Here is a 114,209-nt window from a genome sequence, read left to right on the forward strand (position 1 = left end):
GCAGCAGCAGATCGAGCGTCTCGCGGATGGCCCAGGCGTGCGAGTAGGGCCCGAAGTAGCGCACGCCCTTGCGCTTGGCGCCACGCATCACCTGCAGGCGGGGATATTCCTCGTCGAGGGTGACCGCCAGGTAGGGGTAGGACTTGTCGTCGCGGTAGCGGACGTTGAACCGGGGGTCGTACTGCTTGATCCAGGTGTATTCCTGCTGGAGCGCCTCCACCTCGGTGGCGACGGTGATCCAGTCCACCGACTCGGCGGTGAAGACCATCTGCCGGGTGCGCTGGTGCAGGTTGACCGGGTCGGCGAAGTAGGAGTTGAGCCGGCTGCGCAGGTTGCGCGCCTTGCCGACGTAGATCACCCGGCCGGTGCCGTCCCGGAAGCGGTAGACCCCTGGCAACTCCGGGATGGTGCCGGTCGCGGGACGGTAGGTTGAGGGGTCAGCCACGGACCAAGCCTAGTCCGCACCCCCGACACCCGGCCGCCGCCGCGCCCCCGCCCGCGAGCGGCGGGCGGGAGGGCGGGATGCCGGTCAGGCCAGCGTGATCTGGTCGCCCTCGACCTTGATCTCCTTTGCGGCCAAAGGCTTGGTGGCGGGGCCCTGCTTGACCGAGCCGTCGCTGATCGAGAACCGGCTGTTGTGGCAGGTGCAGTTGATGGTGCCACCGTCGACGTTCGACACCGGGCACCCCTGGTGCGTGCAGATCGGGTCGAACGCCTTGAACTGGCCGGCCTCGGGCTGGGTGATCACCACGCCCTTGCTGGCGTAGATCGCGCCGCCGCCGACCGGGATGTCGGTGGTGCGGGCCAACGGCGCGCTGCTGTCCCGGTCGCCACCGCCCGCGTCGCCGGTCGCGGTGGCGCCGGGTGGGCCTCCGCTGGTCGGGGCCAGCCCCGGGGTCGCGTCGTCGTCGCCGCATCCCGCGAGCACCACGGCCGCGCCGACGGCTCCGGCACCGGCGAGCAGGGTCCGACGGGTCTGGGTGACCGGTCCGGTCCGCACCTGGTCGTCACTCATCTCCGGCCTTTCTCTCGGCTGTCGCCACCGGTCATGCTCCGGGGCCACAGTGTGCAACACGCACCAGGATCCGGCACGGTTCATACTGTCGCGTCACGAAACGGGCGTCTGTGCGGATGACGGACGGGGCCGGACCGCCGGCCCCGTCCGTCGTGCCCGTGGGTCAGCGCGCCCCGGCCGGCACCTTGCGGGCGCGGGTCTTGGCCCCGCCGTTGGCCTTGGCCGCCCGGGTGGTGGCGGCCTTGGCGCCCTTGGCCGCGCCGTCGAGCTTGAGGATCGGCCGCAGGAACTCGCCGGTGTGGCTCTCCGCAACCTCGGCGACCTCCTCCGGGGTGCCGGTGGCGAGCACCGTGCCACCCCGGTGACCGCCCTCGGGGCCCATGTCGATGAGCCAGTCGGCCGTCTTGATCACGTCGAGGTTGTGCTCGATGGTGATGACCGTGTTGCCCTTGTCGACCAGGCCCTCCAACACCATCAGCAGCTTGCGGATGTCCTCGAAGTGCAGGCCGGTGGTGGGCTCGTCGAGCACGTAGACGGTGCGGCCGGTGGAGCGCTTCTGCAGCTCGGAGGCGAGCTTGACGCGCTGCGCCTCACCGCCCGACAGCGTCGGCGCGGGCTGGCCGAGGCGGACGTAGCCGAGGCCGACGTCGACCAGGGTCTTCAGGTGCCGGTGGATGGCCGGGATGGCGGAGAAGAACTCGGCCGCCTCCTCGATCGGCATGTCCAGGACCTCGGCGACCGTCCGGCCCTTGTAGTGCACCTCCAGCGTCTCCCGGTTGTAGCGCGCGCCCTTGCACACCTCGCAGGGGACGTAGACGTCGGGCAGGAAGTTCATCTCGATCTTGATCGTGCCGTCGCCGGAGCACGCCTCACAGCGCCCGCCCTTGACGTTGAACGAGAACCGGCCCGGGCCGTATCCCCGGACCTTGGCCTCGGTGGTCTCGGCGAAGAGCTTGCGGACGTGGTCCCAGACCCCGGTGTAGGTGGCCGGGTTGGAACGCGGGGTGCGCCCGATCGGCGACTGGTCGACGCCGACGACCTTGTCCACGTGCTCCAGGCCGGTGATCCGGGTGTGCCGGCCGGGCACCAGCCGGGCACCGTTGATCTGGTTGGCCAGCACCGTGTAGAGGATGTCGTTGACCAGCGTCGACTTGCCCGAGCCGCTGACCCCGGTGACCGCGATGAGCTGGCCGAGCGGGAAGCTCACGGTGAGGTTGCGCAGGTTGTGCTCGCGCGCGCCGTGCACCACCAGCTCCCGGCCGGGCGTCTGCGCCCGGCGGGTGGCCGGCGTCGGGATGACCTTGCGCCCGGACAGGTACGCCCCGGTGACCGACTCGGCGTTGTCGAGCAGCGCCGGCACCGAACCGCTGTGCACGATCTTGCCGCCGTGCTCGCCGGCGCCCGGACCGATGTCGACGATCCAGTCGGCAACCCGGATGGTGTCCTCGTCGTGCTCGACCACGATCAGCGTGTTGCCCAGCCCGCGCAGCCGCAGCAGCGTCTCGATGAGCCGGTGGTTGTCCCGCTGGTGCAGGCCGATCGACGGCTCGTCGAGCACGTAGAGCACACCGACCAGGCCGGAGCCGATCTGGGTGGCGAGCCGGATGCGCTGCGCCTCACCGCCGGAGAGAGTGCCCGCGGGGCGGTCCAGGGAGAGGTAGTCGAGGCCCACGTCGAGCAGGAACTTCAGCCGGGCGTTGATCTCCTTGAGGACCCGCTCGGCGATCATCTTCTGCCGGTCGGTCAGCTCGATGCCGGCCAGCAGGTCGGCCGCCTCGCCGACGGAGAGGTTGCAGACCTCGGCGATGCTCTTGCCGGCCAGGGTGACCGCGAGCACCTCCGGCTTGAGCCGGGCGCCGCCGCACGCGGCGCAGGGCACGTCCCGCATGTAGCCCTCGTACTTGTCGCGGGACCACTCCGACTCGGTGTCGGTGTGCCGGCGCTCGATCCACTGCACCACGCCCTCGAAGCCGGTGTAGTAGGAGCGCTCGCGGCCGTACTTGTTGCGGTAGCGGACGTGCACCTGGTCGTCGGAGCCGTGCAGGATCGTCTTCTGCGCCCGCGACGGCAGCGCCCGCCACGGCGTGTCGATGTCGAAGTGCTCGGCCTCGCCGAGCGCCTCCAGCAGGCGCAGGAAGTATTCCAGGTTGTGCCCGGTGGCCCAGGGCTGGATCGCGCCCTCGCGCAGCGAGCGCTCCGGGTCCGGGATGACCAGCTCGGGGTCGACCTCCTTCTTGGTGCCCAGGCCGGTGCACTCTGGGCACGCGCCGTAGGGCGCGTTGAAGGAGAAGACCCGGGGCTCCAGGTCCTCGATCGCCAGGGGGTGGTCGTTCGGGCAGGCCAGGTGCTCGGAGTAGCGGCGCTCGCGGGCCGGGTCGTCCTCCGGCAGGTCGACGAAGTCGAGCAGCACCAGGCCGCCGGAGAGGCCGAGCGCGGCCTCGACCGAGTCGGTCAGCCGCTGCTTGGCGCTCGGCTTGACGCTGAGCCGGTCGATGACCACCTCGATCGTGTGCTTCTCCTGCTTCTTGAGCTTCGGCGGCTCGGTCAGCGGGTGCACCACGCCGTCGACCCGGGCCCGGGCGTAGCCCTTGGCCTGCAGCTCGGCGAAGAGGTCGACGTATTCGCCCTTGCGGCCGCGCACCACCGGCGCGAGCACCATGAACCGGGTGCCCTCGGCCATGGCGAGCACCCGGTCGACGATCTGCTGCGGGCTCTGCTTGGAGATCCGCTCACCGCAGATCGGGCAGTGCGGCTCGCCGATGCGGGCGAAGAGCAGGCGGAGGTAGTCGTAGACCTCGGTGATGGTGCCGACGGTGGAGCGCGGGTTGCGTGAGGTCGACTTCTGGTCGATGGAGACGGCGGGGCTGAGGCCCTCGATGAAGTCGACGTCGGGCTTGTCCATCTGACCGAGGAACTGCCGGGCGTAGGACGACAGCGACTCGACGTAGCGGCGCTGCCCCTCGGCGAAGATGGTGTCGAACGCCAGGCTCGACTTGCCCGAACCGGACAGCCCGGTGAAGACGATCAGGGCGTCCCGGGGCAGGTCGAGACTGACGTCACGCAGGTTGTGCTCGCGCGCGCCACGGATGATCAGACGGTCGGCCACGGTGCGTGTGCTCCCGGAAGAAGAATGTGCGGCGGATCTGTCCGCCAGACGTCAGGTCTGGGCGGTTCTCACAGGTTGTCGAGGCGCAGGGAAGGCGCCCCGGCAACTCTAGCCCCGAGGTGTGACAACTTCCGTCGGGCGCACATTCCCCCAGCTCAGACCGGTCGGGCGGGATGCGGCCAACCCCGCCCGGCCGGTCCGGGCCGACTCAGAATGCGCCGGGCGCGGGCGGGGTCGCCGGACGCCCGGTGCGCCGCCGCCCGCCACGCCACCCGCCCCGCCGCTCGGCGGCCAGCCGGGCCGCGCGACGCCCGCCCTCGTACGCGACCTCCCGCTGCAACCGGCGCCAGCTCTCCCAGCGGCGCGCCGGCAGCTCGCCGCTGTCCAGCGCGTCCCGCACCGCGCAGGCCGGCTCGGCGTCGTGCGCGCAGTCGGCGTACCGGCAGCCGGTGGCCAGCTCGGCGATGTCGGCGAAGGCCCGGTCCAGGCCGGCCACGCCGTCCAGCAGGCCGACCGCGCGTACCCCGGGGGTGTCCAGCACCGCTCCCCCACCCGGCAGCGGCACCAGCGACCGCCAGGTGGTGGTGTGCCGGCCCTTGCCGTCCACCCGGCGGATCGCCTGGGTCCGCATCACGTCCGCCCCGGCCAGCGCGTTGACCAGGCTCGACTTGCCGGCCCCGGAGGGGCCGAGCAGGCCCAGGGTGCGTCCCGGGGCGACGTGCCGGCGCAGCGGCGCCAGGCCGGTGCCCCGCTCGGCGCTGACCGCCAGCACCGGCACCCCGGGCGCCAGGTCGGCCAGTTGCCGGGCCACCGCGGCCGGGTCGGCGGCCAGGTCCGCCTTGGTGAGCACCACCAGCGGCTCGGCGCCGGACTCGTGCGCGAGCGAGAGCAGCCGCTCGATCCGCGCGGCGTCCGGCGCCGGGTGCACCGGCTCGACCACCGCGGCGGCGTCGAGGTTGGCGGCCAGCACCTGCCCGCTGGCGTCCTTGCCGGCGGTGCGCCGCACCAGCGCGGTCCGTCGCGGCAGCACCGCCTCCACCGTGACCGCGCCGTCCGGCCAGGTGGCGAGCAGCACCCAGTCGCCCGCGCAGGGCAACGCGGTCAGGTCGCGGGCCGCGGCGGCGAGGACGCCGCCGCCGAGGCTCGCCCGCACCGGCCCCTCCGGGCGGAGCACGGTGCACACGCCCCGGTCCACCCGGGCCACCCGCCCGGGTCGGTGGTCGGCGCGTCGATCGAGGTGGGTCGCCCAGTCGGCGTCCCAGCCGAGGGCGGTCAGGTCCAGGTTCATGGTGTCCTCATCGGTGTCGAGGGGGTTCACGGCGGAACACGCGTGCTTCGACCGGCATGCTCACCACCTCCGCTCCGACTCCCGGCGCCCGCGTCCGGCACGACGTCGACCCGGCGCGTTCCCGCCGCGAGCCGCTGTCGTTCGCCCCGACGGTAGGGGCCGCGCCGACGCGCCGAAAGCGATTTCCCCGGCGGCGCGGCCGGTTCCCGCCCGCTACTGTCGAACCCGTGAGAACGAGATGACCAGTGACCCCCTGTTGTTGACCGGTGACCTGGCCGAGGCGAACGACCGGCTGCTGCGTACCGTCGCCGGCCTGACCGCCGCGGACGTCGCGGCGCCCTCGCTCCTGCCGGGCTGGACCCGCGCGCACGTGCTCACCCACCTGGCCCGCAACGCCGACGGGTTCGTCAACCTGCTCACGGCCGCGCGCACCGGCGAACCGATCCCGATGTACGCCTCCGTCGAGGCGCGTAACGCCGACATCGAGGCGGGGGCCGGCCGGGGCCCGGCCGATCTGCTGGACGACCTGCGCCGCAGCGGCCAGCGCTTCGACGCGGCGGTGGCGCAGATGCCGGCCGAGGCGTGGGGCGCCATGGTGCAGGCCCGGCGCGGTCCGTGGCCGGCGGCGCTGCTGGTCTGGGGCCGGCTGCGCGAGGTCGAGGTGCACCACGTCGACCTGGCGACCGGCTACCGCCCGGCGGACTGGCCGGAGGCCTTCGCCCAGCGCCTGCTGCACGAGGTGACGACCGGGCTGGCCGGCAACCCGGACGCGCCGGCCATGGTGCTGCGCGTCGACGGCGCCGCACACGAACTCGTCGTGGGTGACCCCGAGGGGGCGCCCACGGTCACCGGCCCCGCGCCGGAACTCGCCGCCTGGCTGACCGGCCGGGGCGCGGGCGAGCTGCTCACCGTCGTCCCCGACGGTCCCCTGCCGAACCCACCGGAATGGATCTGAACGCCGTCATGACCTACACCGGAGACGTCACGCCCGGCGGCCCGCCGGCCGTGCGCGAGCTCGACCGGCTCACCGTCAGCAAGCTGTCGGTGGGCCCGATGGACAACAATGCCTATCTGCTGCGCTGCCACGCCACCGGCGACCAGGTGCTGATCGACGCCGCGAACGAGGCGCCCCGCCTGCTGGAGCTGGTGGGCGACGGCGGCCTGGCCGCGGTGGTGACCACCCACCGGCACATGGACCACTGGGTGGCGCTGGAGGAGGTGGTCGCCAAGACCGGCGCCCGCGCGCTGGTGCACGCCGACGACGCCGAGGGCCTGCCGATCGACGCCGAGCCGCTGCGCGAGGGCGACACCGTCGACGTCGGCGACTGCGCGCTGGAGGTCATCCACCTGCGCGGGCACACGCCGGGGTCGATCGCGCTGCTCTACCGCGACCCGGCCGGCACCCCGCACCTGTTCACCGGCGACTCGCTGTTCCCGGGTGGGGTCGGCAACACCGACCAGGACCCGGAGCGGTTCGGCCAGCTCGTCGACGACGTCGAGGCCAAGCTCTTCGACCGGCTGCCGGACGAGACCTGGTTCTATCCGGGACACGGCAAGGACAGCACGATCGGCGCGGAGCGGGCGGCGTTGCCGCAGTGGCGGGCCCGCGGCTGGTGAACGCGCCGGGTCCGGCCTCCCCCGTGGCGGCCGGACCCGGCCCGGTGCGCCGGTCACCGCGCGCAGCCGGCGCCGGGCGCCGAGCAGCACCGGCCCGGCCAGCAGCAGCCCGACGGCCATGGTGAGCACCGTCGGGTCGGGCGCGCCGGGCAGCAGCACGGTCAGCGTCCGCGCGGCCAGCCCGAGTGCCACGTAGAGCCCGGCCCAGAGCGTGGCGCCGAGCGCCGCGCAGGTCACGAACCTCCGGTACGGCATCCGGAGCCCGCCGGCGGCCAGCGGCAACAGCGCGTTGAACACCGGCAGGAACGGCGCCACCAGCACGATCCGTCCGCCGCCGCGGTGCAGCAGCGCCTCGGCGGCGGCCCACCGGGACTCGCCGATCCAGCGCCCCAGCCGGCCGTGCCGCAACCGCACGCCCCAGCGCCGCCCGGCGAGGAAGCTCAACGACCAGCCGGCCACGCAGCCCGCCACCACGGCCGCGACGGTCACCGCCCCGCCCGCCGGTCGGCCCGCGCCGACCGCCGCGAGGACCGCGGCGTCCCCGGGCACCAGCACCCCGAGCAGGGGTACGGCGTCGGCGAGCATCACCACGCCGAGGAGGCCCATCAGCAGCGTGGTGGGCAACTCCCCGAGCTGGGCGAGCAGGTCCGTCATGATGAGCACGCTATGCGCCACCGACCGCCCGGCACATCGGGCGTGACCCCCCACCCGACCCGGAGGCCGGACCCGGGGGCCCCTCAGGGTCAGCGGGGGCGGAGCACCTGCACCCGACGGACCGGGGAGTCGACCGAGGGCTCGGTGGTCGGCACCGGATAGATGGCCACCAGGTCCAGGCCGTCCGGCGGCAGGTGCCCGCGGTCCGGGTCGCCGACCAGCACCTCGACGCCGCGCTCGGCGCACCGGCGCAGGTACGGCAGCACCCGGGCGGCCAGCCCGGCGTCGTAGAGGGCGTCACCGGCCACCACCAGGTCGACGCCGGCGACGCCGTCGAGCAGGTCCTCGCCGTCGGCGGTCACCCGGACCTGGTTGGCCCGGGCGTTGACCGTGACGGCCGCCACCGCGTAGGGGTCGACGTCGTTGGCGATCACCTGGTCGGCGCCGGCGAGCGCGGCGGCGATGGCGACCAGTCCCGACCCGGCGGCCAGGTCGAGCACCCGGCGGTCGGCGACGAGGTCGGGGTGGTCGAGCAGGTGCCGGGCGAGCGCCTGCCCACCGGCCCACACGGAGGCCCAGTACGGCGGCGGCAGCGACCGCCCGGCCGCGGCCTCCATCCGCGCCCACCACAGGATCGCGTCCTCGGCCAGGTGCAGGCGTACCTCGGGCACGAACGGCGTGCCGACCAGCCGCAGGCGGTCCGGGCCCGCGCCGGGCGCCGCGATCTCCTGTTCCAGGTCGGCCAGTGCCGTGGTTGTGGTCATCGGGGCAAGCATGCCGTGCCCCGATCGGCGCCGGGGGCATTTCCGGCTCGCAGGTATTCACGTGCCACGCCGGCACTTCCGGCAGCGGATCCCGGTTCGGCCGGTTACTGTCAGGGTGGTAGAGGGCGATCATCGGCCGAGGGGCCGGTGCTCACCCGCATTGAACAGGGAGAGACGCATGGCAACCGGCACGGTCAAGTGGTTCAACTCGGAAAAGGGCTTCGGCTTCATCGAGCAGGACGGCGGAGGCCCGGACGTGTTCGTCCACTACTCGGCCATCCAGAGCAGTGGCTACCGCGAGCTGAACGAGGGCCAGAAGGTCGAGTTCGAGGTGACCCAGGGCCAGAAGGGCCCGCAGGCGGACAACGTCCGTCCGATGTAGCGACGTGCCGGTGGCGGCGGTCGGAGCACCGACCGCCGCCACAGTGCATTCTTCGGGCCCGGCAGCCGACCAGGGCATTCCCCCGGCCCGGCACGGCCGGCCGCCGCACTCCTCAGGCCGGCACGGCCGGCAGGTCGCGCCGCCCGCGCAGCGGGCCGACCAGCAGGATCAGCGGGGTGAGCGCCAGCCAGGCGGTCATCACCCGGATCGCGCCGTCCGGCCCCCAGGCGGCGCCCAGCGCGCCGGCCACCACTGCGGCGAGCGGGATGGTGCCGTAGTTCAGCAGGTGCATGCTCACGGTCACCCGGCCGAGCAGTTGGTGCGGCGTGTAGGTCTGCCGGAAGCTGCCCTTGACCACGTTGCCGACCGCGACGCCGAGGCTCACCAGCACCCCGCCGAGCACCAGCCAGGTCACCCGCACGCCGGGCCCGGCCAGCGGGATCAGCAGCGCGGGCGGGCCGGTGAGGGCGCCGGCGACCAGCAGCGCGCGGGCGGTGCCGAGCCGGCGGGCCAGCCGGGCGGCGGACGCCGCGCCGACGATGCCGCCGAGGCTGGCCACACCGATCAGCAGGCCGACCAGGCCGGCCGGCAGGTGCGCCGAGCGGACCAGGAAGACCACCAGCACGGCCTGGTAGCCGGTCAGCCCGATGTTGCTGGCCGCCCCGAACACCGTCAGCACCCGCAGGTAGGGGTCGCGGGTGACGAAGCGCAGCCCGGCGGCGACCTCCTGACGCAGCGACGACGCCCCGGCGGGGCGGCGCGGCCGGGGCTCGACCGCCCGGATCCGGTGCAGGCACAGCGCGGAGAACAGGAAGCTCACCGCGTCCAGCGCCACCGCGACGACCGCGCCGGCGAGCTGGGCGATCAGGCCGGCCAGTCCCGGGCCGACCAGGTAGCTCGCGGTGTGGGTGGCGTGCAGCCGCGAATTCGCCTCCGGCACCTGCTCGGACGGAAGCAGCGTGGGCAGGTAGACCTGGTCGGCGGTCTCGAAGAAGACCCGGGCCAGCCCGGCGCCGAGCGCCACGACCAGCAACTGCCAGACGGTGAGCAGGCCGAGCGGCGCCGCGACCGGGACGCTGAGGAACAGCGCCGCGGCGGCCAGGTCGGCGCCGATCATCACGGGGCGGCGGCGGACCCGGTCGACCCAGGCCCCGACCGGCAGGCCGGCGAGGAGCCAGGGCAGCCAGGCGGCGGCGGTGAGCACCGCCACCTGGAACGTGGTGGCGTCGAGCACCGCCACGGCGACCAACGGCAGCGCCACCGTGGTCATGTTGCTGCCCACGGCACTGACCGTGTGCCCGGTCCAGAGCAGCCGGAAGTCGCGGTGCCGGAACAGCCCGCCGCGCGGGCGGTCGACGGCCGGCGCGGACGGTCGGGCCGGGGCGCTCACGGCCGGGCCGGGACGCCGTAGGAGAACAGGAAGACGGGCTCGCGGCGCTGCCCGTCCTCGGGCACGGGCCGGTCGGCCCACCGGGCGAAGAGCGCGATCACCTCCTGGCTGAGCTGGGCCAGCTCGTCCGGGGTCAGCCGCAGCCACTTGTCGGTGCTGAACGGCCCCTCGCCCCAGGCGGCGCGGGTCTCGTCGGAGGCCGCGTGCCAGGCCCGCGCCAGCTCCGCGTGCCGCTCCAGGTTCAGCGAGCCGGCCGCGTCGGCCACCGCCCGGTCGGCGGGGTCGCCGTCGAAGTCAGTGGTGGACCAGCGCACCCCCCGGTCACGCAGCCGCCACCACCGCTCGCGACGGTCCCGGGCCAGCTCCGGCGCCTCCACCAACAGGTCGGCGGCGGCCAGGACCCGGAGGTGGTGGCTGACGTTGGCGGGCGCCTGGTCGGTGTGCTCGGCGAGCAGGCCGACGGTGCACGGACCGTGCACCTTGAGCACGTCCATCAGCCGGCGACGCAGGGGGTGGGCGAGCGCCGCGAGCACTCGCGAGTCGGTGACCTGCCGGACGGTGGGCTCTGTCATGCCACCCACCCTGACATTAGCAAGAGTTGTTGCGCAATACCTGTTGCGGATCTGTTCGGACGCCGCGGCGTCCGCGTCGACGCGGACGCCGCGGCACCGGACGGTCAGGCGGTCAGCCGCCGGGACAACTCGTCCGCGACGTCCCGGGCGATCTGCGGCGGGATCGCCTCGGCGATCTTCTCCGGCGGGAGGCCGGCGAGGACCCCGCTGACGATCTGCTGCTCGTCGGTGAAGTCCTTGCCCGACAACTCGTTGACCTGCGCGACGAGCGCCGGCCAGGCCCGCGCCATCGCCAGCATCTGCTGCAACGGCGAGTTGGCCATCGGTGGGGTGACCAGGCCGGTCGTGTTGACCGGTGAGATCAGCCAGTTGCGCAGGTTCTCGACGTCGGCCAGCACGTCGCCGACCGTGCGGTTCGGGTAGCCGGTGTTGCCGACGAGCTTGTCGGTCTGTTCCATGTCGTCCTCCGGTTTCACAGGGGCGATCAGCCCGATCGCGGTGAGATAACGGCGGAACAGCGGGGTCTGGTCCCGGCCCGCCTTGGTGGAGTCGCGGAAGAAGCTGAAGTGGGTGTGGAAGAGGTGGCTGCTGTCGCCACTGGTGCGCTTGCCGAGCCGGTCCCAACGCCGCACGGTCCGGCCGTCCGGGGAATAGATGATCTCCCGGATGTCCCGGGTGTCGGCCGCGTTCGCCGCGCACTGCGCCGCCATCCAGGTGGAGAAGGTGCGCAGGGTGTGGGTGGCGCCGCCGGAGCGGACCGAGAACGTGCCGACGTCCAGCGCGGACGCGTACAGGGTCAGCCCGGAACGGTCCCGGATGGACTCCACCACCGAGTAGTCGTTGACGACCACCCGGTCGGAGCCACAGTGGTAGCCGCCCCGGTGGTTCGCGTCTCCGACGATGCCGACCTCGGCCGGTTCCAGGTCCTGATCCCGTACGGCGTTCTTGTCGACGTTGAGGTAGGTGAGCAACAGGTTGCGGACCGCCAGCAGGTTCGCCGGAGCCGAGGTCATGGTGGATCCCCTTCCGATCGATGGCCGGCAGGGCATGACGATCACAGCACGTGATGGCTTGCGATCTGCGGTCGCGCCCCGCCGATGAGTTGCACGACACCGGGCACCTGCTCCGAGCTTAACCACGGTTTGGGGAAAACGCCCAGTTCAGAGGCGGTATTTGGAACTATCGGGCCGCTGTGGACGGTGCCGGCGCCAACGGCAGGTCCAACCCCGAGGGATGTTCACCATCGTGCAGCACATCGCGCCATCCAGCACGAAGAGTCACGGCGTTGCCGAGCGGCTCCCCGGTGCCGGGGTTGCGGGCGTATCGCGGGTGGGCGCCGCCGGAGACCTGCAGGCGCAACCGGTGCCCGGACGCGAACCGGTGCGCGGTCGGCCAGAGCGTGACCGGAACGCGGACCGCGCCGGAGGCGTCCCGGGGGAACCGGTCCGGCTCGACCCGGGCCAGCCCGTCGCAGACGTTCCAGGACCGCCCGCGCCGGTCCACGTCGCACAGTCGCACGAACACGTCCAGGTACGACAGTTCGCTGCGCAGGTGGATCTCGGCGTGCACCGGCCCGACCACCTCGACGGCGGCCGGCAACGGCTCGGTGGTGTAGGTGAGCACGTCCGGCCGCGACTCCACCGGCCGGTTGTCCACCGCGCCCGCCCGCTGGGCCACCAGCAGCGGTCCGCCCAGCGACGGGGTCGGATCCGCCGGGTCGTACCAGATCCGGTCCGGCGCCTCGGCGTCCGGCGGCGTGCGGTCCAGCCGGCCGTCCGACCGCAGGTGCCAGCGCGTCGGGGTGGCCGGCGGCGGCCAGTCGGGCAGGTCCCGCCACCCGCCGCCGTCGCCGCCCACGTGCACCCGCACCGGTGCGCGCTCCGGCCGGACCCGGCCGGCCAGGTGCGTGTCGAGCCAGTCCAGGCCCTCCCGCAGGGCCGCCACGAGCAGCCCCGGGCTGCCGTGGGTCCAGGGACCGACGGTGAGCCGGGGCCGGGCGCCGGCGGCCCGCAGCCGGGCCCAGTCGTCGAGCTGCGCCGGGAGGAAGATGTCCTGCCAGCCGCTGACCATGGTCACCGGCGCGCGCACGTCGGTGATCCGGTCGCCGAAGACGCGGGTGCGCCAGTAGTCGGCGTCCGGCGTGTGGTGACGCAGCCACTCCTGGAAGAACGGCACGGTCACGCCGGTGGCGACCCGGTCCGCCTCGGCCAGCGGAAGGTGGGACAACGCGCGGGCCAGTCGGGGTTGGCCGCGTTTGAGCTCCCACTGCCGGGCCAGCCAGGGCACGGTCTGCGCCTCGAGCAGCTCCGCCCAGGTGAGCACCGTGTCGAGCGCGAAGGACTCACCCGCGTACGTCGAGTCGCGGGTGGCCGAGGCGGTCACCACTGCGACCATCGCGCGCAGCTCGTCGCCCGCCTCGGCGGCCACCGCCCACTGCACGAACCCCTGGTAGCTGGCGCCGAACATGCCGAACGCGCCGGTCCACCAGGGCTGGCGGCGCAACCAGTCGAGGGTGTCCAGGCCGTCGTCACGCTCGTGCACCAGCGGGACGAACTCGCCACCGGAGCCGTCCGTGCCGCGGCAGGACTGGATCACCACGTGGAAGCCCCGTTCGGCGATCAGGCGACCGAGCAACCGGACCGGCCCGCCCCGGCCGTACGGGGTGCGGATCAGCACGCACGGGGCGCCGGCGAGATCCGGCGCGTAGTGGTCGGTGCGCAGGCAGGTGCCGTCACGGACCCGGACCGGGAGGTTCCGGGTGACGGTCACCCGGCCGGTGCGGGCGGCGGGCAACCGCAGTGCCGCCGCGACGAGCCGGGTGACCGGTCGCACGGTCAGCGGTCGCCGGCGGGGTCGGGGGCGGCGGCGCGGCGGGGCTCGCCGCGGGCGGCGCGCACCTCGTCGCGGTGCGCCCGCATGGACCGCATCATCTCGGCCATGAACCGGTGCACCACGGCCAGCTCGTCGTCGGTGAACCGGGCCATCACCTCGTCGGTGCGGCGGCCGAGCGGCCCGAAGAAGCTCTGCGCCAGGGTGGCGCCCCGGTCGGCGTAGTGCAGCAGGACCTTGCGGCGGTCGACGGTGTCCCGGTCGCGCCGGATGTGGCCCGCGCGCTCCAGCCGGTCGACCAGCGCGGTCACCGACCCGGAGGAGAGATTGAGCACCTCACCGAGCCGTCCCGGGGTGATCGGCTCGCCGACCAGCTCGGCCTCCATCACCGCGATGAGAGCCTGCAGGTCGGTGGCGTTGAGCCCGTGCAGGCCGGCGAACGCGTGCCCGACGTGCTGCGCGTCGAACGAGTAGCGACGCAGGTCGTTGGTGATCTCCGCGACCATCCGCCCCCGCGGGTCGTCCCGCCGCCGGTACATGCCGTGCCCCGCCACCGCTCGCCGCCACCCCCCTGCCCGCTCCGGTCCGGTTGCAGCATAGGCCCTCCCCGGATAATCTCGCTCATCAAGATACTCTCTCGGCAAGAATCACCCCCGCAAAGAAACCTGTGAGGGCACCGATGTCACTGTTCACCCGCGTCGCCCGGGGCCGGTTGGCCGCCTGGCTCACCGTGGTCGCCGCACTCGTCGTCGGCGCGGTCGTCTTCGGCCTACCCAAGCCGGACAATCCCCAACCCGTCTCCTCCACCGGCCTGTCCGTCGAGTGGCAGTCGACGCAGGTCGAGCGGCTCCAGGAGCAGCTGCCCTCCCGCGACACCCAGCCCGCCCTGGTGGTGGTCAGCCGCGACGACCGCGCCCCGCTCAGTGCCGCCGACCGCAGCGCGCTCGACGGCGCGGCGGCGGAGCTCGGCGCGCTCGCGGCCGGCGGCCGGGTCGCCCCCGCCCAGGTCTCCCCCGACGGCACCGTCGCGCTGGTCGTCGTGCCGCTGTCCACCGCCGGCGATCAGCAGGCCGTGGTCGACGAGGTGGTCAAGGTGCGCGACGCGGTCGGAGACCTGCCCGCCGACCTGACCGTCGAGGTCACCGGCGGGCCGGCGTTCACCGCCGACCTGAGCAAGGTGTTCCAGGGCGCCGACACCACCCTGCTGCTGGTCACCGCCGCCGTCGTGGCGCTGCTGCTGCTGGTCACCTACCGCAGCCCGTTCCTGTGGCTCGTACCCCTGCTGGTCGTGGCCGCCGCCGAGCAGCTCACCCTGCGCACGGTGGAGACCGTCGTGCCCGCGCTCGGCATCTACCTGCCCAGCGGCCAGGTCACCGGCATCGCCAGCGTGCTGGTCTTCGGCGCCGCCACCGACTACGCCCTGCTGCTCATCGCGCGCTACCGCGAGGAGCTGCGCCGGGACGAGAACCGCTTCACCGCCATGCGCTCCGCCCTGCGCCGCACCGCCGAGCCGATCCTGGCCAGCGGCGGCACCGTCGTGCTCGGAGTGCTGACGTTGCTGCTGTCGGAGCAGGAGACGAACCGGGCGCTCGCGGTGGCCTGCGCCATCGGCGTCGTGTTCGCCATGCTCTCCGCCCTGTTCGTGCTGCCCGCGGCGCTGGTGCTCTTCGGCCGTGGCCTGTTCTGGCCGTTCGTCCCCCGGGTCGGCGGCGCCGCCCGCGAGGGCCGGCTCTGGGGACGCCTCGGTGCGCTGGTCGTCCGCCGGCCGCTGCCGGTCGCGGTGCTGGCCACCCTGCTCCTGGCCGGCCTCGCGCTCGGCGGCCTCGGTATCCGCACCGGCCTGTCCGAGACCGAGCAGTTCCGCGAGAAGCCCGAGGCGGTCGCCGGCGCGGAGACCCTTGCCCGGGCCTTCCCCGCCGGCAGCACCCAGCCGGTGGCCGTGCTCACCAACCCGCAGGCCGCCGCGGCGGTCGTCGCCGCCGCCGACGCGGTGGACGGCGTCGCGTCGGTCCGCCCGGGCCTGGCCGGGGACCGGGTCGCCCAGGTCGACGTGGTGCTCACCGCCGAGCCGGGCACCGCCGCCTCCGACCGCGCGGTCGTGGCGCTGCGCGACGCGGTCGCCGCCGTGCCGAACTCGGCGCCGCCGACCGTGGCCGGCGCGGAAGCCCCCGACGGCGCGCTGGTCGGCGGCACGGTCGCGGCCACGTACGACTCGAACGAGGCCAACACCCGCGATCTCCGGCTGATCCTGCCGATCATCCTGCTGCTGGTCGGCGCCGTGCTGGTGCTGCTGCTGCGCGGCCTGCTGGCCCCGCTGCTGCTGGTGCTGACCGTGATCGCGTCGTTCTTCGCCAGCCTCGGCGCGGCCTGGCTGCTCTTCGACCACGTGCTGGACTTCCCGGCGCTGGACTCCGGCGTGCTGCTGCTGGCGTTCGTGTTCCTGGTCGCCCTCGGCGTGGACTACAACATCTTCCTGGTCACCCGGGCCCGGGAGGACGCCCGCCGGGTCGGCACCCGGGACGGGATGCTCTCCGCGCTGCGCGTCACCGGCGGCGTCATCACCAGCGCCGGTGTGCTGCTCGCCGCGGTCTTCGCGGTGCTGGGCGTGCTCCCGCTGATCACGCTCACCCAGATCGGGATCATCGTCTGCATCGGCGTGCTGCTGGACACGCTGCTGGTCCGCACCGTGCTGGTGCCGGCGCTGGCGTTCCTGCTCGGCGACCGGTTCTGGTGGCCCGGTCGGATCAGCCGGGAAGCGGACGCGCCGGCCGAGGCGCCCGGCGCGCCGGCCGAACCGGTCACCGCGCGGGACTGACCCGACGTCCGGGGGTCGGCGTCACGCCGGCCCCCGGACACCCGACGGGCCTCAGAACGCCAGGCACTCGCAGCTGGTCATCAGCTCGCGCACGTTGTAGACGTACTGCGGGTTGGGGATGGCCAGTGGCTGCCCCTCCCGGGCGACCGCGCCGTGGCCGTAGTTGTACGCCGCGATCACGGCGTTGAGCAGGCACGAGTTCAACTCGGCGGTGCACAGCGAGGCGTCCAGCCGGTAGTCGGACTCGAAGTACATGTCGCCGATGTACTTGGTCAGCCAGGCCAGGTAGGTGCCGCCGAGGTAGGCGTTGTCCCGGTAGTCGTCGATGTCGTAGGACTGGCCGAAACGCTGGTTCATCCACTCCGCCGTGGCCGGCATGACCTGCATCAGCCCGACGCCGCCGTCACAGGCGACGATGGTGGACTGCCAGCCGCTCTCCTGCCAGGCGGTGGCCTTCATCAGGACCGACGGGATGCGGATGTCCGGCGCCGACGTGGGCCAGTAGGTGCGGGCCGCGGCGTCGGCCAGCGCCGCCTTCACCTGGCTCTGCGTCGCCTTGGTGCCCCGGTGGCTGGGCTTGCAGCCGGCGGGCGCCGGCTTCGGCGGGGCCGGCGGCACCTGGGTCTCGGTCGGCGGCTTCGGCTTCGCCAGCGGCTTGGTGGACGTGCGGGACGGCTTCGGCCGGGGCTTCGCCGACGCCGACGGGCTGGGCCGCCCGCCCATCGCCTCGACCGCCGGCGGCTCCTCGCTCGGCGCGTCGGCGGGCGCCTCCTCCGGCGCCTCGACCGGGGCCACCGTGGGCAGCTCCGCGGCCACCTCCCGGACCGGCTGCTCCTCGCCGCCGCAGCCGGTCACCAGACCGGCCGCCACCAGCGCCGCCACCGCAGCCGCAGCCCACCGGCTGACTCCTCGCCGCATCGAACCTCCCCGTGGTCCCCGTCCGGCGCACCCTAGCAGGGATCGACGGGCCTGCGGGGTACCCGCGACGCCGGCCGCCGCTCCCGGGGCCGCGGCGGGCCCTCCCCCACGACCGGCCGGCCCGGGGCGGCGGCCCCGGGCGCCGGCCCGCCGTCGCCGTCCGCCGCGCGGTCCCGGGTCGCCCAGGCGACCACGAACACGGTGGTCCACGCGGCGCCCAGCAGCACCGCGGACGCCGTGCCGCTGGCCGTGCTCCAGCCCAGGTAGAGCCGGGCGCCGGTGACCGCGACCACGCCCGCCGACGCGGCGGTCCACACCGCCACCCCGACCGGCCAGCGGGCCCCCCGCGACAGCAGCCAGGCCAGCGTGCCGAAGCTCGCGGTGACCACCGCGTTCTGGGTGGGGAACAGGTCCCGGACGTCGTCCGGCCCGCCCGGACCGGTCAGGTCCGCCACCACCACCAGCAGCACCAACGGCACGGCCGCGCCGACCGTCCCCACCACCCCCAGCGGGTCCGCGCGCCAGGACCGCCGCCGGCCGGTCACCACCACCGCCACCAGGGCGACCGCCGTGATGAGGACCCAGCCGCGCAGCACCGACACCGCGCCCAGCGCGGCGTCGACCACCCCCTGGGTACGCCGGGCGGCGAACCAGTCCGCGACCAGCCCGTCGAGCACGCCCAGCCCGCTGTGCCGGACCACCGCCTCCAGCAGGGCGGCCACGGCCAACCCGGCGCCGAACAGCAGCGCCAGCCCCAGCACCAGGTTGATCAGCAGCGTCCAGACCGGGCCGACGCGCATGCCGACCAGGAAGAACAGCACCCCGTAGCGGTCCCGCAGCCAGCGCAGCGGCGGCAACGCGCCGGCCCGGGCCGCCAACGCCCGGACCGGGTCCGGGTTACGTCCCAGCCACCGGCCGGCCAGCACCACGCCGAGCAGGCACACCAGCAGCACCAGCACCGCCCCGGTGGCCCGGCCCAGCAGCTGCGACACCCGCTCGTACGACTCGCCGGCCAGGTAGCCGGCCAGCACCGAGGCGCCGACCCAGCTCACCACCCCGGCCAGGTTCCACGGCGCGAACCGCCGGTACGGCAGCCCGGCCGCACCGGCCAGCCGGGGCGCCAACGTGCGGGCGAACGCCACCCAGCGGGCGGCGAACACGCCTCGCCCGCCCAGGCGCTCCAGCAACTCGTCGGCGCGTCGCCAGCGGTGCGCTCCGATCCGGGCGCCGAGCCCGGAGGCGCGCAGTCGCGGCCCGTACCGCCGCCCGGCCCGCCACGCGAGTGTGTCTCCCATCACGGCGGCGGCCACCATGGCCAGCAGCGTGGGGACGAGCCGTAGCGTCCCCGCGTACGCTAGGAAGCCGACCAGCAGCAGGGTCGCCTCGCCCGGCACCAGCAGCCCGAAGATCACCGCGGTCTCACCCGCGACGATCGTCGCGGCGGCCAGGTAGATCAGCAGGGGCGGCAGCTCCTGCAGCCAGTTCAGCAGGTCAGGCATCCGGCACCCCGCACGGGAGCCAGCATGCCAGTCGCTGGAACGGTCGGCACAGCACTTTCGCCACAGATCCGGGCGATCTCGGGGTGACCCCGAGGCGTGCCCCGGCAACCGCAGACAGGAGTATGGAGGGTATGCAGCTACGCACCGACCTCCGCAACGTCGCCATCATCGCCCACGTCGACCACGGCAAGACGACCCTGGTCGACGCCATGTTGCGGCAGGCCGGCGCCTACGGCGCCCGTGGTGAGGACACCGAGCGGGTCATGGACTCGATGGACCTCGAGCGGGAGAAGGGCATCACCATCCTCGCCAAGAACACCGGCGTGCGGTACCTGCCGGCGGACGGCGACCCGGTCACCATCAACATCATCGACACCCCCGGTCACGCCGACTTCGGTGGTGAGGTCGAGCGCGGCCTGACCATGGTCGACGGCGTGGTGCTGCTGGTGGACGCCAGCGAGGGCCCGCTGCCGCAGACCCGGTTCGTGCTCCGCAAGGCGCTGCGCGCCCGGCTGCCGATCATCCTGGTGATCAACAAGGTGGACCGCCCCGACGCCCGGATCAAGGAGGTCGTGGACGACACCTACGAGCTCTTCCTCGACCTGGACGCCGACGAGGAGCAGATCGACTTCCCGATCGTCTACGCCTGCGCCCGCGACGGCATCGCCTCGCTCACCCAGCCGGCCGACGGCGCCGTGCCGGACGACAGCAGCAACCTGGAGCCGCTGTTCCGCACCCTGCTGGACACCATTCCTGCGCCGGCGTACGAGGAGGACGCGCCGCTCCAGGCGCACGTCACCAACCTCGACGCCTCGCCGTTCCTGGGCCGGCTCGCGCTGTGCCGGGTCCGCCAGGGCACGATCAGCAAGGGCCAGACCGTGGCCTGGTGCCGCACCGACGGCAGCACCCAGCGGGTCCGCATCTCCGAGCTGTTGATGACCGAGGGCCTGGAGCGCAAGCCGGCCGAGTCGGCCGGGCCGGGCGACATCATCGCCGTCGCCGGCATCCCCGAGATCATGATCGGGGAGACGCTGGCCGACGCCGAGAACCCGATCCCGCTGCCGCTGATCACCGTCGACGAGCCGGCCATCTCGATGACCATCGGCACCAACACCTCGCCGCTGGTCGGCCGGGTCAAGGGCTCCAAGGTCACCGCCCGGATGGTCAAGGACCGGCTCGACAAGGAGCTGATCGGCAACGTCTCGCTGCGGGTGCTGCCCACCGAGCGGCCGGACGCCTGGGAGGTGCAGGGCCGTGGTGAGCTGGCGCTGGCCATCCTGGTCGAGCAGATGCGCCGCGAGTCCTACGAGCTGACCGTCGGCAAGCCGCAGGTCGTCACCAAGGAGATCGACGGCAAGACCTGCGAGCCGGTCGAGCGGCTCACCATCGACGCGCCGGAGGAATACCTGGGCGCGATCACCCAGCTCCTCGCCACCCGCAAGGGCCGGATGGAGCAGCTGGTCAACCACGGCACCGGCTGGATCCGGATGGAGTGGCTGGTGCCGGCGCGCGGCCTGATCGGCTTCCGCACCGAGTTCCTCACCGACACCCGGGGCACCGGCATCCTGCACCACGTCTTCGAGTCCTACGAGCCGTGGTTCGGCGAGCTGCGCACCCGCAACAACGGCTCGCTGGTGGCCGACCGCGCCGGCGCGGTCACCTCGTTCGCCATGATCAACCTGCAGGAGCGCGGCCAGCTCTTCGTCGAGCCGACCACCGAGGTGTACGAGGGCATGATCGTCGGGGAGAACTCCCGCTCCGACGACATGGACGTCAACATCACCAAGGAGAAGAAGCTCACCAACATGCGGGCCTCGACCTCCGACGAGACCGAGAAGCTGATCCCGCCGCGCAAGCTGTCGTTGGAGCAGGCCCTGGAGTTCTGCCGCGAGGACGAGTGCGTCGAGGTCACCCCGACCTCGGTGCGCATCCGCAAGGTGATCCTGGACCAGACGCAGCGGGGCCGGATGGCCGCCCGCCGCAAGCACGCCGGCTGACCCACCAGCCCGACGCCCCACCCGGAGCCCGGCCCGCCACCCCGGCGGACCGGGCTCCCCCTTTCCCCGTCACCCGTCACCCGTCACCCGTCACCCGTCACCCGTCACCCGTCACCCGTCACCCGTCACCCGTCACCCCGTCGATCATGAAGTTGGCGGCGATTTCGGAGATCAACTCTGCCGCCAACCTCATGATCGACGGGGTGGGGGCGAGATCTTGGTACGAAATGGCCCCCATAGGGGCGCTTTCCTTCCAAGATCTCCGCGTGTCTCGATATGTGGTATCGGAGTCGCCTTGTGGGAGGGAACGAACCGGTGAGGCGGGGGGCGGGGCTGAACGGAAGGGGGCCGCGATGGGGTGCGAGAGGCGGAGACGCGTTCCGCGGCGAAACGCCGGGGGCGGCCGGTTCCTGGCCCCGGTCACCGCGCCGTTGCGACTGCTGGACGGGTGAATGGCACGACGGGCGGGAGCTGGCAGGACGGAGCCGAACCCCGTGGCCGGGGGAGGAAAGGACGGGGCAGGAAAGGCCGTGGCGGAGCGGGAGGCAATCGCGGAGACAGCGGGGAGCCGGGCAGCGGGACGGGTGGGCACCGCTGACGGGTGGCCGTCAGCGGGGTCTGGTGGCGCGCAGGGCCAGGATGTCGGGGACCGGGCCGGAGCCGGACTCGACCACCTCGTCGAGCACCAGGCCGGCGGCGGCGACGGCGGTGAGCAGGTCGGCCAGGGGCAGGTGCCAGGCGCCCACCCGGGCCCGCACCCCGCTCGCGTTCCAGGACCGGGTCGTGCGCTCCCGGGTGGCGTAGCCGCCGTCGATCACGATCCGCCCCGGCTCGGACCGATCCGCGAAGGCGCCCACGAAGCAGGGATGCACCCCTATGTGCACCAGCCGGCCGCCCGGGGCCAGCACCCGGGCCGCCTCCGCGATCGCGGCCGGATAGTCCGGCATGTCGGTGTGCGCCAGCACGCAGACCACGGCCGGCAGGGCGCCGTCGGCCAGCGGCAGGGCGGTGGCGTCGGCACCGGCCACCGGCAGCCGGGAGCGGGCGTGCCGCAGTTGTCCGGTCGACAGGTCCACCCCCACCGGCGACCAGCCGAGCCGGTGCAACTCGGCCGCGTGCGCACCGGTGCCGCAGCACAGGTCCAGGCACCGCCCGGGGCCGGCGCCCAACAGCTCCGCCAGCACCGATCGGACCCGGTCCATGTAGGCCGCGGAACCGACGGTGGCGTACTCCTCGTACCAGTCCGCGATGTCGTCGTACAGGGCGGTCGTCATGTCCGCACGCTAGCCCCGGACCCGGCCGTGCCGCTGCCCCGCGCGCGCCGAAGATCCGCTACGGTCACTCCATGATCTGGGAGGACCTCGACGCGCACCTGGACAAGGTGCCCGGCACCGTCTCCGCGTACGTGGGCCGCCCCGGCGCGCGGCCCACCTGGACCCGGCGGGCCGACGCCACCCACTACGCCGCGAGCACCATGAAGGTCGCCGTCCTGGTGGCGCTGCACCGCGCCGCCGAAGCCGGCCGGCTCGACCTGGACGCGCCGCTGCCGGTGCGCAACTCCTTCGACTCCGCGCTGCCCGGCGCGCCCCGCTTCACCAACGCCCGCGACTACGACAACGACGAGGCGGTCTGGGACCGCGTCGGCGGCGCCGCCCCGCTGCGCTGGCTGGCCGAACGCATGATCGTTCGTTCCAGCAACCTGGCCACCAACATCTGCATCGGCCAGGTCGGCCTGCCCGCCGTCGCGCAGGCGTGGGCGCTGGCCGGCGCGCGGCACAGCGTCACCGGCCGCGGCATCGAGGACTTCGCGGCCCGCGACGCCGGCATCGACAACCTGGTCACCGCCGCCGACCTGGCCGCCCTCCTCGGCGAGCTGGCGCTGGGCGCGAACCGGCCCGGCCCGCTGGCCTCGCCGGCCGGCTGCGCCGCCATGCTCGACGTGCTCGTCGCCCAGGAACACCGCGAGGACCTGGCCGCCGGCCTGCCCGACGGCACCCGCATCGCACACAAGAACGGTTGGGTACGCGGTGTCCGCCACGGCGCCGGCGTGGTCTTCCCGGACGACGCGCCGCCGTACACCGTCGTGGTGTGCACGACCACCGACCTGGCCGACGGCGGCGCGGACGGCGAGCAGGTCGAGGACGACGCCTGCCGGCTCATCGCGCACGTCTCCGCACGGGTGTGGGACGCCCGGCACGAGCTGGCCGGCTGAGGCCCTACTCCAGCAGCCCCGCCCGCAACCCCGCCCGGACCTCGTCGGTCACGCCCAGCCCGTCACGCAGGTACGCCTCGAACGTGCCGTGCACCCGGCGCACCTCGTCGTAGGCGGCGTCGAGATACTCGGGGCGCACCTCCAGCAGCGGCCGGGCCACCGCCGTGTCCAGGTCCGGTCGACGGCGCGTCATGGCCGTCAGCAGCACCTCGCGCAGGCTCTCGGTCAGCTCGTTGTGCCGCAGGTAGTCGGCCCGGATGGCCGGCTCCGGCACCCCCAGCGCGGTCAGCAGCACCACCGACAGCCAGCCCGTCCGGTCCTTTCCGGCCGAGCAGTGGAACAGCAGCGGCAGGTTCGCACCGTCCGCGGCCAGCCGCACCGCGGCGCCGAACCCGGCCCGGGCCGACTCCCCGGTGACGAACCAGCGGTAGATCGCCGTCATCGCCCCCGGCATGCCCTCGGTGGCCAGCGCCGCGTACGCGTTCAGGTCGTGGCCCTGGAGCACGGCCGAGACGTACGTGAACACCGGGTGCGCCGCGTCGTAGACCGGCAGGTGCACCCGCCGGGGCTCGCCCACCAGCCGGTCCGGCGGGGCCACCGCCTGCTCGTCGGCGTCGCGCAGGTCCACCACGCAGGCCACACCGAGCTTGCCCAGCACCGGCAGGTCGTCGTCGGTGAGCCGGCCCAGCGCCGCGGTGCGCAGGAGCCGCCCGGCGCGGACCCGCCGCCCGTCCGTCGTCGGCAACCCGCCCAGGTCGCGGGCGTTCGGCGCGCCCACCAGCTCCCAGTCCCGCCCGGTCATCGGCCCTCCCCTGCTCGCTGCCAGTTGCCTATAGGGTGCCCCACATGACGATCGCCGCGGTACGCACCCACCGGCTCTCGGCCCCCTTACACACCCCGTTCGTCACCGCGCTGCGCCGCACCACCACCGTGGAAACCCTGGTCGTCGAGGTGATCGACGGCGACGGTCGCTCGGGTTTCGGCGAGGCCCCGCAGGTGTGGCAGGTCACCGGCGCGTCGGTCGCCGGGGCCGAGGCGTGCGTCCGCGAACTGCTCGCGCCGCTGCTGACCGGTCGCGACGCGGACGACCTCCAGGCCCGGTGCGCGCAGGTGCGCGGGGCCGTGGTGGGCAACGAGTCGGCGAAGGCGGCCGTCGACGTGGCGTTGCACGACCTGGCCGCGCGGCGACTCGGCGTACCCCTGGTGCGGTTGCTCGGCGGCACCGCGCTGCGCGTCCCGACGGACGTCACGCTGGCCGCCGGCGACGCGGTCGACCTGGCCACGGCGGCCGGCCGGCGGCGGGCCGAGGGGTTCACCGTGCTCAAGCTGAAGGTCGGCACCGACGCCCGCGGCGACCTGGACCGGGTCCGTTCGGTGCGCGCCGCCGTCGGCCCGGACGTCCGGATCCGGCTGGACGCCAACCAGGGCTGGACGCCCCGCGAGGCGGTCCGGGTGATCCGCGGCATCGAGGACGCCGGGCTCGACGTCGAACTGGTCGAGCAGCCGGTGCACCGCCGCGACCTGGACGGGCTGGCCTGGGTCAGTGACCGGGTGGACCTGCCGATCCTCGCCGACGAGTCGGTCTTCGACGTCCGCGACCTGGTCGAGGTGATCCGCCGCCGGGCGGCCGACATGGTCAACGTCAAGCTGGCCAAGTGCGGCGGGCTCCAGCCGGCCCGCACGCTGCTCGACCTGGCCGCCGCGCACGGCATGGGCACGATCGTCGGCTCGATGATGGAGGGTCCGGTCGGCGTGGGCGCGGCCGCCAGCCTGGTCGCCGCGTACGGCACCACGGCCGTGTCGGACCTCGACGCCGCCTGGTGGCTCGCCTGGTCGCCGGTCGGCGGCGGGCTCCGGTACGAGGGCTCGACCGTGCTGCTGCCGGACGCGCCGGGGCTCGGGATCACCGACGTGAGTGAAGCTAAGGTTCAAAGCCGCGGTTGAGTGTCGTTGGAATTTTTCATAGGGTCGCCCGGAGAAGCGTGGGAGGAGGGGTGCACATGGCGCCTCAGCCGGGCCACCAGGCCGTCGTACGGGTCGCGGTGGCGACCCTGTGGACCGCACCCGAGGCGGTCCGCGCGATCGACCGCCCCGCCCTGGCCGACCCACCCGACGTCGCCGCCTGGATCGCCGCGATGGACACCGAGCAGCAGGTCGGCGACTGCGTCCTGACCCAGCTGCTGCTCGGCGAGCCGGTGCTGGTCACCGAGGTCCGGCCGGACGGCTGGGCCCGGGTGGTCGCGCTCGGGCAGCCGGCCGCCAAGCTCGACGTCCGCGGCTACCCGGGTTGGCTGCGCACCGCCCACCTCGCCGGGCCCGTCGACGCCGCGCCGACCGCCGGCACGCTGGTGGTCGACGTCGTCCGCACCGCGCTGCGCGCCGCCCCGGACGGACCACCGGCGCTTCCCGGCGTGGTCCTCGGCACCCACCTCGCCTCGGCCGGGCGACCGGTGGACGGCTGGCGGCCGGTCCGCGCGCCCGGCGGGGTCGACCCGCTCTGGGCGCCGGAGGGCGACCTGGTGCCGCTGCCCGGCGAACGGCCGGAGGCCAAGGAGGTGCTCGCGGTCGCCGAACGGCTGCGGGACCTCGTCTACGTCTGGGGCGGCCTGTCCACCGACGGCATCGACTGCTCCGGCCTGGTGCACCTGGCCTGGCGGCGGTACGGGACCACCCTCCCCCGGGACGCCGACGACCAGGCCGAGGCCACCACCCCGCTGGCGTTGGACGACGAGCGTCCGGGCGATCTCTACTTCTTCGCCCGCCCCGGCCGGCGCATCCACCACGTCGGCATCGTCTCGGCCGAGCCGCACGACGGCCGACGCCGGATGCTGCACGCCTGCTACCGCACCCGCCGGGTGGTCGAGGAGGAGCTGCCGGAGGCCCGGGTCGCCACCCTCGTCGGCGCCCACCGGGTCTGACCGGGCGGACGGATCAGGGACGCCCCCGACCGGCGGGGACGCCCCTGACGTACGCACCGGTCAGCTACGCGCCTCGGCCAGCTCGCGCCGCCGGTCGCGGGACGACTTGACCAGGCTGGCCACCGTGGCGACGGCCAGCGTGCCGAGGATGACGGTCAGCGACAGCCAGATCGGGATGTGCGGCGCCCAGGCCACGTGCTCACCGCCGTTGATGAACGGCAGGTTGTTGTCGGCCAGCGCCTCCAGGACCAGCTTGACGCCGATGAAGCCGAGCACCACGGCCAGCCCGTAGCTGAGGTAGATGAGCCGGTCGAGCAGCCCGCCGAGCAGGAAGTAGAGCTGCCGCAGCCCCATCAGCGCGAAGACGTTGGCGGTGAAGACGAGGTAGGGCTCCTGGGTGATGCCGAAGATCGCCGGGATCGAGTCGAGCGCGAAGATCAGGTCGGTGGTGCCGATCGCGATCATCACGATCAGCATCGGGGTGAACAGCCGCCGCCCGTTCTCCCGGGTGGTCATCCGCGCCCCGTCGAAGTCCCGGGACAGCGGCAACGCCTTGCGGCTCCACCGGATCAGCAGGTTCTCGCTGAACTCGTCCTCGTCCGGCTCGCCCTGCCGGGCCAGGTTGATCGCCGTGTAGATGAGGAAGGCGCCGAAGATGTAGAACACCCAGGAGAACTGGGAGATCAACGCGGCGCCCGCGGCGATGAAGCCACCGCGCATCACCAGCGCCAGCAGGATGCCGATGAGCAGCACCTTCTGCTGGTACTGCCGGGGCACCCCGAAGCGGGCCATGATGATCACGAAGACGAAGAGGTTGTCCACCGAGAGGCTGTACTCGGTGAGCCAGCCGGTGTAGAACTGGCCGGCGACACTCGCCCCGGAGGTCGCCCAGAGCACCGCGCCGAAGACCAGCGCCAGCGCCACGTAGAAGCCGACCCAGAGGCTCGACTCCCGGACGCTGGGCTCGTGCGGGCGGCGACCGATGATGAACAGGTCGGCGAGCAGGACCGCGATCATCGCGGTCAGGGTTACCGCCCACACCAATGCGGACACGTTCAAATCCATCCTCCGGCAGACACGCAGCGTCGGGCACACCGTACGCCGGGTGTGGGGCCGGGGTGCGTCGACGCTGACTCTGGTGACTGTCGGAGGTCTCTTCCGCCGGGGCCTGGTGGTCCCGACCGACGGAGCCGGGTCGAACCACCGGGGGGTGCCGGCGCTCTTCCGTGCTGACGACTCCGTCGCGGGGGAATACTCCCCTCCTCGGCCGCCATTGTTCACCATCACCCCCAGGTGCCGCATCTCCGGGCGTCCGATCGGGCCTGTCGCGTGCCCTGACTCACGTCACGTCGCGCAGTGCGTCCTAGGAGGCTAGGTGAACGGCCGGAAGCAGGCGTCAGCGTGTCGCCCTGGGGTGACCCGATCAGTCAAGAGCGATATACCTCAGAGGCATAGATATGCCTCTGAGGTATATCGCTCTTTGCGGGCCTCTCGGTCGCGGGCTCCGCGCGGATCCGGGAGCCGGTTCAGGCGGGAGGCAGACGAGCGGCAGCCGGGCCCCGGCCAGCGGGACCCGGGCCAGCCGAAGCCGAGCCGGGCAGGCAGTCCGGGAAGCGGGAGCCGTCAGGGGCGCGCGGGCAGCACCGGATCGGTGAACGACCAGCCGGCGGCGAGCAGCGCGTCGCACGCGGTCACCGCCGTGGCCAGCCGCTCCTCGTGCCCGCCACGCAGCTCGACCACCGGCGCCCCGCACCCGGCCAGCTCGGCCCGGAACCGCCCGGTCATCCACGCCCGCAGGTGCTCCCCGTCGCGCAGGCCGTCGTCGTCGAACGGCACTCCGGCGTCGTCGGTGAGCAGGTACAGCGCCGGGCGACGGGCGGCCGCCCGGACCCGGGCCGAGGACGACCCGAGGTAACGCTCCTCCCAGATCGCGGTGGCCCGGGCGTCGGTGTCGCAGAACAGCAGCGGACCGCTGAGCCGGGCCGCCGCGTCCTCGGCGGCCTGCTGCTCGCGGACCACCTCGACGAAGTCATCCCGGTCCCAGCTCACGTCGACGACCGTCGCCTCCGGGCGGGACCGGCGCAGCGCGGCGAGCTTGCGCTCGGTCAGCTCGCGGCCGTACTCCGGCACCCAGGCGGTCCGGTAGTGGGCGGCCAGCGCCCGCGCCATGGTCGTGGTGCCGGTGGACTCGGCGCCGACCACCACCACCCGGCGGACCAGCCACGCCCGCACCGGCGGGCTCAGCCATCGCCAGTGCGCCGCCGGGTCCGCGCGCACCGCGGTGCCGGACACCGGTACGGCCCGACGCCCCGGGTCCACGGCGACCGCGACCGCGTCGAACCGGCGGGCCAGTTCCTCGCCGTACGCCTCGGAGGAGAAGACGGCGTCCACCGGCTCGCCGCCGAGCGCGTCGGCGAACACCGCGCAGTGCAGGTCCCAGACCGCCGGATCCGCGTAGTCGACGGGGTGGTCGTCGTACCGGCCGACGAAGCGCACCCACGGGGTGTCGGCGTGGTTCTCGCGCAGCCAGGCCAACCTCAGCTCCAGCGGGATCGACTCCCGGCTCGACGGCGCCACCACCACGGTCACCGCGGCGCAGCGGGCGGCGGCCGCCTCGACCAGCGCGTGGTGCCCGGCGTGCGGCGGATAGAACTTGCCGACCACCAGGCCGTGCCGAAACGGCCGTCGGTCGCCGGCAGGCCCGCTCATGCCGCCACCGGCGCGGGGCCGGGTGGCACCGGCGTGGCCGCCGCACGCCGCCGCAGGTCCGCCCGCCAGGCCCGCAACCCCACCACGCAGAGCGCCAGGAAGATCAGGTACAGCCCGCCGGTCAGCCACAGTCCCTTGTACGCGTAGAGCGGTATGTAGATCAGGTCGGCGGCGATCCACAGCCACCAGCTCTCCACCAGCTTGCGGGTCTGACCGTAGGTGGCCAGCAGCGACAGCGCCGTGGTGACCGCGTCGGCGAGCGGGACGGTGGAGTCGGTGGCCCGGTCCAGCAGCGCCCACAGGCCGGCGGTGAGCAGCACCCCGGCCGCGCCCAGCGCCCACCACTCCCGCCGCCGCGTGCGGGCGACCGTCAACCGGCTGCGCCGCTCGCCGCCGACCAGCCAGTGCCACCAGCCGTAGACACCGAGCGCCACGTAGACGAGCTGGAGGCCGGCGTCGGCGTACAGGCCGGCGGTCCAGAACAGCACCATCAGCAGCAGCACGTTCGCGATGCCGACCGGCCAGTTCGCGATGTGCTGGCGGGTCACCAGCCAGACGTTCACCACGCCGGTGACGAAGCCGAGCAGCTCGGCCCAGGTGGTGCCCGCGCCCAGGACGGTGAACGCGGTGCCGGTGAGCCAGTCGAGCATGTGTCCTCCCCCGCTGCCGGCGCCGCCATGGAGGGATGCGGCCCGCCGGAGCGCCCCCGGAGCGTACCGGTGGGCGCCCGGCATGAAAGGCTGCGGTCATGGTTCTTGAGGTCGCGCTGATCGACGTGACGCCCGGAAACGAGGACGACTTCGCCGCCGCCTACGCGAAGGCCCGTCCGGTCCTCGCCGGCGCCGAGGGGTGCCGCTCCGTGCGGATGACCCGCGGCGTGGAGTCCCCCACCCGGTTCGTGCTGCTGGTCGAGTGGGACTCGGTCGAGGCGCACGACGTGAACTTCCGGCAGACCGAGCGGTTCGCGCAGTGGCGAGGGCTGATCGGCCCGTACTTCGCCGGCCCGCCGCTGGTCGAGCACTTCGTCGACGTGCCCGCCTGATCTGTCGTACCCCGCACATAGCCTGCGCGCGACGCGCGGCCACCGGTCCCGACGGGCATCGGGGGCGCCGGGCCCGGTGGGCGCGCGGCGTCACTCCAGCTCGTGCGGGTCCCGGGGCCGGGGCACCGGCGCGGCCCCGAGCCGGCGGGCCAGCAGCTCGGCCGTCGCCTCCCCGGTCAACGCCGCCGCGAGCAGCCGCTCGATCACCTGCTCGTAGCGGGCCACGTCGGTCTCGGCGACCAGGCGCAGGTCCGTGGTGAGCGTCTCCACCAGCACCGTGCGAGGGTCGGCCGGGTCGGGATAGGCGTAGTAGGAGAAGGGCGCCAGCGGGTGCAGGTCGTCGCCGGGCGAGGCGCCGCGCGGCAGCACGCGGACGGTGACGTGCGGCCGCTCGGCCAGCGTCAGCAGGTGCCGCAGCTGGTCCCGCCACACGTCGGCCGGCAGGCCGCCCGGGTCGCAGGCCCGCTCGTCGATCAGCGCGGTGTAGTGCGGCGGGTCCGACCGCACCAGCAGCTCCTGGCGCACCGCCCGGGCGCGGACGTCGGCCTCCACGTCCACGCCGTCGGCGAGCAGCGCGCCGGCGGTCACCCGCAGCCGGGCGTACGCCGGGGTCTGCAACAGCCCGGGCACGAGCGCCGGCTGGTACTCGACGATGCGCTCGGCGCCCGCCTCCAGCTCGGCGTACGCCCGCTGCCGCTCACCCATCTCGCCCAACGCCTTGGACCAGCCGCGGCCGGTGGCGGCGTCGCGGGCGATGACGATCAGCTCGTCGCGCTGGTGCGGTGGCACCGCGTAGACGTCGAGCAGGTCGAGGACGTCGGCCAGGTCGGGCCGGCTCTGACCCAGCTCGATGCGGGACAGCTTCGATGTGGACGCCCAGCCGAGCCGGGCGCACACCTGCTCCAGCGTCATCGACTCACGCCGACGCAGCCGGCGCAGCTCGACGCCGAGCCGCACCCTCCGGACGACAGGACTTGCTGACAACGGCATGCGCGCCTCCCAGGGTGGGAGCGTACGCATGACCATCACACACGGCAATACCTCGCTCGCGCAGAGCTACCGTGCGGGACGCGGTCAGGGACGGTAGGTGCCGAAGGACCAGACCACGCCGGCCACGTCGCGGGCGGCGTAGTCGCGGGAGCCGTAGTCGGTGTCGAACGGCGCCCGGACGATCTCCGCGCCGGCGGCGCGGGCCTGCTCGTGGTGCGCGTCGACGTCGTCGACCGCCACGTAGACGCGGTAGTCGTCGTCGGCCGGCCGGCTCGCCGGCGCGGGCCCCGGCCCGACCATGACCAGGTCGTCGCCGTGACCGAGTTGGGCGTGGCGGATCGTGCCGTCGGGCCCCTCGTGCAGCTCGTGGACGGTGAGGCCGAACGCCGACCGGAGGAAGTCGACGCCGGCGCGGACGTCGGGATAGCGCAGGACCGGATAGATGCTTCGCATGCCGGTCAGTCTGCCGCCCGCCGGGTCACCCGGGATTGGACGAATGCGATCCGGTCCGGACCAGCGCCGCGGGTGTGGCGCCGGCGAACTCCTGGAACTCCCGGATCAGGTGCGACTGGTCGTAGTAGCCCCACCGGGCCGCCCGCTCCGCCCACCCCGTCCCGTGCGGGCCGGCGGCCGGCGCCGCGCACAGGGTGCGGCCCAGGCTGGCGTACGCGCGCTCGAAGCGCAGGAGGCGGGCGACGGTCTTCGGCGGCAACCCGAACTCGCGCCGGAACCGCACCGCCAGATGGCGGCGGGACCAGTCGACCTCGTCGGCCAGAGCGCCGACGCTCACCGCTCCGCCGGTGCGGTCGAGGCGCCGCCAGGCCCTCAGCAGGCGACCGTCGACCGGGTCGGTGGCCGCCAGCCGCGCGGCGAGGGCGGCGTCGAGCCGGGCGAAACGCGCCGGCCAGGCCGCCTCGGCGGCCAGCTCGTCGCGGAGCCGGACCAGCCAGCCGCCGACCCCGTCGACCGGGACCGCCCGGTTGGCCAGCTCACCCAGGGGCACCCCGAGGAACCGCCGGGCGGCCGGCGCGCTCAGCACCACCTGCACGCCCGCGCCGGTCCCGGTGGTGCGGGTGACGCACCAGCCGTCGAACGGGCCGGCCAGGAAGGCGCTGCCGGAGACCCCCCGACCGACGGCGCGCGGGTCGGCGACGTCGAGGGGGTCGGCCCAGCCGAGGATCAGCACCACGAAGGCGCCCGCGACCTCCCGGCGCACCAGCGGGGTGGACGCGACCTCCCGGTAGCCGAGGTAGCGGTCGACCCACGGACGCAGCCGGGGATCGGGCAGCCCGACGACGGCCTCGGTCAGCATCGCACCCCTCCCCGCGCCGGCGTGCCGGTCACCGCACCCCGGCGGCGTCCATCCCGCGCAACTCCTTCTTGAGGTCGGAGACCTCGTCCCGGATCCGGGCGGCCAGCTCGAACTGCAGCTCCCGCGCGGCCGCGAGCATCTGGTCGTTGAGCTCCTGGATGAGGTTGGCCAGGTCGGCCCGGGCCATGCCCTCGCGCGACGGCGTCGCCGCACCGCCCCGACCCCCACGGCTGCGCGTCTCCTTCACCGGCGCCTTGCCCCGGGACAACTGCCGGGCGGCCCCGCCGACCGTGGCGTTCTCGGTGTCCTCCGCCTCGCGGTAGATGTCGTCGAGGATGTCGTGGATCTTCTTGCGCAGCGGCTCCGGGCTGATCCCGTGGGCCTCGTTGTGCGCGATCTGCTTGGCCCGGCGGCGGTTGGTCTCGTCGATCGCGTTCGCCATCGACGGGGTGATCTTGTCGGCGTACATGTGGACCTGGCCGGAGACGTTACGGGCCGCGCGGCCGATCGTCTGGATCAGCGACCGGCCGCTGCGCAGGAACCCCTCCTTGTCGGCGTCGAGGATCGCCACCAGGGAGACCTCGGGCAGGTCGAGGCCCTCCCGGAGCAGGTTGATGCCGACCAGCACGTCGTAGTCGCCCTTGCGCAGCTCGCGCAGCAGCTCGACCCGGCGCAGCGTGTCGACCTCGGAGTGCAGGTAACGCACCCGGATGCCGTTCTCCAGCAGGTAGTCGGAGAGATCCTCGGCCATCTTCTTGGTCAGCGTGGTGACCAGCACCCGCTCGTCGCGCTCGGTGCGCAGCTTGATCTCGTGCATGAGGTCGTCGATCTGCCCCTTGGTGGGCTTCACCACCACCTCGGGGTCGATCAGGCCGGTGGGCCGGATCACCTGCTCGACGAACTCGCCCTGGGCCTGCTCCAGCTCCCACGGGCCGGGGGTGGCGGAGAGGAAGACCGACTGGCCGACCCGCTCCAGGTATTCGTCGAACCGCAGCGGCCGGTTGTCGGCGGCGCTGGGCAGCCGGAAGCCGTGGTCGATCAGCATCCGCTTGCGGGAGGCGTCGCCCTCGTACATCCCGCCGATCTGCGGGATGGTCACGTGCGACTCGTCGACCACGGTGAGGAAGTCGTCGGGGAAGTAGTCGAGCAGGCAGTGCGGCGGGCTGCCGGGCAGCCGGCCGTCCATGTGCATCGAGTAGTTCTCGATGCCGGAGCAGAAGCCGACCTGGCGCATCATCTCGATGTCGTAGGTGGTGCGCATGCGCAGCCGCTGCGCCTCCAGCAGCTTGCCCTGGCGCTCCAGCTCGGCCAGCCGCTCGGCCAGCTCGGCCTCGATGTCGCGGATGGCCCGCTCCATCCGCTCCGGACCGGCGGCGTAGTGCGTCGCCGGGAAGATCACCAGGCTGTCCACCTCACGGACCACGTCACCGGTCAACGGGTTGAGGTAGTAGAGCTTCTCGATCTCGTCGCCGAACAGCTCGATCCGGACGGCCAGCTCCTCGTAGGCCGGGATGATCTCCAGCGTGTCGCCGCGGACCCGGAAGGTGCCGCGCTGGAAGGCCATGTCGTTGCGCGTGTACTGGATGTCGACCAGCCGCCGCAGCAGCTGGTCGCGGTCGAGCTCCTGGCCCACCTTGGCCCGCACCGCGCGGTCGAGGTATTCCTCCGGCGTGCCCAGGCCGTAGATCGCCGAGACGGTGGCGACGACGATGACGTCGCGCCGGGTGAGCAGCGACATGGTCGCCGAGTGCCGCAGCCGCTCGACCTCCTCGTTGATCGAGGAGTCCTTCTCGATGTAGGTGTCGGTCTGCGGGATGTAGGCCTCGGGCTGGTAGTAGTCGTAGTAGGAGACGAAGTATTCGACCGCGTTGTGCGGCAGCAGCTCGCCGAACTCCTTGGCGAGCTGGGCGGCGAGGGTCTTGTTCGGGGCGAGCACCAGGGTGGGCCGCTGCAGCCGCTCGACCAGCCACGCCGTGGTGGCGCTCTTGCCGGTGCCGGTCGCGCCGAGCAGCACCGTGTTGCGGTCGCCGCGGCGCACCCGACGCTCAAGGTCGTCGATGGCTGCCGGCTGGTCGCCGGCCGGCTGGAACTCGCTGACGACCTGGAAGCGGCCGTCGAGCCGGGGAATGTCGAGCGCCATGACACCAACCGTACGCCCGCGGTCCGACACTTCCCCCGACGACCACGGACCGTCCCTGATCGGCTTCGATATTCCCATTGTGTGGCTCATCTCACCGGTCTACCCTCGTACCGTAGGCCGCTCGCGGCGGCCGCCCGGGCCGGTGGCCGCCCCCTCCGGGGGCCCGGCCGCCCCCGGCGCCAGGGCCGCAGCACCCGGGACGACCGGCGTGCGCGCCCACGGTGGTCGCGCCGACGGCGCTGACCGGCCGCCGCGAGCGCCCCTGCTCGTCACCGAAACCCCACCGCCGCGTTCTCCACGTGTGGAGACCTCTCCCGAGCGCCGGCCGCGAGGCGATCACACCCCGGACACCGGCGCGCCCACCCCGGCCGCGGAACCGGGCCGGCCGCGCACCGAGAGAGTCCCCCACCGGCCCACCGCACGCGGCGGCGGCGACCAGGCCGTACCACGCGAGCCGGGCCGGGGGCACCGGCGCGGCCGGACCAACGCCCCGGCACGACCGGCCACGGTCGCCGGTCGCCGTCGGCGGACCGACGCCGGCACCGGCCGGTTGTTTGCCCGGTCCGCCGGCCCCGACGACGACCCGGAGACGGACGGCAGGGCCGACCCGCCCGATCCACCGGGCCGGCGGCGCGTCGCGTTGGCCGCGCTCGTGGCGGCCGCCGCGGCCTCCGCGGCCGTCCTCGTCGCCGGCCTGCCGGGCGGCTCGCCGGAGCCGGCCGACCGACCCGGGGCGGCCCGTGCGCTGAGCGCGGACGAGGCCGATCGGGTGGCCGCGCTACGGGTCGGCAACCTGCGGGACGTCCGCGCCGGCGTGCGGGTCGCCGTCGGCGCCGGCGGCGACCGCGTCGAACTGCTCGGCTGGGTCGACTGGGCCCGGCCGCTGGTCTACCTGGACGTCGGCGGGCCCGGCGCGGGCGCCGACCGCGGGCTGGCCCAGGCCACCGCGTCGACGCTGCTGGTCCGCCCCGACCCGAGCGCGCTGCCCACACCCGCGCGCCCGCCGCTGGTCCCGCCGGTCGACCGCTGGCGGCTCCGCGAGCCGCCCGCCGGGCGGGGCCTGGCGGCCGTACGCGACCTCCTGCTCTCACTCGGTGCGGACCGGGTCGACCCGGCCGGACCGAACGGTCGCTGGCTGCGCCGGGAGACCCTCGGGGGCGTGCCGGTGGACGTGGTCCAGGCCCCGCTGGCCGGCGGCGCCACGCCGTCGGGCGCCCCCGCGCCGACGCTCTGGATCGACCCGGACGCCCGCCTGCACCGGCTGACCGGCCGGCTGCCCGACGGCGCCCCCGTCACCGTCGACCTGGTTCGCGTCGACCGACCCACCCTGCGCCCGGTGGACGCGCTCGGCGGGCCCCCCGGGCAGCCCCGGGCGCTCACCGACGACGAGGCCGACCGGCTGGCCCGGCTGCCCGCCCGACTGCGTGCCGCCGGTGGCGCGGCGGTGACCGTGGCCGCCCCGCTCGGCCCGTCCGCCAACCTGGGCGGCGCCGGCACGCTGAGCTGGGCGGCGCCGTCGGCCTACCTGGCGGTGAGCGACGAGGACACCGGCCGCCGGTCGCTGCGGTGGATCCGGCCGGGGCGGGTGGCACAGACACCCGGGTCCCCCGACGGTCCGGGCACGCCACCGACGCCGGTGCCGACCGGGCTGCTCACGGCCACCGCCCGGCCGGCCGCCGACGACCTGGACCGGCTGGTCGACGCCACGCTGCGGGCCGCCACCCGCGCGCCCGCCGCGGCGGCGGTCCGGATCCGCGAGGACCGGCTGGCCGACCACGTGGTGGACGTCGTCGAGGTCCCGGGCGGCCGGCGCTGGTGGCTCGACCGGGGCGGGCTGCCGCGCCGGGTGGAGCTGCGTACCGGCCGGGGCGTCTGGGTCCGGCTCGACCTCACCCCCGGACGGAGACCGGGCGCCGGCCCGACGGCCGCGCCGTCCGCACGCTGACCGCCGGGCGGGACAGGCGCCGCCTCAGGGGCGCCAGCCGGTCTGCGCGGCCCACTCCTCGGCCCGCAGGTGCTCCTCGTCGAACCAGGGATCGCCGAGCGTGCCCTGCTCGGCGCCCGCCGGCGCGGTGGCCGCCAGATCCCGCTTGACCTGGAGGTAGTCGGCCCGCCGCCCGGGGTCGGCGCGAAGGTGGTCGCGCATCAGCAGCGCGTACCGCCAGCCGGCGGAGCCGGCCGCGCGCAGGTGCAGCAGCACCGGACGACCGGGGTCCGCGCTGCCGTGCAGCCGCTTCGCCCAGTGCACCCGGTCGGGCCGGCGCGGCGCGTCCCACCACTCCCCCGGCAGGCGGGGGAAACCGGCCTCGGCCAGCCGGTCGGCGAGCGGCCCGTCCGCCTCCTCCAGCGACGGCACCGTCAGCTGGATGTCGATGACGTCGGGCGCGGCCAGCCCGGGCACGGCGGTGGAGCCGACGTGGTCGACCCGGACGTCGCCGCCGACCGCGTGCCGGATCCGGGCGGCCAGCCGCGCGTACTGCTCGGGCCAGGTCGGGTCGGGCCCGGTCGGCGCCGGCGGACCGGGCCGCACCGCGTGCCGCGCCCGGAGGTTGCGCTCGTAGGGCAGCAGGCGCTCGTGCCAGAGGCGGTCCACCGCGTCGTGCAGCTCGGCCAGCGTGCCGTCATTGGTGAGCAGCGCGTCCGCCACCGCCCGCCGGCGGGCGTCGTCGGCCTGCGCGGCGATCCGCCGCTCGGCCTCGGCCGGGTCCATGCCCCGGTCGCGGGACAACCGCGCCAACCGGGTCGCCACCGCCGTCTGCACCACCAGCACCAGGTGGTACGTGGGCGCCAGCCCCACCTCCACCAGCAGGGGCACGTCGTTGACCACCACCGCGTCGGCGGGAGCGGCGGCGACCAGCTCGGCGGTCCGCGCCCGTACCCGGGGGTGGGTGATCGCCTCCAGCCTGCGGCGGGCCGCCTCGTCGCCGAAGACCACGGCGCCGAGGGCGGCCCGGTCCAGCGCCCCGTCGGCGTCCAGGACCCGGTCGGAGAAGGCGGCGACCACCTCGGCCAACCCCTCGGTGCCCGGGGCGACGACCTCGCGGGCGATCCGGTCCGCGTCGACGACCACCGCGCCGAGCGCGGCCAACCGGCGCGCCACCGCGCTCTTGCCGGATCCGATTCCGCCCGTCAACCCCACCCTCAGCACCCGGACAGTCAACCGGATGCCCGTCCGCGTGCCAACCGGACCCCGCCGGCGACGACCGGATCCGGTCGTCGCCGGAAACGGAGCGGACCCCGCCCCCGGCGCTCCGCTGGTGCGGAACGCGGGGACGGGGCCCGTTCGTCGGAGGCGACCTGCCGACCCGCCCGAGGGTGGACCGACGTCAGCGACCGGTCACTTGCCGCCGGCGAGCTTCTCCCGCAGCGCGGCGAGCGCCTCGTCGGTGGCCAGCGTGCCGGCCGGCTCCTCGGCCTGACGGCTCGGGGCCGAGGTCGAGGTGGTGGTGGCGCTGGTCGTGGCCGGAGCCGGGTTGGCGGCGGCCTCGGCGTCGGCGGCGCGGGAGGTCTGCACCTGCTTGGTGTGGGCCTCCCAGCGCTGACGCGCCTCGGCGTACTGCTGCTCCCAGGTCTCGCGCTGCTTGTCGTAACCCTCGAGCCACTCACCCGTCTCCGGGTCGAAGCCCTCGGGGTAGATGTAGTTGCCCTGGTCGTCGTAGGTCGCGGCCATGCCGTAGAGGGTCGGGTCGAAGTGCTCCTCGCCCTCGACGAAGCCCTCGTTGGCCTGCTTGAGCGACAGCGAGATCCGGCGGCGCTCCAGGTCGATGTCGATGACCTTGACCATGACCTCGGAGCCGACCTGCACGACCTGCTCGGGGATCTCCACGTGGCGCTCGGCCAGCTCGGAGATGTGGACCAGGCCCTCGATGCCGTCGTCCACCCGGACGAAGGCGCCGAACGGCACCAGCTTGGTGACCTTACCCGGCACGATCTGCTGGATCGCGTGGGTGCGGGCGAACTGACGCCACGGGTCCTCCTGGGTCGCCTTCAGCGACAGCGAGACCCGCTCGCGGTCCAGGTCGACGTCCAGGACCTCGACCTCGACCTCCTGGCCCACCTCGACGACCTCGGACGGGTGGTCGATGTGCTTCCAGGACAGCTCGGAGACGTGCACCAGGCCGTCCACGCCGCCCAGGTCGACGAACGCGCCGAAGTTGACGATCGAGGAGACGACGCCCTTGCGGACCTGCCCCTTCTGGAGCTTGTTGAGGAACTCGGTGCGCACCTCGGACTGCGTCTGCTCCAGCCAGGCCCGGCGGGACAGGACCACGTTGTTGCGGTTCTTGTCCAGCTCGATGATCTTGGCCTCGAGCTCGCGGCCGACGTACGGCTGCAGGTCACGCACCCGCCGCATCTCGACCAGCGACGCGGGCAGGAAGCCGCGCAGGCCGATGTCGAGGATGAGACCACCCTTGACGACCTCGATGACCGAGCCGCGGACGACGCCGTCCTCGTCCTTGATCTTCTCGATCGTGCCCCAGGCCCGCTCGTACTGCGCCCGCTTCTTGGAGAGGATCAGCCGACCCTCCTTGTCCTCCTTCTGGAGGACGAGGGCCTCGATGTGGTCACCGACCGAGACGACCTCGGCGGGGTCCACGTCGTGCTTGATCGACAGCTCCCGAGAGGGGATGACGCCCTCGGTCTTGTAGCCGATGTCGAGCAGGACCTCGTCCCGATCGACCTTGACGACGGTGCCTTCGACAATGTCGCCGTCGTTGAAGTACTTGATGGTCTCGTCGATCGCGGCGAGGAAAGCCTCCTCGGAACCGAGATCGTCGTGCGTGACCTTGTTGGCGCTCGAGGGGGCCTCGATGCTGCTCGTCATGTGGGCGGTTGCTCCGGTCGGATGGGTTGTCACAGCGGGCATGGGTGTCGCGGTGACTCTTCCGCGCCAGCGGATCCGTCGCGGGGCACACCGAACGATCGACGCGAGAAGATCATTAGTGGCTCCGGTGACCGCGCACCTGCTCCCTGCCGAGGCACACGATCCGCGAGCGCATCGTCTAGCCTACCCGCTGCATTACCACAGCGTGCAAGCCCTCCCGGGTCCGTGCGACCTCATCCGCTGCGAAAGCGGAGATTTCGCGCGGTAAGGTGCCACAGCTGTCTCGTCCGTCACATCTTCCCCACCCGCAACACGCCGACCCCGACCGGATCCGGCGCCCCGCTCGGCCCTAGCGTGGACGGGTGGACGACGACAGGGTGACCCGCCGGCGGGTCGACGCCGCCGAGATCCGCCGCGCCAACCGGGGCTGGTGGGACACCGACGCCGACGCCTACCAGGCCGAGCACGGCGCGTTCCTCGGCGAGACGGACTTCGTCTGGTGCCCGGAGGGGCTGCGCGAGGCCGACGCGCGGCTGCTCGGCGACGTCGCCGGCCGGCGGATCCTCGAACTCGGCGCCGGCGCGGCCGCCGCCGCCCGCTGGCTGGCCGCGCAGGGCGCCCGACCGGTCGCCCTGGACCTCTCCGCCGGCATGTTGCGGCACGCCGCCGAGGCCGCCGACCGGACCGGGGTACGCGTGCCGCTGGTGCAGGCCGACGCACTCGCGCTGCCGTTCGCCGACGCCGCCTTCGACACCGTCTGCACCGCGTTCGGGGCGATCCCGTTCGTGGACGACTCCGCCGCGGCGATGCGCGAGGTGGCCCGGGTGCTGCGCCCGGGCGGCCGGTGGGTCTTCTCGGTCACCCACCCGATGCGCTGGATCTTCCTCGACGACCCGGGCGAGGGCGGGCTGACCGCCGTGCACTCGTACTTCGACCGGTCCCCGTACGTCGAGCAGGACGAGCGCGGCCTGGCCACGTACGTGGAGCAGCACCGCACGCTCGGCGACCGGATCCGGGAGCTGGTCGGCGCCGGCTTCCGCCTGCTCGACCTGGTGGAACCGGAGTGGCCGGCCGGGCACGAGGGGATCTGGGGCCAGTGGAGCCCGCTGCGCGGCCGGCTCTTCCCCGGCACCGCGATCTTCGTCGCCGAGAAGCCGGCCACCTGACGCCTGGCGGACGCGGCCTCTGGCTGCGGTCGCACGCCCCGGTTCATCTGCGGGTTGCCCAGTCCGTCGGTGTCGGGCTCAGTTCGAACACCAGCCGGCAACCGGACGTGCTGCTGTGTGACGCCGGACTGGGCAGCGACCGGTCCCTGCTGCGAGCGGCGGACGTCGTCCTGGCCGTCGAGATCGTCTCCCCCGGCACCCGGCGGGTCGACCGGTTCGCCAAGCCGGGCGAGTACGCCGCCGCCGGCATCCCGTTCTACTGGCGGATCGAGCAGGATCCGATGCACCTCTACGCCTACCGCCTCGGTGACCGGATCGGCCCGGGCGGCGAGCGCCAGTACGAGCTGGTGACCGACGGCAGCGAGGTGATCGAGCTGACCGAGCCCTTCGCCATCAAGCTGCCGATCGCGGAGATCCGGCCCTGACCGTGCCGTTAGCCGCTGGTGCCGGCGGGTAACCGGCCGGCATGGCCGAGATGGAGTTCCGCGCCGGCGACCACGTCTCCTGGGCCAGCCACAGCGGCCGGGCGTACGGGGTCGTCAAGGAGAAGCTGACCGAGCGCACCCACGTCCGCGGGCACGCGGTGGACGCCTCGCCGGAGCAGCCGCAGTACCGGATCGTCAACGACGACTCGGGCCGCGACGTCGCCCACCGCCCGGAGGTGCTGCGCCATGAGTCGCGCTGAGGATCCGCAGCAGACCTACCGGGAGTTCACCGACGCGGTGAACATGAAGCCCGCCGAGCTGACCCGCTGGCTGGAGAGCGACGAGTCCAAGCACGTCGGCTGGCACAAGAAGGGCACCCAGGGCGGCGAATCCGTCGGGCACGACTCCGGCCGCAGGATCGTCGACCTGCTGCGCCGCAAGCGCGCCGACCTGACCGCGGCCGACTACAAGCACATGCGCAAGGTGATCGGGTACGTCCACCGGCACCTCGCCCAGCGGCCCTCCGGCGACGTCCGGGACACCCGCTGGCGCTGGTCGCTGATGAACTGGGGGCACGACCCGCTCAAGGGCTGAGCCCGCCTGGTCGCTCGCGGCGTGTTGGTACCGTGCCGGCGATGACGACAGGCACCTCGATCGACGGCCGTCATCCCCGTGCCGGACGGGCGGTCCTCGTGGCGGGCCTCGGGCTGGTCGCCGTCGCGGCGCTCGTGCTGGTGGCGACCGGCAACACCGGCGTCAGGTACAGCGCCGACCACGACGGCACCGTGCCGATGTGGAACCGGTGGATACCGGCGCTGGTCGGCATCGCCCTGATCCGGCTGATCCCGCCCGCCGCCGACCCGCGATGGCCGGACCCGGTCGCGCCGTACCGCGAGGCGGTGCCGCTGCTGCTGGCCGGCGTCGCGTTCGCCGCCGTCATGCCGCTGCTGGGCGGCGAGCCCGCGTACTCCGTGCTGAAGCTCGCGCTGCTGCTCGGCGTACCGGTCGGGGTGTTCCTGGCCGCGCGCCGGCGGCCGCCGCGGTGGCGGCCCGGGCCGGCCCCGGCGGACGCCGCCCACCGGTGGGGTCCGGCGCTGCCGGTGGCGGTGTGGCTGGTGCTCAGCTACGCGACGCCGCTGGCCGTGCCGGCCAGTGAATGGGGGCGCACCGTCACCGTGGTCGAGCTGGTCGTCGTGCTGCTGGTGGGCTTCGCGGTGAACGCGGTGCTGGAGGAGGTGTTCTACCGGCGGTGGCTGCAGACCCGGTGGGAGTCGCTGCTGGGCCGCTGGCCGGCGATCGTGCTCGCGTCGCTGGTCTGGGCCGCGTGGCACGTGGCCATCCAGGGCAGCGGCCGCCCCGGCGTCGACCTGGCATCGGTGATCGTGAACCAGGGCGTGATGGGGCTGTTCCTCGGCTACCTGTGGTCCCGGTACCGCCGGATGTGGCCGCTTCTCGTGGTGCACGGCGCGGTCAACGCGATGCCCGCGCTGCTCGGCCTCTGACTTGACCCTGCCGCAGGCGGCAGGGTCGGACGATGCCGGCATGGAACGCCGCACGCCACGCGTCGCCGTGGTCACCGGTGCGGGCACCGGCATCGGCCGGGCCACCGCACACGCCTTCGCCACGTCCGGGTACGCCGTCGTCGCCGTCGGCCGGCGCGCCGCGCCGCTGTCGGAGACCGCCGCCGGCCGGCCGGCTGTCACACCGCTGGCCGCCGACGTCACCGCGCCCGACGGGCCCGGCCGGATCGTCGGCGCCGCGCTCGACCGGTACGGCCGACTGGACGTCCTGGTCAACAACGCGGGCGTGGCCGGCGGCGGGCCGCTGGCGGAACTGGACGAGGACGCCGCCCGGCGGCAACTGGAGACGAACCTCCTCGCGCCCATTCGGCTGGCGCACGCCGCCGTCGAGGCGCTCGCCGCGACACGCGGCGTGCTGGTCAACGTCACCACGTCCGTCGGCCTGCGCGCCTGGCCGGGCAGTTCGGTGTACGCGGCCGGCAAGGCCGCGCTGGACTCGCTGACCCGCAGCTGGGCGGTGGAACTCGCGCCGCGCGGCGTCCGGGTGGTGGCCGTGGCGCCCGGCGCGATCGACACCCCGATCGGGGTGCACAGTGGCCTGTCCCCCGAGCGGCGCGCGGCGGTGCGGGACTGGCAACTCGCCCACACACCGGCGGGCCGGATCGGCCGCCCGGAGGACGTAGCCTGGGCGATCCGGCGGCTGTGCGAGCCGGAGGCCGACTTCGTCACCGGCGTGGTGCTGCCGGTGGACGGGGGCGCGGTGGTCGCGTGAGAGGACGGTGGCGGCGGTGCGGATCGGCGCGGTGGCGAAAGCGACGGGCTGCACGCCGCGTGCCCTGCGGCACTACGAGGAACACGGGCTCATCGCCTCGGTCCGGGCGGCGAACGGCTACCGCGAGTACGACGAAGCGGTGGTCACCCGGGTCCGCAACATCCGTCACCTGCTCGACGCCGGGCTGACGCTGGACGACGTGCGGGTCTTCCTGCCCTGCCTGGACGGGGACCTGGCCTCCGCGCCGTCGTCTCCGGCCGGACTGCGGGTCGGGCGGCAGCGCCTGGCCGTACTGGACGCCCGGATCGCCGCCCAGGTGGCTGTCCGCGACCGCCTGGCCGCCGCCCTTCAAGCCGCCGCGCCCACACCCCAGCCTCTGCTTCCGTCTCCACCGCACGTGCCGTGATCAAGGGGTGGGTGTCCGGATCGCACGGGCGGTGGGGTCAGTGGTCGGCGCTGTTCCAGTCGCGGCCGTCGCCGACCGACACCTCCATCGGGACCGAGAGCGGGTGTGCCTGGCCCATCTCCCGGCGCACCAGCACCTCCAGCGCCTCGCGCTCCCCCGGTGCGACCTCGAAGACCAACTCGTCGTGCACCTGCAACAGCATCCGGGACCGCAGCCCGGCCTCGCGCAGCGCGGCGTCGACACGCAGCATGGCGACCTTGATGATGTCGGCGGCCGAGCCCTGGATCGGGGCGTTGAGCGCCATCCGCTCGGCCATCTCCCGGCGCTGCCGGTTGTCGCTGACCAGGTCGGGCAGGTAGCGGCGGCGACCCAGGATGGTGGAGGTGTAGCCGTCCTGCCGGGCCCGGGCCACCACCTCCTGGAGGTAGTCGCGGACCCCGCCGAACCCGGCGAAGTAGTTCTCCATCAGCCCGCGCGCCTCCTCGGCGGTGATGCCGAGCTGCTGGGAGAGGCCGAACGCGCTCAGCCCGTATGCCAGGCCGTAGTTCATCGCCTTGATCTTGCGCCGCTGGTCGGCGGTGACCTGGTCGACCTCGACGGTGAAGACCGACGATGCGGTCGCCGCGTGGAAGTCGTGCCCGGAGTTGAACGCCTCGATCAGCGCGTCGTCCGAGGACAGGTGCGCCATGATCCGCATCTCGATCTGGCTGTAGTCGGCGGTCAGCAGGGACTCGTAGCCCTCGCCGACCACGAAGGCCCGGCGGATCCGCCGGCCCTCCTCGGTGCGGATGGGGATGTTCTGCAGGTTCGGCTCGGTCGAGGAGAGCCGCCCGGTCGCCGCCACGGTCTGGTTGAACGTGGTGTGGATCCGGCCGTCGTCGGAGACCGACTTGAGCAGCCCGTCGACCGTCGACTTGAGCTTGGCGACGTCGCGGTGCCGCAGCAGGTGGTGCAGCAGCGGGTGCTCGGTCTGCGCGTAGAGCCACTGCAACGCGTCGGCGTCGGTGGTGTAGCCGGTCTTGATCCGCTTGGTCTTGGGCAGGCCCAGCTCGGTGAAGAGGATCTCCTGCAGCTGCTTCGGCGAGCCGAGGTTGAACTCCCGGCCGACCACCTCGTAGGCGGCCTGGGCGGCGGCCTTCACCTCGGCGGCGAAGTGCGCCTCCAGCTCGGAGAGATAGTCGGTGTCGGCGGCGATGCCGGTGCGCTCCATGGTGGCGAGGACCCGCATCAGCGGCAGCTCCACGCCGGCCATCAGCCGGGCGGACTGCTCGCCGTCGCGGGACAGCTCGGCGTCGATCGCGTCGGCCAGGTCGAGGGTGGCCCGGGCCTGGAGCATCAGGTTCTGCTCGGCCGCGCCGTCGTCGCCGAACCCGTCGAGCGTGAGCTGGCCGGTCTCCGGGGCGTCGACGCGCAGCTCGCGGTGCAGGTAGCGCAGCGCCAGGTCGGTGAGGTCGTAGGACCGCTGGTCGGGGCGGGCCAGGTAGGCCGCGATCTGCGTGTCGCGGGCGATGCCCTGCAGGTCCCAGCCGTGCGCGGCGAACGCCAGCACCGCCGGCTTGCTGTCGTGCAGCACCTTCGGGCGCGTCGCGTCGGCGAGCCAGCCGGCCAGGGCGCTCTCGTCGTCGGCGCCCAGGCCGCTCGGGTCGAACCAGGCCGCGGCGCCACCGGCGGTGGCCAGCGCCATCCCGGTCACGGTGGCGGTGTGCCGACGGTTGGGACCGGTGTCGAGGGTGACCGCCAGACCGACGGGCGCGCCCGCGCCGGCGTGCGAGTCCAGCCAGCCCGCGACCGCGCCCGGCTCGGTGAGCACCTCACCGGCCAGCTCGAAGCCGGCCTCCGCCTCCGGCTCGACCGCCTCCAGGTACTGGTAGAGCCGGTCGCGCAGGATGCGGAACTGGAGCGTGTCGAAGACCTGGTGCACGGCCTCCCGGTCCCAGCCCTGCCAGCGGGCGTCCTCCGGGCGCACCGGCAGCTCCAGGTCGGAGACCAGGCAGTTGATCTCGTAGTTGCGGATCACGTCGGCCAGGCGCTCGCGCAGGCTGTCGCCGGCCTTGCCCTTGATCTCGTCGGCCCGGGCCACCACGCCCTCGACGCCGCCGTAGAGATTGATCCACTTGGCCGCGGTCTTCGGCCCGACGCCGGGCACGCCGGGCAGGTTGTCACTGGTCTCGCCGACCAGCGCGGCCAGGTCGCGGTAGCGGTCCGGCGTGACGCCGTACTTCGCCTCGACCGCGGCCGGGTCCATCCGGGCCAGGTCGGAGACGCCCTTGCGCGGGTAGAGCACGGTGACCCGGTCGCCGACGAGCTGGAACGCGTCCCGGTCGCCGGTGGTGATCAGCACGTCCATGCCCTGGTCGCGGGCCTGGCAGGCGAGCGTGGCGATCACGTCGTCGGCCTCGAAGCCCTCCTTCTCGACCACCGGCACGCGCAGCGCGGCGAGCACCTCCTTGACCAGGCTGACCTGGCCCTTGAAGTCGGTCGGGGTCTCACTGCGGCCGGCCTTGTACTCCGCGTAGCGGTCGGTGCGGAAGGATCGGCGGGAGACGTCGAAGGCGACCACGATGTGCGTCGGCTGCTCGTCGCGGAGCACGTTGATCAGCATGGAGGTGAAGCCGTAGACGGCGTTGGTCGGCTGCCCCGTCGTGGTGGAGAAGTTTTCCACCGGCAGGGCGAAGAAGGCCCGGTATGCCAGGGAGTGTCCGTCGACGAGGAGCAGGCGCGGCGTCGTAGCTGTCACGGCAGCGACTCTAGTCCGTGGCCCCGACAACCCGTGGCCGGCGGCACCGGGAACACGACGGCCGGTCGCCCCCACGGGGACGACCGGCCGTCGACCGGTACGACCTCAGGCCACGCCGAGGTACGCGTCCTTGACCGCCTGGTCGTGCAGGAGATCCTGGCCGGTGCCCTCCTTGACGATCCGGCCGGTCTCCAGCACGTAGGCCCGGTGGGCGCGGGAGAGCGCCTGCTGGGCGTTCTGCTCGACCAGCAGGATGGTGGTGCCCTGCTCGTTGATCCGGGTGATGATCTCGAAGATCTGCTGGATCAGCATCGGCGCGAGACCCATCGAGGGCTCGTCCAGCAGCAGCAGCTTCGGGCGGGCCATCAGTGCCCGGCCCACCGCCAGCATCTGCTGCTCGCCACCGGAGAGCGTGCCGCCGGCCTGCTTGCGTCGCTCGTGCAGCCGGGGGAAGAGGTCCATGACCATCTTCAGATCCTCGGCGATGCCCGCGCGGTCCCGGCGGGTGTACGCGCCCATCTCCAGGTTCTCGATGACCGTCATGCCGGGGAAGACTCCCCGACCCTCGGGCGCCTGCCCGATGCCCCGGATCACCCGCAGGTCGGCCCGCATCCGGGTGACGTCGGTGCCGTTGAAGACGATCGAGCCCTCGGCCACCGGGCGCAGCCCGGAGATGGCCCGCATGGTGGTGGTCTTGCCGGCGCCGTTCGCGCCGATCAGGGCCACCACCTCACCCTCGTCGACGTGCAGGCTGATCCCGTGCAGGGCCTGGATCCGCCCGTACAGCAGGGTCAGGTCGTTGATCTCAAGCAGCATCGGTCGGCACCCCCAGGTACGCGGCGATCACCTTCGGATCCTCGCGGACCGCGGCCGGCAGGCCCTCGGCGATCTTCTTGCCGAACTCCAGCACCACGATCCGGTCGGTCACGCCCATGACGAGTCGCATGTCGTGCTCGATCAGCAGCACCGTGGTGCCATTGTCGCGGATCTTCCGGATCAACCCGAGCAGTTCCTCCTTCTCCGCCGGGGTGAAGCCGGCTGCCGGCTCGTCCAGGCAGAGCAGTTTCGGGTCGGTGGCCAGGGCCCGCGCGATCTCCAGCCGGCGCTGCTCGCCGTACGAGAGGTTGCGCGCCAGATCGCCGGCGCGGCGCTCGATACCGACGAAGCGCAGCAGCTCGTGGGCCTTGTCCCGGCCCTCCCGCTCCTCCCGCCAGTGCCGCGGCAGCCGCAGCATCGCGGAGATCACGCTGGTCTTGTGGTGGGCGTCCGCGCCCACCATCACGTTCTCCAGCGCGGTCATCTCCGGGAACAGCCGGATGTTCTGGAACGTCCGGGCGATGCCCGCCTTGGTGATCCAGCTCCGGCGCTTGCCGTTGATCCGCTGCCCGGCGAACCGGATCTCGCCCTCGGTGGGCCGGTAGACGCCGGTCATCGCGTTGAAGCAGGTGGTCTTGCCGGCGCCGTTCGGGCCGATCAGGCCGAGGATCTCCCCCTTGTACAGGGTGAACGCGACGTCGTTGAGCGCCACCACGCCGCCGAAGCGGAGCGTGACGTGGTCGACCTCCAGCAGCGGCTCCCGGCCCGCCGGGGCGGTGTCGCCCGGGTTGGTCTCGACCGGGGTGTCCGACCCGGACTCGGGCGGGGTGCCGACCGTGCTCCGGCCGTCGTCGGCGATGTCCCGCTCGCTGGTCTGATCCCGCTCGCTGTGCATCTGCGGCTCACTCATTGGGCACCGTCTCCTGGGGAACCGCTTCCTTGCGCCGGTCGGCGAGCTCGGCCGCCCGCCGCCGGTTGGGCACCAGACCCTGCGGCCGGAAGATCATCATGACGATGACCACGATGCCGAACACCAGGATCCGGTACTCGGCCGCGTCGAACTCCAGCCCGAGGAGGTCGCCGACGCCGCGCAGCCACTCCGGCAGGTACCAGGTGACCGCGCCGCCGACGATGGCGCCCTTGATGTTGCCGGCGCCGCCGAGGATCACCGCGGCGAGCACCAGGATGGAACTCTCCAGCACGAACTGGTCCGAGTTGATGAACGTCTGCTTGCCGGCGAAGACCGCGCCGGTCAGGCCGGCCACCGCCGCGCCGATGGCGAACGCCCACAGCTTGTACTTGAACGTGGGCACGCCCATCACCTCGGCGGCGTCCTCGTCCTCGCGGATGGCCACCCAGGCCCGACCCACCCGGCTGTTGGCCAGGTTCCGGATCAGCACCAGCACGACCAGGATCAGCGTCAGCATGAGCCAGTAGTACGGCCGGGAGTCGACCACCCCGAACAGCGCCTTGCCGTCGCTGCCGTTGCCCGGCGGGTGCGGGATCGCCGGGATGCCCCGCTGGCCCTGGAGGAGGCCGTCCTGGCGGGCCGCGTACAGCCGGATCATCTCGGCGAAGCCGAGCGTCACGATGGCCAGGTAGTCACCGCGCAACCGCAGTGTCGGGCCGCCGAGGATCACGCCGGAGATCATCGCCACCATCACCGCCAGCGGCACCGCCGCCAGCCACGGCCAGTTCGTGCCGAACCGGCTCTCCGGCGAGGTGAGCAACGCCACCGTGTACGCGCCGAGCGCGTAGAAGCCGAAGTAGCCGAGGTCGAGCAGGCCGGCGAACCCGACCACCACGTTGAGGCCCACGGCGAGCAGCACGAACACGGCGGTGTCGAAGAGCACCCCGGCGAAGTCCGAGCGGGTGGTGTAGAGGGCGAAGTACTCGCTGCCGATCGGGAAGCCCAGGTACTCGTAGAACCACTTGTTGGGCAGGATGTAGAGCAGCACGATCAGCGCGGCGATCGCCGCCCAGCGCACCTGCCTGGGCATGGCGGCCCAGCGGGTCTTGAAGCCCGCGGTCCGCTTCTTGTCCACGGTGGCGGTCATGCGCGCGCCCTCCCGAGAGATTCGCCGAGCAGACCGGTCGGCCGGAACATCAGCAGCACGATCAGCAGCACGAAGCCGGTGAAGTCCTTCCAGTCGCCGCCGAACAGGCCGGCGGCGTAGTTCTCCGCCACCCCGAGCAGCAGGCCGCCGAGCAGCGCGCCGCGGAGGTTGCCGATGCCGCCGAGCACCGCGGCCGCGAAAGCCTTGAGCCCGATCAGGAAGCCGATGTTGAACTTGGTGTAGCTGAACCGCAGATCCCACAGCAGCGCGCCCACGCCGGCCATCAGACCGCCGAGCACGAAGACCAGCAGGATGACCCGGTTCTTGTTGACGCCCATCAGGGCGGCGGTGTCGGCGTCCTGGGCCACCGCGCGGATGCCGCGGCCCAGCCGGCTGCGGTTCACGAACTGGTCCAGCGCCACCATCATGACCAGCGTGACGCCGAGGATCACCAACTGGAGGTTGGTCACCGCGGCGCCGAAGACGGTGAACACCGGCTCCTGCGGGATCATCGTCGCCATGCCGAACGGCGCGCGGCTGGTGCCGATGCCGAAGGACTCGGCGAGCACGAACGAGGCGCCGATGGCGGTGATGAGGAAGGCCAGCGGCGGCGCGTTGCGCTTGCGCAGCGGCCGGTAGGCCACCAGCTCGACGGTGACCGCGGTGGCGGCCGCGGCGACCATCGCCACCGCGAGACCGGCGACGACCGCCAGGATCAGCGGGCCGAGCGCCGGGGCGGCCGAGTTCTGGTCGTAGCCGAGGGCCTGCCAGGTCCACAGGGCGGAAAAGGTACCGACCATGAAGACCTCGGAGTGAGCAAAGTTGATCAAGCGTAGAACGCCGTACACCAGGGTGTAGCCGAGGGCGATGAGCGCGTAGATCGCGCCCTGCTCCAGGCCGGTGATGGTCAGCGCCGGGAAGTTCCCGAAGAGCTCATCGAAGTTCAAATGGGGGCTCCAACTGTGCGGCCAAGCGGTGCGGCCGGGAGAAACTCACTCCCGGCCGCACGCCTGGTGTCCCGTGACAGGACCGGATGAACCGGTCAGCTCTTGGGGATCTCGATGTCGGGGACGACCTTGCCCGCGTTCACCTTGAACGCCCACACGATGACCTGCGCCGGGTCCAGCTCACCGGTGGACTCGAACTTGTAGGTCACGCCGGTGGCGTCACCGGCCTTGTTGTAGGACTTGATGAAGCTCAGCAGGTCGGCGCGGGTGCCCTTGCCGTCCTTGATGCCCGCCAGCATGATCTTGGTGATGTCGTACGACACGTCGGCGTAGGTGCCCGGCTCGGCGTTGTCGAACGCGGCCTTGTAGTCGGTCACGAACGAGCCCTTGGCCGCGGTGGCCGGGGCGCACGGGCAGGTGAGGATCGTGCCCTCGGCGACCTGCTGGCCGGCGACCTTGATGAAGTTGGCGTCGTTGACACCGTCACCGGCGACCATCGTGCCCTTCCAGCCCGCGCCCTTGAGCTGCTTGAGCAGCAGGCCGGCCTCGGTGTAGTAGCCACCGAAGAAGAGGACGTTCGCGCCACTGGCCTGGATCTTGGTGACCACGGCGGAGAAGTTGGTCTGCTTGACCTGGATCTTGTCCTCGCCGGCAACCGCGCCGAGAACCTTCTTCACCTCGTCCACCAGACCCGCGCCGTACGCGGACTGGTCGTCCACCACGTAGACCTTCTCGGCCTTCAGGACGTCCTTGATGTACCGGCCGGCCGCCGGACCCTGCGAGGTGTCGTTGCCGACGCCCCGGTGGAAGATCTTCCAGCCCTTGGTGCTCAGGCTCGGCCGGGTGGCCGACGGCGTGATGATCGGCAGACCGGCCTCGTCGAAGATCGGGTCGGCCACCTCCGACTCACCCGAGAACGCCGGACCGACCACGCCGACGACCTTGGTGTCGCCGGCCGCCTTCTGGGCCAGGGCCGGAGCCTTGGCCGGGTCACCCTGGGAGTCGTACTCCTCCAGGTTGACCTTGCAGTCCGCGTTGTCCTTGTTGTACTGGTCGATGGCCAGCTTGGTGCCGTTGCGCATGTGGATACCGAGACCCGCGGCGTCGCCGGTCAGCGGGCCGAAGAAGCCGATCTTCAGGTCGCAGGCGGCCTTGCTGCCCCCCGCATCGCTACCACTGTCAGCCTTGCAGGCCGCGCCACTGAAAACGAGCGCGCCGATGGCCACACCACCGAGCACCCGTGCGAGCTTCTGCCTCACGGCTCGTACCCTCCTCCGTCCGAAGGCCCGGAAACCACCCAGCGCGAATTGGACCTTGCGAGGGTTGGCCGGACCGACCGCGATCCCGGTCTGGGCCGGGACGTTATCCCACCAGCGGGGGGCGAAGGTAGACCTGAGAAGCGGGGTTGACCTAACCGTTACGTTGAGTGGCCGGATTCACAGCTGTGGTGTAACACACCGGATCACGGGGTGGGACGATCGGACATCCGACACCGACCGGAAACACGCTGGTGAGAACGTCACGCGGGGTGCCACGAGCCCCGCGCGGACCACACCCGCGCCCGGCCACCGTCGTCCACCAGCAGCAGGGCGTCGTCACCCGCCGCCGCGACCGCCACCGACCGGTCGCTGCCCCCCGGAACCGCCGCCGGCAGCGCCACCGGCAACCACCGGTCACCGTCCGGCGAGAACCAGCCCGCGCCCTCCGCCGGACCGGCGAGCACCGCGAACACGCCGTCGCCGCGCGCCGCCAACCCCCACACCCGGGCGGGCCGGTCCGCGCCCCCGCCCGCCGGACCGCCGGTCGGCCGCCAGGCGTCGCCCTCCCCCACCCACGCGCCCACGCCGTCGCCCCGCCGGCCCAACGCCACCGACCGGTCGCCCAGCCGGACCACCCGTTGCAGGTCCTGGTCCACGCCGCCGCCGGGGAGCACCGCACGCCGCCAGGACGACCCGTCCGGCGAGGTCCACACCGCCGCGTCCGATCCGGTACGCCCCGACGGCAGCACCGAGCCCACCATGAGCCACCCCGACCCGGTCGCCGCGCCGTCGGCCGCCCAGGGCCGGCCCGAACCGTCGGCGACCAGCCCCGGCACACCGCTGACCAGCCGGAACTCCGAGGCGTCCGGCGACACCCAGGCCGCCGCGCCGGTGGCCCGGTTCCCGGAGATCAACCAACCGCCCGGCCCGCCCGCGACCCGACCCACGTTCACCGCGTCCGGGCCGCCGAACACCTCGAACTCCGCCGGCACCTCCACCAACGAACCGTCCCGGTCCTGGCGCCAGGTGCTGATCCGGGGATTGCCGTGCACCCCGCCGCTACGACCACCCACCGCCACCGGCCGGCCGTCCCGGCAGCCCACCGCGGTCAGCACGTTCTCCGCCCCGTACGCGCTGCGCGGCACCGGACGCAGCGGCGTCCAGGCGACGCCGTCCACACTCGACCAGGCGGCCGGATGCGGCGTCCCGTCCGGGTCCCGCACCGCCCCGACGACGAACCACCGCCCCGCGCAGGCCGCGGCGTCACGCAACACCTCCCGACCGGAGAGGCCGGCCGGCAGCGGCAGGTCGACCTGCTGCCAGGCCGGGCGCAGCGGCTCCGGCGCGGGCCGGTCGGCGGCGTGACACGCGGCCAGCAGCGCCACGAGCAGGCCGAGCACCGCCGCCGGTCGTCGCATGCCGGCGATCGTATCGACCGCCGCCGACCCCGGTAACCCGACGACGGGTCAGGAGGCGGGCTGCGCCACCTCGCCGCCCGCGGTCTCGGCGAGGATCCGCTCGGCGACCTCCTTCATGGTCATCCGGTGGTCCATCGCGGTGCGCTGGATCCACTTGAACGCCTGCGGCTCGGTCATCCCGTACGTCGTCATCAGCGCGCCCTTGGCCCGCTCGACGGTCTTGCGGATCTCCAGCCGGTCGGTCAGGCCGGCGACCTCCGCCTCCAACGCGGCGATCTCCGAGTAGCGGGACAGCGCGATCTCCACCGCCGGCACCAGGTCGCTCTTCTGGAACGGCTTGACCAGGTAGGCCATCGCGCCGGCCGCCCGGGCCCGCTCGACCAGGTCCCGCTGGCTGAACGCGGTCAAGATGATCACGGGGGCGATGCGCGCGCCGGCGATCCGCTCGGCGGCGGCCAGCCCGTCCATGATCGGCATCTTGATGTCGAGGATGACCAGGTCCGGCTTGAGCTCCTCGGCGAGCTTGACGGCGGTCTCGCCGTCACCGGCCTCGCCGACGACCTCGTAGCCCTCCTCGACCAGCATCTCGGCCAGGTCCAGCCGGATGAGCGCCTCGTCCTCGGCGATCAGAACGCGCTTGCGCTCGGCATCCGTCTGCATCTCGCCCACGAGCCACTCCCACCAGTTCGAACCCGACACCCGCCGTGCCGGGTGTCGCCGCCTTCAGCCTAGCGGGTAGGCTGTCGAGGCCGAATCACGGAACGCCCTCGTAGCCCAACTGGCAGCAGGCAATGGATTCAAACTCCATACAGTGTGGGTTCGAATCCCACCGAGGGCACCAAAATGTCATACAGGCGTTCGACCATGAGCCTGTGCATCCACCCGAGATCCGCGCTCGCGCACGAAATCTCTATCTCGCCGGAGCGACCGTCGCCGAGGCCGCTCGTGCGGTCGGGCTGTCCTACCCCACCGTCCGGCACTGGTGCGTGGACCGCCCCGAGCCGAGGCAGCGGAGCACGGCGGAGCGGTGTTTCCGCTGCCGAGCAGGTGTCGATGATCCGCCAGATCCGGCGCAGTACGCCTATCTCCTCGGCCTCTACCTGGGCGACGGCCACCTCGTCGTGGGCCGGGTACCGGTCCTGCGCGTCTTCTGCGCCGAGAACTGGCCGAACCTGATCGCCGCCTGCGAGGACGCGATGCGGGCGGTCATGGCCATGTCCGTGCAGCGGGTGCAGAAACAGGGCTGCGTCGCCGTGCAGAGCTACGGCACGCACTGGCCGTGCCTGTTCCCGCAGCACGGGCCGGGCAAGAAGCACGAGCGCCCAATCGTCCTGGCTGACTGGCAGCGGCCCATCATCCAGGCACACCCCGGCGACTTCCTACGCGGTCTTTTCCACTCCGACGGCTGCCGGGTCAGCAACCGGGTGACCGTGCGGGGCAAGAAATACGTCTATCCGCGCTACATGTTCGTCAACGAGTCCACCGACATCATGGGCCTCTGCCAATGGGCGCTCGACCTGCTCGGCATCGCCTGGCGGATGAACCGCCGCAACTCCCTGTCGGTGGCCCGCCGCGAGGCCGTCGCCGCCCTGGACCGCCACGTCGGCCCGAAGTCCTGACCGGACGGCGCCGGCGACGCGGCCGGGCCGCAGATCGAGGCAGCGCCCGCGCCAGGTCAACCCGAGGCGCCGGTGACGCGGCCGGGCCTCAGATCGTGGCCAGCGCCCGCGCCAGATCCGCCCGCAGGTCCTCCGGGTCCTCCAGCCCGACCGAGACGCGCAGCAGCCCGCCGCACGGCTTCGCGTCGCCCTCGACCGGCCGGTGGGTGAGCGAGGCGGGGTGCTGGATCAGCGTGTCGACGCCGCCGAGCGACACCGCGTGGGTGATCAGCTCGCAGGCGCCGGCGACCACGGCGGCGGCGGGCGCGCCGCCGCGTACCTCGAAGGCGAGCAGGCTGCCGGTGCCGGACATCTGGCGGCCGACCAGCCCGGCCGGGTCGTGCAACGACGGGTGGTGCACGCGCTCGACGGCGGGGTGGCCGGCGAGCCAGGCGGCGAGCTTCTCGGCGCCGGCCTGCTGGGCGCGGACCCGCAGCGGCAGGGTCTGCAGGCCGCGGTGCAGCAGGTACGCGCCGAGCGGGTGCAGGACGGCCCCGGTGACGGCGCGGACCTGGCGCAGCCGGGCGGCCCACTCGGGCGCGCAGGCGACGACGCCGGCGAGGACGTCGCCGTGTCCACCGATGCTCTTGGTGGCGCTGTGCAGCACGAGGGCGGCGCCGTGGCGGGCGGGTCGCTGGAGCACCGGGGTGGCGACGGTGTTGTCGACCAGCAGCGGGACGTCGCCGGCGGCGGTGGCGAGCGCGGCGATGTCGACCAGGTCGAGGGTGGGGTTGGCGGGGGTCTCGACGACGACCACCGCGGTGTCGGGGCGGATCGCGGCGGCGACCTCGCCCGCGCGGGCCCAGGTGACCTCGGTGCCGAGCAGGCCGGTGGCGAGGACGTGGTCGGTGCCGCCGTAGAGGGGGCGGACGGCGACGACGTGGCGTTTCCCGTCGCGGGTGGCGGCCAGCAGGGTGGCGGTGAGCGCGGCCATGCCGCTGGCGAACGCGACCGCCTCGGCGGTGCCCTCGAGCTGGGCGAGCGCGGTCTCGAAGCGGGCCACCGTGGGGTTCCAGAGCCGCTGGTAGACGGCGCTGCCGCCGGCCGGGAGGGTGCCGCCGGTGGCGAGCGTCTCGTAGTCGTCGCCGCCGCCGGCGACGGAGGGCAGCGGGTTGGTGGTGGAGAGGTCGATGGGCGGGACGTGGACGCCGAGCCCGGCGAGGTCGTCGCGTCCGGCGTGCACGGCTGCGGTGTCCACGGAAGTCATGGCGGGAAGCGTCGAACATGACGACGCTTCGAGGCAAGAGGAGCGAACAAGATTCTGCGAATCACGCTTTCGTCTCGCCTGAGTTCGGTGAAAGATGGCGGCATGCCTGCCGCACCGAATGATGTACGGCCGTTCGCCGGCCTGGACGACGTCGACCGCGCGATCCTCACCGAACTGGCGACCGACGGGCGGCTGCCCAACAACGCGCTCGCGGAGCGGGTGGGGGTGGCGCCCTCGACGTGCCTGACGCGGACCCGGGCGCTGCGCGAGTGCGGGGCGATCCGCGGGTTCCACGCCGAGGTCGACCCGGCGGCGGTGGGCCTGCCGTTGCAGGCGCTGGTGTCGGTTCGGCTGACGGCGCACGAGCGGGCCGCGGTGGACGCGTTCCGGGCCCGGTCGGTGCGGCTGCCGGGGGTGGTGTCGGTGTTCCACGTCGCGGGCGCGGAGGACTACGTGCTGCACGTGCGGGCGGCCTCGGGTGACGCGCTGCGCGACTTCGTGCTCGACCACCTGGCGGTGGACCCGGTGGTGCAGCACACCCAGACCAGTCTGATCTTCGAGCAGGCCCGGGGTATGGGGTAGCGCACCCGAGGGAACAATTCCGGCACTCGGCAGGTTGCACCCAGCCGTGATCGACGTACCGATGTCTGTCCTTGACCTTGCCCCGGTGGCCGCGACCGGCAGCGCCGGTGAGGCGCTGCGGCACACCACCGAGCTGGCCCGCCGCACCGAGGAGCTGGGCTACCGCCGGTTCTGGGTGGCGGAGCACCACAACATGCCGGCGATCGCGAGTTCGGCGCCGGCGGTGCTGCTCGCGCACCTGGCCGCGAACACCAGCACGATCCGGCTGGGTTCGGGCGGGGTGATGCTGCCCAACCACGCGCCGCTGGTGGTGGCCGAGCAGTTCGGCACCCTGGAGGCGCTGCACCCGGGCCGGATCGACCTGGGCATCGGCCGGGCGCCCGGCACCGACCAGGTGACCGCGCTGGCGCTGCGCCGCACCATGGAGGGCCTGTCCGCGGAGCACTTCCCGCGTGAGCTGGCCGACCTGATGAACTACTTCTCCGGCGCCGAGCCGGGGCCGATCACCGCGACGCCGGGTCGGGGGCAGTCGCCGCAGGTGTGGCTGCTCGGGTCCAGCGGGTTCAGCGCCCAGCTCGCCGGCCTGCTCGGGTTGCCGTTCTCGTTCGCGCACCACTTCAGCGCGCAGAACACGATCCCGGCGTTGCAGCTCTACCGGCAGCACTTCCGGCCGTCGCAGTGGCTGGACCGGCCGTACGCGATGGTGGCGGTCAACGCGGTCTGCGCGGAGACCGACGAGCGGGCCGAGTGGCTGGCCGGGCCGGCCGGGCTGTCGTTCCTGAAGCTGCGGTCGGGGCGGCCGGAGCCGCTGGTCACGCCGGAGGAGGCGGCGGCCTACCCGTACTCGGAGTTCGAGCGGGAGTTCGTGGCGCAGCGCCGCGACGGCCAGGCGACCGGCTCGCCGGAGACGGTGGCCGGGCAGCTCGGTGCGCTGGTGGAGCGCACCGGCGCGGACGAGTTGATGCTGACCACGATGGTCTACGACGTGGCGGACCGGGTCCGCTCGTTCGAGTTGATCGCGGAGAAGGTCGCGGGTGGCCTGCGCCGGGAGGGCTGAAACACGCTCTTCATAGCCACGTCACCGCCCCGTCGCGTGGGACGCATAGCTTTGTCCCCGGTGGTGGTACGGCATTCCCGGTCGGGACGGGTCGGGAATGCTGCGGTGTGGTGCACCGGGTCGCCGGCCGAGCGGATTCCGCGGCCGGCGGCCCGGTGCCTGCTTTTCCGTCAGCGCAGGTAGATGTTCGGCGCGGCCGGTGTGCTCATGCCGTCGCCGAGGTGGAATCCCGGGTGCGGCGGTTGGTTGTAGGCGGTGTTCTGCCAGGCCACGGCCACCCGATACTGCGGGTCGTGCATCAGGGTGGGCAGCCGCAGACCGGTGGTGACCGGTGTGCTGTAGATCCGCAGCGCGGTGCTGTCGGCGGTGCGCCAGACCACCTCCTCGCGCCAGTCGCCGAGGATGTCACCGGAGAGTGCCGGGGTGGACTTGGTGCCGTTGTTGGACGCGACGTTGCCGCCGGTGAGCAGGCGGGTCTCGCCGCCGGTGCCGTACTTGTCGACCTTGGTGCCGTCGAGCAGCTCGCGGACCGGATCGCCGTCCCACCAGATCAGGAAGTTCGCCGAGGACGGCTTGCGGCCGACGTTCTGACCCCGGGTGTTGAGCAGGCCGTCGACCGCCGACGACCAGGACTCCGCGCCGGGGCTGCCGGCCCAGACGTCGTCGGAGACACCCCGGCCGTTGTCGCCGTCGGGCGCGGTCTGCCAGAGGATCTGCCCGGTACGCGCGTCGGCCATCCACGAGCTGGGCTTGCTGGCGTCCTCGTCGACCTTGAACACCTCCAGGCCGGCGCGGGCCGGGTCGAGGTCGCCGACGTGCAGCGCGTCGCCGTGACCGTTGCCGGTGGAGTAGAGCAGCCGGCCGTTGTCGTCGATCGTGGCAGCGCCGTACACGATCTCCTGGCGGCCGTCGCCGTCCACGTCGGCGACGGACAGGTTGTGGTTGCCCTGACCGGCGGCGGCGCCGTTGCCGGAGGCGTTGGAGTCGAACGTCCACCGCCTGCGCAGCGTGCCGTCGCGGAAGTCCCAGGCGGCGATCACCGCCCGGGTGTAGTAGCCGCGCGCCATGACCAGCGAGGGGCGCTGCCCGTCCAGGTAGGCGGTGGCGGCGAGGAACCGGTCCACCCGGTTGCCGTAGGAGTCACCCCAGGACGAGACGGTGCCGCGCGGCGGGTCGTAGTCGACTGTGGACAGGGCGGCGCCGGTGCGGCCGTCGAACATGGTCAGGTACTCGGGGCCGGCGAGCACGTAGCCGCTGGAGTTGCGGTGGTCGGCGGAGGCGTTCCCGATCACCTGGCCGGTGCCGGAGCGGGTGCCGTCGGCGGTCTTCATGGCCACCTCGGCGTCCCCGTCGCCGTCGTAGTCGTACACCTGGAACTGGGTGTAGTGGGCGCCGGCGCGGATGTTTCGGCCCAGGTCGAGGCGCCACAGCCGGGCGCCGGTGAGGGTGTACGCGTCGACGTAGACGGTGCCGGTGTAGCCGGACTGCGAGTTGTCCTTGCTGTTCGACGGGTCCCACTTGAGCACGAACTCGTAGCGGCCGTCGCCGTCGAGGTCGCCCACGCTCGCGTCGTTGGCGGAGTAGGTGTACGCCTCGCCGCCCGGCGTGGTGCCGCCGGGCGGCGGCTGGATCGGCACGTCGAGATAGCCGTTGGCGAACTGCAGCGCCGGGGCGGACGCCGCCTGCTCGGCGCCGTCCACCACGGCCCGCACGGTGTACGCGGACCCGGCGGCCGCGCCGGCGTCCAGGTAGGTGGTGGCGCCGGTGATCGGGCTGCCGTTGACCTTCGTGCCGCCCCGGTAGAGGTTGAACGACACGCCAGTGGTCTCGGTGCCGAGCAGCCGCCAGGAGACCAGGTTCCCGCTGCCGGAGCGGACGCTGATCAGCCCTCGGTCGAGCTTCTCCATCTGCTTGGCGCCGGCCGGTGGCGTGGTCGGTGGAGGCGTCGTGGTGGGGGGTGGTGTGGTGGGCGGAGGCGTGGTCGGGGTCGCGCCGGTGCAGGTGGTGCCGTTGAGCGTGAACGCGCTCGGCACGGGGTTGGCGGCGTTGTTCCACGAGCCGTTGAAGCCGAAGCTCGCGGTGCCGCCGGTGCCGATCGCCGCGTTGTAGCCGGCGTCGCGGGCGGTGACCTGGGCGCCGGACTGGCTGACCGTGGCGTTCCAGGCCTGGACGACCTGCTGGCCGGCGGCGAAGCTCCAGGCGAGCGTCCAGCCGTTCACCGGGTCGCCGAGGTTGGTCACGGTGACGTCGGCGCCGAAGCCGCCGCTCCACTGGTTGGTGATCCGGTAGTCGATCCGGCAGGCAACGGCCGCCGCGGCGGCGGTCACCGTGGTGAGCGCGCCGGCCGTCAGGGTGAGCGCCGAGGCCGCGGCGAGCAGCGCGAGCCGACGGCGTGGGGTGGTGGGATGCACGGGGATGCCTTTCGCGGAGGTCAGGCACGCGAGGGCGCCGACCTGCCCGGGCCGGCGAGAGACTACGCGCGCTGACGCGACGGCCGACGCCGGACATCGACGTCGGTAACTAGGCTCCGCGTTCCGTCAGGTTAGGGCATCGCCGCACACCCGACAAGCCGCTCTCCCGACAAGTCCGGCGCCCCCGGCCCCTCGCCGGAGGCGGAGACCGCCGGCCGCTGACTCCCGCTGGCCGCTGACTCCCGCCGGCCGCTGGCCGGTGACGGTGAACGCGTCCCGTCTGCCGTCCGCCCCGGCCACGGGTCGGATTGCCGGCTGGCGGTCCGTCACTCGCGGTAACCGCCGTCCACGGCCGACGATGGAGAGGCGGTATACCGCTGAGTCATGAATATGACCCAGCGGTATACCGCTCGAAAGGGATTGAGGTCTCGACCGGCGACGCGCCGACGGAGGCCGCGCCGGCGGGTGTTCAGCCGGGAGCTTGTCGTGTCGGGATCGCCCCGGGAGACGCCGCTCCCGCCCGGCCCGGATCACCAGGCGCGGGCCGGAGCCGGCCGCGTCAGCTCTCGACGGCGGCAGCGAGCCGGCGGGACTCCCCCGGCTCGTCGAGCGAGGTGGCAGCCTCGGGGGCGACGGGAACGGCCGGAGCGGCGGGAACGGCTGAAGCGGCCGGAGCGGCCGGAGTGGCGGCGAGCGCCGCGTCGACCGTGGCGCGGGCACGGCGGGCACGGCGCAGCGCGCGTACCGCCAGCACCACGGCGACCAGCCAGCCGGCGCCGAGCGCCGCGTAGACCAGGGCCGGCACCGGGCCGCCCAGCTCGCCGGCGCGCAGCAGGGTGCGGGCGTTGGTCAGCACGATCACGCCGCCGATGACGGCGCCGAGCACCTGGGCGGGCACGATGCGGACCAGCCAGGCCGCGATAGGCGCGGCGATCAGGCCGCCGACCAGCAGCGCGGCCACGGTGGGCAGCAGGAAGCCCTCGGAGCCGAGCCCGATCAGGAAGCCGAGGCTGGCCGCGCCCGCCACCACGAACTCGGAGGTGTCCACCGAGCCGATGACCTTGCGCGGCTCCATCCGGCCGGAGACCAGCAGCGCCGGGGTGGCGACCGGACCCCAGCCGCCACCGCCGGTGGCGTCGACGAAGCCAGCGACCAGCCCGAGCGGGGCCAGGAAGCGGCTGCGCAGCCGGCCGGCGGCGCGGTTGGCGCGCAGCGGCCGGGAGAAGCGGACCAGCAGGTACGCGCCGAGGGTGAACAGGATGGCGGCCATCCAGGGGGCGGCCGACTCGGTGGAGATGGAGCTGAGGAAGGTGGCGCCGGCGAACGCGCCGAGCGCGCCCGGCAGGGCGATGCGCCCGACCACCTTCCAGTCGACGTTGCCGAAGCGCCAGTGCGAGACGCCGGCGGCGAGCGTGGTGCCGATCTCGGCCAGGTGCACCGAGGCGGAGGCGGCGGCCGGCGCGACCCCGGCGAAGAGCAGCAGGGTCGAGGAGGTCAGCCCGTACGCCATGCCGAGAGCGCCGTCGACCAGTTGCGCGGCGAGCCCGACGAGGGCGAGGACCAGCAGCTTGCGCACGAGCGCCCCCTGACTTTTCGGTATCTCCTATCGACTTGGTCGACAATGCGGCACGGAGGGGGTCCCGGTCAAGTCCCCCATCCGGTTGGTGGGAACACGCCGGACGGCCCCGGCGGCGGGCGGTCGGGAGCGCAGCGGCGGGCGTCAGCTCCAGGCGCGCGGGTCGGCGGCCAGCTCGTTGACCCGGCCGGGCAGCGTGCCGGCGGCCACGTCGGCGATGGTGACCAGCTCCAGGATCTCCCGCTCGCTGGCCCGCAGCGCGATCCAGACGTCCTGCAGCGCACGGGCCGCGCCCTGGTAGCCGAGCTGCTCCGGACGCTGCCCGCGCACGTGCGCGAGCGGCCCGTCGATCACCCGGATCACCTCGGCCAGGGAGATCTCGGACGCCGGCCGGGCCAGCCAGTAGCCGCCCTCCGGGCCGCGCTGCGCGTGCACGATGCCGCCCCGGCGCAGCTGGAGCAGGATGCTCTCGAGGAACTTCGGCGGGATGTCCTGGGAGCGGGCGATCTGCTCGGCGGTCACCGGCCGACTCCGCCCGACGGCCGCGCCGTCGGCGACCGAGGCCAGCTCGGCGGCCGCACGGAGGGCGTAGTCGACCCGGGCGGAGAGACGCATGCCGGCAAGGTTAGTCGCCGGTTCAGCCGCCCGGACTCCCGACCCTCGGCCGATCGGTCACGGTTGCCGGCTCAGCCGCCGACCCGACGCAGCAGCCCCTCCTGCACGGCGCTGGCGATGTGCCGGCCGTCGGTGGTGAACATCCGGCCGGTGGCCAGGCCACGGGCCCCCGACGCCGACGGGCTCCAGCAGTCGTAGAGGAACCACTCGTCGGCACGGAACGGCCGGTGGAACCAGAGCGCGTGGTCGAGGCTGGCGCCCACCACACCACCCGGCCCCCACACCTCGCCGTGCACCGACAGCACCGAGTCGAGCAGCGTCAGGTCGGACGCGTACGTGAGGGCGCAGGCGTGCAGCAGCGGATCGTCCGGCAGCTTGCCGTCGATGCGCATCCAGACCCGCTGGTGCGGCTCCGCCGGCCGGTCGCCGGGGCGTACCCAGCCGGGCTCGCCGACGTAGCGCACGTCGATCGGGCGCGGGATCTGACCCCAGATGCCGAGCCGTTCCGGGTAGCGGGACAGCCGGTCGGTCATGGTCGGCACGTCGTCCGGCGCGGGCACGTCGGGCGGGAGCGGGGCGTGGTGGTCCAGCCCCTCCTCCTGCCGCTGGAACGACGCCGACATGAAGAAGATCGGCTTGTCGTGCTGCAACGCCACCGAGCGGCGCACCGAGAAGGAGCGGCCGTCGCGGACGTTCTCCACCTGGTAGTCGATCGGCTCGGCCGGGTCGCCGGGCCGGACGAAGTAGCCGTGCAGCGAGTGCACGGCCCGCTCCGGGTCGACCGTGCGGCCGGCCGCGACCAACGCCTGGCCGGCGACCTGACCGCCGTAGACCCGCTGCGGGCCCACCGGCGGGCTCATCCCGCGGAAGGCCATCTCGCCGGTCTGCGCCAGGTCCAGCACCTCCAGCAGCTGGTCGACCGCCGCCTGCCCGGTCGCCACCGGAGCGTCACTCACTGCGCCACCTTCGTTCGCGACTGCGGGGCTCGCAAACCCGGCTCACTCCTCGCGCTCACTGGAGCGCCCGGGCCGAGGCCGCGTCGACCAGCGAACCGAGCTGGTGCACCCGCAGCGTGTTGGTGGAACCGGGGGTGCCGGGCGGGCTGCCCGCCACGATCACCACGTAGTCGCCCGGGTTGGCCCGGTTGAGGCCGAGCAGCGCCTGGTCGACCTGGCGGAACATGTCGTCGGTGTGCTCGACGAACGGCATCAGGAACGTCTCCACGCCCCAGCAGAGCGCGAGCTGGTTGCGCACCTCCGGCACCGGGGTGAAGGCCAGCAGCGGCAGGTCGCAGTGCAGCCGGCTGAGTCGCTTGACGGTGTCGCCGGTCTGCGAGAACGCGACCATGGCCTTGGCGCCGATGGCGCGGGCGATGGAGGAGGCGGCGACGGTCAGCGCGCCGCCGTGCGTACGCGGGTCGTGCTGCAACCGGGGGACGGCGATCGAGCCGGCCTCGGTGGTGGTGACGATCTTCGCCATGGTGCTGACGGTGAGCACCGGGTACTTGCCGACGCTGGTCTCGCCGGAGAGCATCACCGCGTCCGCGCCGTCGAGCACCGCGTTGGCCACGTCGGAGGCCTCGGCACGGGTGGGTCGGGAGTTCTCGATCATCGAGTCGAGCATCTGGGTGGCCACGATGACCGGCTTGGCGTTCTCCCGGCAGAGCTGCACGGCGCGCTTCTGCACCAGCGGGACCTGGTCCAGCGGCAGCTCGACGCCGAGGTCGCCGCGGGCGACCATGACGCCGTCGAAGGCGAGCACGATCGCCTCCAGGTGGTCGACCGCCTCCGGCTTCTCGACCTTGGCGAGGACCGGGCGGCGCACACCCTCCTCGTCCATGATCGAGTGGACCAGCTTGATGTCCTCCGCCGAGCGGACGAACGACAGCGCGACCAGGTCGACGCCGAGGCCGAGGGCGAAGCGCAGGTCCTCGGCGTCCTTGTCGGACATGGCCGGGACGCTGACCGCCACGTTGGGCAGCGAGACGCCCTTGTTGTTGGAGACCGGGCCGCCCTCGGTGACCAGGCAGCGGATGTCGTTGCCGGTGACGTCGCTGACCTCGACCGCGACCCGGCCGTCGTCGATCAGCAGCCGGTCGCCCGGCTTCACCTCCTGCGGCAGCTTGCGGTAGGTGCAGGAGACCCGCTCCTTGGTGCCGACGATCTCGTCACTGGTGATCACGACGGAGTCGCCGGTGCGCCACTCGTGCGGCCCGTCGGCGAAGCGGCCGAGGCGGATCTTGGGACCCTGGAGGTCGGCGAGGACGGCGACCGGCTTGCCGGAGGCCTCGGCGGCCTCCCGGACCATCCGGTAGACCGACTCGTGGTCGGCGTGACTGCCGTGGCTGAAGTTGAGCCTCGCCACGTTCATGCCCGCCTCGACGAGCCCCCGGATGCGCTCCGGGGACGAGGTGGCGGGGCCGAGAGTGCAGACGATCTTCGCGCGGCGTGTCACGCCCATCAGGCTAGTCTCTCCTCCGGGTCGACCTGCCGGCCGACCCCTTGCGGACTGAGGAACAGTTGTCCAACGACGCGCGAAACCCGCGCGGGCGGGCGGTGGATGCACCGCACCGCGACGTCGTGAGTGGCGGGCATCGGCGACCGCGCGGCGGAAATCGTACCGCTCGCCGTCACCGTCCGGCCGGGTGCTCCCGGGGATCCGGCCGCCCCTGTCCGGCCCGGGGCGCGGGCGGGCCGGCCGGCGGCAGCGTGGGCACGGCCGAGAAGACGCCACGCGGGTCGTAGCGGCGCTTGGCCCGGCGCAGCCGGTCCCAGTTCGGCCCGTAGGCCAGCCGGACCCGGTCGGTCTCCTCCGGCGCGAGCAGGTTCGGGTAGCCGCCGGGCAACGCGTGCGGGGCCAGGGCCGCGCTGGTGTGCTCGGCCCACGCCCGGTGCGGCGCCGGGTCGCCGCCCGGCGCCCAGACCGCGATGATCTCGGCGAGCAGGTGGTCGGCGCGCAGCCCGAACGCGGTCTCCCCCACCCCCACCCGGGCCGCCGCGCCGTGGAAGTGGTGCAGCGCGATCGCGGAGAACGGCGAGCTGACCGCGCCGGCCGCCGCGGTCAGCGCGGCCACCACCGGCTCGTCCACCCGGGGCAACCACCGGGTACGCAGCAGGTAGTGGTTGCCGTCGGCCATCCCGCCGTCGAACATGCGCAGCACGTCCTCGTACGGCAGCGGTGCGACCTGGTCGACCAGCGGGGTGCCGAGCGCCCGCAGCCGGTCCACCGCGGCCCGGCCCGCCGCCTCGTCGGCGCCGGTGAACACCGGGGCGAGGAAGACCACCGGCTCCCCCGCCGGGCCGGTCAGGAAGCCGGCCATCACCGTCAACTCGTCCGGCGCCCGGCGGACCTCCTCGCCGTAGCCGCGCAGTACCGCCGCCGCCTGGCCCAGCGGGAACAGCAGCATGCCGGCGAGCGCGGCGGCCAGCGGGTGGGTGCGGTAGCGCAGCGCGGTGACCACGCCGAAGTTGCCGCCTCCGCCGCGCAACGCCCAGTACAGCTCGGGCTCGTGCGTGGCGTCGGCGGTCACCCGGCGGCCGTCGGCGAGCACCACCTCGGCCCCGAGCAGGTTGTCCAGCGCCAACCCGAACCGGCCGCAGAGCGGGCCGTACCCGCCGGCCAGGGTCAGCCCGGCCAGCCCGACCGCGCGCACCACACCGGTGGCGACGACCCGGTCGTACGGTCGCAGGGCGGCGAGCACGTCGGCGGCCGTCGCCCCGCCGCCCACGGTGACCTCCCCGGTCCCGGGGTCGAGGTCCACCCGGCGCAGCGCGGTGAGGTCGAGGACCAGGCCGCCGTCGCGCAGGGCCCGGCCGGCCCAGTCGTGGCCGCCGGCACGCACCGACAGCGGCACGTGGCAACGCCCGGCGACGCGAACCGCGCGCGCGACCTCCCCGGCGTCGCCGACGCGGGCCACCAGGGCGGGCGTGGCGGCCGGGGCACCGTTCCACAGCCGCACGGCGTCGGGGTACCCGGCGTCGGCCGGGGTGAGCAGGCGGTCGCCGAGCAGCTCGCGGAGCAGGTCGGTGGCGCGCGGCAGGTCCGGGGCGGAGGTCATGGCGGCTCCTCGACCGACCCGGGCCGGCGGCGCCGGACGGGCCGGGGCGGCTCACTGCGCCGGACCGTAGCACCGCCGCGACGCCGCCGCCGTCGCCCGCGCGACAGTGCGCGGCGACCCTCAGCTCTGGGTCTTGAGCAGCGGGAACTCCAGCGAGCCGGCGGGGCAGAGGAAGGTGAGCACCTCGACCCGGTAGAGCCCGGCCTGCACCGCGGGATCGGCCTCCATCACGCTGCGCACGTCGTCCACCGAACCGGTCCGGGCCAGGCCGAAGCCGATCGGCGGGTCGGGTTCCCGGGCCGGGCCGTCCACCGAGCCGTCGACCAGCACGATGCCGCGTCGCTGCAGCGCCCCCATGTGCTGGACGTGCTCGGCCTGCAACCGCTGCACGGTCTCCTCCGGCAGCGCCCGCCCGGACGGACCCGGGTAGAGCACGATGCATTCGTACGTGTCCAGCGCGAAGTCGAGCCGTGGCGTCGCCCCCATGCGCACCTCCTGACCACCGTCCCGCCCAGCCTCGCACGCCGGCCCCGGCCGCCGGGTGGCGTCGCGGCAACTGGCGGCCACGGTGCGACGGTTGCCGACCCGCCGGGCCGTTCGTCCCGTCGCGCGCGCGACGGGGACCGGTCCGACGATCGCCCGCGGCGGCGTGCCGCTGGTACGTTTCCGGGTACTGCGGACGCCCACACCCGAGCGGAGGTCCCGGGTGAGCATCACCCCGCCGGACGGCGCCCGGTCGCCGGACGTCGTCGCCGCCACCGGCGCGGACGCGGGCGCGGTTCGCGGCGATCAGCGGCTGCGGCTGCTCGCCGCGCTGGCCACGGCGCTGTCCGACGCGAGCGACCCGGACGAGGTGGCCCGGCGGGCGGTCAAGGTGCTGGCCGGAACTCCCGCGCTGCCCTTCGTGCGGCTTCACCTGGCCGGGCCGGACGGTCCACGACCGGCCGCCGCGGACGGGGTCGAGGTTCCGCCGGCGTCGGCCGACGGGTGGCCGGTGGCCGCCGTGCTGGCCGACGGCATGCCCCGGCTGCTGCCGCCGCGGTCCACCGACGGCGGGTCGGCCGCGCCGGTCGTCGCCCTGCTGCCCGTGCCCGACCCGGACGGCGACCGCCCGGCCGGGGTGCTGGTCGCCGCGCTGGCCCCGGGCGGCCCGGTCGACGCCGACGCCCGCGCCTTCGTCGAGCTGGTCGCCGGGCAGGTCGGCACGGCGCTGGCGCTGGCCCGGGCGAGGCGCCGGCGGGCGGCGAACCGCGCCGCGCCGGCCGAGCTGCGGCTGTTCCAGGCGCTGGTGGAACGCTCCGGCGACTTCATCGCGGTGGCCACGCCGGACGGCCGGACCGTCTACGTCAACCCGGCCGGACGGGCGCTGGTCGGGCTCGGTGACCGGGAGCGGGTGGACGGGCTGGGCCTGGTCGACTTCGCCGCCCCGGACGCGCGGGAGCTGTGGCGCACCGAGCTCATCCCGACCGCGTTGCGCGAGGGGCACCACCGGGCGGAGAGCCGCCTCGTGCGCCGGGACACCGGCGAGGCGATCGACGTCGACCACCAGACGTTCACCGTCGCCACCGGCGACGGGCGGGACGGCACCGCGTTCGTGGCCACCGTGGCGCGCGACGTCAGCGACCGGCAGCGGGCGCTGCGCCGGGCGGAGGCGCTGGCCCGGCTCGCCGGGGCGCTCAGCTCGGCGCGTGGCCACGAGGCCATCGTGGAGGTGGTGACCACGGTCGGGCCGGCCGTGGTGGACGCGGTCGCGCTGCGGGTGGCGCTCGCCCGACCCGGCCGTACCGTGCTCGACGTGGCCGGCGGCGACGTCCCCGCCGAGCGGGTGCCGGTGGACGCCGAGGCCCCGCTGGCCCGCGCGGTACGCGACAACGCGGCCCTGCCGCTGACCGGCGTCGACGGCCGGACCACCGGGCTGTGCCTGCCGCTGCGCTACGGCGACGGTGCCGCGCTGGGCGCCCTGGAGGTGCGCTGGGCCGGGCCGGTCGCCGAGGACGAGGCGCTGCGGAACCTGCTCGACGCGGTGGCCGGGTTGTGCAGCCAGGCGCTGCAACGGGCCGAGCTGACCGGGTCGGCACAGGCGATGGCCGGCTTCGCCGCCCGGCTCAGCGTGACCCGCTCCACCGCCGAGGCGATCGAGGTGATCCTCGACGCCGCCACCACCGCGCTCGGGGCGGAGCTGCCCGGGCTGGCCATGCGGGACGAGGGCCGCCGGGTCCGGCTCTGGTACCACGGCGACGTGCCGGGCACGCTGGCCGCCACGTTCCGCGACCTGACCGTCGACGACCCGCGCCCGATCGTGCGCGCGCTGCGCGACGGGGAGCGCATCGTGCTGCGCGACCGGGCCGACTTCGCCGCCCGGTTCCCCGGGCTGGCCGACCCGGTCGGCGGGCACGGCCTGGTCACCACCGTGGCGCTGCCGCTGTTCGGCGCCGGTCGCCGCCCGATCGCCGCGCTGGGTTTCGGTTGGCGACGGGAACGGCCGCTGCGCGACAGCGACCTGGCGCTGCTGGACACCGTCGCCGACCTGTGCGAGCAGACGCTGGAGCGGGTCCGGCTGGCCGCCGCCGAGCACAACCTGGTGACCCGCCTGGCCGGCCGTCTGCGCAGCTCGTCGCTGACCACCCCGCGCGGCCTGGAGGTGGCCACCCGCTACCGGCCCGCGATGAGCGGCCTGCACCTGGGCGGCGACTGGTACGACCTGGTCCGGCAGGAGGGCGACCGGCTGGCCGTGGTGCTCGGCGACGTGGTCGGGCACCAGGTGGAGGCCGCCGCCGACATGGCGCAGCTGCGCACCATGCTGAACACGCTGATCCGGCTGGGCGTGCCGCTGGAGGAGGTGTTCCTGCGGCTCACCGAGCTGCTCGGCGTCGGCTTCCTCGGCACCTGTCTGGTCGTGGTGGTCGACCCGCGCGCCCGCACCGCGCGGGTGGCCCGCGCCGGCCACCCGCACCCGGTGGTGCTGCCCACCGGCGCGCCGCCGCGCACCGTGCAGACCGAGAACGCGATGCCGCTGGGCATGGTGGACCGGCCGATGACCGTCACCACGATCCCGTTCGGCCCCGGCGACCTGCTGGTGGCGTACACGGACGGGCTGGTGGAGCGGCGCGGCCGGCCGTACGACGAGGGCGTCGGGGCGCTGCACCGGGCGCTGGTCGCGGTGCGCGACGAGCCGGCGGAGGCGATCGCGGACGCGTTGCTGCGCGACCTGGCCGGCTCCGAGGACGACCAGGCGCTGGTGGTGCTGCGGCACCTCGGCTGAGCGGGCATCGGCGGGCCGTTTCGGGGAATGTCGAACGGTCGGGCGGCGTGACCGCCCGCCGACCGCGACACAGGAGGACCGTGATGGCCACCAGCACCCAGCCGGCGAAGGCGTCGGGCAGCTACCGGATCGGCGGTGACCTGCGGGTCGACCGCCTCGGCTACGGGGCGATGCAGCTCACCGGCCCGGGCGTCTGGGGCGATCCGAAGGACCCGGCCGAGGCGGTGCGGGTGCTGCGCCGCGCGTACGAGCTGGGCGTGACGTTCATCGACACCGCGGACTCGTACGGGCCGTTCGTCAGCGAGATGCTGATCCGGGAGGCGCTGCACCCGTACGCCGAGGACCTGGTGGTCGCGACGAAGGCCGGGCTGACCCGCTCCGGTCCGGGCGACTGGCGGCCGGTGGGGCGCCCGGAGTACCTGCGTCAGCAGTGCGAGCTGAGCCTGCGCCACCTGGGGCTGGACTGCATCCCGCTCTACCAGCTGCACCGGATCGACGAGAAGGTGCCGCTGGCCGACCAGCTCGGTGAGCTGGCGCTGCTCAAGCAGGAGGGCAAGATCCGGCACATCGGGCTTTCCGAGGTGAGCGTCGAGCAGATCGAGCAGGCCCGGGCGGTCACCCCGATCGTGTCGGTGCAGAACCTCTACAACCTGGCCGACCGCAGCGCCGAGGACGTGCTGACCCACTGCGAGCGCAAAGACCTGGCGTTCATCCCGTGGTTCCCGATCGCCACCGGCAACCTGGCCCGCCCCGGTGGCCCGCTGGACGCGATCTCGACCGGCCACGGCGCCAGCCCCGCGCAGCTCGCCCTGGCCTGGCTGTTGCGGCGCTCGCCGGTCATGCTGCCCATTCCGGGTACGTCGTCGGTGGCGCACCTGGAGGAGAACGTGGCGGCGGCCGAGGTGGAGCTGAGCGACGACGAGTTCGAGGCGTTGGCGCACGCGGCCTGAGCCGGTCGGCCCTTTGCGGCGCGTGATCGAGCAACTACCGTCAGAAGGATTCTCATGAGTGGGGGTCCGCTGTGGACGAGTTCGACTACGTCGTCGTGGGCGCCGGTGCGGCCGGGTGCGTGCTGGCCAACCGGCTCTCCGAGGACCCGGGCACCCGGGTGCTGCTGCTGGAGGCGGGGGGCTGGGACCGCAGCCCGTTCGTCCGCGTGCCGAAGGCGTTCTCCCGGTTGATGGACGACCCGCGCACCGCCTGGCACTACCCGGCGACGATCGGGCCCGGCCGGCGGGAGACCTGGCAGCGCGGCCGGATGATCGGTGGTTCGACCTCGGTCAACGGGATGATCTGGAGCCGGGGCGCGGCCCGGGACTGGGACGCGCTGGCGCCGCTGGGCTGGGGCTGGTCCACGATGCGACAGGTGTTCCAGCGGCTGGAGGACCACCCGCTGGGCCCCGCGCCGCACCGGGGCGTCGGCGGTCCGGTGCGGCTCTCCGTCGCCACCGGCACCGACCCGCTCGCCGAGGAGATGGTGGCGACCGGCGTCGGGCTGGGCTGGCGCCGGGTGGACGACCTGGACGCCGACGACGACGAGCGGATCGGCTACCCGACCGCCACCATCCACGGCGGACGCCGGGTCAGCGCCGCCGACGCGTTCCTGCACCCGTGCCGCGGCCGACCCAACCTGACCGTCGTGGTCGAGGCGGTCGTGCTGCGCGTGCTGGTCGAGGGCGGCCGGGCGGTCGGCGTACGGGTCGCGCACCGGGGCCGGGAGGTCGAGCACCGGGCGGCCGGCGAGGTGATCCTCGCCGCCGGGGCCCTGGCCACCCCGCAGCTGTTGCAGGTCTCCGGCATCGGGCCGGCGGACACCCTGCGCGCGGCCGGCGTGCCGGTGCTGCTCGACCGGCGTCGGGTGGGCGCCGGCCTGCGGGAGCACCGGTCCGTCGCGATGCAGCACCGGCTCGCCGGGCCGGGCGGCTACAACGCCCGGCTCGGCAGTCCGCTCGGGCAGGCCCGCGCGGCGCTGCGCTGGCTGCTCACCCGGGGCGGCCCGCTCGCGCTGCCGGTGCTCGACGTCGCGGCCCACGTGAAGTCCCGGCCGGAGCTGGAACGCCCGGACGCCCACCTGCTGATGGCGCCGTTCTCCGCCGCCCCGCCGCGTCCGGGTCGGGCGCTGGAGCTGGAACGGGAGCCCGGCGTGATGTGCCTGGGCACGGTGACCCGGCCGGACAGCGAGGGCCACCTCGCGATCACCGACGCCGACCCGCGTACCCCACCGGCGATCGTGGCGAACTACCTGGCCACCGCGCACGACCGGCGGGTGGCGGTCGACCTGTTCCGCCGGATGCGGGAGTTCTTCGGCGCCGGGCCGATCGCCGGGCGGGTCCGGGCGGAGACGGTGCCCGGGCCGGCCACCCGGACCGACGAGGAGATCGTCGCGGCGGCCGTCGCGCACGGCTACTGCGGCTACCACGCCATCGGCACCTGCGCGATGGGCCCGGACGACGACCACGTGGTGGATCCGCGGCTGCGGGTGCGCGGCGTCGACGGGCTACGGGTGGTCGACGCGTCGGTGCTGCCGGTGATGGTGGCGGGCTGGACCAGCGCCCCCGTGACCGCGCTGGCCTGGCGGGCGTCCGACCTGATCCTCGGTCGCGACCGGGGGTGAGCGTCCCGGTCCGGGCCCGCCCGTCGGCGGGCCCGGAACGGGTCAGACGGCGAAGCAGTTCGGCCGGATCTGCGCGCCGGCCAACGTCTGGCGCACCGCCGTGTAGGTGGTGCCGTCCAGGACCAGGCCGAGGTGCCCGACGATCCGCAGCGGGCACCACGCCTGCACCAGGATGTTGGTCGCGCCGTCGGCGAGCGCCGCGTTGTCGACCGGCCGGACCAGTTCGTCCTGCCAGGTGCGCACCGTGGTCCAGCGGACCGGGCCCGGCGTGTCGTCACCGGCGTTGAGGTCGGCGAGGAAGCTCGACCCGATGGTCATCTGCTGGCAGGCGACGATGCCGGCACAGCTGCCCAGCCCCAGGAAGTTGACGATGTTGGCGACGTAGGTGCCGTACTGCGGGCTGCCCAGGCTGACGTACTGGTCGACCTTGGCGGAGCCGCCGAGGAACTTGACGTACCAGCGGCTGACCAGGCCGCCCTCGGAGTGGGTGACCAGGTCGACCCGGCTCGCGCCGGTGGCGGCACGGACCTGGTCCACGTAGGACGACAGTGCCCGGGCGGACTCGCGGATGTCGCCGAAGCCGAGGTTCGGCAGTTGGTAGATGGAGACCCGGTAGCCGTCGGCCCGCAGCCGGGCGGCGATCGGCTCGTAGGCGATGGAGATTCCGATCAGGCCGCCGACCACGACGACCGGGTCGGCCGCCGCGGCGGCGGCCCGGTCGGCGGCGGTGACGGTGTCCACGGTGGACGCCGTGGAGGTGGACGCCGTGGCCGGCGGGGTGGTGGGTTCGGCTGCGGCGTGCGCGGCGGTGGCCGGCAGGAGCAGGGCGGTGGCGGCGGTGGTGGCGGCCAGGATCGTTCGGAGCAGCATGGGCTGCACCTCCGGTGGGGAGGCACCCGGGGGACCCGGGAGGGACGGGTGGGATCCGATCGATCGTGGGAACGATGATGCGTGTCCGATTTCACACACGTCAATGGAAAGTTACGCGCCGGTAACCAGTTGTCGCGCCCTCCGCGCAAACCGGCATCCCGGGCCGGATTCCGCACCCGGCGATGCGACGCGGCTACATGTCGAGGATCCGGGCCAACTCGGTCGGCGAGGCCGTGCAACTGACATTGGTGAGGAGTTCCGCATCGTGCCGGACCAGGGCAACGCCCCGCGGCGAGGTGTAGAACACGACGGGCGTCAGGTCACCACGCCGACGCAGTTCGCGCACCAGATCGAGCCCGGCGGTTGGGTTGAAGCGGCCGCTCTCGGTGCGGCCCACGTCCGAGACGATCACGGTCGGCGTCATGCCTTCGAGCAGCTTCAAGGCCGTCTCGGTGGAGGTCGCCTGCACCACCTCGTAGCCACCGTCCGTCGCCCGAGCCCGCTCGTACAGGTTTCCGCCGGGTTCGTCGTCGACCCAGAGGATTCCCCGCGGAGCGGGATGGCTCCCCATAGGCTCGACACTCGGCTCCTGCCCGCGGTCGACCAGTGCGGACAGTTCGTTCACCCGGTCCTGCAGGTCTTCGATGAGCTTGCGAGTCTCGTTCGAGGCGGTCTGGACACTGACCCTGGCACCGCCCACCTCGACATCGACCGAGTGGCTCTCCCGCAGCAGCCGGCGCACCGCGGGCAGAAGGTAGATCAGGATCACGACCACCAGAAGTGGCCATGCCAGGGTTGCCACCGCTCGCATGATGTCCGCCATGCCCGCCACTCACATCGATCGACGCCAAAGGGACTCGTGGACGCTAGCCCGAGGCAAGTCGCCGATCGACTGGCTGGTCAGTTTGACGACACTGATCCGTATCGCAGAGTCCGGCGCTCAGTTGCCGAGTGCCTGGACCTTCGCGATGGTCTCCTGCACGTGCTGCCGCGCCGGCTCCCCGCCCTGCGCCGCCTGCGCCAGCGCCTGCCGGTACGCGTCGATGACCCCGATCAGCGGGCCGGCCGTGGCCCCTTCCAGCGCGCCCGCCACCAGCGCCCGCGCTTCCGCCGCGTCCTGGGCGGCGGCCGCGGTGCGGGCCTTGGCCTCGTCCAGCTTCTGCGCCGCCGCCGCCAGCCTCGCGATGATCTCCGCCGCGCTCACAAGCCCTCCCCGCGTCCCACCCTGCCGACCACCGCGCAGCCTACCGCCCTCCGTCCGCCCCACCTCTTCGTCGATGGCGGGGAGGCGAGGGCGGCGGGGGTCAGCGGAGGAGGCGGAACAGGACGAGGTAGAGGCAGAACAGGGACGGGGAGACCAGGGCGCAGATCACGAAGCCGAGCGGGACGTAGCGGCCGGCCGGGGCGCTGCCGTCGTCCAGCGCCGGGCGGCCCCACCGGGCCAGCACGAGCTGGCCGGCCACGAAGGACATCAGCGGCACGCCGGCGCAGGACAGCGCCGCCACCAGGTCCATCCCGGACACCGGCAGCGGCGAGCCGACCAGCGCGCCCAGCATGAGCAGCGAGCCGACCAGCGCGCAGCCGCCGTAGACCGCCACCGCACGTGCCGGCGCCGACCAGGTGGGCAACAGCACCGGCGTGCGGGCCAGCGCCTCGGCCTCCTGCCCGTGCCGGTCGGCCTCGTCGGCGAGGCGGCCGGCCGCCGCCAGCTCCGTCGCCGGGTCACCGGCCCGCGGCTCCGGCACGCTCCCTGCGGGATACGCCCCGACCTCCGCCCGCCCCGGCGCGGCGGCTGCGCCGCCGGTCACCCCGCCCCCCGGTCCGGCGCCGGTCGGCGGCCCCGCCGACACGCCACCGGCCGGCACCGCCGGGGCCGGCGCCTCGGCCGGAACCGCACTCATCGGCACCCCGATCGCCTGCCCGAACCGCTCCAGGCGCTGCCCCTGCGCAGCGAGCCGCTGCCCGAGCGTGTCCACCCCGGCCTGCAGCCCTCGCCGGCGCTCCGCCTCGGCGGCGATCGCCCGTTCCCCGCCGCGCTGCCGGCCGGACAACTCCCGGATCAGCGCCGCGTAGTCGTCGAACCCGGTCATGGTTGTTCGCTCTCGCCGGCGAACGGCACGATCAGGGCGGTGCGGTGCTCGTGCCGGTCGACCAGCAGGGCGTGGCCCTCCCGTGGGGTGTAGGCGAGGTCGTGCGTGCCGAGGTGCAGGCCCAGGTCGGCGGCCGGCACGTTCAGCGCGACCAGGGCGGTCACGTCGTCGCGGTGGCCGCTGCCGCCGAGGTCGTCGGCGAGCCGGCGCAGCCCGCGCCACCAGCCGAGCACGTGCACCCCGCGCGCCGGGCCGTGGCGCAGCACCGCGCGCAGGTCGTCGTACCCGGAGCGGAACGTGCCCGGGTCGGTCGCGCCCAGCACGCCGGCGGCGGCGTCCATCCCGAACCCGACCAGGTAGGTGCGGCCCGCCGTCGGGGCTTCGCCGCCGGCCGCCTCGGCGAGGTGGGCGCGCAACCCGTCGACGTCCAGCCGGCGTACCGGGTGGCCGGCCGCGGCCAGCGTCATGGCCAGGTCGTCGGCGACGTCGGTGGTGCCCGGCGCCAGCGGGGCGAACAGGAACCGGGCGCTGCCGGCAGCGTGCTGCCGGGCCAGCGAGAGGGCCGCCGACCGGAGCACGTCCGCGCCGCCGGCGGCGGTGCCCACCACCGCCAGGTGCCGGCCCGGGCTCGCGTCGAGGGCGAACCCGGCGGCGCTGCCGGCGACGTCGACGACGCGGCCCACCAGCGCGTACGGCGGGTCGGCGCCGGGCGCCAGCGCGGCCCAGGCGGGGTCGTCGGCGAGCCGGGGCGTCTCGTGGCCACGGAAGACCGCCGGTGGGTGGGAGCCGTCGGGTCGGGCCGCGTGCAGCTCGTGGCGCAGCGCCGCCAGCTCGGCCGAGGCGGCGTGCGCGTCGGGGAACCGCACCTCGACGTCCGCGCCGGGCGCGCCGGCGGAGGTGTTCACCACGGCGGTGCCGACGGTGAGCCCGCGCGCCGCGTCGTTGCGCGGGTCCAGCACGGCGTCCCCGCCGGGCAGCGCGACGCGCAACGGGAACTGGCCGAAGATGGCCTCGGCCCGGCCGTAGAGCGCCTCGATGCCGGTGGTGCTCTGGCTGGCCAGCACCAGGTGCAGGCCGTACGAGCGGCCCTTGCGGGCCAGCTCCTCGATCAGGTCGACGGCCTGCCGGGCCAGCGCGTCGTTGCCGGCGAACAGCACGTGGAACTCGTCGACGACGGTGACGATCCGGGGCGGCCGGGCGTTCGGCGGCAGGTCGGCGAGCCGGCTGACCCCGTGGCGCTTGAGCAGGTCGGCGCGGCGGCCCAGCTCGGCGCGCAGCTCGCGCAGGACGGCCACGCCGTACTCCCGGTCGGACTCGATGCCCACCGCGCGGGCGTGCGGCAGCCAGGACGGGTCGCGGTCGGTGGGCACGAACTCGGTGAAGCTGACCCCCTCCTTGAAGTCGAGCAGCATCAGCCGCAGCTCGGCCGGGGAGTAGCGGGCCGCCAGCCCGTAGAGCACGTCGAGCAGCAGCACCGTCTTGCCGGCGCCGGTGCGCCCGCCGACCAGCCAGTGCGGGGTGGCGTCGTCGAACGCGACGGCCAGCGGCCGACGGCCGGCCCGGCCGAGCGTGGTCCGCAGGCCGGCGGCGGCGGAGGACGTCCAGCGCTCGGCCGGGAGCAGGTCGGCGAAGGTGACGGCGCCCTGGTCGACCGCCTCGGCGTAGCGGCGGGCCAGCGCGGTCACCGCGGCGTGCGACGGGTCGCCGTCGAGCACCACCGGCGCGGCCAGTCCACTGCCGTCGGTGCTGAACGGGCGCCCGGGCGGATCGCCCACGAGGGTGTAGCGCTCGGTGAGCCGCAGCTGGGTGGTGGCGCCCAGCGGTGGCGCCGTGGTCGCCCCGGCCGGCGGATGCCCGGCCAGCAGGACGCACACGGCCGCGGCCGGGCCGGCGTGGGTCAGCGCGGCCAGCCGGGCCAGTTCCCGGGGCGCGGGCGCGGACGCGGCGACCACCACCAGCAGCTCACGGTCCTCCGGCGCGCTGCGCTGGGCGGCGCGGGCGTGCCGTTCCGCCGCCTCCAGCAGCGCGGTCGTCTCCGCCTCGGTGGTCGCCGCCGGACCGAGCACGCCGGCGTCGTGCAGCGGGCGCAGCGGCAGGAAGGCCGCGCCGAAGGCGGCCTGGTCGATGCCGACGACCCGGACGGCGCCGGCCGGGGCGGCGGTGAGCAGCCGCACCACCACGGCGCGCAGCAGCTCGCCGACGCGCGGGTCGCGGGCGTCCGCGTCGACCGCGAGGTGGGCGCCGGCCCCCACCGGCACGAGGACCGGGAACGCGCCGTCGACCGTCCGGGCCTCGCCGAGGCGTACCGGGACGGGGTGGGTGGCGACGCGGGCGGTGCCGGGCACCGCGGCGGCCATCTCCCCGCCCAGCCGGGCCAGCCGCGCGACCAGCGCGGGACTGCCGACGGGCGCCGGGCCGGCGGCGCCGAGCATCCGCCGGGCCGCCTCCCAGTGGCGCAGCGCCTGCCGGTGCCGGTCGACCGCCTGCCGGTACGCCGCCGCGAGCCTGCCCACCGTCCGCCCTCCGACGCCGTCTGCGATCGAAGGAACCCTAACGGACGCGCGCCGCAGCGGCACGGGACGCTCGGCACCCGAGGTTCGTCCACTGTTCACCCCGGGTCGTACGGCCGCGCCGCCAGCCGTTCCCCCGGCGCGGATTGCCTGCCAGTGCAACCCGTGTGCACAGGAAGGCGACGACGTGACCTCCTCTCCCCTCTCCCGGCGGTCCCTGCTGCGCGGCAGCGCGGCCGGCGGACTCGGCATCGTGGTGGCCGGCAGCCTGGACGCCATCGCCGGCCCGGCGGCGGCCCGGGCCGCGTGCCGACCCGCGGTCGGCTACGGCGACCTGGTGCCGGACCCGGCCGGCCTGCTGGCCCTGCCGCCCGGTTTCTCCTACACCGTCGTCGCGCAGGCGGGGGTGACGTTGCTGGAGTCGGGGCAGCCGACCCCGAGCGACGCCGACGGCACCGGCTGCTTCCGCGGCCCGCGCGGGTCGGTGCTGGTGAACAACCACGAGATCGGCGGCGACGAGCCGTACCCGGTGCCGGCGCTGCCCGGCCTCACCTACGACCCCGGCGCGCGCGGCGGCACCACCACCATCGAGGTGGACCGGCACGGCCGGCGGCTGCGTGAGTACGTCAGCGTGGCCGGCACGCACAACAACTGCGCCGGTGGCATCACGCCGTGGGGCACGTGGCTGACCTGCGAGGAGACCGAGCAGCGGGCCGGCGGTCAGTTCCTCAAGGACCACGGGTACGTCTTCGAGGTCGACCCGCACGACCGGTCGGCCAACCAGGACCCGGTGGCGCTGCGGTTCCTCGGCCGCTACGCGCACGAGGCCGTGGCGGTCGACCCGTACACCCACTCGATCTACCTGACCGAGGACGCGAGCGGCCCGAACGGCCTCTACTTCCGGTGGACGCCGCCGCCCGGTTTCCGGGGTGGCAAGGGCGCGCTGCGGGCGCTCGCCCAGCGGCCGGACGGCGCCACCGCCGGCAGCCTGGCGGCGATGCGCTGCCTGCGCGGCGACGGGCACGTGGCGGACCTGTCCGAGGCCACCACGCCGGGCACCCGGTACCGGGTGGAGTGGGTCGAGGTGCCGGACCGGGACGCCCGTACCGTGTCGGTGCGCAAGCAGTTCACCGACGCCGAGGTGACCCGCAGCCGCAAGCTGGAGGGCGCCTGGTGGGGCGACGGCGGCGCGTACTTCGTGGCCAGCTACGCCCGGCGCAGCGACGGCAGCGTCAACGAGCACGACGGCCAGGTCTGGTTCTACGACCCGCGGCGGCAGACCGTGACGCTGAAGACCATCTTCGGGGTGAACACCGACCCGGAGGCCGACCACGGCAACTACGACGGGCCGGACAACATCACCGTCTCCCCGTACGGCGGGGTGATCCTGGCCGAGGACGGCGAGGGCGTGTCGCACCTGGTCGGCGTTACCGAGCAGGGCAAGGCGTACCCGCTGGCCCGCAACGAGCTGAACGACAGCGAGTTCACCGGCCCGACGTTCAGCGCGGACGGCACGATCCTCTACGCGAACATCCAGTCCCCCGGCTACGTCTTCGCGATCACCGGCCCGTGGCGCCGCCCGAGCAACGCCCACCCCTGACCCGCCGCTCCCGCCGCCTCTCGTCGATCTTGCACTTGCTGCCCCGGCAAAGGGCGCATGAGCCGCGTTCTGTCGACTCAAAGTGCAAGATCGGCGGGGGCTGGCGGGGCCGCCTGCTCCCCGACCTCGGCCGGCGGACTCTGCGGTCCCGCCCTGCGGCTCAGGCGGGTGTCGCCGGCGGGCGCAGGCCGTCCAGCGCGATCGCCAGCACCCGGTCGCGCTGCGCCGGGTCCGGGAACTGGTACGCCGCGAGCCCGCTGATCAGCCGCACCACGTCGTCGAAGTCGGCGTCCGGCCGGGCGACCCCGGCGGCCTGGGCCCGGCGCAGCAGCGGCTCGCCGGCCGCGTAGATCTCGGTGCGGCAACTGCGGAACACCTCGGAGTCGTGCACCAACTCCTCGGCCAGGGCCCGCTTGGTGGCCACGTAGGCGACGAACCGGTGCAGCCAGCCGACCAGGGCGTCCCACGGGGCGAGGTCGGCCAGGTCGGCGGCGGAGGCGCTGAGCGCCCGCACCTCCTCGACGTAGACCGCCTCGAACAGGTCCCGCCGGCCGGGGAAGTTGCGGTAGAGGGTGCCGATGCCCACGCCCGCCCGGCGGGCGATCTCCTCCAGCGACGCCCCCGCGCCGCACTCTCCGAACACCTCGCGGGCGGCGGCGATCAGCGCGTCGTAGTTGCGCCGGGCGTCGGCCCGCTTCGGGCGGCGCGCGAAGACCTCGTCCCGCTGGTCGGCGCTGGCCATGACGCGCGTCACCTCTCCCTCCCGCTTGCAACCGGAGGCCCCCCTCCGCTACGTTGGTGGAGGCACCCCTCCGGATAGCGTACTCCGGACTTCCCGGCCGCGTCCGGCCGGCGTGGGTGACCGAAACCGACCCCGGACCCCAGGAGGTCCCGCCATGCCCGCTGACCGCTGACCACCGGCGACGACCCGGCCGCCACCGCCGCCACCCGCGCGAGCGGCCACCGATCTCGTACCGAACGGGAGTTCTCCCACATGATCGACACACCCCGGCGCGGCTCGCGCCGGATGACGTTCCTCGTCCTCGCGGCCGGCACCGGATTCTTCGCGATGCTCCAGTCGCTGATCACCCCGGTGCTGCCCACGATCCAGCACGACCTGCACACCTCGCCGAACACGGTGACCTGGGTGCTGACCGCCTACCTGCTCTCCGCGTCGATCTTCACGCCGATCCTCGGCCGGGTCGGCGACATGATCGGCAAGGAGCGGACCCTGGTGGTCTCGCTCGCCGCGCTCGCGCTGGGCTGCCTGCTGGCGGCCGTCGCGCCGAGCATCGGCGTGCTGATCGCCGCCCGGGTGGTCCAGGGCATCGGCGGCGCCGTCTTCCCGCTGTCCTTCGGCATCATCCGGGACGAGTTCCCGGCCGCCCGGGTGAGTTCGGCGGTCGCCTCGATCTCGGCGGTCGTCGCCGTCGGCGGCGGGCTGGGCGTGGTGCTGGCCGGCCCGATCGTGGCCACCCTCGGCTACCGCTGGCTGTTCTGGATCCCGCTGGTGGTGGTCGGCCTGACCGCGCTGGCCGCGTACCGGTTCGTGCCGCCGTCGCCGGTGCGCACGCCGGGCCGGATCAACTGGCTCAGCGCGCTGCTGCTGTCCGGCTGGCTGGTGGCGCTGCTGCTGCCGGTCAGCAAGGGCGCCGCGTGGGGCTGGGGCTCCGGCCGGGTGGTCGGGCTGCTGACGCTGGCCGTGGTGCTGGCGGCGGCCTGGCTGGTCGCCGAGGCCCGGGCCGGGAACCCGCTGATCGACCTGCGGATGATGCGCCTGCCGGCGGTCTGGACGACCAACCTGGTCGCGCTGCTCTACGGCGCCTCGATGTTCTCCGTCTACGCGTTCCTGCCGCAGTTCGCCCAGATCCCCACCAGCGCCGGCTACGGCTTCGGCGCCAGCGTCACCCAGGCCGGGCTGCTGATGCTGCCGATGCTGGTCGGCATGTTCGCCGCCGGTCTGCTGGCCGGCCGGCTGGAGTCCCGGTTCAGCGCCAAGGCGCAGCTGAGCACCGGCGCGGCGTTCAACGTGGCGGCGGCGGCGATGCTCACCGTGGCGCACGACACCCGGTGGGAGGTCGGCGTGGCCGGCGGCCTCGTGGGCCTCGGCATCGGGTTGGCGTTCGCCTCGATGGCCAACCTCATCGTGGCCAGCGTGCCGGCCGCACAGACCGGCGCCGCGACCGGCATGAACGCCAACATCCGCACCATCGGCGGCGCGATCGGCGCGGCCCTGGCCAGCGCCGTGATCACCGCTCACCCGCAGGCGAGCGGGTTGCCCCGGGAGGCCGGCTTCACCGCGGGCTTCCTGCTGCTCACCGGCATCTCGCTGGCCGCCGCGCTGGCCGCCCTCGCGGTCCCCTCCGGGCGCCAGGCGCGACCTCGACGGCGGCGGCTGGGACCGGTGTCGGGGGTGACCGGCGCGCCGGTCGTGGCGGCGGAGACGGTCGGCAGCCTGGCGCCGGCGGGCCGCTGACTCGCGTGAGTTGTTAAAAGGGGGCCCCTCCTCTGCAGGATGCGTTAAGAGGGGCCCCCTCCTTACACCTCAGCCGATGGCGGCGGTCAGCGCGGCCAGGTAGCCGTAGCGGTAGCCGCTCGCGTTCGGGTGGTACGCCTCGATCACGCCGCTGACGTCGCGGATCCACGGCTCGGCCGCGCAGACACCGTGCCCGGTGAAGTACGGCCGGGCGTCGACGAAGGTGGCCCCGGCCGCGCCGGCCCGGTCGGCGGTGACCCCGTTCAGCACGTCCGCGGCCTGGTTGAGGATGGTGCGCTTGTAGCTGCTCATGGCGAGCAGGCCGCAGTATCCGGTCTCGAACAGCCGCGGGTAGCCCAGCACCACCAGCCGGGCGTTCGGGGCCCGCTCGCGGATCGCGGCGTAGGTGGCGTCGAGCCGGCCGGGCAGCGTGGCGGTGGCGAACGCCTTGGCCCCGGCCACCGCGCTCTCACAGCTCGACGTGCTGCCGAAGCGGCAGCTGGTCATCACGTCGGCGAAGCCGGCGTCGTTGCCGCCGATGGTGATGGTGACCAGCGTGGTGCTCGCGCTGAGCTGCCCGACCTGGTTGTTGCGGACGTCGGCGGTGACCGCGCCGCCGCAGGCCGGGAACCGGAAGCTGGTGACCGCGTGCGCCGCGGCCCAGAGCGGGGCGTACGACTTCTGGCTGCGCAGGCAGGTGGAGAGGTCGTACGGCCCGGCGCCGACGCCGGAGGAGTAGGAGTCGCCCAGGGCGACGTAGTTGACGGTGGCGGCGCGGGCCGCGCCGGGCAGGAGCACGGCGCCGAGGACGGCCGCCAACACCGCGGCGAGGGCGGTACGGACGCGACGGGACATGACAGGACCTCCACGGGACAGGGGTGGTGGAGCCCGTTGACCGCGCGCGTGGCCGAGGGGTCGTGCTTGTTACTAGTCGGTAATGCTATCGAAACATTCGCAAGAATTGAATAGCTGCCGACCCAGATCCGTTTACATGCGTCGATTAGGTTGGCCGGTGCGTACACCCGACGGAGGGAGTCCCACCCGTGCGACGCGCACTCACGGCGGCGATCGCCGCCCTGACCCTCACCACCGCCGGCACCACCGTGACCGGCGCCCCCGGCCTGGCCGCCCCGACCGGACGGGGCGGCCCGCACCCCGCGGCGGCGACCCCGACGCCGGGCAGCCCCGGGCTGGGCGACAGCTACTTCCCCGACTACGGCAACGGCGGCTACGACGTCGACCACTACGACATCCGGCTGCGCTACGAGCCGTCCACCGACCGGCTCAGCGGCACCACCACGATCCTGGCCACCGCCAGGAAGGACCTGTCCCGCTTCAACCTCGACTTCGCGCTCGACGTCGAGTCGGTCCGGGTCAACGGCTGGGCCGCCAGGTTCGCCCGGGCCGGCGACCACGAGCTGGTGATCACCCCGGCCCGGCCCCTGGCCAGGGGCCAGCAGCTCACCGTCGTGGTGAAGTACGCCGGCGTCCCCTCGCGGACGACGGTCTACGGCTACACCGGCTGGACCCGCACCGCCGACGGGGCGCTCGCCGTGAACGAGCCCGAGTCGGCCTGGTGGTGGTATCCGAGCAACGACCACCCGAAGGACAAGGCCACCTGGGACATCTCGGTCTCGGTGCCGACCGGTGTCGAGGTGGTCAGCAACGGCGTGCAGCCGCGCGACCCGCTGCCGGAGGCCGGCAACCGCACCCGGTGGAGCTGGCGCAGCGTCAAGCCCGGCGCCACCTACCAGGCGTTCCTGGCCATCGGGCAGTACGACATCGTCACCGACACCGCGCCGAACGGGCAGCCGGTGGTGAACGCGTACAGCACCACGCTGGGCGAGCGCGGTCCGGCGGCCCGGGCCAGCATCGAACGCACCGCCGAGATCGTCGACTGGGAGAGCGGGCTGTTCGGCCCGTACCCGTTCGAGGCGCAGGGCGGCGTGGCCGGGCCGATCGACGGCATCGGCTTCGCGCTGGAGACGCAGACCCGACCGGTGTACGGCCCCGGCTTCTGGCGACGCGGCGCGAACCCGTACGTGGTGGTGCACGAGAACGCGCACCAGTGGTTCGGCGACTCGGTCTCGGTGGCGGCCTGGCGCAACATCTGGCTGAACGAGGGCTTCGCCTCGTACGCCGAGTGGCTCTGGTCGGAGGAGCAGGACGAGGGCACCGCCCAGGAGCTGTTCGACTTCACCTACTCCAGCTACCCGGCCGACTCGGAGTTCTGGCAGGTGCTCCCCGGTGACCCGGGCGCCGACCGGATCTTCGACGACGCCGTCTACGACCGGGGCGCGATGGCGCTGCACCAGATCCGGCTGGCCGTCGGCGATCCGGCGTTCTTCCGGATCCTGCGCGCCTGGACCGCGCAGCGCCAGTACGGCAACGGCACCATCGAACAGTTCCAGGCGCTCGCGGAGCGCGTCTCCGGTCGCGACCTGGACGCGGTGTTCACCACCTGGCTGTTCACCGCCGGTCGCCCCGAGGTGGGCGCCACCGCGCGGGCGACCTCGGCCCCGACCCGACCCGCCTCCTGGGCGAAGATCCGGGCCGCGCACGACCTGCTCGGCCGCTGACCGGCGCCGGCCGGGCCCGCTCCCCCACCGGCGGGCGGGCCCGGCCGGACCGGCCCCGGGGTCCGTGGTCCCCCGCTGCGGCCGGGTACGGCCCCGGTCAGCCGGCCGCGGGCGCGGGCGTCCCGACCGGCGTCGCCGGCGTCCGGGCCGCCTCGACCGCGCGGATGTGCCGGTAGGCGAACCAGAGCGGCGGGAACGCGCCGACCGCGAACGAGAGGTCGACGAGCGTCCAGAACCACGGGATGTCCCGGATCGGGCCGCAGATCAGGGCCAGCGGCACGATGCCGGCGCAGGCGATCATTCCGACCTGGACCACCCAGACGTTACGCACCGGGTCGCGCAGCGGCCCCCAGAACGCTACCGCCAGCACCAGGTGGGCGAACGCCAGCCAGTCGGTGCCGTAGAGCAGGAACGGGTAGTCCCGGTCCGCGGCCACCAGCCCGTCGTGGACCCGCTCGATCCAGCCGACCAGCGCCGGGAGCCGCCCGGCGAGCGGGTCGAGCGCCGCGAGCAGCCACCGGACCTCGATCTCCAGCGGGAACGCGGTCACCCCGCTGAGGAAGAGCCCCACCACCACGACCCAGAGCCAGCGGCGGATGCGCCGCAGGCGTACCTCGACGTCCATGCCCGCAGCGTAACGATGATCATCGTGCCGGCGGGGCCCCGGCGGGCATGACGTGGCCCACCTCAGCGGCGGCCCGCGTCCACCCGGGCGGCGGCCGAGGCCGGTCGGGCCGTGCCGGGGCGGACCCCGGGCCGTGCCGCCGGGACCGGCCGACCGGCCATGACGGTCGGCGCGACACCCGCCGCGACGGTCGGGGTCGGCCCGGACGGGACCGGCACGGCACGCCGGACCGGCCGCACCACCCGGACGGCGCTCGCCGCCACCCGACGGACCGGACGACGCACCGCGACCGGCACGAGCGTGAGCCGACCGACCGGACGACGCACCGCGACCGGTACCAGCGTGAGCCGACGGACCGGACGACGCACCGCGGGCAGCGTCCGGACCAGCCGGCGCTCGCGCAGCCGGTCCAGCGCCACCCCGGCCGCGAGCGTCGCCACGGCGCTGACCGTGCCGGCCAGCACCAGCGTCTGGCGGGGGCCGGCGTGCTCGGCCAGCCACCCCAGCAACGGCGCGCCCACCGCGGCGGCGACCGATCCGGTGACCGCGAGCGCCGCCAGCACCCGCCCGCGCATCGCGTAGTCGGTGTCCAGCTGCGCGCGGGCGCCGACCGTGGTGTCGATGACCACGGCCGCCGCCGCCACCGGCAGAATCACCGCGGCGAAGCTCGCCGTGCCCGGGGCCAGCCCGGCCACGATCTGCAGCGCGCTGGCGAGCAGCCCCGCGCCGACCAGCACCGCGTAGCCCAACTCGGCGCGGCGGGCCGCGACCAGCGCGCCGAGCACCGCTCCGACGGCGAAGACGGTGGACAGGAAGCCGTAGCCGGACGCGCCGCCGCCCAGCGGCCCGTCGCTCATCGCCGCCATGGTCACCTGGTAGTTGCGGCCCAGGCTGCCCAGCACGAACGACAGCGCCAGCGCGACCAGCACCACCGGCTGACCCCGCAGGTAGCGGAACCCGGCCCGGATGCCGCCGTCCGCGGGACCCACGTCGGCCGCCACCGGCCCGCCGGTGTGCCGCTCCCCCTCGCGTACGGCCAGCAGCGCGACCACGACCGCCACGAAGCTGGCCGCGTTGACCGCGAACAGCAACGCCGGGCCGAGGGCGGCGACCACCACGGCGCCCACGCTCATGCCGAGGATCCGCCCGGCGGAGTTGGTCAGCGAGCCGAGCGCGAGCGCGTTCCCGAGGCTCTCCCGGTCCACCAGGGTGGACGCCCAGCGGCCCAGCACCGGCCCCTCGATCGCCGACACCGCGCCGGTGGCCAGCGAGATCGCGTAGACGGCCGGCAGACCTCCGACGCCGGTGAGCGCCACCACGGCCAGGCCGGCGGCCAGCACCGCGTGCGCCGACTGCGCGGTGACCAGCAGCGGCTTGGCGGGCAGGCGGTCGGCCAGCGCGCCGCCCCACACGCTGAGCAGCAGCGTGGGCAGCGCCTGGAGCAGGACGGTGAGGCCCATCGAGGTGGCGGAGCCGGTCTCCGCGAGCACGAACCAGTTGACGCCGAGCACCTGCATCCAGGTGCCGGTGACCGACACGAAGCCGGCACCCGCCCAGATCCGGTAGTTCCGGTGGCGCAGCGCGGCGAACGTGGCGCCGAGAGCCACGACGATCTCCCCCGTTGACGACAGCGACATGACGAAGGCCGGACCCTCGTGAGGTCCGGCCGGTCGCCAAGTCTGGCGGCGGAGGAAACGTCGTGGCGACAGTTGGTGGCAGGTGTCACCGGGCGACCCGGACACCCGGTCCGGGTCGGTGCGATACCGGGCGTCCCACCCTGACGCAGGTGTTAAGAGGGGCCCCCTGCTCTACCGGAGGCGTTAACAGGGGCCCCTCCTTACACGGCGAGTGGCTGCCGGGCCGGGTCGACCGGGGCGGGCAGCTCGCCCACCCCGCCCAGGTACGCGTGGATGGCCGCGGCCGCGGCCCGCCCCTCGGCGATCGCCCAGACGATCAGCGAGGCGCCCCGGTGCATGTCCCCGGCGACGAAGACCCCGTCGGCGTCGGTCTGCCAGTCGGGGCGGGCGTCGACCGCGCCGCGGCCGTTGCGGGTCACCCCGAACTGGGCCAGCAGCGGCTGTTCCTCGGTGCCCTCGAAGCCGATCGCGAGCAGCACCAGGTCGGCCGGGATCTCCCGCTCGGATCCGGGCAGCGGGGTGACGATGCGCCGGCCGTCGACCTTCTCCACGGTCACCTCGGCGATGCGCACGGCGCGGACCTGCCCGGTGCCGTCGTCCACGAACTCCTGCACCGCCACCGCGAAGACCCGCTCCCCGCCCTCCTCGTGGGCCGGATAGGACCGCAGCACCCACGGCCAGGTCGGCCACGGGTCCCGCGCGCCGTCCCGCTCCGTCGGGGGCTGCGGGTAGAGGTCGAGCTGGTGTACGCCGGCCGCGCCCTGCCGGTGGGCCACGCCGAGGCAGTCCGCCGCGGTGTCGCCACCACCGATGATCACCACGTGCTTGCCGGCCGCGTCGATCGGCGTGCCGTCCGGCAGCACGGCCAGGGCGGGCCGCCCGTCGCCCGCGGCCGCCACCACCCGGTTCGCGGCCACCAGGTGCGCCATCGCCTGGTGCACGCCGCGCAGCGCCCGGCCCGGGGTGCCCGGGGTGTCCCGGCCCTGGAGCGCGCCGCAGGCGAGCAGCACCGCGTCGTGCTCGGCGCGCAGCTGGTCGGCGGTCACGTCGACGCCGACCTCGACACCGGTGCGGAACCGCACCCCCTCGGCGGTGAGCTGGGCGACCCGGCGGTCGACGTGCTGCTTCTCCAACTTGAAGTCGGGAATGCCGTAGCGGAGCAGGCCGCCGATCGCGTCGTCGCGCTCGTACACGGTGACCGTGTGACCGGCGCGGGCGAGCTGCTGCGCGGCGGCCAACCCGGCCGGGCCGGAGCCGACCACCGCGACCGACCGGCCGGTCGGGGCGGAGGCGGGCCGGGGACGCAGGCCGTCGCGGGCCACCGCCGCGTCGGCGATCTCCACCTCGACCTGCTTGATGGTGACCGGCTGCTGGCCGCCCAGGCCGAGCACGCAGGCCGCCTCGCACGGTGCCGGGCAGAGCCGCCCGGTGAACTCGGGGAAGTTGTTGGTGGCGTGCAGCGACTCCACCGCCGCGTCCCAGTTGCCGGTGCGGACCAGGTCGTTCCAGTCCGGAATTCGATTCCCGAGAGGGCAGCCGGCAGTGTCGCTGTGGCAGAACGGGATGCCGCAGTCCATGCACCGGGTGGCCTGCTCGCGGACCAGTTCCTCACCGGCCGGCGGGTAGACCTCCCGCCAGTCGGTGATCCGCACCGGCACCGGGCGGCGGGCGGGCAGCCGCCGGTCGTAGCGCAGGAAACCGTTGGGGTCAGGCACGAGCCACCTCCTGGGCGACCACCCGGGGCGCGGGTGGTACCGGGGCGGGAGAGAGGGCACTCATCACCGCGTCGTCGACGTTCCGGCCGGCGGCTTCGGCGGCCCGCATGATCTCCATGACCCGGCGGTAGTCCCGGGGCACCACGGCGGTGAACTCCTCCACCGCCTGCGGCCAGCGCTTGAGCAGGTCCTCGGCGACCGCCGAGTCCGTCTCGGCGAAGTGCCGCTGGACCAGCTCGTGCAGCCGGTCGCGCTCCTCGTCGCGCAGCGGCGACAGGTCGACCAGCTCGGCGTTGACCAGCCGGCGGTCGAGCCGGTGCACGAACGCGGTGCCACCGGACATGCCGGCGGCGAAGTTGCGCCCGGTCGGACCGAGCACCACCACCGTGCCGCCGGTCATGTACTCGCAGCCGTGGTCGCCGAGACCCTCGACCACCGCGGCCGCGCCGGAGTTGCGCACCGCGAACCGCTCGCCGACCCGACCGCGCAGGAACACCTCGCCGCCGGTGGCGCCGTAGAGGATCGTGTTGCCGGCGATGATCTGGTCCTCGGCGCGGCGGCCGGGCTCGGCGTCGGCGCCGACGAACGGCGCGTCGGCGTCCGGCCGGACCACGATCCGCCCGCCGGACAGTCCCTTGCCGACGTAGTCGTTGGCGTCGCCGTGCAGGCGCAGCGTGACCCCGCGCGGCAGGAACGCGCCGAACGACTGCCCGGCGGTGCCGCGCAGCAGGAACTCGACGGTGTCGTCGGGCAGCCCGGCGCCGCCGAACCGGCGGGTCACCTCGCCGCCCAGCATCGCGCCCACGCTGCGGTGCTCGTTGCGCACCTCGACCTCGACCCGGACCGGGGTGCCGTCGCGCAGCGCCGGGCCGGCCAGCTCGATGAGCCGGTTGTCCAGCGCCGCGTCGAGGCCGTGGTCCTGGGCACGGACGCCCCGGCGGGCCGCGCCCTCGGGCAGCTCCGGCAGGTGCAGCACGCGGCTCAGGTCGAGCCCGTGGCCCTTCCAGTGTTCGATCGCGCCGACCACGTCGAGCAGCTCGGTGTGCCCGATCGCCTCGTCGATGCTGCGGAAGCCCAGCTCGGCCAGGTAGCCCCGGACCTCCTCGGCGAGGAAGAGGAAGAAGTTCTCCACGAACTCGGGGCGGCCGGTGAACCGCTCGCGCAGCACCGGGTTCTGGGTGGCGATGCCGACCGGACAGGTGTCCAGGTGGCAGACCCGCATCATCACGCAGCCCTCGACGATCAGCGGGGCGGTGGCGAAGCCGAACTCCTCGGCGCCGAGCAGCGCCGCGACCAGCACGTCCCGGCCGGTCTTGAGCTGGCCGTCGACCTGCACGGTGACCCGGTCGCGCAGCTTGTTGAGCAGCAGCGTCTGCTGCGCCTCGGCCAGGCCCAGCTCCCACGGGGTGCCGGCGTGCTTGAGCGAGTTGAGCGGGGACGCGCCGGTGCCGCCGTCGTGCCCGGAGATGAGGATGACGTCGGCCTTCAGCTTGGCCACGCCGGCCGCCACCGTGCCCACACCCACCTCGCTGACCAGCTTGACGTGCACCCGGGCGGCCGGGTTGACGCACTTCAGGTCGTGCACGAGCTGGGCCAGGTCCTCGATGGAGTAGATGTCGTGGTGCGGCGGCGGGGAGATCAGGCCGACACCCGGGGTGGCGTGCCGGGTCCGCGCGATCCACGGCCAGACCTTGTTGCCGGGCAGCTGCCCGCCCTCGCCGGGCTTCGCGCCCTGCGCCATCTTGATCTGGAGGTCGTCCGCGTTGACCAGGTATTCGCTGGTCACGCCGAACCGGCCGCTGGCGATCTGCTTGACCGCCGAGCGGCGCGCCGGGTCGTGCAGCCGCTCGACGTCCTCGCCGCCCTCGCCGGTGTTGGACTTGCCGCCGAGCCGGTTCATCGCGATCGCGAGCGTCTCGTGCGCCTCGGCGGAGATCGACCCGTACGACATGGCGCCGGTGGCGAAGCGCTTGACGATCTCGGTGGCCGGCTCGACCTCGTCCAGCGGCACCGCCGGGCGGACGCCGGTGCGCAGCGTGAACAGCCCGCGCAGCGAGCCCGCCTGCGCGGCCAACTCGTCGACCTTGGCGGTGTACTGCCGGAACACGTCGTACTGGCGGCTGCGGGTGGCGTGCTGAAGCAGGAAGACCGTCTCCGGGTTGAACAGGTGCAGCTCGCCCTCTCGGCGCCACTGGTACTCGCCGCCGACCTCCAGCCGGTCGCTGGCCTGTGCGCCCGGCGCCGGCCAGGCCCGCGCGTGCCGGGCGGCCACCTCGGTGTGGATCTCGGCCAGCCCGATGCCGCCGATCGTGCTCGGCGTGCCGCGGAAATAGCGGTCGACCAGGCGGGTGTCCAGGCCGACCGCCTCGAACACCTGCGCCCCGCAGTACGACGACACGGTGGAGATGCCCATCTTGGACATGATCTTCAGGACGCCCTTGCCGAGCGCCTTGACGTAGTTGCGGACCGCCTTCACCGGCTCCACGCCGGCCAGCGCGCCGGTGGAGATCATGTCCTCGACCGACTCGAACGCGAGGTACGGGTTGACCGCCGCCGCGCCGTAACCGATCAGCACGGCCGCGTGGTGCACCTCGCGGCAGTCGCCGGACTCGACGACCAGCGCCACCTGGGTCCGGGTCTGCTCGCGCACCAGGTGCTGGTGCACCGCGGCGGTGAGCAGCAGCGACGGGATCGGCGCCAGGTCGGCGTTGGAGTCCCGGTCGGAGAGCACCAGGATCCGTACGCCGTCCTCGATCGCCTCGGACACGTGCCGGCAGATCTCGGTCAGCCGGGCCTTGATGCCGGCGCCGCCGTCCCGGATCCGGTAGAGACCGGAGACCCGGACCGCCTTGAAGCCGGGCAGGTCGCCGTCCTCGTCGATGGAGAGGATCTTGGCCAGCTCGTCGTTGTCGATCACCGGGTAGGGCAGCACGATCTGCCGGCAGCTCGCCGGGCCCGGGTCGAGCAGGTTGCCCTCCGGCCCGATGGTGGACGCCAGGCTGGTCACCAGCTCCTCCCGGATGGCGTCCAACGGCGGGTTGGTGACCTGGGCGAAGAGCTGGTGGAAGTAGTCGTAGAGCAGCCGCGGCCGGGTGGACAGCGGGGCGATCGGCGTGTCCGTGCCCATCGAGCCGATCGGCTCCGCTCCGCTGCGGGCCATCGGGCCGAGCAGGATCTTCAGCTCCTCCTCGGTGTAGCCGAACGTCTGCTGCCGGCGGCGCACCGAGTCGTGGGTGTAGACGGTGTGCTCGCGCGGAGGCAGGTCGTCCAGCTCGATCAGACCGGCGTGCAGCCACTCCTGGTAGGGCTGCGCGGCGGCCAGTTCGGTCTTGATCTCGTCGTCGGAGACGATCCGACCGTTGACGGTGTCGACCAGGAACATCCGACCGGGCTGGAGCCGGCCCTTGGCCACCACGGTGGTCGGGTCGAGGTCGAGCACGCCCGCCTCGCTGCCCAGCACCACCAGGCCGTCGGAGGTGTGCCACCAGCGGCCCGGGCGCAGACCGTTGCGGTCCAGCACCGCGCCGACGATCTCGCCGTCGGTGAAGGCGACCGAGGCGGGGCCGTCCCACGGCTCCATCAGGCTGGCGTGGAAGCGGTAGAACGCGCGCTTGTCGGCGCGCATGTCCGGGTCGTTCTCCCACGCCTCGGGGATCATCATGAGCACCGCGTGTGGCAGGCTCCGCCCGGCCAGGTGCAGCAGTTCGAGCACCTCGTCGAAGTTCGCCGAGTCCGACGCGGCCGGCGTGCACACCGGGAAGACGCGGCGGATGTTGCCGGGGATGCTCGGGCTGCGCAGCAGCGCCTCCCGGGCCTGCATCCAGTTGCGGTTGCCGCGGATCGTGTTGATCTCGCCGTTGTGCGCGATGAAGCGGTACGGGTGCGCCAGCGGCCAGGACGGGAACGTGTTGGTGGAGAAGCGCGAGTGCACCAGCGCGATGGCGCTGACCACCCGCTCGTCGGTCAGCTCCGGGTAGAACGCCGGGAGTTGGTCCGGGGTGAGCATGCCCTTGAACACCATGGTGCGGCCGGACAACGACGGGAAGTACGCCGGCACGCCCCGCTCGGCGGTCTCCCGCTCGACCTGCTTGCGCAGGCAGAACGCCACCCGGTCCAGGTCGAGCCCGGCCAGCGGGGAGCCGGCCGGGCCGGCCGGCGAGTCGGTCAGCCGGTGCGCGGCCACGAAGAGCTGCCGGACCCGGGGCATGGCCGCGAGCGCGGTCTCGCCCAACCCGGACGCGTCGGTCGGCACCTCGCGCCAGCCGAGCACGTCGGCGCCCTCGACCAGCGCGTACTTGTCCACCACCTGGCGGGCGCGCGCCTCGGCCGCGTCGTCGTCGGGCAGGAACACCAGACCGGTCGCGTACTGGCCGGCGGGGGGCAGCGGGAAGTCGACCACGGCGCGCAGGAACGCGTCCGGCACCTGGATCATGATGCCGGCGCCGTCACCGGTGTTGTGCTCCGCGCCCCGGGCGCCCCGGTGGTCCAGCCGGCAGAGCGCCCCGAGGCCGTTCGCGACGACCTGGTGCGAGCGCCGCCCGTGCAGGTCGGCCACGAAGGCCACGCCGCAGGCGTCGTGCTCGTACGCGGGGTCGTAGAGCCCCGTCGTCCGTGGGGCCGGCTGCGGGCTGAGAGGGTACGGAAAGGCCACCGGGCCTCCTGTCGTCACTCAGGTTGGATCATGGTGGGGACGACGTCGGCCCTCTGGGGTTTATTGAGTCTACGTTAGGGCGTCCGGCGCAAGGCCAGTTCAGATTGATCACACTTCCAGAATCTGGGACGTGTAGTCTCGCGCGGTGGATGTCGTACGAGCTGACGCACTCGACCGGTTGGAGCGTTTCTACGACGCGGTGCCCCGTGACGGGGCCCGGACCGAGGAGTTCGACTCCCTGGTGCTCTTCGTCCGCGACGGTGCCGGTTGGCCGTTCTACGCCCGCCCCCGGCTCGACGCCACCGAGAAGCCCACCCTGGCCGAGGTGACCGCCGTCCGCGCCCGGCAGCGGGAGCTGGGCCTGCCGGAGGCGTTCGAGTGGGTGCACGAGCACCAGCCGGAGCTGCTCGCGGTGGCCCGCTCGGCGGGGCTCACCGTGCTGGAGGCGCCACTCATGCTGCTCGAACCCGAGCTGCTGCCCGAACCGGGGACGCTCAGCGACGTACCGGTGCGGGTGCTGGACCCGGGCGACCCGGGCTTCGCCGCGGACATCGCGCTGCGCCGGGCCGTCGCCGCTGTCGGTTTCGCGAACGGCGGCACCGCGCGCGGCGAGGCCGGGCCGGCCGAGCGGGACGCCGCGGTGGCCCGCCTCGACGTGGAGGCGCTGGAGGAGGAGGCCGCCCGGGTGACCGACGGCCGGCGCGTATCGGCGCTCGCCGGCACCCCGCAGGAGGGCGCGCTGGCCAGCGGCATGGCGATGCGGGTGGACGATGTGGCGGAGATCGCCGGCGTGGCCACGCTGCCCTCCGCCCGCCGACGCGGCCTGGGCGCCGCGGTCACCGCCACGCTGGCCCGGGAGCTGCGCGCCGCCGGCACCGACCTGGTCTTCCTGAGCGCCGGCAGCGAGGACATCGCCCGGGTCTACCTGCGGGTCGGCTTCCGCCGGGTCGGCACCGCCTGCATCGCCGAGCCGGCCGCCGTCATCTGACCAGCACGCCGACCGGACGGGGGACGTGCGAGGCGGTCAGGACGGCGGCTGCCAGGCGGCGGCCGCCGCGGCGGCCGTGTTGCGCATCCGCGGGCTGATCGTGCCGAGCGCCGCGTCCCGGGCGCGCAGCGCCAGCCGGCCCCGGGTCTGCAGCACCGCCGACATCCGGCGGGTCTGCCGCACCATGGTGGCCGCGCGCGGCCGGCGCAACCGGTCGTAGCCGGTCACCGCGTCGGGCAGCCGCGATTCGCGCAGCAGCCCGGCGAGCGTGGCCGCGTCCTCGAACGCCAAACAGGCGCCCTGCCCCAGGTGCGGCGGCATCGCGTGCGCGGCGTCGCCGAGCAGCACCACACCGCCCGGGCCGACCGGGAAGCCGTACGCCCGGGGCAGCGGCCGCAACTCGCGGATCTCCTGCTGCACCACGTCCGCCGGGTCGGTCGCCTCGAGCAGCGTGGCGATCGGCGGGGGCCAGCCCGCGTACCAGCGCTTGAGCAGGGCCAGCTGGATCTCCGGCGGCTCGGGGCGGGGCGCGCCGGCGGCGGTGGCCACCCAGTAGATGCCGCCCCGGCGGGAGGCTCCGGCGGTGCCCCGCTCACCGAGTGAGGCGGCCACGAACCGGTAGCCGGCGCCCAGCGTCTCTCCGTGCACCGGCTGGTCGGCAGGGAGCTGCGGCGCGCGGTACCAGGGGATGACCGCCCGCCAGGCCGCGCAGCCGGAACTCACCACCGTCGTCTCCGGGCAGAGCTGCCGGCGGATCTCGCTGTCGGTGCCGTCGGCGGCCACCACCAGGTCGGCCTCGACCGTGTGCCGGCCGTCGCCCACCGCGGGACGTTCGCCGGGCACCGCGCGTACGCTGCGCACACTCACCCCGGTGCGCAGCTCCACCTGGTCGCCCAGCCCGGCGATGAGCGCGTCGTGCAGGTCCTCCCGGTGCACCACCACCGGCATCCGGTCGGCCGGTGTGGGCCGGGGCTGCACCAGCCACTGCCCGTCCGGGCGACGGATGCCGCCGTCGGGCAACGGCGTGGCGATCGCGTCCAGCCCGGCGCCGAGCCCGAGGGCGCGCAGCGCGCGTACCCCGTTGGGCCACAGCACCACGGCGGTCGGCTCCGGCCGGACCCGGTCGGAGCGTTCCAGCAGCGTGACCCGCCATCCGGAGCGGGCCAGCGCGCCGGCCACCGCCATCCCGCCGAGGCCGGCGCCGACCACCACCGCGCTGCGCATGACTCCCCCGCTCAGCTGTCCCGGTCCGTCGGGCGCCCGCCGGCGTCCGCCCGACCGGCGTCCGCGCGGTCGGTCCCGTCCGTGTGGTCCGCCCCGGCCGGGTCGTCGCCGGCCCCGGCCCGGTCGGCCGACGCGTCGTCCGGGCCGTCGGTCGCCGCGCGGTCCGGCCGGTCCGTGTCGTCGGTCACCGCACGGTCCGCATCGTCGTCGGAGGCCGCACGGTCCGCGTCGTCGTCGGTCACCGCACGGTCCGCGTCGTCGGTCGCCGCCGGTTCCGTCGGGGGCAGCGCGCCGGTTTCCCGGTACGCGCGGAACTGGTCCTCGGTCACCACCCGGTACCCCTCCGGCGCGACCGGCCGCGCGCCGGCCTCGCCGGCCGAGAGGTCGACCTGGGACACGTCGCCGGCCGGCGCCACCGGGGCGGCCGGCTCACCCACCGGGACGAGGTATTCCCGGGGACCGCGGACCCGCACGAAGTAGACGAGCGCGCCGAGGAAGACCAGCGCGGCGGTCCAGACGTTGAGCCGCACGCCGAGGATGTGGTTGGCCTCGTCGGTGCGCATCAGCTCGATCCAGAACCGGCCCGCCGTGTAACCCATCACGTAGAGCGCGAAGGCGCGGCCCCGGCCCAGCCGCAGCCGGCGGTCCAGAATCAGCACCAGCGCGGCGACGCCGACGTTCCAGAGCAGTTCGTAGAGGAACGTCGGGTGGTAGAGCCCGGGTTGCAGGACCGGGTTGCCGGCGTCGTCGCGCAACGCGTGACCCGGGTTGTCCGGGTCCATCACGTGCACCTCGAGACCCCAGGGCAGGGTCGTCCGCCCGCCGTACAGCTCGTTGTTGAACCAGTTGCCCAGCCGGCCGATCGCCTGGGCCAGCGGCATCCCCGGCGCCAGCGCGTCGGCCACCACGGTGAGCGGGATGCCCAGCTGCCGGGCGGCGAGCCAGGCGCCCACCGCGCCGCCGGCCACCGCGCCCCAGATGCCGAGGCCACCCTCCCAGATGTAGAGCGCCTTGATCGGCTCACCGCCGGCGCCGAAGTATTTCTCCGGCGAGGTGATCACGTGGTAGATCCGGGCGCCGACGATGCCCGCCGGCACCGCCCAGACCGCGATGTCGAGCACCGCGCCCGGGGCTACGCCACGGCGGCGCAGCCGGTACTCGGTGACCACGCAGGCCACCGCGATGCCGGCGATGATGCAGAGCGCGTACGCCCGGATCGGAAAGGGACCGAGCTGCCAGACGGCGGTGCTGGGGCTGGGCATGGCCGCCAGTGGGGTCATCGGGGCGAGGGTCACGGGTGCACACGGTACCGGTGCGGACCGTGTGTGCGGCACCCCGGTCCGCCGCGTCGTGGAGCCGCATGACTTCTGGTTTGCGCGGCCGTACGCTCTTTGTCCATGAGCGCGCTCACCTGGGCGGTCGCCGCGGTCGTCAGCGACGGGTCCGGCCGGGTGCTGCTCTGCCGGCGCTCCGGCGGCGTGCCCCGCTGGGGCCTGCCGGGCGGGCGGCTGCGCCACGACGAGAGCCCGCCCGACGCCGCCGTCCGGTCGATCCGCGCGGAGACCGGCCGGCTCGTCGAACTGGTCGACCTGGTCGGCCTCTACCTGGTCGCCGACCCGAGCGCTCCCGTGCCCCCGGCCGGCCGTTGCGGCCGTGCGCCGGACGTCCTGGTGCACGTGTTCCGCGCCCAGCTTGCGAATGGGGCTCCGGCCGCCGAAACGGCACCCGGCTGCCATCCCGAGTGGCATCCCTCTGACGCACTGCCCCGCGCGCTCACCCCCGCCACCCGGGCCGCCGTCGCGGACGCGCTCGCCGGCCGTTCCGGCGTGCTCCGGAACACGCCCGCCGCCGACCCGCCGCGGGCGGACGCGCATCCGTCCGACGGCGTCGGCACGGCGCCCGGCCAGCGGTCGCCAGGTGGCCTCGACACCGGCCGGCGCTGAGCGGCATCGGCACTGAGCAGGCCGGCGCGATCGAGGTCCGACGCCGAGCAGGGGCCGACGCGAGGTCACGGCCGACGCGAGGTCACGGCCGACGCGAGGTCACGGCCGACGCGTGGCGAGCCGCCACTGTGTCGGGGTCAGCCCCGGGCGGCCTGTCGGCCGGAGAGGGCCGCCTCGAATCGCTCGACCGGCCGGGTCTCTTCCCGACGCCTGTCGCGCTGAGACCGGGCTGGGTCTCTTTCCGACGCCTGTCGAGCTGATATCAGTAACGACTCAGCGCACGGGAGGGGATCTCACCAGGACGGCGGGCATCGCCGGGACTGCGCAGGACCGGACGCCACTCGGCCGGACCGGCGGTAGCGGGGTGAGCCAAGCAGCGCCTTCTCGGCAGCGTGGCGTCAACCGTGCGCGCGAAGACGGCCCGCTGCGCCCTTGGGGCAGCGCGATATCACGAACGACTCAGCTCGAAAGGCGTGCGGCGGGGGTGGCCCGATCTCGGGCGGCGGGAACCGACGGATTTGGCGCGAGCCTGCCCGGCACCCGGCGCGAGCCAGCCCGGCGCCCGGTCCGAGCCCTGCCCAGTGCCCAGTGCGAGTCTGAGCGGTGCCCGTGCGAGCGCGGAGACCCGACGGGCGCCCGACACCGGCCCGACGGCGGCCGATGCGAGCCCGACAAGTGCCGGACGGCTGGCGGAGACGGTCAGCGGACCGGGTTGCGGACGCCTTCGGCCAGTTCGGCGCTGAGCGTGCGCAGGGCGGTGAGGCCGGCGGCCTGGTCCGGGGCGTCGAGCACGCACCGGACCAGCGCGCTGCCCACGATCACCGCGTCGGCGTAGCCGGCGACGGTCGCGGCCTGCGCGCCGGTGCCCACGCCCAGCCCGACCCCGACCGGCAGGTCGGTGACCTCACGGAGCCGGGAGACCAGGACCGGGGCGGCCTCGGAGGTCTGCGACCGGGCGCCGGTGACTCCCATGATCGCGGTGGCGTAGACGAAGCCACGGCAGTGCTCGACGGTCATCCGCAGCCGCGCGTCGGTGGAGGACGGCGACACCAGGAACGTCCGGTCCAGGCCGTGCGCGTCGGAGGCGGCCAGCCACTCGGCCGCCTCGTCGGGGATCAGGTCGGGCGTGATGAGGCCGGTGCCGCCGGCGGCGGCCATGTCGCGGGCGAACGCGTCCGGGCCGTACTGCTCGATGGGGTTCCAGTAGGTCATCGTCACCACGGACGCCCCGGTCGCGGCGACCGCCTCGACCACGCGCAACGCGTCGGCGGTGCGTACGCCGCCGGCCAGGGCGATGTCGCTGGCCTTCTGGATGACCGGGCCGTCCATCACCGGGTCGGAGTAGGGGATCTCCACCTCGATGACGTCCACACCCGCCTCGACCATGGCGGTCATGGCGGCGATGCTGCCCTCGACGGTCGGGAAGCCGGCCGGCATGCAGCCGATCAGCACGGCCCGCCCGTCGGCCCGGGCCTTGTCGAACGCGACCCCGATGCGGCTCACGCAGTCACTCCTTGTCGAGGATGCCGAAGTACGCCCCGGCGGTGTGGACGTCCTTGTCGCCCCGACCGGAGAGGTTGACCACGATCACCGGCTCGCGGCCCAGCTCGGCGGCGAGTTCCGGGGCGATGCGCTTGGCACCGGCCAGCGCGTGCGCGCTCTCGATCGCCGGGATCACGCCCTCGGTGCGGCAGAGCAGCTCGAACGCGGCCATCGCCTCGGCGTCGTCGACCGGCAGGTAGGTGGCCCGGCCGGTGTCGTGCAGCCAGGCGTGCTCCGGCCCGACGCCCGGGTAGTCCAGACCGGCCGAGATCGAGTGCGACTCGATGGTCTGGCCGTCGGCGTTCTGCAGGACGTACGTGCGGGTGCCGTGCAGCACGCCCGACGAGCCGCCGGTGATGCTGGCCGCGTGCCGGCCGGTCGCGACGCCCTCGCCGCCGGCCTCGAAACCGTAGAGCCGGACCCCGGTGTCGGGCACGAAGGCGTGGAAGATGCCCAGCGCGTTGGAGCCGCCACCGACGCAGGCCGCGACGGCGTCCGGCAGCGCGCCGGTCAGGTCCAGGCACTGCTGGCGGGCCTCGACACCGATGCCGCGCACGAAGTCCCGAACCATCTCCGGGAACGGGTGCGGCCCGGCGGCGGTGCCGATCAGGTAGTGGGTCGTGTCGACGTTGGCGACCCAGTCCCGCATCGCCTCGTTCATCGCGTCCTTGAGCGTGCGCGAGCCGGTGGTGACCGGGACGACGGTGGCGCCGAGCATGCGCATCCGGGCCACGTTGAGCGCCTGCCGCTCGGTGTCCACCGCGCCCATGTAGACGACGCACTCGAGGTCGAACAGGGCGGCGGCGGTCGCGGTGGCCACGCCGTGCTGGCCGGCGCCGGTCTCGGCGATCACCCGTCGCTTGCCCATCCGCCGGGTGAGCAACGCCTGACCGAGGACGTTGCGGACCTTGTGCGCGCCGGTGTGGTTGAGGTCCTCCCGCTTGAGCAGGATCCGGGCGCCGAGCTGGGCGGACAGCCGCCGGGCCTCGTACAGCTTCGAGGGGGTGCCGGCATAGTCGCGCAGCAGCGCGTCGAACTCGGCGAGGAACTCCTCGTCGCCCATCGCCTTGCGGTACGCCGCGTCCAACTCGTCCAGCGCGGCGACCAGCGCCTCGGGGACGAACCGGCCGCCGAAACGGCCGAAGTGGCCGGCGGCGTCAGGGACCTGGCCGGCTGCGGGTGCGGCGCTCATCGCGGGCGTCCTCTCGGGTCGGGTGGCCCGGCGCGGGTCAGCGCACCGGGCGGGGCGTGGCCGGGTGGTTACCGGCGTTGACCAGCTCGGCGACCGCCTCACGGGGGCTCTTCTGGGTGACCAGTCCCTCGCCCACCAGGACGGCGTCGGCGCCGGCCGAGGCGTAGCGGATCAGGTCGTGCGGGCCGCGCACGCCGGACTCGGCGATCTTGACGACGTTGCTGGGCAGGCCGGGCGCGATCCGCTCGAACACCGAGCGGTCGACCTCCAGGGTACGCAGGTCACGGGCGTTGACACCGATCACCTGGGCGCCGGCCTCCAGGGCCCGGTCCGCCTCCTCCTCGGTGTGCACCTCGACCAGCGCGGTCATGCCCAGCGACTCGATCCGCTCCAGCAGCCCCACCAGCGCGTTCTGCTCCAGCGCGGCGACGATCAGCAGCACCAGGTCGGCGCCGTGCGCCCGCGCCTCGTGCACCTGGTAGCTGGAGACCACGAAGTCCTTGCGCAGCACCGGCACGTTCACCGCGGCCCGGACCGCGGCCAGGTCGTCCAGCGACCCGCCGAACCAGCGGCCCTCGGTCAGCACGCTGATCGCCCGCGCCCCACCGGCCGCGTAGTCACCGGCCAGGTCGGCCGGGTCGGCGATCTCGGCCAACCGCCCCTTGGACGGCGACGAGCGCTTCACCTCGGCGATCACGGCCACGCCGGGCCGGCGCAGCGCCGCGTACGCGTCCAGCGGCGGCGGCGCGGCCGCGGCCAGCTCGCGGATCCGCTCCAGCGGAACCTGCTCCTGGCGCCGGGCCACGTCCTCGCGGACGCCGGCCAGGATCTCGTCGAGCACGCCTGCGGACGGCGCCCCTGCGGCGTCGTCCCCCTCCGCGTGCGCATGCTCAGCAGTCACCAACGGACTCCCCTCTCCGGGTGTCATGGGCCGATGCTAGGGGGCGCCACCTGGCGACACGTGCCGGGGGGTATGGCGCACCTCACGAAACGGGCTGTGGCATGATGGCCGACTTCTGGTGAACGCGGTGTCACGCAGCGCCACCGTGCGTATCGATCGCCGCCCATGCCCTATCTCACCACGACCGCTCCGGCGCCGCAGCGGGGCGGGTCCCGCGCGACTGTGACCAAGCTCAAGGACCTCCGGCCCTGCCCTGGTCGCTCCCTCTGTCGGACCGTTGACCTGGGCTTCACGGCGCCGAAACGTGAGCCCGGCAGCATGGTCCTCGGGCAGACTCGACGAGGCGGCTGCCGACCGTCACCAACGATCTCGTGCGGGGTGAACCAGTGAGCGTCAACGGGCCGAACCAGACCATGGGCCTGACCACCATCTCCCGGACCGTCGCCTCCCTCGCCGTCGGCGTGGTGCACACGCTGGAACGCGCGGTGGCGGGCGACGGCCGCACCCGTACCGCCCGGGGCAACGCCTGGGAGGCGGTCTGCGCCGACCGCGCCCGGGCCGCACAGCGTCGGGAGTTGGAGCGGCTGGTGGCCGAGCTGGCCGCCGCCCGGGCCGCGGCCCGCGAGCGCCGGGACGCGCGCGAGGCCCAGCCGGTCAGCTGACCGTCGGGTCCTCGCCCCGGTCCAGCGCGTCCCACGCGTCCCGGGTGCCCCGCTCGACCGCCGGCCGCTCGGCGCCGCCCGGCGCGGCCGACGACGACGCCGCCCGCCGCTCGTAGCGGGCGCCCATCGCCGGCCACCCGCCGCCCCGCAGCGCCGAGAACGCGCCACCGGCGGCCAGGGCCAGGCCGCCCGCCAGGACCAGCGCCGGCCAGTGCCGGCTCACCCCCGACTCGGCGAGCCCGATCCCACCGCCCAGCGCCACGGCCAGGCCGATGCCGGCCAACAGCGCGCCCAGCACCCGGCGCAGCCGCCCCCCGGTCGCCAGCAGCGCGCCGCCGCCGGCCAGTCCGACCCAGGCCAGTGCCGACACCCACGGCAGCAGCTCCGCGCCGGTGCGGCCCGGCCGCCCGGGCGGCAGCGACCCGCGGGTGGTCACCTCGACCGACCAGGTCCGGGTCACCGCCCAACAGGCCAGGCCCGCGCCGGCCAGGCAGAGCAGCACCGCGTACGCCAGCTCGCGCCGGCCCCGCGCGGCGGGCGCGCCGGTCGCGGCCGTGCCGGACGCGCTCATCGGGCCGGCCGCAACGTCTCGGCGGCGGCGATCGCGGCGAGTACCGCGGCGGCCTTGCTCCGGGTCTCCTGCTCCTCGGCGGCGGGATCGGAATCGGCCACCACCCCGGCGCCGGCCTGCACGTAGGCGCGGCCGTCGCGGATCAGTGCGGTCCGGATGGCGATCGCCATGTCCAGGTCGCCACCGAAGGCGAAGTAGCCGACGGTGCCGCCGTAGACGCCACGGCGGACCGGTTCCAGCTCCTCGATGATCTCCATGGCGCGGACCTTGGGCGCGCCGGAGAGCGTGCCGGCGGGGAACGTGGCGGCCAGCGCGTCGAACGCGGTGCGGTCCTCCCGCAGCTCGCCGACCACTGTGGAGACGATGTGCATGACGTGGCTGTAGCGCTCGATGGTGGCGAACTCCGGCACCTCCACCGTGCCCGGCCGGCAGACCCGGCCCAGGTCGTTGCGGCCCAGGTCGACGAGCATGACGTGCTCGGCGCGCTCCTTCGGGTCGGCGAGCAGCTCGGTGGCGAACTTGGCGTCGCCCTCCGGCGAGCCGCCGCGCGGGCGGGTGCCCGCGATCGGGTGCAGCAGGGCCCGGCGCCGCCCACCCGGACCGCCGCTGACCTTGAGATGCGCCTCCGGGGACGAGCCGACGATGTCGAAGCCGTCGAAGCGCAGCAGGTACATGTACGGGCTGGGGTTGGTGGTGCGCAGCACCCGGTAGACGTCGAGCGGGTCCGCGTCGGTGGGGCGCTCGAAACGCTGGCTGAGCACGATCTGGAAGCACTCACCGGCCCGGATCGCCTCCTTGGCCGCCTCCACCGCCTTGGGGTATCCGCCCTCCGGCGTCCGGCTCACCACCTCGCCCACGCCGGGCCGGCCGACCGTGGCGACCATGGGCGGAATCGGACGGGACAGCGCGGTGGTCATGGCGTCGAGGCGGCCCACCGCGTGGTGGTACGCGGCGGCGACCCGCTCGTCCCGGTCGGGCGTGTCCGGCGGCGGAAGGACCGCGTTGGCGACCAGGATCGCCGAGCCCTCGTAGTGGTCGAGCACCACCAGGTCGGTGGCGAGCATCATGCCCAGCTCGGGCACGTCCAGCTCGTCGCGGGTCAGCTCGGGCAGCCGCTCGAACCGGCGGACCAGGTCGTAGCCGAGGTAGCCGACCAGGCCGCCGGTGAGCGGCGGCATGTCGCCGGCCGGGTCCCAGGCCGGGCCGGCGAGCGCGGCGACGGTCTCCCGGAGCACGGCGACCGGGTCGCCGGTGGTGGGCACGCCGGCCGGCGGCGTACCGGTCCAGTGGGCCGCGCCGTCGCGCTCGGTGAGCGTGGCGGCGCTGCGTACGCCGATGAACGAGTAGCGCGACCAGGCGGTCCCGGCCGCCCCGACGCCCTGCTCGGCGGACTCCAGCAGGAACGTGCCCGGCCCGCCGGCGAGCTTGCGGTAGACCCCCACCGGGGTCTCGGCGTCGGCGAGCAGCCGTCGGGTCACCGGCACGACCCGCCAGCGGGCCGCCAGCTCGGCGAAGGTGGTCCGGTCCGGGGCGACCGCGCCGTCGGTCACGGGGTCGCCTCCGGCGAGCTGACCGGCAGCTCGGTGAAGAAGCAGGTGCGGTGCCCGGTGTGACAGGCCGCGCCGACCTGCTCCACGCTGACCAGCAGCGCGTCGCCGTCGCAGTCCAGCGCCACCGAGCGGACGTACTGGTGGTGGCCGGAGGTGGCGCCCTTGACCCAGTACTCCCCCCGGCTGCGCGACCAGTAGGTGGCCCGGCCGGTGGTGAGCGTGCGGTGCAGCGCCTCGTCGTCCATCCAGGCGACCATCAGCACCTCACCCGAGTCGTGCGCGCGGACCACGGCGGCGACCAGGCCGTCCGGGGTGCGGCGCAGCTTGGCCGCGATGGCCGGGTCGAGCCGGGAGGAGCGGGCCGGGCCGGGGGCCGCGGCGCCGCCGGAGCGGGCGGGGGCGCCGGTCACCGGCGCGTCAGAGGCGGGCACGGTTGACCATTCTCCCGCACGCGGCGTCGGCACCGCCGACGTGTCCCGGGGGACGGGCCCGACCGGGTCCAGCGCCCGGCCCAACTGGCGCAGGTAGCGCTCCACCCGGCCGTCGACCAAGGCCTCGGCCAGGTCCGTGCCGGCCACCTCGGCGATCTCCCCGGCGTACGGGCGGACCAGCGGGAGGATCCCGCGGACCAGGCGGCCGGCGGCGGCGCCGACCTCGGCCGGGTCGGCGGGGCGCAGACCGAGGCAGAGCAGCATGTCCGCGCGGTAGCCGGGGGGCGCGACCGGCAGGTCCAGCGCGGCGGTCAGGGCGGCCCGGCGGGACACCACCCGCACCGTCGGGTTGGCCAGCCGCAGCACCGAGGGGCAGAGCCGGGCCAGGTCGGCCGCGGCCAGCCGGACGCCGATCGGGTCGTCGGCCCAGTGGGCGCCGGCCACCTTGCCCAGCGTGGCGATCAACTCCTCCAGGCGCGGCTCGTCGGCGGGCTGGCAGAGCACCGGCAGGTCGATCCGGCGACGCCACTCGGGCACCGCCCAGAGCAGGCGGGCGGGCGCGGTGACCGGCAGCCCGAAGGCCCAGTCGGCGGGCTGACCGAGCCGGTGCACCCAGGAGCGGACGTCCCGGGCGGCCACCGAGACGTGCACCAGCCGGCCGTCGAACTCGGTCAGGTAGGCGCGGCGGGCCGCGTACGGGCCGGCGGGGCGGGCCGGGGCGGTGGTTCCGGGGGTGCGGACCGCGCGGTCGTCGTCCGCCGCGACGAGCACGTCCACGTCGACGTCGCTGTGCTCGGTGGCGGCCCGCCGGGCGTGGCTGCCACGCAGCATGATCCCGACGACCGGCCGGTCCGCGGCCTGCCGCAGGCGGGCGGCCCACTCGTCGAGGAATCCGGACTCGGGCAACGAAGCGGGACCCACCGCGACATGGTGCCGGAAGTCCGATCTTCGGCGCAATGCCCGATGGCGGACCGGGTGTCCGCTACTGGGCGACTTCAGCCCAGTTCCTCCTCGGCCCTCCGGTACGCGTCGATCTTGTGGTCGAGGACCGTCAGGTCCTCGGTCAGTTCGGCCATCCGGGCCAGCACGCGGGCCCGGTGCGCCTCGAACAGCGCCCGCCGCGCGCCGAGCGTGCGATCACCCTGCCGGGCCAGCTCGGCGTAGCGGCGCATGTCCCGCACCGGCATCCCGGTGCGGCGCAGCCGGGTGAGCAGGAACAGCCAGCTGACGTCGCCCTCGGTGTAGCGCCGCCGACCCGCCGAGTCCCGCCCGACGGGGGCGACCAGCCCCTCCTGCTCGTACCAGCGCAGCGTGTAGGTGGTCAGGCCGACCCGCTCCGCCGCCTCGCCCACGCTGAGGCTCTTCTCCCGGATACCGATGTCCACCGGTCCAGGCTTCCAGTTCGAGTCCGCTCGAAGTCAAGCCCGTTGACCGACCGGAGAAATTCATCTAGCGTTGATTTCAACAGTTGATGAGTTATCGGAGGCGACATGGACGACGCGGTGTCGGTCCGTGACCTGGTGATCGAGCGCGGTGGACGGCGGGTGCTGCACGGCATCAGCTGCGCCGTGCCCCGGGGCACGGTCACCGGGCTGCTGGGGCCCAGCGGCAGCGGCAAGACCACGCTGATGCGCGCCGTCGTCGGGGTGCAGAGCGTGCGCTCCGGCACGGTCGACGTGCTCGGCCGGCCGGCGGGCGCGGCGGACCTGCGCCACCGGGTCGGCTACCTGACGCAGGCGCCCAGCGTCTACGCCGACCTGACCGTGCGCGAGAACGCCCGCTACTTCGCCGTGCTGCACGGCCGGGGGCACGCCGAGGCCGACCGCGCGGTGGCCGACGTCGGCCTGGCCGCGGCGGCCGGGCAACTGGTCGGCACGCTCTCCGGCGGTCAGCGCAGCCGCGCCTCACTGGCCTGCGCCCTGGTCGGCGACCCGGAGCTGGTGGTGCTGGACGAACCCACCGTCGGTCAGGACCCGGTGCTGCGGGCCGACCTCTGGGCGCGGTTCCACGCCATGGCTGCCGCCGGCACCACGCTGCTGGTCTCCAGCCACGTGATGGACGAGGCGGCCCGCTGCGACCGGCTGCTGCTGATCCGCGAGGGGCGGCTGGTCGCCGACGACACGCCGGCCGCGGTGCGCGCCGCCACCGGCGTGGACGACCTGGAGGAGGCGTTCCTGCGCCTGATCCGCGGCACCGAGGAGGCCGGCGCGTGAACCCGAAGATCCTGACCGCCACCGTCGCGCGGATCCTGCGCCAGCTGCGGCACGACCGGCGCACCGTGGCGCTGCTCGTCGTGGTGCCGGTCGTGCTGCTCACCCTGGTCTACTTCATGTACGTCGACCAGCCCACCCCGCCCGGCGCGCCGAGCACCTTCGACCGGGTGGCGCTGATCATGCTGGGCTTCTTCCCCTTCATCATCATGTTCCTGGTGACCAGCATCGCCATGCTCCGCGAGCGCACCACCGGCACGCTGGAACGGCTGCTCACCACCCCGCTGGGCAAGCTCGACCTGCTCTTCGGCTACGGCATCGCGTTCGGCCTGGCCGGGGTGGTGCAGTCCACCGTCGCCTCGCTGGTGGCCTACCAGGTGTTCGGGTTGGACACCGCCGGCAGCCCGTGGCTGGTGGTCCTGATCGCCGGGGTCAACGCGGTGCTGGCCGTGGCGCTCGGTCTGTTCTGCTCGGCGTTCGCCCGCACCGAGTTCCAGGCCGTCCAGTTCATGCCGGTGGTGGTCGCCCCGCAACTGCTGCTCTGCGGGCTGTTCGTGCCGCGCGGGCAGATGGCCGGCTGGCTCCAGGCGGTCAGCGACGCGCTGCCGCTGTCGTACGCGGTCGAGGCCTTGCAGGAGGTCGGCGCCCACGCCGAGCCGACCGGCACCATCTGGCGCGACGTGGCGATCGTGGCCGGCGCGGCGGTGGCGGCGCTGGTGCTGGCCGCCGCGACGCTGCGTCGGCGCAGCGGGTGAGCCCACGACGCACCGGCCGGCGGCCCGGCAACCCGGACACCCGGGAGTCGATCCTGGCCGCCGCCCGGGCCGCCTTCGCCGAGCGGGGCTTCGACGCCACCCCGATCCGGGCGGTCGCCGCCGCCGCCGCTGTGGACCCGGCGCTGGTGCACCACTACTTCGGCACCAAGGAGGACCTGTTCCGGGCCGCCATGGCGATCCCGATCGACCCGGCCGAGCTGGTGCCCCGGGTGCTGGCGGGTGGCCGGGACGAGGTCGGCGAACGCCTGGTCCGCACGTTCCTGGGCGTCTGGGACTCCCCGGCGGGGACCGCCGCGGTGGCCCTGCTCCGCTCCGCCGTGAGCAACCAGTGGACCGCCCGCCTGCTGCGCGAGTTCCTGACCACGCAGATCCTGCGCCGGGTCGTCGACCGGCTCGACCTCGACCCGGCCGAGGTGCCGCTGCGGGGCGCGCTGGTCGCCACCCAGATCGCCGGCCTGGCCATGATGCGCTACGTGATCCGCCTGGAACCGGTCGCGTCCGCGACGCCGGACACCCTGGCCGCCACGATCGGCCCGACCGTCCAGCGCTACCTCACCGGCCCGCTGGACGCGGGCTGACCCGTCCCCCGCGCCGATCTTGCACTTGCTGCCCGGATGAAAGGGGACGATCCACCCCTACCGGGGGCCGAAAATGCAAGATCGCGGGCGTTCGGGGTGCCGGGGTCAGCGGGTCTGTTCCAGCCAGGAGGCGTAGAGCAGGGCGTAGACCGAGTCGGTGTCGCGGACCAGCTCGTCGTGCGGGCCGCGCTGCACGATCCGGCCCCGGTCCACCACGATCACCTCGTCCGCGGCCTGCGCGGTGGAGAGCCGGTGCGCGATGGCCAGCGTGGTCCGGCCCCGGGTGACCGCGTCCAGGGTGCGTTGCAGGCGTACCTCGGTGGCCGGGTCGACGGCGCTGGTCGCCTCGTCGAGGACCAGCAGGTCCGGGTCGGCGACGTACGCGCGGGCCAGCGCCACGAGCTGCCGTTCACCCACGCTGAGCGCCTCGCCGCGCTCCCCCACCGGGGTGTCCAGCCCGGCCGGCAGGCCGTCCAGCCAGTCGGCCAGGCCCAGCTCGGTGAAGGCGGCGGTGAGCCGCTCGTCGGTCAGGTCGGGGCGGGCGAAGCGGACGTTCTCCCCGACCGTGGCGTCGAACAGGAAGCCGTCCTGCGGCACCATCACCACCCGGGCGCGCAGCGAGTCGAAACGCACCCGGCGCAGGTCGACGCCGGAGAGCAGCACCTCGCCCTCGGTCGGGTCCATCAACCGGGTGAGCAGCTTGGCGAAGGTGGTCTTGCCGCTGCCGGTCTCGCCCACCACCGCCACCCGGCTCTTCGCCGGGATGTCCAGCGTCACGTCGTGCAGCACCGGCGGACCGCCCGGGTAGGCGAACGTCACCCCGGCGAAGCGGACGTCCAGCGGACCGGCCGGCAGGTCCCGTCCCTGCGTGCCCGGGTCGGCCACGTCCGGGGCGACGTCGAGCACGTCGAGCACCCGACGCCAGCCGGCGATCGCGTTCTGCGCCTCGTTGAGCACCTCGGTGGCGATCTGCACCGGCTGGATGAAGAGCGTGACCAGGAACAGGAACGCGGTGAGCTGGCCGACCGACAGCGTCCGGTCGACGCCGAGGTTGACCCCGACCACCACCACCCCGGCCAGCGCCAGGCCGGCGGCCAGCTCGCCGACCGAGCTGCCCAGGATGCTGATCCGGATCGCCCGTTGCTGGGCCAGCCGTTGCCCGTCGATCGCCGCGTCCAGCCGCCGGGCGGTGCGCCCGGCGATCCCGTACGCCCGGATCACCGGGGCGCCCACCACGCTCTCGCCGATCGCGCCGAGCAGCGTGCCGGTGCGCTGCCGGACCAGCCCGTACGCGCCGGCCAGCCGGCGCTGCAACGATCGGATGATCAGCACCGCGGGCGTGAACGCGATGAGCACCACCAGCGTCAACTGCCAGGAGTACGCGAGCATCACGGCGGTGGTGACCAGCAGCTGACCCAGGTTCACGATCAGGATCACGCCGCCCCACTGGAGGAACTGGGTGATCTGGTCGACGTCGCTGGTGACCCGGGAGACCAGCGAGCCACGCCGCTCCGACTGCTGGTGCAGCATGGACAGGTCGTGCACGTGCCGGAACGCCCGGGTGCGCACCCCGGCCAGCGCGGTCTCGCTGACCGTGAACAGCCGGCGCATCATCAGATAGCCGCAGGCGGTCGTCACCACCAGCACGGCGGCCGTGATCGTCACGGTGAGCGAGATGACGTCAAGGTCGAGCCCGCCGACGATGCCGTGGTCGATGCCGCGCTGCACCGCCACCGGCACGGCCACCCGACCGATCATGTAGACCAGGGCCAGCGCCAGCGTGCCGGCGAGCCCGGTCTTCAGCTCCGGGGAGAGCGCCAACCCGCGCCGCAGCGTCCCCCAGGTCGACTCGGTCCGTCCCTCGGCGGCGACACTGCTCACCGGTCCACCTCCATCTCCATCTCCAGGCCGGAGGGCACCGGCGCGACCTCCTCGTACGTGTGCTTCTGCTCGCGCTCCTGCTCGGCCTGCTCGTACGCGGTGACCAGGTCGACGTAGCCGGGCACGGTGGCCAGCAGCTCGGTGTGCGTACCCCGGGCCACCACCCGGCCCTGCTCCACGTAGATCACCTCGTCGGCGAGCGCGATGGTGGCCCGCCGGTACGCCACGACCAGGATCGACGCCGGCGCGCCGCCGTCACCGGGAGTCCGCAGGCCGGCCAGGATGGCCGCCTCGACCCGTGGGTCGACGGCGCTGGTCGCGTCGTCGAGCACCAGCAGCCGGGGCCGCCCGGCCAGCGCCCGCGCCAGCGTCAGCCGCTGCCGCTGGCCGCCGGAGAGCGAGGTGCCGCGCTCGCCGACCATGGTGTCCAGTCCGTCCGGCAGGGCGGCGACGAACCCGTCCGCCTCGGCGAGCCGCAGCGCCGCCCACACCTCGTCGTCGCCGATGCCGTCGCGGTCGAGCGTGATGTTGGCCCGGACCGTGTCGTCGAAGACGAAGGGCACCTGGGCCACCAGCGCCACGGTCGCGGCGAGCGACGCGGCGGTCAGCTCCCGCACGTCGACGCCGTCGAGCGTGACCCGGCCGGAGTCCGGGTCGACCAGCCGCACGGCCAGCGACGCGATGGTGGACTTGCCGGCCCCGGTCGGCCCGACCAGCGCGACGGTCTTCCCGGCCGGCACGGTGAACGTCACCGCACCGAGCACCTCGGCGCCGGGCAGGTGCGCCTCGGCCGGCTCGTACCCGAAGTGCACGTCGTCGAAGCCCAGCGTGGCCGGTGTGCGGGTGGCCGGGTCGAACGCGACCTCGCCGTAGGGCATCTCGCCGGTGGTGTCGAGGACCCGGCGGACCCGGTCCCAGCCGGCGACGCTGCGCGGCAGTTCGGCCAGCACCCAGCCGATGGCCCGCACCGGGAAGGCCAGCACGGTGAACAGGAACGCCACGCTGACCAGCTCGGTCACCGTGATCGCGCCCTGCCGCAGCCGGATCGCGCCGACCACCAGCACGGCGAGGGTGCCGAGGCTGGGCAGCGTCTCCAGCATCGGGTCGAAGACGCCGCGCAGCCGGCCGACCGAGATGAGCGCGTCGCGCAGGTCGCCGGCGCGGGCGGCGAAACGGGCGGTCTCCTGCGCCTCCCGGCCCATGGTCTTGACCACCAGCGCGCCGTCGAAGCTCTCGTGCGCGATGCCGCTGACCTCGGCGCGCAGGCGCTGGGCCCGGGCCTGGCGGGGCGCCATCCGGCGGGAGTAGACCACGTTGAGCGCGAACAGCGCGGGAAAGACGGCGAGGCCGACCAGCGCGAGTGCCCAGTCGGTGACGAAGAGCGAGGCCACCGCGCCGACCAGCATCACCAGCGTGCCGACCGCGAACGGCAGCGGCGCGATCGGATACCAGGCGGCCTCGACGTCGGAGTTGGCGTTGGACAGCAACGTGCCGGTGGAGTTGCGGTGGTGCCAGGCCAGCGGCAGGTCCAGGTAGCGGCGGGTGACCCGGCGGCGGTAGGCGGCCTGGAGCCGGTACTGCATGTAGCCGGCGCCGAGTCGCCGGCCGAAGATGCCGACCACCCGCAGCACGCTGATGCCGAACAGCGCCGCGGCGGCGAGCGCGAGGACCCCGCCGCCCACCTCGCCGCGCTCGACCGCCGGCACCACCACCTCGCCGACCACGCCGCCGACCACGTACGCGCTGGCGATCACGAGGAGGCCGAAGAGCACACTGCCGGTCACCGCCACCGTGAAGATGCGCGGTTGCTCCCGGATCGCCCGGCCGAGCACCCGTAGCCCTCTGCCGAGCACGTCCCGACTTGTCCCGCTCGCCACGCTCTCCCCCGCCGTAAGCCGCCCGTTTCTCCCCCATCCTTACCGCACCCCGCCAGGTCCGCCGACCCGCCGGGGATATGTCCGCCGTCACGTTCCTCGGCGGACCTGGGCGGACCACGCCGCGTGGTCGGCCGGTCGCCGCCGCCGCGCCGGGCACGGCGCGCCGATCGGCCCGCCCGGGCCTACGATCGGGCCATGCCGCGGTACGCCCGGGCGGAGCGCGAGGCGCTCGCCGATCTGATGCTGGAGCTGGGACCGGACGCGCCGACGGTCAACGAGGGGTGGACCACCCGTGACCTGGCGGCGCACCTGCTGGTGCGCGAGCGCCGGCCGGACGCGGCCGGTGGGATCCTGCTGCCGCCGCTGCGCGAGCACGGCGAGTCGGTCCGCCGGCGGATCGCCGCCGGGCCCTACCCGGAGCTGGTGGCCCGGGTGCGCCGCCCGCCGCTGTGGAGCCCGGTGAGCAATCCACTCACCGACGAGCTGGCCAACGGGCTGGAGTTCTTCATCCACCACGAGGACGTCCGCCGGGCCCGACCCGGCTGGCACCCGCGCGACCTGCCGGTGGGGCAGCAGCGGGTGCTCTGGAAGCGGGTCGGCCTGCTGGCCCGGATGGCGTTGCGCCGCTTCCCGGCCGAGGTGCTGGTGCAGGCGCCCGGTCACGGCGAGCTGCGGGCGGGGCGCGGCGGCGAGCGACTGCGGGTGGTGGGCGCGCCGGGCGAACTCGTCCTGTTTCTCACCGGCCGGCAGCGGGTGGCCCGGGTCCAGGTGGACGGCCCGGTCGAGCGGGCCGACCGGCTGCGCGCGGCCGAACTGGGGTTCTGACCGAGCGTGCGCGGCGGGTCACCGTGCCAGGTGGAAATTGCACAACCCAACGACGGTGACCGATCGAGGCTGCCGTACGCTCCTGGCCGCCGCTCGAGCAGACGGGCGGCGGACAGGGGACAGGACCGATGCGTGGCTTCGCGCTCTCGGCGCTGCACGAGCCGCCCTTCCCGGCGCGGCGGCACCCCGACGTCGAGCGGATCGCGCGCGAGAGCGCCGGCTGGGTGGGTGACCTGGGCCTGGTCGACGACCCGGCGGGACGACGCCGGCTGGCCGGCGCGCACGCCGCCGAACTGGCCGGACGGGCATCCCCGCAGGCGTCCCCGGACGGCCTGCGCCTGCTGACCGATCTGATCAACTGGCTGTTCGTGATGGACGACGCCTGCGACGACGACGGCCTGGGCGCGGATCCCACCCGGCTCGCCCCGACCGTGGCGGCGTTGCTGGCCGTGCTCGACCGGCACGGCGACCCGGACGCACCCGCGCCGAGCGACGCCGGGCCGCTCGCCGTCGCGCTCGACGACCTGTGCCGACGGGTCCGTGGGCAGCGTCAGCCGGCGTTGCTGCTGCGCCTGGTCAGCCAGTTGCGGGAATACCTGCTGGCGCTGCTGTGGGAGGCGGCCAACCGGGAGCACCGGCGGGTGCCCGGGGTGGCCGAGTACACGCAGATGCGCCGGCACACCGGCGGCGTACGCCCCAGCTTCACCATGACCGACCTGGCGCGCACGCCCCGGACCGGTGCGGCGCAGCGGTCCGAGCCGGCGCTGGCCGCGCTGGACGCCCTCGCCACCGACCTGGTGTGCTGGTGCAACGACCTGTTCTCCTACGGCAAGGAGCGCGGCGTCGCCCCGGAGGCGCACAACCTGGTCACCACCATCGCGGGCGAGAACGGGCAGGACGAGCCGGCGGCGCTGAGCGCGGCGGCGGCTCGGTTCAACACCGCCCTCGCCACCTACGCGGAGCGGGACGCGGCGCTGGCGGGCGCGGCCGACGACGGGGTGCGGGCGTTCCTGGACACCCGGCGGGACTGGATCCGGGCCACGTACGACTGGTCCCGCGCGGCCGCCCGCTACACCTGATCCGGGTTCCACGACGCGGGACCGGCATGGTACGCGCCCGCCGGGGCTAGCCGCTGCCCCGGTGCAGGCAATACCCTTCGGTAACCGCAGATCGGCGTGACCCCCGTCACGTCCCTCCACCCTGAAGGCGGCTACAGCGATGGCTCTCGATGTACCGTACCGTTCCGTACCCGACATGTTCCTCAAGCGCGTGGCGGATTCCCCCGACCGGCAGGCGTTCGCCCACCCCGCACCCGACGACTCGGGCCCGGTCTGGCTGACGTGGGAGCAGGTCGGGCAGCGCGCCAAGGCGATCGCGGCCGGGCTGCACGGGCTCGGTGTCGGCCTGGAGGACCCGGTGGCGATCCTGGCCAACACCCGGCTGGAGTGGGTGCTCGCCGACTTCGGCATCATGTGCGCCGGCGGGGCCACCACCACCGTCTACCCGACCACCGAACCCGACGACGCCGTCTACATCGTCGCCGACTCCGGGTCGCGGGTGCTGTTCGCGGAGAACGGCGCCCAGGCGGCGAAGATCGCCGGCGCGGAGCTGCCGGCCCTGACCCACGTGGTGCTCTTCGACGGCACGCCCGACCCGGCCGCCGGCGTACCCCAGCTCACCCTGGCCGAGCTGGAGGAGCGCGGGGCCGCCGCGCTGGCCGCCGAGCCCGACCTGATCGACATGCTGGTCGCGGGGATCGGGCCGGACCATCTGGCCACCCTGATCTACACCTCCGGCACCACCGGTCGCCCGAAGGGCGTGGAGCTGCTGCACGGCGGCTGGTGCTGGGAGGGCGTGGCGCAGGCCGAGCTGGGGCTGCTGCGGGTCGACGACCTGCAGTACCTGTGGCTGCCGCTGTCCCACTCGTTCGGCAAGACGCTGCTCTGCGGCGCCACCCACGTCGGCCTGCCCACCTACGTCGACGGCCGGGTGGACAAGCTGGTCGAGCTGCTCGGCGTGGTCCGCCCGACGCTCATGTGCGGCGCGCCCCGGGTCTTCGAGAAGGTCTACAACAAGGCGGTCACCACCGCGCAGGGCGCCGGCGGCGCGAAGGCGAAGATCTTCGCCTGGGGCGTCTCCGTCGGCAAGGAGAAGGTCGCGCTGGAGCAGGCCGGCAAGCCGGTCCCGGCCGGCCTGCGGCTGAAGTACGCGCTGGCCGAGAAGCTCGTCTTCAGCAAGCTCCAGGCCCGGCTCGGCGGCCGGATGCGGGTGCTGGTCTCCGGCGCGGCGCCGCTCAGCAAGGAGATCGCCACGTTCTTCGCCGCCGCCAACCTGCCCATCTCCGAGGGCTACGGTCTCACCGAGACCAGCGCCGGCGCCTTCGTCAACCCGCCCGGTGGCCTGAAGATCGGCAGCGTGGGCCGGGCCATGGGCGACCTGGAGTGCCGGATCGACACCGACGGCGAGATCCTGATGCGCGGTCGTCCGGTCATGCGCGGCTACCACAACCTGCCCCAGGAGACCGCCGAGGCGTTCACCGCCGACGGCTTCTTCCGCACCGGCGACATCGGCACCCTCGACGACGACGGCTACCTGCGCATCACCGACCGGAAGAAGGACCTGGTCAAGACGTCCGGCGGCAAGTACGTGGCGCCGTCGCACATCGAGGGCATGTTCAAGGCGGTCTGCCCGTACACCTCCCAGGCGGTGGTGATCGGCCAGGCCCGCAACTACTGCACCATGCTGGTCA

95 protein-coding genes, 1 tRNA gene and 3 pseudogenes (1 of these 99 running past the window's edge) are annotated in these 114,209 nt (G+C 74.0%); 36 read left to right on the forward strand and 63 right to left on the reverse strand.

The window, feature by feature from the left end; all coding sequences use genetic code 11:
* From ACN27B_RS00005 to rsgA, 4 genes are all read right to left on the reverse strand, one after another.
* On the reverse strand, positions 1–445 hold a 445-nt coding region (locus tag ACN27B_RS00005), incomplete at its 3' end, for a GIY-YIG nuclease family protein (RefSeq protein WP_422742906.1).
* Positions 446–529: 84 nt separating this feature from the next.
* On the reverse strand, positions 530–1,015 hold the full coding sequence (locus ACN27B_RS00010; protein ID WP_099164380.1) for a Rieske (2Fe-2S) protein: 486 nt from the start codon (positions 1,013–1,015) through the stop codon (positions 530–532).
* A gap of 163 nt (positions 1,016–1,178) precedes the next feature.
* The gene (uvrA, locus tag ACN27B_RS00015; RefSeq protein ID WP_099164379.1) at positions 1,179–4,121 is read right to left on the reverse strand and encodes an excinuclease ABC subunit UvrA; all 2,943 of its coding nucleotides are present in this window, start codon (positions 4,119–4,121) and stop codon (positions 1,179–1,181) included.
* A gap of 208 nt (positions 4,122–4,329) precedes the next feature.
* Positions 4,330–5,409 (reverse strand): ribosome small subunit-dependent GTPase A, encoded by a 1,080-nt coding sequence (gene rsgA / locus ACN27B_RS00020; protein WP_422742903.1) that lies wholly within the window; start codon positions 5,407–5,409, stop codon positions 4,330–4,332.
* A 238-nt stretch (positions 5,410–5,647) separates the two neighbouring features.
* Between rsgA and ACN27B_RS00025 the strand changes: the two genes are divergently transcribed.
* Positions 5,648–6,364, forward strand: a complete 717-nt coding sequence (locus tag ACN27B_RS00025) for a maleylpyruvate isomerase family mycothiol-dependent enzyme (protein ID WP_099164378.1) — start codon at positions 5,648–5,650, stop codon at positions 6,362–6,364.
* 8 nt (positions 6,365–6,372) lie between these two features.
* Positions 6,373–7,026, forward strand: coding sequence for an MBL fold metallo-hydrolase (locus tag ACN27B_RS00030; protein ID WP_099165009.1), 654 nt, complete (start codon positions 6,373–6,375; stop codon positions 7,024–7,026).
* Here ACN27B_RS00030 and ACN27B_RS00035 read toward each other — a convergent pair.
* A pseudogene (locus tag ACN27B_RS00035) lies at positions 7,009–7,680 on the reverse strand (DedA family protein); the annotation flags it as partial. The gene ACN27B_RS00030 and the pseudogene ACN27B_RS00035 sit on opposite strands and share 18 nt — an antisense overlap.
* An 89-nt stretch (positions 7,681–7,769) precedes the next feature.
* Complete coding sequence (locus ACN27B_RS00040) at positions 7,770–8,444, reverse strand: class I SAM-dependent methyltransferase (protein WP_422742908.1); 675 nt, start codon at positions 8,442–8,444, stop codon at positions 7,770–7,772.
* Positions 8,445–8,622: 178 nt separating this feature from the next.
* On the opposite strand from ACN27B_RS00040, the gene ACN27B_RS00045 reads away from it, so the two are divergent.
* On the forward strand, positions 8,623–8,826 hold the full coding sequence (locus tag ACN27B_RS00045; protein WP_013287480.1) for a cold-shock protein: 204 nt from the start codon (positions 8,623–8,625) through the stop codon (positions 8,824–8,826).
* 112 nt (positions 8,827–8,938) lie between these two features.
* Here the strand turns inward: ACN27B_RS00045 and ACN27B_RS00050 are convergent, their stop codons facing one another.
* From ACN27B_RS00050 to ACN27B_RS00070, 5 genes are all read right to left on the reverse strand, one after another.
* Positions 8,939–10,216: an MFS transporter gene (locus tag ACN27B_RS00050; protein WP_422742911.1), complete on the reverse strand. Its 1,278-nt coding sequence runs from the start codon at positions 10,214–10,216 to the stop codon at positions 8,939–8,941.
* A complete protein-coding gene (locus tag ACN27B_RS00055) occupies positions 10,213–10,788 on the reverse strand; it encodes an ArsR/SmtB family transcription factor (protein WP_422742913.1) in 576 nt (191 codons plus the stop codon). The genes ACN27B_RS00050 and ACN27B_RS00055 overlap by 4 nt, the downstream gene beginning before the upstream one ends.
* A 104-nt stretch (positions 10,789–10,892) precedes the next feature.
* Positions 10,893–11,801, reverse strand: a complete 909-nt coding sequence (locus ACN27B_RS00060) for a hypothetical protein (protein ID WP_099164375.1) — start codon at positions 11,799–11,801, stop codon at positions 10,893–10,895.
* Between the two features lie 166 nt (positions 11,802–11,967).
* A complete protein-coding gene (locus ACN27B_RS00065; RefSeq protein WP_422742915.1) occupies positions 11,968–13,620 on the reverse strand; it encodes a CocE/NonD family hydrolase in 1,653 nt (550 codons plus the stop codon).
* A 2-nt stretch (positions 13,621–13,622) separates the two neighbouring features.
* Positions 13,623–14,156 carry a MarR family winged helix-turn-helix transcriptional regulator gene (locus ACN27B_RS00070; protein ID WP_099165008.1) on the reverse strand — a complete coding sequence of 178 codons (534 nt, stop codon included), beginning with the start codon at positions 14,154–14,156 and terminating at the stop codon, positions 13,623–13,625.
* 140 nt (positions 14,157–14,296) lie between these two features.
* Here ACN27B_RS00070 and ACN27B_RS00075 point away from each other — a divergent pair, with 140 nt between their 5' ends.
* A complete protein-coding gene (locus ACN27B_RS00075; protein ID WP_422742917.1) occupies positions 14,297–16,432 on the forward strand; it encodes an MMPL family transporter in 2,136 nt (711 codons plus the stop codon).
* 51 nt (positions 16,433–16,483) lie between these two features.
* Here ACN27B_RS00075 and ACN27B_RS00080 read toward each other — a convergent pair whose 3' ends face one another.
* On the reverse strand, positions 16,484–17,350 hold the full coding sequence (locus ACN27B_RS00080) for a lytic transglycosylase domain-containing protein (protein ID WP_091573384.1): 867 nt from the start codon (positions 17,348–17,350) through the stop codon (positions 16,484–16,486).
* 32 nt (positions 17,351–17,382) lie between these two features.
* Positions 17,383–18,849, reverse strand: coding sequence for a DedA family protein (locus ACN27B_RS00085; RefSeq protein ID WP_422742920.1), 1,467 nt, complete (start codon positions 18,847–18,849; stop codon positions 17,383–17,385).
* A 131-nt stretch (positions 18,850–18,980) separates the two neighbouring features.
* On the opposite strand from ACN27B_RS00085, the gene typA reads away from it, so the two are divergent.
* Entirely contained in the window at positions 18,981–20,846 is a 1,866-nt protein-coding gene (typA, locus tag ACN27B_RS00090) for a translational GTPase TypA (protein ID WP_091573382.1), read from the forward strand.
* 608 nt (positions 20,847–21,454) lie between these two features.
* On the opposite strand, the gene ACN27B_RS00095 is transcribed toward typA, so the two are convergent.
* Positions 21,455–22,120, reverse strand: coding sequence for a class I SAM-dependent methyltransferase (locus ACN27B_RS00095; RefSeq protein ID WP_099164371.1), 666 nt, complete (start codon positions 22,118–22,120; stop codon positions 21,455–21,457).
* 71 nt (positions 22,121–22,191) lie between these two features.
* On the opposite strand from ACN27B_RS00095, the gene ACN27B_RS00100 reads away from it, so the two are divergent.
* The gene (locus ACN27B_RS00100; RefSeq protein ID WP_099164370.1) at positions 22,192–23,058 is read left to right on the forward strand and encodes a serine hydrolase; all 867 of its coding nucleotides are present in this window, start codon (positions 22,192–22,194) and stop codon (positions 23,056–23,058) included.
* A gap of 4 nt (positions 23,059–23,062) precedes the next feature.
* Here ACN27B_RS00100 and ACN27B_RS00105 read toward each other — a convergent pair whose 3' ends face one another.
* Positions 23,063–23,860 carry a tyrosine-protein phosphatase gene (locus ACN27B_RS00105; RefSeq protein ID WP_422742923.1) on the reverse strand — a complete coding sequence of 266 codons (798 nt, stop codon included), beginning with the start codon at positions 23,858–23,860 and terminating at the stop codon, positions 23,063–23,065.
* Positions 23,861–23,904: 44 nt separating this feature from the next.
* On the opposite strand from ACN27B_RS00105, the gene ACN27B_RS00110 reads away from it, so the two are divergent.
* Together ACN27B_RS00110 and ACN27B_RS00115 are read left to right on the forward strand one after the other, a co-directional pair.
* Positions 23,905–25,002 (forward strand): mandelate racemase/muconate lactonizing enzyme family protein, encoded by a 1,098-nt coding sequence (locus ACN27B_RS00110; RefSeq protein ID WP_357963775.1) that lies wholly within the window; start codon positions 23,905–23,907, stop codon positions 25,000–25,002.
* Between the two features lie 56 nt (positions 25,003–25,058).
* Complete coding sequence (locus tag ACN27B_RS00115; RefSeq protein ID WP_396824113.1) at positions 25,059–25,976, forward strand: NlpC/P60 family protein; 918 nt, start codon at positions 25,059–25,061, stop codon at positions 25,974–25,976.
* Between the two features lie 60 nt (positions 25,977–26,036).
* Here ACN27B_RS00115 and ACN27B_RS00120 read toward each other — a convergent pair whose 3' ends face one another.
* From ACN27B_RS00120 to pnuC, 3 genes are all read right to left on the reverse strand, one after another.
* A complete protein-coding gene (locus ACN27B_RS00120; RefSeq protein ID WP_099164366.1) occupies positions 26,037–27,035 on the reverse strand; it encodes a TerC family protein in 999 nt (332 codons plus the stop codon).
* Between the two features lie 564 nt (positions 27,036–27,599).
* A complete protein-coding gene (locus ACN27B_RS00125) occupies positions 27,600–28,685 on the reverse strand; it encodes an AAA family ATPase (protein ID WP_099164365.1) in 1,086 nt (361 codons plus the stop codon).
* Positions 28,682–29,335, reverse strand: coding sequence for a nicotinamide riboside transporter PnuC (gene pnuC, locus ACN27B_RS00130; RefSeq protein WP_099164364.1), 654 nt, complete (start codon positions 29,333–29,335; stop codon positions 28,682–28,684). Before pnuC ends, ACN27B_RS00125 begins: the two co-directional genes overlap by 4 nt.
* A gap of 98 nt (positions 29,336–29,433) precedes the next feature.
* Here pnuC and ACN27B_RS00135 point away from each other — a divergent pair, with 98 nt between their 5' ends.
* Positions 29,434–29,727, forward strand: a complete 294-nt coding sequence (locus ACN27B_RS00135; protein WP_091573374.1) for an antibiotic biosynthesis monooxygenase family protein — start codon at positions 29,434–29,436, stop codon at positions 29,725–29,727.
* A gap of 90 nt (positions 29,728–29,817) precedes the next feature.
* Here ACN27B_RS00135 and ACN27B_RS00140 read toward each other — a convergent pair whose 3' ends face one another.
* The 4 genes from ACN27B_RS00140 to uvrB all read right to left on the reverse strand — a co-directional run bounded on the left by ACN27B_RS00140 (position 29,818) and on the right by uvrB (position 34,169).
* Positions 29,818–30,717 carry a DUF5753 domain-containing protein gene (locus ACN27B_RS00140; RefSeq protein WP_099164363.1) on the reverse strand — a complete coding sequence of 300 codons (900 nt, stop codon included), beginning with the start codon at positions 30,715–30,717 and terminating at the stop codon, positions 29,818–29,820.
* An 84-nt stretch (positions 30,718–30,801) separates the two neighbouring features.
* Complete coding sequence (locus ACN27B_RS00145) at positions 30,802–31,170, reverse strand: VOC family protein (protein ID WP_099164362.1); 369 nt, start codon at positions 31,168–31,170, stop codon at positions 30,802–30,804.
* Positions 31,171–31,195: 25 nt separating this feature from the next.
* The gene (locus ACN27B_RS00150) at positions 31,196–32,029 is read right to left on the reverse strand and encodes a helix-turn-helix domain-containing protein (RefSeq protein WP_099164361.1); all 834 of its coding nucleotides are present in this window, start codon (positions 32,027–32,029) and stop codon (positions 31,196–31,198) included.
* Positions 32,030–32,057: 28 nt separating this feature from the next.
* Complete coding sequence (gene uvrB / locus ACN27B_RS00155) at positions 32,058–34,169, reverse strand: excinuclease ABC subunit UvrB (RefSeq protein WP_091573370.1); 2,112 nt, start codon at positions 34,167–34,169, stop codon at positions 32,058–32,060.
* 550 nt (positions 34,170–34,719) lie between these two features.
* Between uvrB and ACN27B_RS00160 the strand changes: the two genes are divergently transcribed.
* Positions 34,720–36,114 carry a hypothetical protein gene (locus tag ACN27B_RS00160; protein WP_253866266.1) on the forward strand — a complete coding sequence of 465 codons (1,395 nt, stop codon included), beginning with the start codon at positions 34,720–34,722 and terminating at the stop codon, positions 36,112–36,114.
* A gap of 24 nt (positions 36,115–36,138) precedes the next feature.
* Here the strand turns inward: ACN27B_RS00160 and coaE are convergent, their stop codons facing one another.
* Positions 36,139–37,317: a dephospho-CoA kinase gene (gene coaE / locus ACN27B_RS00165; RefSeq protein WP_099164359.1), complete on the reverse strand. Its 1,179-nt coding sequence runs from the start codon at positions 37,315–37,317 to the stop codon at positions 36,139–36,141.
* Positions 37,318–37,506: 189 nt separating this feature from the next.
* On the reverse strand, positions 37,507–39,036 hold the full coding sequence (gene rpsA, locus ACN27B_RS00170; protein ID WP_091573367.1) for a 30S ribosomal protein S1: 1,530 nt from the start codon (positions 39,034–39,036) through the stop codon (positions 37,507–37,509).
* A 320-nt stretch (positions 39,037–39,356) separates the two neighbouring features.
* On the opposite strand from rpsA, the gene ACN27B_RS00175 reads away from it, so the two are divergent.
* The 7 genes and pseudogenes from ACN27B_RS00175 to ACN27B_RS00205 all read left to right on the forward strand — a co-directional run bounded on the left by ACN27B_RS00175 (position 39,357) and on the right by ACN27B_RS00205 (position 43,283).
* Positions 39,357–40,160, forward strand: a complete 804-nt coding sequence (locus ACN27B_RS00175; protein WP_099164358.1) for a class I SAM-dependent methyltransferase — start codon at positions 39,357–39,359, stop codon at positions 40,158–40,160.
* Positions 40,091–40,585, forward strand: a complete 495-nt coding sequence (locus tag ACN27B_RS00180) for a Uma2 family endonuclease (RefSeq protein ID WP_422742928.1) — start codon at positions 40,091–40,093, stop codon at positions 40,583–40,585. Before ACN27B_RS00175 ends, ACN27B_RS00180 begins: the two co-directional genes overlap by 70 nt.
* Positions 40,586–40,626: 41 nt before the next feature.
* A complete protein-coding gene (locus tag ACN27B_RS00185; protein ID WP_099164357.1) occupies positions 40,627–40,845 on the forward strand; it encodes a DUF2945 domain-containing protein in 219 nt (72 codons plus the stop codon).
* Positions 40,832–41,176, forward strand: a pseudogene (locus ACN27B_RS00190) (DUF3140 domain-containing protein); the annotation flags it as partial. The gene ACN27B_RS00185 and the pseudogene ACN27B_RS00190, both read left to right, overlap by 14 nt.
* Before the next feature lie 44 nt (positions 41,177–41,220).
* Positions 41,221–42,087: a CPBP family intramembrane glutamic endopeptidase gene (locus ACN27B_RS00195; RefSeq protein ID WP_099164355.1), complete on the forward strand. Its 867-nt coding sequence runs from the start codon at positions 41,221–41,223 to the stop codon at positions 42,085–42,087.
* Between the two features lie 40 nt (positions 42,088–42,127).
* Positions 42,128–42,877 (forward strand): SDR family NAD(P)-dependent oxidoreductase, encoded by a 750-nt coding sequence (locus ACN27B_RS00200; RefSeq protein ID WP_099164354.1) that lies wholly within the window; start codon positions 42,128–42,130, stop codon positions 42,875–42,877.
* A 31-nt stretch (positions 42,878–42,908) separates the two neighbouring features.
* The gene (locus ACN27B_RS00205) at positions 42,909–43,283 is read left to right on the forward strand and encodes a MerR family transcriptional regulator (RefSeq protein WP_253866264.1); all 375 of its coding nucleotides are present in this window, start codon (positions 42,909–42,911) and stop codon (positions 43,281–43,283) included.
* A 37-nt stretch (positions 43,284–43,320) separates the two neighbouring features.
* Here ACN27B_RS00205 and polA read toward each other — a convergent pair whose 3' ends face one another.
* From polA to ACN27B_RS00245, 8 genes are all read right to left on the reverse strand, one after another.
* Positions 43,321–46,020 carry a DNA polymerase I gene (polA, locus tag ACN27B_RS00210; protein ID WP_099164352.1) on the reverse strand — a complete coding sequence of 900 codons (2,700 nt, stop codon included), beginning with the start codon at positions 46,018–46,020 and terminating at the stop codon, positions 43,321–43,323.
* Positions 46,021–46,125: 105 nt separating this feature from the next.
* Positions 46,126–46,836 carry an ABC transporter ATP-binding protein gene (locus tag ACN27B_RS00215; RefSeq protein ID WP_099164351.1) on the reverse strand — a complete coding sequence of 237 codons (711 nt, stop codon included), beginning with the start codon at positions 46,834–46,836 and terminating at the stop codon, positions 46,126–46,128.
* Positions 46,826–47,746, reverse strand: coding sequence for an ABC transporter ATP-binding protein (locus tag ACN27B_RS00220; protein WP_172967960.1), 921 nt, complete (start codon positions 47,744–47,746; stop codon positions 46,826–46,828). The genes ACN27B_RS00215 and ACN27B_RS00220 overlap by 11 nt, the downstream gene beginning before the upstream one ends.
* A complete protein-coding gene (locus tag ACN27B_RS00225) occupies positions 47,739–48,893 on the reverse strand; it encodes a branched-chain amino acid ABC transporter permease (RefSeq protein ID WP_099164349.1) in 1,155 nt (384 codons plus the stop codon). Before ACN27B_RS00225 ends, ACN27B_RS00220 begins: the two co-directional genes overlap by 8 nt.
* Positions 48,890–49,840: a branched-chain amino acid ABC transporter permease gene (locus ACN27B_RS00230; RefSeq protein WP_099164348.1), complete on the reverse strand. Its 951-nt coding sequence runs from the start codon at positions 49,838–49,840 to the stop codon at positions 48,890–48,892. Before ACN27B_RS00230 ends, ACN27B_RS00225 begins: the two co-directional genes overlap by 4 nt.
* Positions 49,841–49,935: 95 nt before the next feature.
* Positions 49,936–51,099 carry a branched-chain amino acid ABC transporter substrate-binding protein gene (locus ACN27B_RS00235; protein ID WP_099164347.1) on the reverse strand — a complete coding sequence of 388 codons (1,164 nt, stop codon included), beginning with the start codon at positions 51,097–51,099 and terminating at the stop codon, positions 49,936–49,938.
* Positions 51,100–51,359: 260 nt separating this feature from the next.
* A complete protein-coding gene (locus ACN27B_RS00240) occupies positions 51,360–52,517 on the reverse strand; it encodes a hypothetical protein (RefSeq protein ID WP_099164346.1) in 1,158 nt (385 codons plus the stop codon).
* Between the two features lie 48 nt (positions 52,518–52,565).
* The gene (locus tag ACN27B_RS00245) at positions 52,566–53,186 is read right to left on the reverse strand and encodes an ANTAR domain-containing response regulator (RefSeq protein WP_091573355.1); all 621 of its coding nucleotides are present in this window, start codon (positions 53,184–53,186) and stop codon (positions 52,566–52,568) included.
* A gap of 94 nt (positions 53,187–53,280) precedes the next feature.
* On the opposite strand from ACN27B_RS00245, the gene ACN27B_RS00250 reads away from it, so the two are divergent.
* Together ACN27B_RS00250 and ACN27B_RS00255 are read left to right on the forward strand one after the other, a co-directional pair.
* Positions 53,281–53,358 (forward strand) — tRNA-Leu (locus ACN27B_RS00250).
* A 31-nt stretch (positions 53,359–53,389) separates the two neighbouring features.
* Positions 53,390–54,136, forward strand: a complete 747-nt coding sequence (locus ACN27B_RS00255) for a terminase gpP N-terminus-related DNA-binding protein (RefSeq protein WP_422742930.1) — start codon at positions 53,390–53,392, stop codon at positions 54,134–54,136.
* A gap of 88 nt (positions 54,137–54,224) precedes the next feature.
* Here ACN27B_RS00255 and ACN27B_RS00260 read toward each other — a convergent pair whose 3' ends face one another.
* Complete coding sequence (locus tag ACN27B_RS00260) at positions 54,225–55,382, reverse strand: trans-sulfuration enzyme family protein (protein ID WP_422742931.1); 1,158 nt, start codon at positions 55,380–55,382, stop codon at positions 54,225–54,227.
* A 102-nt stretch (positions 55,383–55,484) separates the two neighbouring features.
* Between ACN27B_RS00260 and ACN27B_RS00265 the strand changes: the two genes are divergently transcribed.
* Both ACN27B_RS00265 and ACN27B_RS00270 read left to right on the forward strand, forming a co-directional pair.
* On the forward strand, positions 55,485–55,964 hold the full coding sequence (locus ACN27B_RS00265) for an Lrp/AsnC family transcriptional regulator (protein WP_098748120.1): 480 nt from the start codon (positions 55,485–55,487) through the stop codon (positions 55,962–55,964).
* A gap of 61 nt (positions 55,965–56,025) precedes the next feature.
* Positions 56,026–57,021: an LLM class flavin-dependent oxidoreductase gene (locus ACN27B_RS00270; protein WP_172967959.1), complete on the forward strand. Its 996-nt coding sequence runs from the start codon at positions 56,026–56,028 to the stop codon at positions 57,019–57,021.
* 170 nt (positions 57,022–57,191) lie between these two features.
* Here the strand turns inward: ACN27B_RS00270 and ACN27B_RS00275 are convergent, their stop codons facing one another.
* From ACN27B_RS00275 to ACN27B_RS00305, 7 genes are all read right to left on the reverse strand, one after another.
* Positions 57,192–59,432 (reverse strand): cellulose binding domain-containing protein, encoded by a 2,241-nt coding sequence (locus tag ACN27B_RS00275; protein ID WP_422742932.1) that lies wholly within the window; start codon positions 59,430–59,432, stop codon positions 57,192–57,194.
* A 559-nt stretch (positions 59,433–59,991) separates the two neighbouring features.
* Positions 59,992–61,008 (reverse strand): sulfite exporter TauE/SafE family protein, encoded by a 1,017-nt coding sequence (locus tag ACN27B_RS00280; RefSeq protein WP_099164341.1) that lies wholly within the window; start codon positions 61,006–61,008, stop codon positions 59,992–59,994.
* A gap of 144 nt (positions 61,009–61,152) precedes the next feature.
* Positions 61,153–61,623: an RrF2 family transcriptional regulator gene (locus ACN27B_RS00285; protein ID WP_099164340.1), complete on the reverse strand. Its 471-nt coding sequence runs from the start codon at positions 61,621–61,623 to the stop codon at positions 61,153–61,155.
* A gap of 71 nt (positions 61,624–61,694) precedes the next feature.
* The gene (locus ACN27B_RS00290; protein WP_091573348.1) at positions 61,695–62,564 is read right to left on the reverse strand and encodes an acyl-CoA thioesterase; all 870 of its coding nucleotides are present in this window, start codon (positions 62,562–62,564) and stop codon (positions 61,695–61,697) included.
* Positions 62,565–62,634: 70 nt separating this feature from the next.
* Positions 62,635–64,083 (reverse strand): pyruvate kinase, encoded by a 1,449-nt coding sequence (gene pyk / locus ACN27B_RS00295; protein WP_099164339.1) that lies wholly within the window; start codon positions 64,081–64,083, stop codon positions 62,635–62,637.
* A gap of 169 nt (positions 64,084–64,252) precedes the next feature.
* Positions 64,253–65,680, reverse strand: a complete 1,428-nt coding sequence (locus ACN27B_RS00300) for an FAD-binding oxidoreductase (protein ID WP_422742935.1) — start codon at positions 65,678–65,680, stop codon at positions 64,253–64,255.
* 120 nt (positions 65,681–65,800) lie between these two features.
* The gene (locus ACN27B_RS00305) at positions 65,801–66,166 is read right to left on the reverse strand and encodes a YciI family protein (protein WP_091573345.1); all 366 of its coding nucleotides are present in this window, start codon (positions 66,164–66,166) and stop codon (positions 65,801–65,803) included.
* A 220-nt stretch (positions 66,167–66,386) separates the two neighbouring features.
* Between ACN27B_RS00305 and ACN27B_RS00310 the strand changes: the two genes are divergently transcribed.
* The 3 genes from ACN27B_RS00310 (at position 66,387) to ACN27B_RS00320 (ending at position 71,556) form a co-directional block, all read left to right on the forward strand.
* Positions 66,387–68,942 carry a SpoIIE family protein phosphatase gene (locus tag ACN27B_RS00310; RefSeq protein WP_422742938.1) on the forward strand — a complete coding sequence of 852 codons (2,556 nt, stop codon included), beginning with the start codon at positions 66,387–66,389 and terminating at the stop codon, positions 68,940–68,942.
* Between the two features lie 83 nt (positions 68,943–69,025).
* Entirely contained in the window at positions 69,026–69,892 is an 867-nt protein-coding gene (locus tag ACN27B_RS00315; RefSeq protein WP_422742940.1) for an aldo/keto reductase, read from the forward strand.
* A 71-nt stretch (positions 69,893–69,963) separates the two neighbouring features.
* The gene (locus ACN27B_RS00320; protein WP_422742942.1) at positions 69,964–71,556 is read left to right on the forward strand and encodes a GMC family oxidoreductase; all 1,593 of its coding nucleotides are present in this window, start codon (positions 69,964–69,966) and stop codon (positions 71,554–71,556) included.
* A 42-nt stretch (positions 71,557–71,598) separates the two neighbouring features.
* Here ACN27B_RS00320 and ACN27B_RS00325 read toward each other — a convergent pair whose 3' ends face one another.
* From ACN27B_RS00325 to ACN27B_RS00345, 5 genes are all read right to left on the reverse strand, one after another.
* On the reverse strand, positions 71,599–72,426 hold the full coding sequence (locus ACN27B_RS00325; RefSeq protein WP_099165007.1) for a lipase family alpha/beta hydrolase: 828 nt from the start codon (positions 72,424–72,426) through the stop codon (positions 71,599–71,601).
* A gap of 193 nt (positions 72,427–72,619) precedes the next feature.
* Positions 72,620–73,249: a response regulator gene (locus tag ACN27B_RS00330; protein ID WP_099164334.1), complete on the reverse strand. Its 630-nt coding sequence runs from the start codon at positions 73,247–73,249 to the stop codon at positions 72,620–72,622.
* Between the two features lie 117 nt (positions 73,250–73,366).
* Complete coding sequence (locus tag ACN27B_RS00335; RefSeq protein ID WP_091573340.1) at positions 73,367–73,630, reverse strand: DUF6244 family protein; 264 nt, start codon at positions 73,628–73,630, stop codon at positions 73,367–73,369.
* A 100-nt stretch (positions 73,631–73,730) separates the two neighbouring features.
* Entirely contained in the window at positions 73,731–74,516 is a 786-nt protein-coding gene (locus ACN27B_RS00340; protein ID WP_422742945.1) for a hypothetical protein, read from the reverse strand.
* Positions 74,513–77,029 carry an FtsK/SpoIIIE domain-containing protein gene (locus ACN27B_RS00345; RefSeq protein ID WP_422742946.1) on the reverse strand — a complete coding sequence of 839 codons (2,517 nt, stop codon included), beginning with the start codon at positions 77,027–77,029 and terminating at the stop codon, positions 74,513–74,515. Before ACN27B_RS00345 ends, ACN27B_RS00340 begins: the two co-directional genes overlap by 4 nt.
* Positions 77,030–77,213: 184 nt before the next feature.
* Here ACN27B_RS00345 and ACN27B_RS00350 point away from each other — a divergent pair, with 184 nt between their 5' ends.
* Entirely contained in the window at positions 77,214–78,626 is a 1,413-nt protein-coding gene (locus ACN27B_RS00350; RefSeq protein ID WP_091573337.1) for an alkaline phosphatase PhoX, read from the forward strand.
* A gap of 160 nt (positions 78,627–78,786) precedes the next feature.
* Here ACN27B_RS00350 and ACN27B_RS00355 read toward each other — a convergent pair whose 3' ends face one another.
* Complete coding sequence (locus tag ACN27B_RS00355; RefSeq protein ID WP_422742949.1) at positions 78,787–79,380, reverse strand: TetR/AcrR family transcriptional regulator; 594 nt, start codon at positions 79,378–79,380, stop codon at positions 78,787–78,789.
* 240 nt (positions 79,381–79,620) lie between these two features.
* On the opposite strand from ACN27B_RS00355, the gene ACN27B_RS00360 reads away from it, so the two are divergent.
* Complete coding sequence (locus ACN27B_RS00360) at positions 79,621–81,102, forward strand: MFS transporter (protein ID WP_396824145.1); 1,482 nt, start codon at positions 79,621–79,623, stop codon at positions 81,100–81,102.
* 69 nt (positions 81,103–81,171) lie between these two features.
* Here the strand turns inward: ACN27B_RS00360 and ACN27B_RS00365 are convergent, their stop codons facing one another.
* On the reverse strand, positions 81,172–81,957 hold the full coding sequence (locus ACN27B_RS00365) for an SGNH/GDSL hydrolase family protein (protein WP_091573333.1): 786 nt from the start codon (positions 81,955–81,957) through the stop codon (positions 81,172–81,174).
* A 188-nt stretch (positions 81,958–82,145) separates the two neighbouring features.
* On the opposite strand from ACN27B_RS00365, the gene ACN27B_RS00370 reads away from it, so the two are divergent.
* Positions 82,146–83,681: a M1 family metallopeptidase gene (locus ACN27B_RS00370; protein WP_422742952.1), complete on the forward strand. Its 1,536-nt coding sequence runs from the start codon at positions 82,146–82,148 to the stop codon at positions 83,679–83,681.
* A gap of 97 nt (positions 83,682–83,778) precedes the next feature.
* On the opposite strand, the gene ACN27B_RS00375 is transcribed toward ACN27B_RS00370, so the two are convergent.
* The 4 genes from ACN27B_RS00375 to gltB form a co-directional block, all read right to left on the reverse strand.
* Positions 83,779–84,306: a hypothetical protein gene (locus tag ACN27B_RS00375; RefSeq protein ID WP_099164327.1), complete on the reverse strand. Its 528-nt coding sequence runs from the start codon at positions 84,304–84,306 to the stop codon at positions 83,779–83,781.
* A gap of 62 nt (positions 84,307–84,368) precedes the next feature.
* Positions 84,369–85,913: an MFS transporter gene (locus ACN27B_RS00380; RefSeq protein WP_422742954.1), complete on the reverse strand. Its 1,545-nt coding sequence runs from the start codon at positions 85,911–85,913 to the stop codon at positions 84,369–84,371.
* Between the two features lie 230 nt (positions 85,914–86,143).
* Positions 86,144–87,658 carry a glutamate synthase subunit beta gene (locus ACN27B_RS00385; protein ID WP_099164326.1) on the reverse strand — a complete coding sequence of 505 codons (1,515 nt, stop codon included), beginning with the start codon at positions 87,656–87,658 and terminating at the stop codon, positions 86,144–86,146.
* A complete protein-coding gene (gene gltB / locus ACN27B_RS00390; protein ID WP_422742957.1) occupies positions 87,651–92,309 on the reverse strand; it encodes a glutamate synthase large subunit in 4,659 nt (1,552 codons plus the stop codon). The genes ACN27B_RS00385 and gltB overlap by 8 nt, the downstream gene beginning before the upstream one ends.
* A gap of 145 nt (positions 92,310–92,454) precedes the next feature.
* Here gltB and ACN27B_RS00395 point away from each other — a divergent pair, with 145 nt between their 5' ends.
* Positions 92,455–93,297, forward strand: a complete 843-nt coding sequence (locus ACN27B_RS00395; RefSeq protein ID WP_099164324.1) for a GNAT family N-acetyltransferase — start codon at positions 92,455–92,457, stop codon at positions 93,295–93,297.
* A gap of 36 nt (positions 93,298–93,333) precedes the next feature.
* Here ACN27B_RS00395 and ACN27B_RS00400 read toward each other — a convergent pair whose 3' ends face one another.
* Together ACN27B_RS00400 and lgt are read right to left on the reverse strand one after the other, a co-directional pair.
* Complete coding sequence (locus tag ACN27B_RS00400) at positions 93,334–94,521, reverse strand: FAD-dependent oxidoreductase (protein ID WP_422742959.1); 1,188 nt, start codon at positions 94,519–94,521, stop codon at positions 93,334–93,336.
* An 11-nt stretch (positions 94,522–94,532) separates the two neighbouring features.
* Positions 94,533–95,816, reverse strand: coding sequence for a prolipoprotein diacylglyceryl transferase (gene lgt, locus ACN27B_RS00405; RefSeq protein WP_422742961.1), 1,284 nt, complete (start codon positions 95,814–95,816; stop codon positions 94,533–94,535).
* Between the two features lie 102 nt (positions 95,817–95,918).
* Here lgt and ACN27B_RS00410 point away from each other — a divergent pair, with 102 nt between their 5' ends.
* The gene (locus ACN27B_RS00410) at positions 95,919–96,464 is read left to right on the forward strand and encodes an NUDIX hydrolase (protein WP_422742963.1); all 546 of its coding nucleotides are present in this window, start codon (positions 95,919–95,921) and stop codon (positions 96,462–96,464) included.
* A gap of 699 nt (positions 96,465–97,163) precedes the next feature.
* On the opposite strand, the gene trpA is transcribed toward ACN27B_RS00410, so the two are convergent.
* The 3 genes from trpA to trpC are packed head-to-tail and all read right to left on the reverse strand — an operon-like array spanning position 97,164 to position 100,039.
* Positions 97,164–97,967, reverse strand: coding sequence for a tryptophan synthase subunit alpha (trpA, locus tag ACN27B_RS00415; RefSeq protein WP_396824155.1), 804 nt, complete (start codon positions 97,965–97,967; stop codon positions 97,164–97,166).
* A gap of 4 nt (positions 97,968–97,971) precedes the next feature.
* The gene (trpB, locus tag ACN27B_RS00420) at positions 97,972–99,198 is read right to left on the reverse strand and encodes a tryptophan synthase subunit beta (RefSeq protein ID WP_099164320.1); all 1,227 of its coding nucleotides are present in this window, start codon (positions 99,196–99,198) and stop codon (positions 97,972–97,974) included.
* Between the two features lie 37 nt (positions 99,199–99,235).
* Positions 99,236–100,039 (reverse strand): indole-3-glycerol phosphate synthase TrpC, encoded by an 804-nt coding sequence (gene trpC, locus ACN27B_RS00425; RefSeq protein WP_172968088.1) that lies wholly within the window; start codon positions 100,037–100,039, stop codon positions 99,236–99,238.
* Between the two features lie 473 nt (positions 100,040–100,512).
* On the opposite strand from trpC, the gene ACN27B_RS00430 reads away from it, so the two are divergent.
* Entirely contained in the window at positions 100,513–100,761 is a 249-nt protein-coding gene (locus tag ACN27B_RS00430; protein WP_172968087.1) for a hypothetical protein, read from the forward strand.
* On the opposite strand, the gene ACN27B_RS00435 is transcribed toward ACN27B_RS00430, so the two are convergent.
* The 5 genes and pseudogenes from ACN27B_RS00435 to ACN27B_RS00455 all read right to left on the reverse strand — a co-directional run bounded on the left by ACN27B_RS00435 (position 100,754) and on the right by ACN27B_RS00455 (position 104,698).
* Positions 100,754–101,332 (reverse strand): Trp biosynthesis-associated membrane protein, encoded by a 579-nt coding sequence (locus tag ACN27B_RS00435; protein ID WP_422742966.1) that lies wholly within the window; start codon positions 101,330–101,332, stop codon positions 100,754–100,756. The two genes, ACN27B_RS00430 and ACN27B_RS00435, sit on opposite strands and share 8 nt — an antisense overlap.
* Complete coding sequence (locus tag ACN27B_RS00440; RefSeq protein ID WP_099164318.1) at positions 101,329–102,882, reverse strand: anthranilate synthase component I; 1,554 nt, start codon at positions 102,880–102,882, stop codon at positions 101,329–101,331. Before ACN27B_RS00440 ends, ACN27B_RS00435 begins: the two co-directional genes overlap by 4 nt.
* Positions 102,879–103,313 carry a phosphoribosyl-AMP cyclohydrolase gene (hisI, locus tag ACN27B_RS00445; protein ID WP_396824182.1) on the reverse strand — a complete coding sequence of 145 codons (435 nt, stop codon included), beginning with the start codon at positions 103,311–103,313 and terminating at the stop codon, positions 102,879–102,881. The genes ACN27B_RS00440 and hisI overlap by 4 nt, the downstream gene beginning before the upstream one ends.
* A gap of 180 nt (positions 103,314–103,493) precedes the next feature.
* Positions 103,494–104,144 (reverse strand): annotated as a pseudogene (locus ACN27B_RS00450) (phosphoribosyl-AMP cyclohydrolase); the annotation flags it as partial.
* 164 nt (positions 104,145–104,308) lie between these two features.
* Entirely contained in the window at positions 104,309–104,698 is a 390-nt protein-coding gene (locus tag ACN27B_RS00455; RefSeq protein ID WP_099164317.1) for a MerR family transcriptional regulator, read from the reverse strand.
* 105 nt (positions 104,699–104,803) lie between these two features.
* Between ACN27B_RS00455 and ACN27B_RS00460 the strand changes: the two genes are divergently transcribed.
* The 3 genes from ACN27B_RS00460 to ACN27B_RS00470 are packed head-to-tail and all read left to right on the forward strand — an operon-like array spanning position 104,804 to position 106,877.
* A complete protein-coding gene (locus ACN27B_RS00460; RefSeq protein ID WP_099164316.1) occupies positions 104,804–105,526 on the forward strand; it encodes an ABC transporter ATP-binding protein in 723 nt (240 codons plus the stop codon).
* Complete coding sequence (locus ACN27B_RS00465) at positions 105,523–106,278, forward strand: ABC transporter permease (protein WP_422742969.1); 756 nt, start codon at positions 105,523–105,525, stop codon at positions 106,276–106,278. Before ACN27B_RS00460 ends, ACN27B_RS00465 begins: the two co-directional genes overlap by 4 nt.
* Positions 106,275–106,877, forward strand: a complete 603-nt coding sequence (locus ACN27B_RS00470) for a TetR family transcriptional regulator (protein WP_099164314.1) — start codon at positions 106,275–106,277, stop codon at positions 106,875–106,877. The genes ACN27B_RS00465 and ACN27B_RS00470 overlap by 4 nt, the downstream gene beginning before the upstream one ends.
* Before the next feature lie 105 nt (positions 106,878–106,982).
* Here the strand turns inward: ACN27B_RS00470 and ACN27B_RS00475 are convergent, their stop codons facing one another.
* Together ACN27B_RS00475 and ACN27B_RS00480 are read right to left on the reverse strand one after the other, a co-directional pair.
* Entirely contained in the window at positions 106,983–108,758 is a 1,776-nt protein-coding gene (locus ACN27B_RS00475; RefSeq protein ID WP_422742972.1) for an ABC transporter ATP-binding protein, read from the reverse strand.
* Positions 108,755–110,635: an ABC transporter ATP-binding protein gene (locus tag ACN27B_RS00480; protein ID WP_422742974.1), complete on the reverse strand. Its 1,881-nt coding sequence runs from the start codon at positions 110,633–110,635 to the stop codon at positions 108,755–108,757. The genes ACN27B_RS00475 and ACN27B_RS00480 overlap by 4 nt, the downstream gene beginning before the upstream one ends.
* 195 nt (positions 110,636–110,830) lie before the next feature.
* Here ACN27B_RS00480 and ACN27B_RS00485 point away from each other — a divergent pair, with 195 nt between their 5' ends.
* The 3 genes from ACN27B_RS00485 to ACN27B_RS00495 form a co-directional block, all read left to right on the forward strand.
* A complete protein-coding gene (locus ACN27B_RS00485) occupies positions 110,831–111,460 on the forward strand; it encodes a TIGR03085 family metal-binding protein (RefSeq protein ID WP_355523162.1) in 630 nt (209 codons plus the stop codon).
* Between the two features lie 128 nt (positions 111,461–111,588).
* Positions 111,589–112,539 carry a terpene synthase family protein gene (locus tag ACN27B_RS00490; RefSeq protein ID WP_422742976.1) on the forward strand — a complete coding sequence of 317 codons (951 nt, stop codon included), beginning with the start codon at positions 111,589–111,591 and terminating at the stop codon, positions 112,537–112,539.
* 139 nt (positions 112,540–112,678) lie between these two features.
* Positions 112,679–114,209, forward strand: partial view of an AMP-dependent synthetase/ligase gene (locus ACN27B_RS00495; protein WP_099164310.1) — the 5' portion only. The gene runs 296 nt beyond the window's last position; the window shows 1,531 of its 1,827 coding nt (coding positions 1–1,531); its start codon is at positions 112,679–112,681; its stop codon lies beyond the right edge, outside the window.

The organism is Micromonospora sp. WMMD754, assembly GCF_049315235.1.
GTDB classification, from domain to species: domain Bacteria; phylum Actinomycetota; class Actinomycetes; order Mycobacteriales; family Micromonosporaceae; genus Micromonospora; species Micromonospora sediminicola.

What these genes read in the sequence shown, in the direction of transcription:
- ACN27B_RS00375 (WP_099164327.1), bottom strand. Translation starts at nt 84,306, where the DNA reads ATGGACGTCGAGGTACGCCTGCGGCGCATCCGCCGCTGGCTCTGGGTC.
- ACN27B_RS00400 (WP_422742959.1), bottom strand. Translation starts at nt 94,521, where the DNA reads ATGCGCAGCGCGGTGGTGGTCGGCGCCGGCCTCGGCGGGATGGCGGTG.
- ACN27B_RS00325 (WP_099165007.1), bottom strand. Translation starts at nt 72,426, where the DNA reads ATGCTGCTCCGAACGATCCTGGCCGCCACCACCGCCGCCACCGCCCTG.
- ACN27B_RS00360 (WP_396824145.1), top strand. Translation starts at nt 79,621, where the DNA reads ATGATCGACACACCCCGGCGCGGCTCGCGCCGGATGACGTTCCTCGTC.
- ACN27B_RS00365 (WP_091573333.1), bottom strand. Translation starts at nt 81,957, where the DNA reads ATGTCCCGTCGCGTCCGTACCGCCCTCGCCGCGGTGTTGGCGGCCGTC.
- uvrB (WP_091573370.1), bottom strand. Translation starts at nt 34,169, where the DNA reads ATGGCGCTCGACATTCCCCGGCTCGACGGCCGCTTCCAGGTCGTCAGC.
- ACN27B_RS00490 (WP_422742976.1), top strand. Translation starts at nt 111,589, where the DNA reads ATGCGTGGCTTCGCGCTCTCGGCGCTGCACGAGCCGCCCTTCCCGGCG.
- trpB (WP_099164320.1), bottom strand. Translation starts at nt 99,198, where the DNA reads ATGAGCGCCGCACCCGCAGCCGGCCAGGTCCCTGACGCCGCCGGCCAC.
- ACN27B_RS00220 (WP_172967960.1), bottom strand. Translation starts at nt 47,746, where the DNA reads ATGAGTGAGCCGCAGATGCACAGCGAGCGGGATCAGACCAGCGAGCGG.
- ACN27B_RS00070 (WP_099165008.1), bottom strand. Translation starts at nt 14,156, where the DNA reads ATGTACCGGCGGCGGGACGACCCGCGGGGGCGGATGGTCGCGGAGATC.
- ACN27B_RS00305 (WP_091573345.1), bottom strand. Translation starts at nt 66,166, where the DNA reads ATGGGGGCGACGCCACGGCTCGACTTCGCGCTGGACACGTACGAATGC.
- ACN27B_RS00135 (WP_091573374.1), top strand. Translation starts at nt 29,434, where the DNA reads ATGGTTCTTGAGGTCGCGCTGATCGACGTGACGCCCGGAAACGAGGAC.
- ACN27B_RS00435 (WP_422742966.1), bottom strand. Translation starts at nt 101,332, where the DNA reads ATGAGCGCGTCCGGCACGGCCGCGACCGGCGCGCCCGCCGCGCGGGGC.
- ACN27B_RS00060 (WP_099164375.1), bottom strand. Translation starts at nt 11,801, where the DNA reads ATGACCTCGGCTCCGGCGAACCTGCTGGCGGTCCGCAACCTGTTGCTC.
- ACN27B_RS00110 (WP_357963775.1), top strand. Translation starts at nt 23,905, where the DNA reads ATGACGATCGCCGCGGTACGCACCCACCGGCTCTCGGCCCCCTTACAC.
- ACN27B_RS00150 (WP_099164361.1), bottom strand. Translation starts at nt 32,029, where the DNA reads ATGCTGACCGAGGCCGTCGTCGGGCTGCCCGATCCCCGGCTGCGTCCG.
- ACN27B_RS00285 (WP_099164340.1), bottom strand. Translation starts at nt 61,623, where the DNA reads ATGCGTCTCTCCGCCCGGGTCGACTACGCCCTCCGTGCGGCCGCCGAG.
- ACN27B_RS00340 (WP_422742945.1), bottom strand. Translation starts at nt 74,516, where the DNA reads ATGACCGGGTTCGACGACTACGCGGCGCTGATCCGGGAGTTGTCCGGC.
- ACN27B_RS00095 (WP_099164371.1), bottom strand. Translation starts at nt 22,120, where the DNA reads ATGACGACCGCCCTGTACGACGACATCGCGGACTGGTACGAGGAGTAC.
- ACN27B_RS00055 (WP_422742913.1), bottom strand. Translation starts at nt 10,788, where the DNA reads ATGACAGAGCCCACCGTCCGGCAGGTCACCGACTCGCGAGTGCTCGCG.
- ACN27B_RS00075 (WP_422742917.1), top strand. Translation starts at nt 14,297, where the DNA reads ATGTCACTGTTCACCCGCGTCGCCCGGGGCCGGTTGGCCGCCTGGCTC.
- rsgA (WP_422742903.1), bottom strand. Translation starts at nt 5,409, where the DNA reads ATGAACCTGGACCTGACCGCCCTCGGCTGGGACGCCGACTGGGCGACC.
- ACN27B_RS00460 (WP_099164316.1), top strand. Translation starts at nt 104,804, where the DNA reads ATGGACGACGCGGTGTCGGTCCGTGACCTGGTGATCGAGCGCGGTGGA.
- ACN27B_RS00430 (WP_172968087.1), top strand. Translation starts at nt 100,513, where the DNA reads ATGGGCCTGACCACCATCTCCCGGACCGTCGCCTCCCTCGCCGTCGGC.
- ACN27B_RS00300 (WP_422742935.1), bottom strand. Translation starts at nt 65,680, where the DNA reads ATGACCTCCGCCCCGGACCTGCCGCGCGCCACCGACCTGCTCCGCGAG.
- ACN27B_RS00115 (WP_396824113.1), top strand. Translation starts at nt 25,059, where the DNA reads ATGGCGCCTCAGCCGGGCCACCAGGCCGTCGTACGGGTCGCGGTGGCG.
- ACN27B_RS00025 (WP_099164378.1), top strand. Translation starts at nt 5,648, where the DNA reads ATGACCAGTGACCCCCTGTTGTTGACCGGTGACCTGGCCGAGGCGAAC.
- ACN27B_RS00225 (WP_099164349.1), bottom strand. Translation starts at nt 48,893, where the DNA reads ATGACCGCCACCGTGGACAAGAAGCGGACCGCGGGCTTCAAGACCCGC.
- ACN27B_RS00030 (WP_099165009.1), top strand. Translation starts at nt 6,373, where the DNA reads ATGACCTACACCGGAGACGTCACGCCCGGCGGCCCGCCGGCCGTGCGC.
- ACN27B_RS00195 (WP_099164355.1), top strand. Translation starts at nt 41,221, where the DNA reads ATGACGACAGGCACCTCGATCGACGGCCGTCATCCCCGTGCCGGACGG.
- ACN27B_RS00105 (WP_422742923.1), bottom strand. Translation starts at nt 23,860, where the DNA reads ATGACCGGGCGGGACTGGGAGCTGGTGGGCGCGCCGAACGCCCGCGAC.
- ACN27B_RS00410 (WP_422742963.1), top strand. Translation starts at nt 95,919, where the DNA reads ATGAGCGCGCTCACCTGGGCGGTCGCCGCGGTCGTCAGCGACGGGTCC.
- ACN27B_RS00215 (WP_099164351.1), bottom strand. Translation starts at nt 46,836, where the DNA reads ATGCTGCTTGAGATCAACGACCTGACCCTGCTGTACGGGCGGATCCAG.
- ACN27B_RS00185 (WP_099164357.1), top strand. Translation starts at nt 40,627, where the DNA reads ATGGCCGAGATGGAGTTCCGCGCCGGCGACCACGTCTCCTGGGCCAGC.
- ACN27B_RS00125 (WP_099164365.1), bottom strand. Translation starts at nt 28,685, where the DNA reads ATGAGCGGGCCTGCCGGCGACCGACGGCCGTTTCGGCACGGCCTGGTG.
- ACN27B_RS00085 (WP_422742920.1), bottom strand. Translation starts at nt 18,849, where the DNA reads ATGCCTGACCTGCTGAACTGGCTGCAGGAGCTGCCGCCCCTGCTGATC.
- ACN27B_RS00330 (WP_099164334.1), bottom strand. Translation starts at nt 73,249, where the DNA reads ATGGCGGACATCATGCGAGCGGTGGCAACCCTGGCATGGCCACTTCTG.
- ACN27B_RS00145 (WP_099164362.1), bottom strand. Translation starts at nt 31,170, where the DNA reads ATGCGAAGCATCTATCCGGTCCTGCGCTATCCCGACGTCCGCGCCGGC.
- pyk (WP_099164339.1), bottom strand. Translation starts at nt 64,083, where the DNA reads ATGGGCGTGACACGCCGCGCGAAGATCGTCTGCACTCTCGGCCCCGCC.
- ACN27B_RS00265 (WP_098748120.1), top strand. Translation starts at nt 55,485, where the DNA reads ATGCCTGCCGCACCGAATGATGTACGGCCGTTCGCCGGCCTGGACGAC.
- pnuC (WP_099164364.1), bottom strand. Translation starts at nt 29,335, where the DNA reads ATGCTCGACTGGCTCACCGGCACCGCGTTCACCGTCCTGGGCGCGGGC.
- ACN27B_RS00200 (WP_099164354.1), top strand. Translation starts at nt 42,128, where the DNA reads ATGGAACGCCGCACGCCACGCGTCGCCGTGGTCACCGGTGCGGGCACC.
- ACN27B_RS00100 (WP_099164370.1), top strand. Translation starts at nt 22,192, where the DNA reads ATGATCTGGGAGGACCTCGACGCGCACCTGGACAAGGTGCCCGGCACC.
- typA (WP_091573382.1), top strand. Translation starts at nt 18,981, where the DNA reads ATGCAGCTACGCACCGACCTCCGCAACGTCGCCATCATCGCCCACGTC.
- ACN27B_RS00315 (WP_422742940.1), top strand. Translation starts at nt 69,026, where the DNA reads ATGGCCACCAGCACCCAGCCGGCGAAGGCGTCGGGCAGCTACCGGATC.
- ACN27B_RS00080 (WP_091573384.1), bottom strand. Translation starts at nt 17,350, where the DNA reads ATGCGGCGAGGAGTCAGCCGGTGGGCTGCGGCTGCGGTGGCGGCGCTG.
- ACN27B_RS00240 (WP_099164346.1), bottom strand. Translation starts at nt 52,517, where the DNA reads ATGCGACGACCGGCGGCGGTGCTCGGCCTGCTCGTGGCGCTGCTGGCC.
- ACN27B_RS00270 (WP_172967959.1), top strand. Translation starts at nt 56,026, where the DNA reads ATGTCTGTCCTTGACCTTGCCCCGGTGGCCGCGACCGGCAGCGCCGGT.
- ACN27B_RS00260 (WP_422742931.1), bottom strand. Translation starts at nt 55,382, where the DNA reads ATGACTTCCGTGGACACCGCAGCCGTGCACGCCGGACGCGACGACCTC.
- rpsA (WP_091573367.1), bottom strand. Translation starts at nt 39,036, where the DNA reads ATGCCCGCTGTGACAACCCATCCGACCGGAGCAACCGCCCACATGACG.
- ACN27B_RS00040 (WP_422742908.1), bottom strand. Translation starts at nt 8,444, where the DNA reads ATGACCACAACCACGGCACTGGCCGACCTGGAACAGGAGATCGCGGCG.
- ACN27B_RS00140 (WP_099164363.1), bottom strand. Translation starts at nt 30,717, where the DNA reads ATGCCGTTGTCAGCAAGTCCTGTCGTCCGGAGGGTGCGGCTCGGCGTC.
- ACN27B_RS00010 (WP_099164380.1), bottom strand. Translation starts at nt 1,015, where the DNA reads ATGAGTGACGACCAGGTGCGGACCGGACCGGTCACCCAGACCCGTCGG.
- ACN27B_RS00485 (WP_355523162.1), top strand. Translation starts at nt 110,831, where the DNA reads ATGCCGCGGTACGCCCGGGCGGAGCGCGAGGCGCTCGCCGATCTGATG.
- ACN27B_RS00045 (WP_013287480.1), top strand. Translation starts at nt 8,623, where the DNA reads ATGGCAACCGGCACGGTCAAGTGGTTCAACTCGGAAAAGGGCTTCGGC.